General features: G+C 43.4%; 89 protein-coding genes, 1 tRNA gene, 1 pseudogene and 1 riboswitch (1 of these 92 cut by a window edge). Of the genes and pseudogenes, 51 read left to right on the top strand and 40 right to left on the bottom strand.

Annotation, left to right across the window (positions count from 1 at the left end; translation table 11 throughout):
- From AC3WJC_RS19745 to AC3WJC_RS19680, 14 genes are all read left to right on the top strand, one after another.
- On the top strand, positions 1-180 hold a 180-nt coding region (locus AC3WJC_RS19745; RefSeq protein WP_492400841.1), incomplete at its 5' end, for a hypothetical protein.
- 393 nt (positions 181-573) lie between these two features.
- The gene (locus AC3WJC_RS19740) at positions 574-1,500 is read left to right on the top strand and encodes an outer membrane protein assembly factor BamD (protein ID WP_492400840.1); all 927 of its coding nucleotides are present in this window, start codon (positions 574-576) and stop codon (positions 1,498-1,500) included.
- Positions 1,501-1,508: 8 nt separating this feature from the next.
- The gene (locus tag AC3WJC_RS19735) at positions 1,509-1,859 is read left to right on the top strand and encodes a DNA-directed RNA polymerase subunit omega (RefSeq protein ID WP_492400839.1); all 351 of its coding nucleotides are present in this window, start codon (positions 1,509-1,511) and stop codon (positions 1,857-1,859) included.
- 94 nt (positions 1,860-1,953) lie between these two features.
- Positions 1,954-3,153 (top strand): bifunctional phosphopantothenoylcysteine decarboxylase/phosphopantothenate--cysteine ligase CoaBC, encoded by a 1,200-nt coding sequence (gene coaBC / locus AC3WJC_RS19730; RefSeq protein WP_492400838.1) that lies wholly within the window; start codon positions 1,954-1,956, stop codon positions 3,151-3,153.
- Entirely contained in the window at positions 3,153-4,043 is an 891-nt protein-coding gene (gene porD, locus AC3WJC_RS19725; RefSeq protein ID WP_492400837.1) for a type IX secretion system protein PorD, read from the top strand. Before coaBC ends, porD begins: the two co-directional genes overlap by 1 nt.
- 101 nt (positions 4,044-4,144) lie before the next feature.
- Positions 4,145-4,516, top strand: coding sequence for a BlaI/MecI/CopY family transcriptional regulator (locus AC3WJC_RS19720; protein ID WP_492400836.1), 372 nt, complete (start codon positions 4,145-4,147; stop codon positions 4,514-4,516).
- 12 nt (positions 4,517-4,528) lie between these two features.
- The gene (locus AC3WJC_RS19715; protein ID WP_492400835.1) at positions 4,529-6,484 is read left to right on the top strand and encodes a M56 family metallopeptidase; all 1,956 of its coding nucleotides are present in this window, start codon (positions 4,529-4,531) and stop codon (positions 6,482-6,484) included.
- Between the two features lie 86 nt (positions 6,485-6,570).
- Positions 6,571-7,026: a PA2169 family four-helix-bundle protein gene (locus AC3WJC_RS19710; protein WP_492400834.1), complete on the top strand. Its 456-nt coding sequence runs from the start codon at positions 6,571-6,573 to the stop codon at positions 7,024-7,026.
- Between the two features lie 154 nt (positions 7,027-7,180).
- A complete protein-coding gene (locus AC3WJC_RS19705; RefSeq protein WP_492400833.1) occupies positions 7,181-7,918 on the top strand; it encodes an acyl-CoA desaturase in 738 nt (245 codons plus the stop codon).
- Between the two features lie 78 nt (positions 7,919-7,996).
- Positions 7,997-9,256 carry a pyridoxal phosphate-dependent aminotransferase gene (locus tag AC3WJC_RS19700; protein ID WP_492400832.1) on the top strand — a complete coding sequence of 420 codons (1,260 nt, stop codon included), beginning with the start codon at positions 7,997-7,999 and terminating at the stop codon, positions 9,254-9,256.
- A gap of 25 nt (positions 9,257-9,281) precedes the next feature.
- Positions 9,282-9,890, top strand: a complete 609-nt coding sequence (locus AC3WJC_RS19695) for a hypothetical protein (protein ID WP_492400831.1) — start codon at positions 9,282-9,284, stop codon at positions 9,888-9,890.
- A gap of 9 nt (positions 9,891-9,899) precedes the next feature.
- Positions 9,900-10,472, top strand: a complete 573-nt coding sequence (locus tag AC3WJC_RS19690; protein WP_492400830.1) for a hypothetical protein — start codon at positions 9,900-9,902, stop codon at positions 10,470-10,472.
- Between the two features lie 46 nt (positions 10,473-10,518).
- Positions 10,519-11,226, top strand: coding sequence for an SAM-dependent methyltransferase (locus AC3WJC_RS19685; protein ID WP_492400829.1), 708 nt, complete (start codon positions 10,519-10,521; stop codon positions 11,224-11,226).
- Positions 11,227-11,232: 6 nt separating this feature from the next.
- Entirely contained in the window at positions 11,233-12,840 is a 1,608-nt protein-coding gene (locus tag AC3WJC_RS19680; protein ID WP_492400828.1) for an FAD-dependent monooxygenase, read from the top strand.
- A gap of 14 nt (positions 12,841-12,854) precedes the next feature.
- Here AC3WJC_RS19680 and AC3WJC_RS19675 read toward each other — a convergent pair whose 3' ends face one another.
- From AC3WJC_RS19675 to AC3WJC_RS19620, 12 genes are all read right to left on the bottom strand, one after another.
- Positions 12,855-13,454 carry a MiaE family protein gene (locus AC3WJC_RS19675; RefSeq protein WP_492400827.1) on the bottom strand — a complete coding sequence of 200 codons (600 nt, stop codon included), beginning with the start codon at positions 13,452-13,454 and terminating at the stop codon, positions 12,855-12,857.
- Between the two features lie 108 nt (positions 13,455-13,562).
- Positions 13,563-13,949, bottom strand: a complete 387-nt coding sequence (locus tag AC3WJC_RS19670; RefSeq protein ID WP_492400826.1) for a DoxX family protein — start codon at positions 13,947-13,949, stop codon at positions 13,563-13,565.
- Positions 13,946-14,836, bottom strand: a complete 891-nt coding sequence (locus tag AC3WJC_RS19665) for an SRPBCC domain-containing protein (RefSeq protein ID WP_492400825.1) — start codon at positions 14,834-14,836, stop codon at positions 13,946-13,948. Before AC3WJC_RS19665 ends, AC3WJC_RS19670 begins: the two co-directional genes overlap by 4 nt.
- Positions 14,837-14,876: 40 nt before the next feature.
- Positions 14,877-15,209, bottom strand: a complete 333-nt coding sequence (locus AC3WJC_RS19660; RefSeq protein ID WP_492400824.1) for an ArsR/SmtB family transcription factor — start codon at positions 15,207-15,209, stop codon at positions 14,877-14,879.
- A 141-nt stretch (positions 15,210-15,350) separates the two neighbouring features.
- Positions 15,351-16,274, bottom strand: a complete 924-nt coding sequence (locus AC3WJC_RS19655; protein ID WP_492400823.1) for an RraA family protein — start codon at positions 16,272-16,274, stop codon at positions 15,351-15,353.
- Between the two features lie 23 nt (positions 16,275-16,297).
- The gene (locus AC3WJC_RS19650) at positions 16,298-17,536 is read right to left on the bottom strand and encodes an amidohydrolase/deacetylase family metallohydrolase (protein WP_492400822.1); all 1,239 of its coding nucleotides are present in this window, start codon (positions 17,534-17,536) and stop codon (positions 16,298-16,300) included.
- 45 nt (positions 17,537-17,581) lie between these two features.
- Positions 17,582-18,790, bottom strand: a complete 1,209-nt coding sequence (locus AC3WJC_RS19645; RefSeq protein ID WP_492400821.1) for an aminotransferase class V-fold PLP-dependent enzyme — start codon at positions 18,788-18,790, stop codon at positions 17,582-17,584.
- 29 nt (positions 18,791-18,819) lie between these two features.
- Positions 18,820-19,278: a RidA family protein gene (locus AC3WJC_RS19640; RefSeq protein ID WP_345334400.1), complete on the bottom strand. Its 459-nt coding sequence runs from the start codon at positions 19,276-19,278 to the stop codon at positions 18,820-18,822.
- A 123-nt stretch (positions 19,279-19,401) separates the two neighbouring features.
- Positions 19,402-20,931 (bottom strand): SusD/RagB family nutrient-binding outer membrane lipoprotein, encoded by a 1,530-nt coding sequence (locus AC3WJC_RS19635; protein ID WP_492400820.1) that lies wholly within the window; start codon positions 20,929-20,931, stop codon positions 19,402-19,404.
- Between the two features lie 41 nt (positions 20,932-20,972).
- Positions 20,973-24,344 (bottom strand): SusC/RagA family TonB-linked outer membrane protein, encoded by a 3,372-nt coding sequence (locus tag AC3WJC_RS19630; RefSeq protein WP_492400819.1) that lies wholly within the window; start codon positions 24,342-24,344, stop codon positions 20,973-20,975.
- A 217-nt stretch (positions 24,345-24,561) separates the two neighbouring features.
- Positions 24,562-25,539: a FecR family protein gene (locus AC3WJC_RS19625; protein ID WP_492400818.1), complete on the bottom strand. Its 978-nt coding sequence runs from the start codon at positions 25,537-25,539 to the stop codon at positions 24,562-24,564.
- A gap of 119 nt (positions 25,540-25,658) precedes the next feature.
- A complete protein-coding gene (locus tag AC3WJC_RS19620; RefSeq protein WP_492400817.1) occupies positions 25,659-26,231 on the bottom strand; it encodes an RNA polymerase sigma factor in 573 nt (190 codons plus the stop codon).
- Positions 26,232-26,447: 216 nt separating this feature from the next.
- On the opposite strand from AC3WJC_RS19620, the gene AC3WJC_RS19615 reads away from it, so the two are divergent.
- The 7 genes from AC3WJC_RS19615 (at position 26,448) to AC3WJC_RS19585 (ending at position 37,877) form a co-directional block, all read left to right on the top strand.
- Positions 26,448-28,025, top strand: a complete 1,578-nt coding sequence (locus tag AC3WJC_RS19615; RefSeq protein WP_492400816.1) for a Na+/H+ antiporter — start codon at positions 26,448-26,450, stop codon at positions 28,023-28,025.
- Positions 28,026-28,097: 72 nt separating this feature from the next.
- Positions 28,098-28,283: riboswitch (cobalamin riboswitch) on the top strand.
- Between the two features lie 182 nt (positions 28,284-28,465).
- Positions 28,466-30,778 carry a 5-methyltetrahydropteroyltriglutamate--homocysteine S-methyltransferase gene (gene metE, locus AC3WJC_RS19610; protein WP_492400815.1) on the top strand — a complete coding sequence of 771 codons (2,313 nt, stop codon included), beginning with the start codon at positions 28,466-28,468 and terminating at the stop codon, positions 30,776-30,778.
- A gap of 386 nt (positions 30,779-31,164) precedes the next feature.
- Positions 31,165-32,463 (top strand): acetylxylan esterase, encoded by a 1,299-nt coding sequence (locus AC3WJC_RS19605; RefSeq protein ID WP_492400814.1) that lies wholly within the window; start codon positions 31,165-31,167, stop codon positions 32,461-32,463.
- Between the two features lie 14 nt (positions 32,464-32,477).
- Positions 32,478-33,329 (top strand): hypothetical protein, encoded by an 852-nt coding sequence (locus tag AC3WJC_RS19600; protein ID WP_492400813.1) that lies wholly within the window; start codon positions 32,478-32,480, stop codon positions 33,327-33,329.
- A 12-nt stretch (positions 33,330-33,341) separates the two neighbouring features.
- On the top strand, positions 33,342-34,163 hold the full coding sequence (locus tag AC3WJC_RS19595; protein WP_492400812.1) for a hypothetical protein: 822 nt from the start codon (positions 33,342-33,344) through the stop codon (positions 34,161-34,163).
- Between the two features lie 2 nt (positions 34,164-34,165).
- Entirely contained in the window at positions 34,166-35,509 is a 1,344-nt protein-coding gene (locus AC3WJC_RS19590; RefSeq protein ID WP_492400811.1) for an acetylxylan esterase, read from the top strand.
- Positions 35,510-35,573: 64 nt separating this feature from the next.
- Positions 35,574-37,877 carry a tetratricopeptide repeat protein gene (locus tag AC3WJC_RS19585; RefSeq protein WP_492400810.1) on the top strand — a complete coding sequence of 768 codons (2,304 nt, stop codon included), beginning with the start codon at positions 35,574-35,576 and terminating at the stop codon, positions 37,875-37,877.
- A 34-nt stretch (positions 37,878-37,911) separates the two neighbouring features.
- Here AC3WJC_RS19585 and AC3WJC_RS19580 read toward each other — a convergent pair whose 3' ends face one another.
- Positions 37,912-38,130 carry a hypothetical protein gene (locus tag AC3WJC_RS19580; RefSeq protein WP_492400809.1) on the bottom strand — a complete coding sequence of 73 codons (219 nt, stop codon included), beginning with the start codon at positions 38,128-38,130 and terminating at the stop codon, positions 37,912-37,914.
- Positions 38,131-38,214: 84 nt separating this feature from the next.
- The gene (locus AC3WJC_RS19575) at positions 38,215-39,309 is read right to left on the bottom strand and encodes a carboxypeptidase-like regulatory domain-containing protein (RefSeq protein ID WP_492400808.1); all 1,095 of its coding nucleotides are present in this window, start codon (positions 39,307-39,309) and stop codon (positions 38,215-38,217) included.
- Between the two features lie 118 nt (positions 39,310-39,427).
- On the opposite strand from AC3WJC_RS19575, the gene AC3WJC_RS19570 reads away from it, so the two are divergent.
- On the top strand, positions 39,428-39,841 hold the full coding sequence (locus AC3WJC_RS19570; RefSeq protein WP_492400807.1) for a hypothetical protein: 414 nt from the start codon (positions 39,428-39,430) through the stop codon (positions 39,839-39,841).
- Positions 39,842-39,887: 46 nt separating this feature from the next.
- Here AC3WJC_RS19570 and AC3WJC_RS19565 read toward each other — a convergent pair whose 3' ends face one another.
- The gene (locus AC3WJC_RS19565; protein WP_492400806.1) at positions 39,888-40,940 is read right to left on the bottom strand and encodes a TerC/Alx family metal homeostasis membrane protein; all 1,053 of its coding nucleotides are present in this window, start codon (positions 40,938-40,940) and stop codon (positions 39,888-39,890) included.
- A complete protein-coding gene (locus tag AC3WJC_RS19560) occupies positions 40,940-41,911 on the bottom strand; it encodes a polyprenyl synthetase family protein (RefSeq protein WP_492400805.1) in 972 nt (323 codons plus the stop codon). The genes AC3WJC_RS19565 and AC3WJC_RS19560 overlap by 1 nt, the downstream gene beginning before the upstream one ends.
- A 287-nt stretch (positions 41,912-42,198) precedes the next feature.
- Here AC3WJC_RS19560 and AC3WJC_RS19555 point away from each other — a divergent pair.
- From AC3WJC_RS19555 to AC3WJC_RS19505, 11 genes are all read left to right on the top strand, one after another.
- Positions 42,199-42,286: transfer RNA gene (locus AC3WJC_RS19555), tRNA-Ser, on the top strand.
- A gap of 402 nt (positions 42,287-42,688) precedes the next feature.
- Positions 42,689-43,495 carry a type IV toxin-antitoxin system AbiEi family antitoxin domain-containing protein gene (locus AC3WJC_RS19550; protein WP_492400804.1) on the top strand — a complete coding sequence of 269 codons (807 nt, stop codon included), beginning with the start codon at positions 42,689-42,691 and terminating at the stop codon, positions 43,493-43,495.
- Complete coding sequence (locus tag AC3WJC_RS19545; protein ID WP_492400803.1) at positions 43,492-43,614, top strand: hypothetical protein; 123 nt, start codon at positions 43,492-43,494, stop codon at positions 43,612-43,614. Before AC3WJC_RS19550 ends, AC3WJC_RS19545 begins: the two co-directional genes overlap by 4 nt.
- Positions 43,608-44,273 carry a nucleotidyl transferase AbiEii/AbiGii toxin family protein gene (locus AC3WJC_RS19540; RefSeq protein WP_492400852.1) on the top strand — a complete coding sequence of 222 codons (666 nt, stop codon included), beginning with the start codon at positions 43,608-43,610 and terminating at the stop codon, positions 44,271-44,273. Before AC3WJC_RS19545 ends, AC3WJC_RS19540 begins: the two co-directional genes overlap by 7 nt.
- A gap of 2 nt (positions 44,274-44,275) precedes the next feature.
- The gene (locus AC3WJC_RS19535; RefSeq protein WP_492400802.1) at positions 44,276-44,764 is read left to right on the top strand and encodes a restriction endonuclease subunit S; all 489 of its coding nucleotides are present in this window, start codon (positions 44,276-44,278) and stop codon (positions 44,762-44,764) included.
- Between the two features lie 68 nt (positions 44,765-44,832).
- Complete coding sequence (locus AC3WJC_RS19530; protein WP_492400801.1) at positions 44,833-45,825, top strand: restriction endonuclease subunit S; 993 nt, start codon at positions 44,833-44,835, stop codon at positions 45,823-45,825.
- Positions 45,822-47,372 (top strand): restriction system-associated AAA family ATPase, encoded by a 1,551-nt coding sequence (locus AC3WJC_RS19525; RefSeq protein WP_492400800.1) that lies wholly within the window; start codon positions 45,822-45,824, stop codon positions 47,370-47,372. Before AC3WJC_RS19530 ends, AC3WJC_RS19525 begins: the two co-directional genes overlap by 4 nt.
- A 1-nt stretch (position 47,373) precedes the next feature.
- Positions 47,374-48,441 carry a hypothetical protein gene (locus AC3WJC_RS19520; protein ID WP_492400799.1) on the top strand — a complete coding sequence of 356 codons (1,068 nt, stop codon included), beginning with the start codon at positions 47,374-47,376 and terminating at the stop codon, positions 48,439-48,441.
- On the top strand, positions 48,438-49,649 hold the full coding sequence (locus AC3WJC_RS19515) for a type I restriction-modification system subunit M (protein ID WP_492400798.1): 1,212 nt from the start codon (positions 48,438-48,440) through the stop codon (positions 49,647-49,649). The genes AC3WJC_RS19520 and AC3WJC_RS19515 overlap by 4 nt, the downstream gene beginning before the upstream one ends.
- 261 nt (positions 49,650-49,910) lie before the next feature.
- Entirely contained in the window at positions 49,911-51,554 is a 1,644-nt protein-coding gene (locus tag AC3WJC_RS19510; protein WP_492400797.1) for a hypothetical protein, read from the top strand.
- A gap of 50 nt (positions 51,555-51,604) precedes the next feature.
- Entirely contained in the window at positions 51,605-58,564 is a 6,960-nt protein-coding gene (locus tag AC3WJC_RS19505; protein WP_492400796.1) for an AAA domain-containing protein, read from the top strand.
- Between the two features lie 357 nt (positions 58,565-58,921).
- Here the strand turns inward: AC3WJC_RS19505 and AC3WJC_RS19500 are convergent, their stop codons facing one another.
- Positions 58,922-59,266, bottom strand: coding sequence for a hypothetical protein (locus AC3WJC_RS19500; RefSeq protein ID WP_492400795.1), 345 nt, complete (start codon positions 59,264-59,266; stop codon positions 58,922-58,924).
- 280 nt (positions 59,267-59,546) lie between these two features.
- On the opposite strand from AC3WJC_RS19500, the gene AC3WJC_RS19495 reads away from it, so the two are divergent.
- From AC3WJC_RS19495 to AC3WJC_RS19485, 3 genes are read left to right on the top strand one after another with little or no spacing between them, the layout of a single operon-like run.
- Positions 59,547-60,536: a hypothetical protein gene (locus AC3WJC_RS19495; RefSeq protein WP_492400794.1), complete on the top strand. Its 990-nt coding sequence runs from the start codon at positions 59,547-59,549 to the stop codon at positions 60,534-60,536.
- Between the two features lie 22 nt (positions 60,537-60,558).
- Positions 60,559-61,227, top strand: coding sequence for a hypothetical protein (locus AC3WJC_RS19490; protein ID WP_492400793.1), 669 nt, complete (start codon positions 60,559-60,561; stop codon positions 61,225-61,227).
- A 47-nt stretch (positions 61,228-61,274) separates the two neighbouring features.
- Positions 61,275-61,880 (top strand): hypothetical protein, encoded by a 606-nt coding sequence (locus AC3WJC_RS19485; protein WP_492400792.1) that lies wholly within the window; start codon positions 61,275-61,277, stop codon positions 61,878-61,880.
- Positions 61,881-61,962: 82 nt separating this feature from the next.
- Here the strand turns inward: AC3WJC_RS19485 and yiaA are convergent, their stop codons facing one another.
- Entirely contained in the window at positions 61,963-62,430 is a 468-nt protein-coding gene (gene yiaA / locus AC3WJC_RS19480) for an inner membrane protein YiaA (RefSeq protein ID WP_492400791.1), read from the bottom strand.
- A gap of 134 nt (positions 62,431-62,564) precedes the next feature.
- Here yiaA and AC3WJC_RS19475 point away from each other — a divergent pair, with 134 nt between their 5' ends.
- Positions 62,565-64,085, top strand: coding sequence for a hypothetical protein (locus AC3WJC_RS19475; RefSeq protein ID WP_492400790.1), 1,521 nt, complete (start codon positions 62,565-62,567; stop codon positions 64,083-64,085).
- Positions 64,086-64,189: 104 nt separating this feature from the next.
- Here AC3WJC_RS19475 and AC3WJC_RS19470 read toward each other — a convergent pair whose 3' ends face one another.
- The 5 genes from AC3WJC_RS19470 to AC3WJC_RS19450 form a co-directional block, all read right to left on the bottom strand.
- Positions 64,190-65,659 carry an RICIN domain-containing protein gene (locus AC3WJC_RS19470; protein WP_492400789.1) on the bottom strand — a complete coding sequence of 490 codons (1,470 nt, stop codon included), beginning with the start codon at positions 65,657-65,659 and terminating at the stop codon, positions 64,190-64,192.
- Between the two features lie 284 nt (positions 65,660-65,943).
- Positions 65,944-68,073 (bottom strand): carboxy terminal-processing peptidase, encoded by a 2,130-nt coding sequence (locus tag AC3WJC_RS19465; RefSeq protein ID WP_492400788.1) that lies wholly within the window; start codon positions 68,071-68,073, stop codon positions 65,944-65,946.
- A gap of 189 nt (positions 68,074-68,262) precedes the next feature.
- Positions 68,263-68,886, bottom strand: a complete 624-nt coding sequence (locus AC3WJC_RS19460; RefSeq protein WP_492400787.1) for a hypothetical protein — start codon at positions 68,884-68,886, stop codon at positions 68,263-68,265.
- Positions 68,887-68,969: 83 nt separating this feature from the next.
- Positions 68,970-69,812 (bottom strand): isoaspartyl peptidase/L-asparaginase, encoded by an 843-nt coding sequence (locus tag AC3WJC_RS19455; protein WP_492400786.1) that lies wholly within the window; start codon positions 69,810-69,812, stop codon positions 68,970-68,972.
- 375 nt (positions 69,813-70,187) lie between these two features.
- The gene (locus tag AC3WJC_RS19450; RefSeq protein WP_492400785.1) at positions 70,188-71,108 is read right to left on the bottom strand and encodes a cyanophycinase; all 921 of its coding nucleotides are present in this window, start codon (positions 71,106-71,108) and stop codon (positions 70,188-70,190) included.
- A 151-nt stretch (positions 71,109-71,259) separates the two neighbouring features.
- On the opposite strand from AC3WJC_RS19450, the gene cphA reads away from it, so the two are divergent.
- Entirely contained in the window at positions 71,260-73,890 is a 2,631-nt protein-coding gene (cphA, locus tag AC3WJC_RS19445) for a cyanophycin synthetase (protein WP_492400784.1), read from the top strand.
- A gap of 411 nt (positions 73,891-74,301) precedes the next feature.
- Here cphA and AC3WJC_RS19440 read toward each other — a convergent pair whose 3' ends face one another.
- Positions 74,302-74,931 (bottom strand): DNA-3-methyladenine glycosylase family protein, encoded by a 630-nt coding sequence (locus AC3WJC_RS19440; protein WP_492400783.1) that lies wholly within the window; start codon positions 74,929-74,931, stop codon positions 74,302-74,304.
- 265 nt (positions 74,932-75,196) lie between these two features.
- Between AC3WJC_RS19440 and AC3WJC_RS19435 the strand changes: the two genes are divergently transcribed.
- The 4 genes from AC3WJC_RS19435 to AC3WJC_RS19420 all read left to right on the top strand — a co-directional run bounded on the left by AC3WJC_RS19435 (position 75,197) and on the right by AC3WJC_RS19420 (position 79,295).
- Positions 75,197-76,477, top strand: coding sequence for a replication-associated recombination protein A (locus AC3WJC_RS19435; RefSeq protein ID WP_492400782.1), 1,281 nt, complete (start codon positions 75,197-75,199; stop codon positions 76,475-76,477).
- 127 nt (positions 76,478-76,604) lie between these two features.
- A complete protein-coding gene (locus AC3WJC_RS19430) occupies positions 76,605-78,083 on the top strand; it encodes a DUF5687 family protein (RefSeq protein WP_492400781.1) in 1,479 nt (492 codons plus the stop codon).
- A 3-nt stretch (positions 78,084-78,086) separates the two neighbouring features.
- Positions 78,087-78,794, top strand: a complete 708-nt coding sequence (locus AC3WJC_RS19425) for an ABC transporter ATP-binding protein (RefSeq protein WP_492400780.1) — start codon at positions 78,087-78,089, stop codon at positions 78,792-78,794.
- Between the two features lie 6 nt (positions 78,795-78,800).
- Positions 78,801-79,295 (top strand): GNAT family N-acetyltransferase, encoded by a 495-nt coding sequence (locus AC3WJC_RS19420; RefSeq protein ID WP_492400779.1) that lies wholly within the window; start codon positions 78,801-78,803, stop codon positions 79,293-79,295.
- 687 nt (positions 79,296-79,982) lie between these two features.
- On the opposite strand, the gene AC3WJC_RS19415 is transcribed toward AC3WJC_RS19420, so the two are convergent.
- Positions 79,983-83,309, bottom strand: coding sequence for a vitamin B12-dependent ribonucleotide reductase (locus AC3WJC_RS19415; RefSeq protein ID WP_492400778.1), 3,327 nt, complete (start codon positions 83,307-83,309; stop codon positions 79,983-79,985).
- Positions 83,310-83,619: 310 nt separating this feature from the next.
- On the opposite strand from AC3WJC_RS19415, the gene AC3WJC_RS19410 reads away from it, so the two are divergent.
- Complete coding sequence (locus AC3WJC_RS19410) at positions 83,620-84,117, top strand: thioredoxin family protein (RefSeq protein ID WP_492400777.1); 498 nt, start codon at positions 83,620-83,622, stop codon at positions 84,115-84,117.
- An 82-nt stretch (positions 84,118-84,199) separates the two neighbouring features.
- Positions 84,200-85,765, top strand: coding sequence for a M28 family metallopeptidase (locus tag AC3WJC_RS19405; protein ID WP_492400776.1), 1,566 nt, complete (start codon positions 84,200-84,202; stop codon positions 85,763-85,765).
- A 64-nt stretch (positions 85,766-85,829) separates the two neighbouring features.
- On the opposite strand, the gene AC3WJC_RS19400 is transcribed toward AC3WJC_RS19405, so the two are convergent.
- The 6 genes from AC3WJC_RS19400 to pnuC all read right to left on the bottom strand — a co-directional run bounded on the left by AC3WJC_RS19400 (position 85,830) and on the right by pnuC (position 90,364).
- Positions 85,830-86,588 carry a TerC family protein gene (locus AC3WJC_RS19400; RefSeq protein ID WP_492400775.1) on the bottom strand — a complete coding sequence of 253 codons (759 nt, stop codon included), beginning with the start codon at positions 86,586-86,588 and terminating at the stop codon, positions 85,830-85,832.
- An 81-nt stretch (positions 86,589-86,669) separates the two neighbouring features.
- Positions 86,670-88,022 carry a hypothetical protein gene (locus tag AC3WJC_RS19395; RefSeq protein ID WP_492400774.1) on the bottom strand — a complete coding sequence of 451 codons (1,353 nt, stop codon included), beginning with the start codon at positions 88,020-88,022 and terminating at the stop codon, positions 86,670-86,672.
- Entirely contained in the window at positions 88,003-88,575 is a 573-nt protein-coding gene (locus AC3WJC_RS19390; protein ID WP_492400773.1) for a hypothetical protein, read from the bottom strand. Before AC3WJC_RS19390 ends, AC3WJC_RS19395 begins: the two co-directional genes overlap by 20 nt.
- Entirely contained in the window at positions 88,572-89,132 is a 561-nt protein-coding gene (locus tag AC3WJC_RS19385) for an RNA polymerase sigma factor (protein WP_492400772.1), read from the bottom strand. The genes AC3WJC_RS19390 and AC3WJC_RS19385 overlap by 4 nt, the downstream gene beginning before the upstream one ends.
- Before the next feature lie 85 nt (positions 89,133-89,217).
- Positions 89,218-89,757, bottom strand: a complete 540-nt coding sequence (locus AC3WJC_RS19380; RefSeq protein WP_492400771.1) for an AAA family ATPase — start codon at positions 89,755-89,757, stop codon at positions 89,218-89,220.
- Positions 89,750-90,364: a nicotinamide riboside transporter PnuC gene (gene pnuC, locus AC3WJC_RS19375; RefSeq protein ID WP_492400770.1), complete on the bottom strand. Its 615-nt coding sequence runs from the start codon at positions 90,362-90,364 to the stop codon at positions 89,750-89,752. The genes AC3WJC_RS19380 and pnuC overlap by 8 nt, the downstream gene beginning before the upstream one ends.
- 537 nt (positions 90,365-90,901) lie before the next feature.
- On the opposite strand from pnuC, the gene AC3WJC_RS19370 reads away from it, so the two are divergent.
- Positions 90,902-92,143, top strand: a complete 1,242-nt coding sequence (locus AC3WJC_RS19370; protein ID WP_492400769.1) for a TlpA disulfide reductase family protein — start codon at positions 90,902-90,904, stop codon at positions 92,141-92,143.
- A gap of 41 nt (positions 92,144-92,184) precedes the next feature.
- On the opposite strand, the gene AC3WJC_RS19365 is transcribed toward AC3WJC_RS19370, so the two are convergent.
- Both AC3WJC_RS19365 and mqnB read right to left on the bottom strand, forming a co-directional pair.
- The gene (locus tag AC3WJC_RS19365; protein ID WP_492400768.1) at positions 92,185-93,054 is read right to left on the bottom strand and encodes a menaquinone biosynthesis family protein; all 870 of its coding nucleotides are present in this window, start codon (positions 93,052-93,054) and stop codon (positions 92,185-92,187) included.
- Positions 93,055-93,066: 12 nt separating this feature from the next.
- Positions 93,067-93,717 carry a futalosine hydrolase gene (gene mqnB / locus AC3WJC_RS19360; RefSeq protein WP_492400767.1) on the bottom strand — a complete coding sequence of 217 codons (651 nt, stop codon included), beginning with the start codon at positions 93,715-93,717 and terminating at the stop codon, positions 93,067-93,069.
- 76 nt (positions 93,718-93,793) lie between these two features.
- Between mqnB and AC3WJC_RS19355 the strand changes: the two genes are divergently transcribed.
- The 4 genes from AC3WJC_RS19355 (at position 93,794) to AC3WJC_RS19340 (ending at position 99,644) form a co-directional block, all read left to right on the top strand.
- Complete coding sequence (locus AC3WJC_RS19355; RefSeq protein ID WP_228953683.1) at positions 93,794-94,210, top strand: 6-pyruvoyl trahydropterin synthase family protein; 417 nt, start codon at positions 93,794-93,796, stop codon at positions 94,208-94,210.
- Positions 94,211-94,219: 9 nt separating this feature from the next.
- A complete protein-coding gene (gene folE, locus AC3WJC_RS19350; RefSeq protein WP_492400766.1) occupies positions 94,220-94,858 on the top strand; it encodes a GTP cyclohydrolase I FolE in 639 nt (212 codons plus the stop codon).
- Positions 94,859-94,945: 87 nt separating this feature from the next.
- Positions 94,946-95,830 carry an ACP S-malonyltransferase gene (gene fabD, locus AC3WJC_RS19345; protein WP_492400765.1) on the top strand — a complete coding sequence of 295 codons (885 nt, stop codon included), beginning with the start codon at positions 94,946-94,948 and terminating at the stop codon, positions 95,828-95,830.
- Positions 95,831-95,900: 70 nt separating this feature from the next.
- Positions 95,901-99,644 carry a sensor histidine kinase gene (locus AC3WJC_RS19340; RefSeq protein ID WP_492400764.1) on the top strand — a complete coding sequence of 1,248 codons (3,744 nt, stop codon included), beginning with the start codon at positions 95,901-95,903 and terminating at the stop codon, positions 99,642-99,644.
- A gap of 170 nt (positions 99,645-99,814) precedes the next feature.
- Here the strand turns inward: AC3WJC_RS19340 and AC3WJC_RS19335 are convergent, their stop codons facing one another.
- Positions 99,815-100,726: a DUF8428 domain-containing protein gene (locus tag AC3WJC_RS19335; protein ID WP_492400763.1), complete on the bottom strand. Its 912-nt coding sequence runs from the start codon at positions 100,724-100,726 to the stop codon at positions 99,815-99,817.
- Positions 100,727-100,963: 237 nt separating this feature from the next.
- Between AC3WJC_RS19335 and AC3WJC_RS19330 the strand changes: the two genes are divergently transcribed.
- Positions 100,964-102,523 (top strand): glycoside hydrolase family 10-like protein, encoded by a 1,560-nt coding sequence (locus AC3WJC_RS19330; RefSeq protein WP_492400762.1) that lies wholly within the window; start codon positions 100,964-100,966, stop codon positions 102,521-102,523.
- Here the strand turns inward: AC3WJC_RS19330 and AC3WJC_RS19325 are convergent.
- From AC3WJC_RS19325 to AC3WJC_RS19305, 5 genes and pseudogenes are all read right to left on the bottom strand, one after another.
- Complete coding sequence (locus AC3WJC_RS19325; protein WP_492400761.1) at positions 102,520-103,311, bottom strand: DUF1835 domain-containing protein; 792 nt, start codon at positions 103,309-103,311, stop codon at positions 102,520-102,522. The two genes, AC3WJC_RS19330 and AC3WJC_RS19325, sit on opposite strands and share 4 nt — an antisense overlap.
- 131 nt (positions 103,312-103,442) lie before the next feature.
- Positions 103,443-104,707: pseudogene (locus tag AC3WJC_RS19320) on the bottom strand (serine hydrolase domain-containing protein).
- Between the two features lie 378 nt (positions 104,708-105,085).
- Positions 105,086-106,792 carry a TonB family protein gene (locus tag AC3WJC_RS19315; RefSeq protein ID WP_492400760.1) on the bottom strand — a complete coding sequence of 569 codons (1,707 nt, stop codon included), beginning with the start codon at positions 106,790-106,792 and terminating at the stop codon, positions 105,086-105,088.
- A gap of 5 nt (positions 106,793-106,797) precedes the next feature.
- Entirely contained in the window at positions 106,798-107,166 is a 369-nt protein-coding gene (locus AC3WJC_RS19310) for a BlaI/MecI/CopY family transcriptional regulator (protein WP_492400759.1), read from the bottom strand.
- Between the two features lie 9 nt (positions 107,167-107,175).
- Positions 107,176-107,646 carry a hypothetical protein gene (locus AC3WJC_RS19305; RefSeq protein ID WP_492400758.1) on the bottom strand — a complete coding sequence of 157 codons (471 nt, stop codon included), beginning with the start codon at positions 107,644-107,646 and terminating at the stop codon, positions 107,176-107,178.
- A 128-nt stretch (positions 107,647-107,774) separates the two neighbouring features.
- Between AC3WJC_RS19305 and AC3WJC_RS19300 the strand changes: the two genes are divergently transcribed.
- Positions 107,775-109,175 carry an MBL fold metallo-hydrolase RNA specificity domain-containing protein gene (locus AC3WJC_RS19300; RefSeq protein ID WP_492400757.1) on the top strand — a complete coding sequence of 467 codons (1,401 nt, stop codon included), beginning with the start codon at positions 107,775-107,777 and terminating at the stop codon, positions 109,173-109,175.
- Between the two features lie 44 nt (positions 109,176-109,219).
- On the opposite strand, the gene AC3WJC_RS19295 is transcribed toward AC3WJC_RS19300, so the two are convergent.
- A protein-coding gene (locus tag AC3WJC_RS19295; protein WP_492400756.1) for a class I SAM-dependent rRNA methyltransferase crosses the window boundary here: on the bottom strand, positions 109,220-109,559 show its final stretch. The gene runs 848 nt beyond the window's last position; only the last 340 of its 1,188 coding nucleotides appear in the window; its start codon lies off the right edge, out of view — the gene reads right to left on this strand; it ends in the stop codon at positions 109,220-109,222.

Here is a 109,559-nt window from a genome sequence, read left to right as displayed (position 1 = left end):
CCCTATCTCCAAACCTTTCAACTCAACTCCCCCGTCTTTTCAGACCGGAAAGCCCCGCCGTTGCGGGTCGCAAAGGTCAGTATTACTTTCCATTTTCGCAAGCACTATTTTAAAATAATTTCTCGCCTTGCTTCCGGGTCGCTTTTTGCCGCTAATGCTGCTTTTTGCCGCCCCCTGTAATACTGTTTATCCTTTCAAATAACGTTCGCCTTAGCCTTCTAAAGCGGCTGCAAAGGTAACCCCTTTTCCCACCTTTCCAAACACTCATCCGCCTTTTATTGGTTTAAACACCTAAACTGTCTGTGATTCAGGAAGAAAAAATTAATTGAGAGGGCAAACATTCTGGAGATTAGTGGGTATTCGCCTTTATTGCCTATATAATAGTATAAGATTCGTATCCACAATATATGTAGTAAGCGATGCGACACCTATACCATCATCTTTATAAACAATAAATAAGGTTAAAATATGTTAAACAAGCTGTGGCAATAACCTTACTTACAAAGCACGGTTATATATTTACGTGCTGAATAAAATAATTGACTGATTTATAATATTAACTATCTTTGCAGAATGTTTAAAAAACAACTATTGTTACTGTGTGGCCTTATGGCAGTTTTAGTGCTTGCTTTGGGCAGTTGCAAAAGCAAGTTCGAAAAATTGAAGGCCAGTAATGATAATGCTAAAAAATATAAAGAGGCCCTGCGTTATTATAATGAAAAGAACTACGGCCGCGCTCTTGAGCTTTTTGACGACCTGGTACAACGTTACCGTGGCCGCTCAGAAGCTGAGGATCTTTTTTACTATTACGCTTATACTAACTACAAACTGAGGGATTATACCTCGGCACGTTACCATTTTAAAACATTTGCTGACACATATCCGTCAAGCAGTCGGTCTGAAGAGTGCCGTTTTATGTCAGCATACTGTTTTTACCTTGATTCGCCGATATACTCGCTCGATCAGGATAATACCGGTAAAGCTATTGAGGCCCTGCAGTTATTCATCAACCTTTACCCTAAAAGCGACCGTGTTGCCGAGGCAGGGAAACTGATACAAAACTTGCGCGACAAGCTGGAGTTAAAAGCCTACGAAAACGCGAAGCTTTACCTTACTATTGGCGACTACCAGGCAGCCGTAATTGCCTTTAATAATACATTACGTGATTACCCGGATACCAAATATGGCGAGGAGCTTGAGTTTTTAACCATAAAGGCCCAGTATACTTATGCTGATAAGAGTACCGAGTTTAAGCAGGAAGACCGTTATGCTGAAACTATAAAGTACGCTGATGAGTTTATTGAAAAGCATCCGGACAGTAAGTACGCTAAAGATGCTAAAGAATATATAAAGGATAGTGAGCAGGGTATTATTCGCGCTAAGCGTATTTTGGCCCAGGTAGCTATTAACCCTAAACTGGCTAAAAAGGTTGCCGAAAAAGATACGGTTACCACCCAGCCGCCATCCATAAAAGATAAGAATCCGGAATTAACAAATTAATAAAGAATATGAGTACCGTTAACAATAATAATAACACTAAACCGACTGTGGCAAGCAGCACAGTTACCCGCGATTTGCGCGAGCTTGACAAGGGAACTGATAATATTTACGAGTCGCTGGTAATTATGGGCAAAAGGGCCAACCAGATCTCGAACAATATTAAAGAAGAGCTTCACCAGAAGCTATCAGAGTTCGCATCGGCAAATGATAACCTGGAAGAAGTTTTTGAAAACCGCGAGCAGATAGAAATATCAAAACACTACGAAAGATTGCCTAAACCTACCTTGGTAGCCGTGCAGGAATTTTTAGAGAATAAGGTATACTATCGCAACCCGGCTAAAGAGCCTAAAGAAATATAATAATGAGATCCTCCTGAAAAGGGGGATTTTTTTTTATATAATATATCTTTGCAGCATACGGTAGCCTGTAAAGCAGGCATAGCTGTTAAACTACATGCTAGATAAAAAAATAATTGTAGGGGTATGCGGCAGCATAGCGGCTTATAAATCGGCTTTGCTGGTGCGCCTGCTGGTTAAGGCCGGTGCCAATGTACAAGTGGTGATGACACCCGACGCGGCAAACTTCATAACGCCGCTTACACTTTCTACCCTGTCAAAAAATCCGGTACATATAAAATATTATGATGCTGATAGCGGCGAATGGGACAATCATGTAGCCCTTGGCCTTTGGGCTGATTATATGCTGATAGCGCCTGCTACAGCCAATACCATGGCTAAAATGGCCAATGGCCTATGCGATAACCTGCTGATGGCTGTCTACCTTTCTGCCAAGTGCCCGGTTTACTTTGCTCCCGCGATGGATCTGGATATGTGGAAGCACCCGGCCATGCAAAACAACGTTAGCAAGTTAAAAGAATACGGAAATACGCTGATCCCTGCCGGAACAGGCGAGCTGGCCAGTGGGCTGCATGGCGAAGGGCGTATGGCCGAGCCTGAAGAGATTGTAGCTATCTTACAAAACAAGATACAAAAAACCTTACCACTTAACGGCAAAAAAATACTCGTTACCGCAGGACCAACTTATGAAGCTATTGACCCGGTAAGGTTTATAGGCAACCATTCATCAGGCAAAATGGGCTTTGCTATTGCTGATGAGCTTGCGGAACGCGGCGCGCAGGTAACATTAGTTGCCGGGCCAACCGCGCAAACAGTTGGCAAGCGCAACATAAACAGGATAGATGTAAACTCGGCCGCCGAGATGCTGGATGCCTGCCTGTACGAGTTTCAACATGCTGATGCCTGTATTATGAGTGCCGCCGTGGCTGACTATACGCCAATTGAGGTATCATCCCAAAAAATCAAGAAACAGGAATCCTCACTAAACATCGGCTTGAAAAAAACTACCGATATTTTAAAAACCCTGGGTGAGATAAAACGTACAAACCAAATACTGATCGGCTTTGCCCTCGAAACAGAAAATGAAGAACAGTACGCTATCGACAAACTGAACAAGAAGAACCTCGACCTGATCATACTGAACTCCTTGAATGATAACGGCGCGGGTTTTAAGGGCGATACCAATAAAATAACCATGATTGACCGGCAACTTAACAAAATCTCGTTTGAATTGAAAAGCAAAGCCGAGGTTGCTGCCGACATCAGTAAAAAGCTGATTGACTTGCTAAATAAATAATGCGCAAATACCTGTACATAGTATTACTGATAGGGTTAAACACGGCAGCCCTTGCCCAGGACCTGAACGCGCGTGTACAGGTACTTACTCCTACCATACAGGTTACCAATAAGCGCATATTTGATGTGCTTGAAACCGCCATGCGCGATTTTTTGAATGGCCGCAAATGGAGTCCGGATGCTATTTTACCACAGGAGCGGATTGATTGCACCTTTACCCTTAATGTTACCGCCTGGGATGGTGCGAGCAATTTTAGCGGTGAACTGCAGGTACAGGCATCGCGCCCGGTATATAATTCGGCTTATACCACTACCCTGCTTAACATTAACGACCGTGATTTTGACTTTAGCTATACCGAAGGACAAACTGTTGACTATACCGATCAAAATTTTCAGGGTAATTTGAGTGCGGTGATGGCTTTTTATGCTTATGTTATAGTGGGTATGGATTACGATAGCTTTTCGAGGCTGGGTGGTTCAACCTATTTTGCTGCGGCACAAAACATCGTGGTAAACGCGCAAACGGCATCATTTAGAGGGTGGAAAGCATTTGATAGTAACCTGAACCGCTACTGGCTGGCCGAGAACCTGAACAGCAGGCTTTATGTTAACCTGCGTAACTTTATGTATGATTACCACCGCAACGGGCTCGACCTGATGGCTGATAACGTGGTAAAGGGCAGGCAGGCTATTAACACGCTGCTACCCACGCTTGCATCGGTTGACCGTAAACGCCTGGGCTCCATGCTGCCGGTAGTGTTTTATACCACCAAGAGTAATGAGCTGGTATCCATCTACAGCAAAGCTCCTCAGCAGGAACGTGTAGCTGCTTACAACCTGCTGATGCAAACCGACCCATCAAATGGCCTTAAATACGAGGCTTTAAAGTAAGATCAGCCGATCTTAAAATATTTTTCTAAAAATTTTCAAGCAATCATTTGCATTTACGAAATCTATCGTACATCTTTGTACGAAGATAATCGTAGATAAAAATGAGTGATATAAAACCAACGGAAAGCGAACTGGAAATTTTGCAGGTAATATGGGCCAAAGGCGAATGCACTGTACGTGATGTGCATGATGAACTTTTAAAAAGTAAAGATGCCGGCTACACCACTACCCTTAAACTGATGCAGATAATGCACGAGAAAGGGTTGGTATCGCGCGACACTTCATCAAAAACACATTTGTACAAGGCGGCCATCAGCCGGGAAGAAGCACAAAAAACCGCTTTAGATAAATTTATTGCAACGATGTTTAAAGGTTCCGCGTCTGATTTGGTGATGCAGGCCCTGGGGCAGCACAAAACATCAAAGGAAGAAATAGACGCGATTAAAAAGTACCTCGATCAATTTGAAAAATAATAAATGAACGTTATGGAAACGCTTGTTCAAAATATCAGTCAGATACTTGGCATAACCATTATACACTCGCTTTGGCAGGGTTTGCTGGTTTATTTGTCGTTACGGTTATTGTTAGCATTGTTGCCTGCTTTAACTTCCGCTAAAAAACATAACCTCAACCTGGCAGCGCTGGGTACGCTCACGGTGTGGTTCATCATCACCTTGGTAAATGAGGCCAGCCAGATGAGCTGGCAAACTGCCGGCCCGGCCAGCGGATTTGTTCCCTATTTCCCAAAATACCTTGATGTAACGGAACATTCATATCGCCAATATCAATACACGCTTGAAAAATACCTGCCCTACATAGCGGTAATTTATTTAGGCGGATTGCTGTTTAATACCTTGAAGCTGTGTTTTGCCTGGCGCAATATTATACAGATTAAACGTTCGCTGGTAGCAGCCTGCGGTTTTACCAACGCGGTTGAAAAATTAAGCGGATCATTAAAACTTAACAAAAATGTTGGTATATATTTTAGTGAGCTGATTGATGTACCGGGAATGATAGGCCATTTAAAACCGATCATCCTGCTGCCGGTAAGTATATCCACCCATTTATCCGCTACTGAAATTGAGGCCATATTGTTACACGAACTGGCCCACATTAAACGGAACGATTACCTGCTGAATATGATACAGCAAATTGTTGGCGTAATGCTGTTTTATAACCCCTTCGCCATCCTTATAAACAAACACATTAATACCGAACGTGAAAATTGCTGCGACGATGAAGTGATAGCCATAACCGGCCAACCGCTGATCTACGCCCGCGCGCTGCTGAAACTCGAACAACAAAAACAAAACAACCTGCAATTGTCACTTGCCGCCACCGGAACAAAAAACTTATTACTAAACCGAATAGAACGTATCATGACAACAAAGAAACTTACTATAAACGTAAGGCACACACTGGCAGCGCTGCTGCTGTTCGCCTTCAGCCTGGGCAGTATTGCCTGGTTTAATCCACAAATTAAAAACAATACACTAACCGTTAATACTGATAAACCCGAATTTGTACAGCAACTTTTAGGCGATACTGTACCCGCCAAAAAGCGCGTGGCAAAAACCAAAGCCCCCGTTGCAGCTAAAAAAAGTACAGTACGCGTTAATGGTAAAAATGTGATTGTTAGTGACGACCCTGAATTAGAGCGGTTAGGTGCCGAGATAGACAGGCATAGTGATTTTATAAACAAATTTTATGAAAGCGCTGAGTTTAAAAACATCACTACCGAACTGGAAAAGAACGGCGAAGCACTGGACGCTTACTATAATAGTCCGGAATTGAAAGCGCTGACCGACAGGCAGGAGAAAGTTGTCGGGGAGCTGGAAAAATTGAGCAACAACCCGGAAGTGACGAAACTTAATAAAGAAATTGAAAGCCTGAGTAATTCTATAGACAGCTACTATAATAGCACGGAGTTTAAAACCCTGGAGAAAAGCTTAGAAGTTGAGGGAGCAAAACTTGGCAAGCTTAAACCCGCCAGCAATGCGTTTGAGCAGCAAGCTAAAAAGGTTGATGAACTCAGTAATAAAATTACGGCTTTAAGCAACTCACCGAAAATTAAGCAGCAAACAGAACAATTGCACGAGTTAGGCTTGAAACTGCACAAGAATTACGAAAGTGAAACCTATAAACAGGCGCAAGATGCCATGCGGCTATTAAGCGATAGCCTGCATAAAGCGTATAGTTTAAAGAGCCTGGGTTTAAAGCAAGACAACATGCGCTTACTGAGCCAAAAGTTACAAGCCTATCAAAATAACGCTGAACTAAAATTGCACCAGCAGGCAATGCAAAAGGCTACCTTAAAATTGCAGAATTACCTTAAAAGCGATGCCTATCAGCAAAAATTAAAAAAATTGCTTGCCGAACAAGCGAAAGAAGGCTTGGATACAACAGCCGATATTGAGGACATCGTATCGCCTGAATTTTAATAGTTGATTAACCCAATGTATAAAACAAAATATATCACTACGGGTTATTTATTTAACTTATAGTGATATATTTTAAATAAAACATCATGGCAACTACTAATAAATCCGTTGAGATACTTAACGACCTGATACAAATAAACAATGACCGTGTTGACGGCTTTGAACGTGCAAGTAAAGAACTAAGCGCCGACGACCTGGATCTGAGAAACCTGTTTACACTGTTCGCTAAAGACAGCCGTACCCACGCGCAAGAGCTTACTGCCGCCGTTGCCCTGCTTGGCGAAAAACCTGACACCGGTAATAGCGTAACCGGCACCCTGCACCGTACCTGGCTTGATGTAAAAGCCACCTTTACCGGGCACGACCGCAAGAGCATTTTACAGGAATGTGAGCGCGGTGAGGATGCTATTAAAAAGGCTTACCAGGATGCATTAACTGACAATAGCTTCCCGGAAGATGTGAAATCGGTGCTACTGCAACAGCAGCAAAAAATAAACGAAGGCCATGATAAAATTAAAGCCATGCGCGATAGTGCTGTCTAAATATAAAACCCGAATTATAATGAAAGGCTGCTTTACTCACAATAAAGCAGCCTTTTATCTGTTAATATTACAAGCGATTATTTAAAATATAACGCTTATAAACCGTAACTTTGCAGCGTTTTTAAACGCTAATTTTAATCCATAATAACAATACGTGTATATTTTAATTTTCTTTTTAGCGCACTGGTTCCTGTCATTATTTTTTCAGACCTTTTATTTACACCGCTATGCATCGCACCGCATGTTTAGCACACATAAAATAAATGAGCGCATCTTCCATTTTTTAACATTTTTCTTTCAAGGGGCATCATTTTTAAATCCACGCGCTTATGCGTTGATGCACCGTGAGCACCACGCTTACAGCGATACTGAGAAAGATCCGCATTCACCACACTTTTTCAGGGACGTATTTCAAATGATGTACTACACCTCAAAAACTTATGGTGAGCATGTAAGGAAGCTTAAACAACCCGAGCATCGCTTTAATGGCTATTGCCCGGAGTGGACGCTGGTTGACCGTTGGGGATCAACCATCGTGTCGCGCTTGTTTTTTATCGCGTTCTACACCTGGTTCTACATCACCTTTGCTACCGCCTGGTGGATGTTTTTGCTGTTACCTATCCACTTTTTAATGGGGCCTATACATGGTGCTATTGTTAACTGGTGTGGCCATAAATACGGTTACTCAAACTTTGATAACGGCGACAAATCAAAAAACTCAACTCCGTTTGACTTTTTGATGCTTGGTGAGCTGTTTCAAAACAACCATCACCGCCATCCAAACAAAGCCAACTTTGGCGCGAAATGGTTTGAGGTTGACCCCGTTTACCCGGTAATGAAGCTGATGCACTGGGTGCGGATAATACGATTACGAAAGCCCGTTGTGGCTTAACCATAAAAAAAGCGGCTGCCTCATACTCAGCCGCTTTTTTATTTACTTTATATTTACCACGTTTATAAATATTATACCATGAGTGCATCGTTATTAGCGCAAAACCTGCGCGGATCTGAGATCATTAAAATTGCTGCTGAAATAAATGAGCTTAAACGCCAGGGCGAAAATATTGCCAACCTTACCATTGGCGATTTTGACTCGAACATTTACCCCATACCTGCCGAACTAAAGCAGGGTATTGTTGAGGCCTATCATCAAAATCAAACCAACTATCCACCGGCTGACGGGGTGCTTGATCTTCGCCAGAGCGTGTCCAAATTCCTGAGTGAGCGTTACGGTTTGGAGTATGCTGCCGCTAACGAGATCATTATCTCGGGTGGTTCACGCCCGCTGATCTACTCTATTTACCTGGCGGTGGTCAATCCCGGCGAAAAGGTAGTATTCCCTACTCCGTCATGGAACAATAATCACTATTGTGATCTGCTTACGGCTAACGGCGTAATGGTAGCTACCCTGCCGGAGAATAATTTTATGCCTACGGCCGATGAGCTTCGTCCGCATATCAAAGGCGCGGCACTGCTTGCCCTGTGTTCGCCGCTTAACCCTACCGGCACCATGTTCAGCAAGGAAGCGCTGGAAGAGATCTGCGATTTGGTAATCGAAGAAAATAAGACCCGGGGTGAAGGCAAAAAGCCGCTGTATTTGTTATACGATCAGATCTACTCACAATTAACCTTTGGCGAGCACCAGCATTATAACCCGGTAACCCTGCGCCCTGAACTGCGCGACTATACCATATTTGTTGACGGCGGCTCAAAATGCTTCGCGGCTACCGGTGTACGTGTAGGCTGGGGGTTTGGTCCGGTGGCTATAGTAAATAACATGAAAGCCATTGTTGGCCACATGGGTGCCTGGGCTCCAAAAGCTGAACAGGTGGCTATGGCACATTTTTTAGCTGATGATAACGCGGTTGATACTTACCTTAACGATATAAAATTCAATGTTCAGGCCAGCCTGACCAGCCTTTACCAGGGCTTTCAGCAATTAAAAGGCGAAGGCTTTAGTGTGGATGCTATTGAGCCGATGGGTGCTATCTATCTAACTATAAAGGTTAATTACCTGGGCAAAACCACCCCTGATGGCAAGGTGCTTGAAACCGCTACAGACATTAACTTTTACCTGATCAAAAACGCGGGTATTGCTTTGGTGCCGTTCTCGGCATTTGGCACCGGTGAGGATGAAGCCTGGTTCCGCGCATCGGTAGGTACTATTACCAATGAGGATATCAAACTGACCATACCGCGCATAAAGGCAGCTTTAGAAAAATTAAGCTAACATAACCTCTCAATTGTTCAACTGAATGGAACTGACAACCGACATCACCGGATCACCTGACAATAGTTTTAGCGATACCTATTATTTACTAAAACAGGAGTTTGCTATTGAACCGACCGGTTACATTGATTTTCAGTTGAACAATTTTGAAGTATTTAAACAGTATTCATCGTTTGAGCTGCAAAGCTCCTATGTAATTAATACCGAGCACGACCGTTGCTACATCCTCTTTGTTGAGGCCGGTGTTAAAAGCCAAAGCGCTACAGGAGAAATTACCGAACACCGCGAAAACCAAACTTGGGGGCTGGCTTATCTTAAACATAATTTAGGCCGGGTAAAAATAAGGCGCGAAACGTTTACTGATAAACTTTTTGAGCTGGTGTTTCCGCTTGAATTGGACTTTCCGGAGGACAAAGCCTTTAGTAATACTTTTTATGTACTGGCGAACGACAAGGCCAAAGCCATTGTCGGTATAACCCGCGATTTCCGGAACGCGGTGATGGATATCCGCGAGGATGATTTTATTATCGAGGTGGCCGATCATACGCTTATCATAGGCAATCGCAAACCTATAACCGGGCAAAAGGCCATCCACCTGGCCGAGTTTGCCGCACGTTTGGTTGATACTTATTGACAAGCATATATGAAAAAGCTCACCCTTATCATCATCATTATCCTAACCAATCTAAGTTACATCTACGCTCAAAAGTCTAATACTACCCAAGTCAATCGACAACAGATATTATCAACCATACGAGGCTTTTTAAAATGGTATAAGCAAAAAGGCCACGATACTACCATTCATTACAGATTTGTAAAAGGCGGGGCTCCTGATAGCACTACACGGCCATCTATAGATTGGGATGGCGTTGAAATATATCTTTCGCACTTATATAGCAGCGGTTATGTATCGCAGGCTTATCTCAATACACATCGTGAACATTTTAAACAGGTTGATAAAGAACTTGCAGGCTTTAAACTAACCAGCGAACTTACAAAGATAAACGGCCTTGATTTTGATCTGGTGCTGAAGAACATGGAACCGGAAGATGTGTTGAATAACCTGGATAAAATGAAACAGCATCAGTTATATGTTATCGATAATAAAGCCATGGTTGCCTGTACTTTTACAAAATATGTGTGCATGATATTTACGCTAACCAAAGAAAACGATAAATTGCTTATAGATTATATCGGGTGGGATCGTTCTCACTAAATGACTTTTTACACGACATCTGAATAAAAAAAGCCATTTTTGCAGTATGCCTGCAGGAACTCTATATTTAATACCCGTACCCCTTGCCGATGATGCCGTTGCAAAATCGTTAACACCGTTCTTGGTTGATACCATTAATAGCATCAAGGAATATATTGTAGAAAACAGTAAAACCGCCCGGCGCTGTTTAAAAGAAGCGGGGTTAAAAACTCCGCAAAGCGAACTCATTATTCATGATTATGGCAAGCACAACAGGGATAATCAGGATAACGATTTTTTCAAGGGCTTATTAGCCGGTAATGATGTTGGACTGATGAGCGAGGCCGGTTGCCCCGGCATTGCCGACCCCGGTGCCGATATTGTTGCCGAAGCCCATCGTAAAGGCATTAAGGTGGTACCATTGGTTGGCCCAAGCTCCATATTGTTGGCGCTGATGGCTTCCGGTTTTAACGGGCAAAGCTTTACTTTTCATGGCTATTTGCCTATTGATAAGTTAGAGCGCAGCAAAAGCATTAAGGAGATAGAGGCTTTAGCCGAACGCAATAAGCAAACGCAAATATTTATTGAAACGCCCTTTCGCAACAACCCTATGCTGGAGGAAATATTGAAAAGCGGCAACCCGAAAACGCTGCTTTGCATTGCCTGCAACATTACCGGTGCCGATGAAATGATAGCCACCAAAACTCTGGCAGACTGGAAAAAACAGCCGCCGGACCTGCACAAAAAACCAACCATTTTCCTGCTCTTTCGTTAAGCATTTATGATAGGCGGGCATCAGCATACTTCAGTTTTAATTGTTGGCGCAGGCCCTTCGGGATTATTGATGGCGGCACAATTATTACGCTATGGTATTCAACCGCTGATAATTGACAGCAATGTTGGCCCTACCCGTTACACCAAGGCCCTGGCCGTTCAGGCACGTTCGCTTGAAATATACCGGCAGATGGGGGTTACTGACCGTGTACTTGCTGAAGGGAAACCGGCGACCGGTGTTACCTTTAACGTACACGGAAAAGAACCCGTATTACTTTCACTTACGGGCGTGGGCGAAAAGCAAACCCGTTTTCCATTCGTTCTGTTTTATCCACAAAGTAAAAATGAACGGCTGCTGCTTGATGAACTGACTACTGCCTGTTGCCCGGTATACTGGAATACCACCTTGCTTAAAGCAGATCAAACCGGCGAAAAGATCACTGTCCATTTAAATGAAAAAGGCAATAACCATACGCTAACCTGCGATTGGCTTATCGGGGCTGATGGCGCGCACAGTACGGTGCGCAAGCAAATGGGTATACCTTTTAATGGTGATACTTATCCCAATAAATTTTACCTGGCCGATGTAACGCTGGGTGATATGCCTGATGATAACATACAGCTTTACCTGGCAAAAAAAGGCTTGGCCGCGTTTTTCCCGATGCCCGAAGCCGGGGCTTTCAGGATCATTGGCGATATACCTCAAGAGTTGCAGGCTAAAGAGGCCTTACAGCTTGATGATGTATTGCCTTCGTTAGCTAAGCTAACCGGGCAACCCGTCAACCTTACGCATTGTAACTGGTTTACTACCTATAAACTGCATCACCGTATGGCCGGCCAATTCAGGCTGCAAAATTGTTTTTTAATTGGCGATGCCGCGCATGTACATTCGCCTGTTGGCGGGCAGGGTATGAATACCGGCTTGCAGGATGCCTATAACCTTGCCTGGAAACTGGCCGCCGTAATAAATAAAAACATTGCACCGGCCATACTGGACAGTTACGAAGCCGAACGTTTGCCCGTTGCCAAACAATTACTCAGCACTACCGACCGCGCGTTCAACATCATTACCTCTACCAATTGGGCGGTATCCATATTCAAAACAACCTTTTTGCCTCGTATTATTAAATACTTATGGGCTAAGCCAACATGGCGCGAAGTATTTTTCAAAACCATCTCACAAACAGGCATCAGCTATCGCGATAGCCGAATTAACCTGCATTTAAGCCAGCTTTCAACCATCAAAGCCGGTGATCGCCTGCCTTATGTTGAAATATTTGACGAGCGCACACAACAATCAACTGATCTGCACGCCTGGTGCAGCAAGCCCGGCTTTACATTACTGGTGCTGGGCAAGTTTAAGGAGATAGATATATTTACCCTTGCCAAATGGATAACGCAGAAATACAACGGCAGTATCAACCTGTTCTATCTCCCGCCATCAAAAAATAACAACGCGGTATTTGAGCTATTCGGGATACGGGAAGAGCAAAAAAAAGCCATCATAGTACGGCCGGATATGTACATCGGTTACATGAACGATGTGGTTGATATTGATATGATGGATAATTACCTGGTGAATGTGGTTGGGTTTGTCACTGCTAACCTCTCCTGAAGAAAAACCAATAGTTAGCCGTGTATGGTTTCGCGCTTGCCGTAATTCTGAATCACCCGGGCTTCGTAATCTAAAAATTCCTTCCAGCGTTTATCTACGTCAATGCCCTCGGTATATTTCCGGGCCAAGCGGATAAAGGTGGCGTAATGCGTAGCCTCGCTGATCATCAGCTCATGATAGAAATCGGCAAGCTGCTTATCATTTATATTTTCGGACATTACTTTGAAACGCTCACAACTACGGGCCTCTATCATGGCGGAAAACAGCAACCGGTCAATTAGCTGTTCGTTACGGTTACCGCCCCCTGTCATAAACTTTACCAGTTCGTTCACATAATTGTCCTTCCGTTCACGGCCAAGCACATAGCCGCGTTCCAGAATAATATCGTGTACCCGCTTAAAGTGATCCATTTCTTCTTGCACCAGGGCAGCCATTTCCTGCACCAGGTCAGACAGGTTGGGGTTTTGTACAATGAGGGTAATGGCATTGCTTGCCGCCTTTTGCTCACAAAAAGCATGATCGGTCAGTATCTCTTCAATATTACTTTCTACTACATTCTTCACCCAATTAGGGTCAGTAGGCAATTGCAGTTTTAAAATGGTTTTCTCGCTCACAATGGCAAAGTTACCATTTAATCAGCAGCCTTAAAAGCAACGTTATTGCAAAGCATAAATAACAAAGCCCACCATTTTACGGCAGGTTTTGCTTGTGCGAATAACTTATTATCTGAGTGATTGTGCTGCTTTCAGCTTTAACTTTTTATGCCAGTAGATGTATGATAGGGCGATAAATACAAAGCCTAATAAGATAGGTGCCCACATCATCACCGGATCGCCCGCGACGATGAAAGAATATACCGCGCCGATCAGATCAAAGGTAAAACCGGCGTAGGCCCATTCTTTAAGTTGTACAAAGCCCGGTACCAATAATGCTATACATCCTAAAACTTTAAGTACACTCAGCAGCGGCAACACGTGCGGGCCAAAGCCAATGTGCTTCAACATGGCATTACCCTCGGGTGTTGGCATAAAGCCGCCAATGGCCGAAAACAACATGGATGCCACCAGCAGTATGGTGAATATCCAGTAGATCAGGTTCACTTTTTTCATGATACGAGTTGATTTATGTAATTGGTTAACTTGTTCAGCGTTTGGTTACCACCGTCAGCAGCGCCAAATTCACGTATCACATATTCAAGCTCCTCGGCACTGTTAAATATTAAACGCATGGTAAGCCGGGTTTGGTTATTGCCCGCTTCCTCTAAGGTGATCAATCCTTCAAATTGTTCCTGCTCACCCTCATGCTCACCATGAAGATAGCGGATTTTTTCGGGCTTTACTATCTCGGTATATTTTATAAAATTAGGGTAATCACGCCCGTCAGGCCCGTGCATCATATATTTCCAGCTACCGCCTTCACTGGCATCCATGTATTCAATGGTATTGGTAAAGCCACTAGGTCCCCACCAGTTTATAATGTGTTCGGGCTTTGTCCATACGTCAAAAACCATTTCACGCGGGGCGTTAAGCAGTCTGCTAAAAATCAGCTCCCTGTTGGCAGGCATGGTACTTAATACCTTTTCCAGCCGGTCAAAATTCTGCTCGTTGGCCGGTATAACAAAATCCTTTACCTTATTGTATTCCTCATCGCTTTCAAAAGCCATTTTAAATTCAAGCCTAGTTTTGCCTGATGAATAGCCGAACACCAGCGACCCGGTAAATACGTGTACAGGGTCAAGATGTTTATATACAATAAGCTCAGGCGCTATTACCTGCTCAAACTTGCTCACGTTATAAAAATCCTGCCCATCCGGGCTGTGCATGGTCAGCGTCCAGTCGCCGCCCGGTTTAAGATTAAATTTATGGATGGTATTGGTAAAGCCGTTAGGGCCCCACCATTGCGCCAGGTATTCCGGATTCGCAAAGGCATTATATACCTGCTCGCGCTGGTAATTGAACTCGCGTATGCTGGTGATGGTGTTCTTTTCGTTTTGCATGATTTATTGAGTTTTTAATTGGTTTTGATGGTGTGAGTGGTCAGGATTTATCGGTTTTAGTTTGTATTTGGTTAAGATATTGTTCGAGCGAATCAAGCCTGCTATTCCAGAATTTGCGGTATTGTTCTATCCATTCGGCCACTTCGCTCAACTTATCAAACCTGCCCTCACAGTAACGTTCGCGCCCCTGCTGCCTGATGGTGAGCAAGCCGCACTCATGCAGTATTTTAACATGTAATGATACCGCCTGCCTGCTAACGTCAAATTTTTCGGCAAGGGCGTTTACATTTTGGGGTTGATTAGCTATCATGCCTAAAATGGCACGTCGGGTAGGGTCGGCAATGGCCTGGAAAACATCACGTCTGGCGTCCATAAATAATATGCAAGTATTTACTTGCTAATATATGTGCAATTAAATGCTTGCGCAAATTATTTTCACTTTTTTTAGCAGATGCTTATACACAACAAAGCCCCGTTGCGCTTAACAACGGGGCTTTGATAATTTCTTTTCAAATTACCAGGTACGCTTTTCCATAAACAGGTCTAACTGCGCGCGGGTCATTTTCATTTCTTCGGGATGCTTTTCGAGCCATTTAATAAAGGCATCCTTTATTTGTGGTGTCCACTGACTATCAATTTCGCCGGTGGTGTAGGTGCCTGCTTTCAGCATCTCCTGCCCAAACTTATCGCGCAAACCAATAAATTCAGCAGTAATGATCACCTTTTCGGCCAGATGAGCAGGGATGAACAGCACGCCCTCGCGTTCAGAGATCACCAGGTCGCCGGGCAATACAATGGCTTGCCCTATGCGGATAGGCGTATTCAACCCCATCAATACCGACTCAGCCAGGTAAGACGGATCAAAATCGCGCACAAAAGCATTGAAACCATCTATCTTAGCCAGGCCCTGCAGGTCGCGGGCACCGCCATCAAAAATAACCCCGTTGCCCGATTTTTTAAAGATGGAGTTGCCCAGGTTATCGCCAATCAGCGTTCCGTCTTTCACTTTGCCAAAGCCATCGGCCACGTAAACATCGCCGGTGGTAAGTACGTCAATTGGCCAGGCGTTGGTGTTGCCTTTGCGGCCTTGTTTGTTGCCGCGTTCTTTAATGTTCTTTTCAATATCAGGTCGGGTGGGCATAAACATGGCGGTTACCGCACGACCAACCACTGGTTTGTCGTTCACTGTTTTCCAGCCACGCTCAAACTGGTTGTTATAACCCTCGTTACGTAAAACCGTCCAGGCTTCTTCAATACCAATGTTTTTGGCACGTTCTATCAGCGCATCAGGTATTTTGGGGCGGCCATCCTTAAACCGTTCGCCCTTCCACTCCGAGGTGTAAAATATAAGTTCGTCGCGGGTAATGGTTTGGGCATTGGCATTAGCGAACCAACCTAACAATACGCTTAAACCAATGGCAATCTTTTTAAATCTCATACAAATAAACTTCAGCTAACAAATTAACGGATAGTGATGGGATTGGCAATGCCATTCAGATCGTAGACTATTTTACCTGCGCGTACGGTCAGTTCACACTCCAGTTTTTTATCCGCTTCAACCTTGCGGCCGGTGTAATCAAATAAACCGAATTTACCTTTGCGGATGTTTAGCACCGCTACATCAGCCTCGGCACCAACGCTCAGGTTACCCAATTCTTCATGCTTTATTTCCATTGCGGGGTTTGAGGTTGAAGCCTTGATCACGCTTTTCAGATCCATGCCTATAGCCAGGAATTTCGACATGGTAGTGAGCATGTCCTTCATGGCATTGTTCATGCTGCCGGTATGGATATCGGTACTGATAGAACTTGGAAAAAAGCTTTCCTTTGCCGCCGGTATAGCCTGCGAAAATGCAAAGCTGATGCCGCCATAGCCAACGTCAAAATAAATACCGCGCTTGCGGGCTTCCCACACAAAGGGCTTTACTTTTTGGGTTTGCTGGTCAACAATATATTCCCGGCCATTTATCTGCGCAAAGCAATGGGTAAAAATATCGCCGGGGCGCAGGTGCTTCATAAACAATTCCTCAATAGGTAATGGCGGCTGGCTTCCACCAAAGTCTATCATTACCGGTATATCACCGGCTTCTTTGCCCGCGGCCACGGCACGGTCAACCGGCGACCAGTCATGCCCCTCATAGTGCGCTACCTTAAAGCCTACTATGTATTTTTTAAACCGGTTAGCCATTAATGCCGACATACGGGTGTCCATATCGTTCAGGTTTTGCTCGTAACCACCACGCATCCCCTCGCCCACTATGTTTAAAAATGCCAATACTCGGGTTTGCGATTGATCAATGGTTTGCTCCTTAAACGTAGTGAACGTACGCCAGCCCGAACTGCCTGCATCAACCACGGTAGTTACCCCGTTTCTAAACGTAAAGCCGTCCGGTGGCAGGGCCAGGTTACCGTTCTCATACTGATGATCGGGCGCGGTACCAAAAAAGTTATGCGAATGAATATCGATCAGTCCTGGTGTAACATACAGGCCCTTGGCATCAACCGTTTGTTTGGCCGTACCGCTGATATTTTTAGCTACCTTAACAATTTTGCCATCGGCAATAGCTACATCCATCACCTCGTCAATATTATTCTTCGTGTCGATAACATGGCCGCCCTTTATCAGTATACTATAGGTTTGTGCCGATGCCGCATTACCTAAACATAACGCCGTCAATATTAAAACAAGTATCTTTTTCATCAATGTGTATTCAAGTCAAATAAGCAATCCCGTAAAATACTTTGGTTAGGCTGATGCTTGCTGCAAAATAGCTTTTACCCGGTTGGCCACTATATCTATCTGGTCGGTACGCAACAGGACAACGCCAACGATCAGCGAATCGCCTTTTTCATTAGCAACGATGCTTGGGGTGCCGCTTTTTAATGCCGCGACTACCTGTTTAGGGGTAGTTTTTATTTTGCTTTGATCCCAAGTGGCAAACAGGCTCGGGAAGGCATTCGCTGGGCCAGGATCAACTACGGTTTTTGTCTTTACGGTGGGTATTGTTTCCAGTTTCGTGCCGATGGTTTTTACACGCTGTTCCCAATCTGCCCATTCCTTTTTATGGTCACGCTCCAAATAAGCTTTAAGCGCGGCATACATGCCGAACATTTCTTCCTTGTTCACCTTCATCGGCCTGCCTATCGGTGCCTCATGCGGACTATGGTTCAACCGAGCCGCGGCTATCAGATCCTTACGGCCAAATAATAAACCGGCACTTTGAGGGCCACGGATCATTTTACCACCCGAGAAGGTTACCAGGTCAAACCCCATCTTTTGAAACTTGAACAGGTTTTCAACCGGCGGCACATCGGCGGCGGCATCCAGGAAAGTTGGAATGTTTTTCGCCTTAGCTACTTTTAGAAATTCCTCGTGGGTAATGCTGCTGCTACCGGCCGCGTTGAAAAACAAGGCCATTACCGTATTGCTGTTAATAGCGGCGGCCATCGCGGCAGCACCTTCAACTTCAATAATTTTGGCACCCGTGGTAAGCACCGCCTGGTCAAACAAATACCTGTGCGATTTTTGCATGATCACCTCGGGGCGCGGGCCGGGCAGGTTGGGCAGCATTTTTATCTTCTGCTCATCGGTACCCGTAATACAGGCAGCCGTACCCAACACCATGGCGCATGCCGCGCCTGATGTTACCATGGCAGCTTCGCAGTGCAGCATTTCGGCAATTTTAGCGCCTACCTTATCCTGCAACTCGTACAGGTTAGCGAAATCGTGCGAGGTGGAATTGATGGCCTCCAATACTTCGGGCAGCATCAGCGAGCCGGAAAGAAAGGTCATGGTAACCGATGCGTTGATCACCGGGGTAACGCCAAGTTCCTTAAAAAAATCGCGTTTAGGTGCCGGCGCTGCTTCGGGGGTAACAGCGCTTGCTGCTTTAGCTGTCAGCGCCCCCGCAAAGGGGAGCATTGACAGGCTTTTTATAACGTTTCTACGTTTCATTATCAAAGTTTAATGGTGGTTTTAACCGATCATACATAGGCAATGCAGTCCATCTCAACCAGCGAATCGCCGGGTACGCCGCCTTTGGCAACAGCTACCGTGGTGCGCACCGGAGGTTTTTTACCGAAACGGCCTTTGTATACCTCGTTCATACCTTTGTAATCGGCAATATCGTTCAGGTAAACATTCACCTTCAGTACCTTCTCCATTGATGAGCCCGCTTTTTTAAGCTCCTGCTCCAACTCTTTCAGCACGATCTCGGTATGGGCTTTAATTTCAAATGGTGCGGTGTGCGCGCCTTTGCCGGCTATAAAGATCATGTTGCCCAGTTTGGTTGAACCGGAAAACAGCGGAACATCATCCTGCATGGTAACGTTGTTCACTTCCTTCTCTTCGGCTGCCTGTACAGGCGCTGCCTTAGCCAGGCCAAAAACAGATAATCCGGCTACTGATGCCAACATTTTTTTTACGATCGATCTTCTTTCCATTGTAGTAATTGTTTGTTTTTCCTTTATGTTGAATATGACTAAGTTAAAGAATGAATAGCCCGCCGGCAAATCATTAAACCGGCGGAGACTATTCGCCACTTAACTAACCAAATTCTTTTTTTATCATGGGCGATCCCACCACATGCGGGTCAGAAATTCATCCGGACCCTGGCGGGCTATAGCCGCGCGGTAGTTATCGCCATTTAAATTCTGCTCCGTTGCAGGGTATAAAAACCGCCTGAATATTTTACCGCCGGTAGCGTTACCCACATAGTTATTGGGTGTGAGTTTAGGATAGCCGGTACGCCTGTAAGTATTCCACGTTTCGGTAGCGTTAGGGTATACGCCCACCCAAAACTGGGTGTAGATCTGCTCTAACTGCGCATCAACAGTACCCGCGGTATTCAGCTTATGGTAACGGATGTAAGTCTGGATCTGGTTGTCGGATATATTACCCGCGCCGGTACCAAACTGCGCCCACTGCCTCATGGCGGCACTTATACCATTCTCGTAAGCCACACTTGCCGATGCGCCTGTATACCAGCCACGCAAAGCAGCCTCGGCTAACAAAAAGTTAGTTTCGGCATTGGTAAGTAATAAGTATGGGCTGTTTAGCTGCAATATGGTTGCCGGGTTAGGCTCTGAATAGGTTACAAAATCAATAGGCTTTGTACCCAATTTGGCCGACATGCCTTTTTGTGTGGCAGCAGTTGTATCAGGTGCCTTATTAACCCAAACTATTGAAAGCACACCCAAACGCGGGTCATCGTTTTCCTTTAAAAAATCTATAAAAACATCCTGAAATTTACCGCCCTCGGGATTGCCTTCGCCATTGGCGGCGATGTAATCAGAGTTATATAAATTTAACGCGAGCGGATTTTTGTTGATGTCCTGACCAGTTAATACATAGCCGGTAACCTTGGCTACGTCGGCATCATCCAGTATCACACCACCGGCGATGGCTTTTTTAGCCCAGGTTTCGGCAGCGGCAATGTCAACCTTGGTCATGCGCATGGCCAGGCGCAGCATTAACGAGTAGGAGAACTTTTTCCATTGTGCCATATTCCCTTTATAGATCAGGTCGGCAGCGCCAAAACCTGCGCCAGTGGTATTTATAGCTGTAGCGGCCTCATCAAGCTCCTTCAACATATCGGCATAAATGTTTTTTTGCTCATCATACACCGGCATATACAGGTCATCGGTATAGCCCTTGCCGGCCTGGCTGTAGGGCACATCGCCATATAAGTCTGTAATACGGCTAAAGCAATAAGCCCGCCATATACGTGCACACTGCAATTGGTTTGACAGGGCGGCATCGCTGCCTAAAGCGGTAATTACCTGGGTTATCTCGTTTATCTCCTTCGGATAAGCGTTATTGAACATCGGCCACGATTGCTGGCTTTGGCTCAGTACATACTTTGCCCCAAAGCCTGCCACATCGTTATAGCTGGTGGTGTATTGCATGGTGCCTTGTAATAGGTTAAGCACATCGCCCGCGCCGTCAAGTACTGATTTGGTAAACACAAATGCCGGGGTTGGGTTAGGCGAGGTGTTGGGGTTGGTGTTCATCTCCTCAAAACCCTTGTCACAAGCCTGCAAACCTATTATGCCGGTTATCAGGAGTGCTATATATCTTTTTAAGTTTCTTTTCATCTCAAATTGTCCTTTTATATAATTAATGGATCAATGCCTAATTAAAACTTAACCATCAGGTTTAAACCGAAACTGCGGGTGCGCGGCAAACCGAACGACTCAAAACCCTGCCCCCTGTCATTGGTAAAGCTCGATTCGGGGTCGAAATTGTCGGTCTGACTGTAAAGCGTTAGCAGGTTACGCGCAACAAAGGCGATACTTGCCCCTTGCAGTTTGGCGAACTTCAGCTTATCAACAGGTATGTTGTAGCTCAGGATAACCTGGCGAAGCTTAACAAAGCTGGCATCGTGCAAAAAGAGTTCTGAGTACGATTTATTGTTATCATAGTAAGTACGCAGATCAGCCACCGGTACCGTACGCGAGTACGGGTTGCCGCTTTGGTCAACACCGCTTAACTGTAAGCCACCATCGCGGCCGGGCAAGGTGCTCTTCATCAAACCTAAGCGGGTGCCGTAAATTTCCATCAGCGATAGTATCTTATTACCGAACTTACCGTCAACCAATATATTCAGGCTAAGCCTTTTATATTTAAAATCATTGGTTAAGCCCATGGTTAGCGGCGCAACGCCATTGCCTAATGTTTGCAGCGGGGTAGCAACCGGTAATCCTGTAGTCGCGTTGTAAACGATATTGCCTGCGGCATCGCGCTGCATACGGGTACCTACTATGCTGCCATAAGGTTGGCCAACAATATTGTTGATATAACCCCAGCCATTCACCGATGATGCCATCTGGATCTGGTTTAAACCGGCGGCAAGTTTCACCACTTCGTTTTTGTTGTAAGCAACGTTGTAGCTGGCGCTCCAGGTAAAGTTGTTGGTTTTTACCGGCGTGCCGTTTATCAAACCCTCAATACCCTTATTGCTTAACTCACCTACGTTAAGTATAACAGCATTATAACCTGATGTGCCTGATATGGCAACCTCTACAATATCATTAGTTGTTTTACGATCGTACACTGTCAGATCAAAACCTAAACGATTATTTAAAAACCTTGCTTCAACACCCGCCTCTGTAGTAGTTGAGGTATATGGCCGTAAATTTCGGTTCGTCATGGTTGTACTGGCCACATTCTGCAAAGGTTGTCCCGAGCTTGGCACCATTAAAAACCCTTGATTTATAGCATACGGCCCGGGTGCGCCGCCACCTACCTGTGCCCACGATGCTCGCACCTTGGCATAAGTGATTGACTGCGGCATTTTAAATGCTTCGGACAGAACAAAACTGCCGCCTACTGATGGATAGAAGATGCTGTTGTTTTGCGGACTAAGTGTTGAAAACCAATCCTGCCTGCCGGTAAAGGTCAGGTAAGCAAAGTTTTTGTAACTCAAATCGGCCGAACCCATTAAGGAGTTGATGGCGGTTTTATCATTTCTTGGTGTAGTAGATATTGTCGATAAATTGGTAGAGCTGTAGAAGTATGGAATAATATAGTTTGCGCCTACGATGTTTGACTGATTATAAACCGAGCGCTGCTGATTGGCACCCACAAAAGCGGATATGCCAAAGTCCTTCACCTGGGTGTTATAGTTAAGCGTTACCAGGGCATTAGTTTCGGATGCATCGGCCTTTAACTCATTATACTGCCCGTTGAGTACATATAATGTACCTGTCGGGATAATGTAATTGTAGTTGTAATTATAAAAATCGCGGCTTACCACGCCTTTTACAGACAGGCTTTTAAGGAATTGATAAGTAACCCCGGCCTGGCCGATAAAGCGGTTCTTGGTATCTTTCTGCTGATACTTGTTTACCACAAAGTAACTATTTGAGGCGATGGGGGCATCATTCCATGGGATTTCATTACCGCTGGCATCATAGCCGGGCTCCAGCCACCTGATGTCGGCGGTGTTGGCTATCATGTAGGGTGTCCAGTTGGGGTTGCCTAATGCATCACCCGCGCTCGCACGGTTTTTGGCGTTCTCAATATTATATTGTGCCGAAGCTTCAAAACTTAATTTTTCGCCCAGTTTACCGCTTACGTTGAGATTGCCTGTTTTACGGTTAAAATCACTATTCGGCAAAATGCTTTTACTATCTAGATCAGACATAGAGAAACGATAGGTTACCGCCTCGGTGCCACCGGTAAAAGCAACAGTATTAGTTAAGTTAGTTCCTGTACGATAGAAATTTTTGATATTATCTTTTTGAGCGACATAAGGGTGCTCTAAACCATCAAGACCAACGTAGTTTGAGCCATCGATACGGGCACCGAATGAACGGCGGCCTGTGGTTTGAGATTCACCCAATGTCATTGGCTTTACGCCTCTATCACCCTGGCCATACTCATACTGCCAGTCCGGAAAAACAGAAGGTGTTTCCGCAGTAAAGGTGGAATTGTACTCCACACCGATACCTTTGCCGGCACGGCCTTTTTTGGTGGTGATCAATATAACCCCATTAGCCGCCCTTGCACCGTAAAGCGCGGCGGCGGTACCACCTTTCAATACGCTCATGGATTCAATATCATCCGGGTTAATACCGGCTATTCCATCGCCACGGTCAACGTTGCCGCCGCCCGCATTGGTAGAGGCGCTGCCGCCCGGTACCGAATTATCAATGGGCATACCGTTTACCACATACAAGGGCTGATTACTCCCCGATAAGGAGCCGTTACCACGTATCAGCACCCGGCTTGACCCGCCCGGCCCAGTTGAAAGCCCTGTGGCATTAACACCCGCAACTTTACCGGTTAAGGCGTTGGCTACGTTATTTTCGCGCGCCTGGGTAAACTCTTCGCCCTTAACCTCAGTTACGGCGTAGGCCAGTGCCTTTTTTTGTTTGGATATGCCGAGGGCGGTTACCACAACCTCATTAAGTTCGGTTTTATTTTCGGCCAACTGCACATCAATCGTGCTACGGCCGTTAACGGCTACCTCCTGCGAGATAAAGCCCATGTACGAAAATACCAGGATGCTGTTATCATCCGGCGCGGTAATGGTATAGCGTCCATCAGCATTGGTTACCGTGCCGTTATTGCTGCCTTTTATCATTACGCTAACGCCTATCAGCACCTGGTTGGTTTTATCAACCACCTTACCGCTAACCTTTAGCGGCGCTACAGATGGTTGAACGGACGGCGTGGCTTCTTCAATAACCGGCGCTTTTTTATCAATCAAGACCACATTGCCCGATATGGAATAATCCATACCTATCGGGTTGAGCATGCGCTTTAAAACAGCACCCAACTGCTCGTTATTTACATCAACACTTACCTGTTGTGTGGTGACAATGGCGTTGCTGAAAACAAAGCTGACTTTGGTTTCCTTATTAATTTGGCGCAATACATCTTTAACCGGTTTATTGGTTACGTGCAGCGAGATACGGGTATTAAGATCTTGCGCGGAAAGTTTTTTGGCTGACGCGTATGTAAAGCAAACAGAAATGATGGTACAAATTAAGCTTAGCCGCATAAATGCTTTACATATCAAATGAGAGGACAATGATTTATTTGTCATATATTTGATCAAATTTTATAGTGACGAAATGCCCTTACGGGTTAACTATGAATTTGAGGGCTCTGAGCCCATAGAGGTTGGATGTGCTGGTACCACATTCAACCTTGTTTTTTTATGTTATTTTTCTACGCTATAGTAATTCCCTTTCTTTTTTAGTTAAAGTATGTTGTGGTTAATTGGTGCTTATGGTATACGTACTATCGGTAATGGTATAGCTGGTATGAGTTATTTTGGTAACAGCTTTTAAAATGCCCTGCAAGGTTTGCCCTTGAAATATGGCGGTTATGCGCTGTGCCGCCAGCTTATCATCATTAATTTTGATAATTACACCATATTTATTGCCGAGTACGGTGGCTACCTGTTTCAGATCGGTGTTTTCAAAAATCAGTTTATCATCAATCCAGGCAATAGCGTCTTCCGGGTTGTTAAGCCTGGTGAGTTGAAACTTGCTTTTGCCTGGGGCTATGGTGGCTGATTCCCCGCGGGTAAGTACCGCCAGCGCGTTGGCTTGCCGATGCTTTACCGCCACCTTACCGGTAAGTACCGTAACGTTAAGCGGCGATGCCGATTGCGGGTAAGCACTCACTGTAAACGTAGTACCTAAAACATGCGTAAGCATTTTGCCGGAATGAATTACAAACGGCTTATCGGCATCATGAAAAACCTCGAAGTAAGCCTCCCCTGTTAAATATACCTCACGCTTACCGCCGTTAAAACTTTCGGGATAGCGCAGTTTACTGTTGGCGTTCAGCGTTACGCGGGTGCCGTCAGCTAATAAAACCACTTTAGTTTTGGCTGCCGCTGTTTGCTGGGTTAAGTATACAGCAGGCGCGGTTTTGATATAACGCGGGTACAGGAACAAGGCAGCGGCACATATCAATAATAATAAAGCGGTATACTTAAAACGCTGCCTGGCTTTTTTTACCGCCCAAAGCCTTAAAGCTATATTATTGTGCATCCCTTCCCAATCAGGCGTATGCGCTATCTGCCCGTTACCGGCTTGCTCCCATTGCTTTTTAAAGGCACCGTCAAAATCATCGAAATTATCAGAATTTTTTACGGTCGATAAAAATTCATCAAACTCCTCCCGGGTACATGAGTTGTTCATGTACTTTTCGAAGAGTTCTGATTTTCGCTGCCTTTCGTCCATTAATAACTGATTGATACCCTAAAGACACGGCAAATCAGCAATCAGACTAATGTTTTGCAAAATAAAATTCCAATTCAATGAAAAAAGAAGATTGATAGATAGAAATATTGCTTAAAAACCTACTGCCAGGCGAATAAACAACTAATGATAACAATGAAAGTAGGATTAACGCCGTTTTTAGTAAGATAGGTGTTAATGAAGCTTAAGGCAGCCATTAAATGGTTTTTAACGGTGTATTTTGACAAGTTGAGCTGCGCGGCTATTTCATCATAACTCATACCATCCTCCTTACATAGTTTGTACACTAACTGGCGCTGTGGTGACAGTTTGCTTACCGCTTTTGAGATCAGCCCCCGGCACTCGGATACAGCCAGGCGCGCCTCGGTATTGTTATCATTAACTACTGCCACACGCATTAATTCATTCACCAGCTTAACATCGCTGGCTGTTTTGCGTAGATAATTTAAGGAGTAGTTGCGGGTGATGGTATAAATATATCCGCCCAGATTTTTAACATCCTGCAGCGCCTCTGCATTGGTCCAAAGTTTTATAAATATCTCCTGGGTAATTTCTTCGGCCGCGTATTCAGACTTTGCTATAGCGTAAACCTGGCTATAAACCTGCTGTTTATAGCGCTCAAAAACTTCTTCAAAGGTTAAATTCTGGTGGCGGTTTAATTTGAACCCTCTCATTTGGTAGTAGTTTACTATTACATGATTTTGGACTTCCTAATATAATTAAAAAGCAAGCACAACAAAATTAAAATTGCTTAAATGTTATTTTATCGTTAAATAAATTTGCAAAAAGTGGTTTATACCATAGTAAGTGCCTTTTTTGAGGTACTTGATTAATTATGAATATCTATCAGGAAAGATTTTATTTTTACTATTACATTTTAGCCTTTACTCATGCTCAGCAATTTTCCCTTTTACATTTGCCTGGTTGTTGTTATTCTGTTATTGATTATGCTTGCCAACCGCATCAGGATAGCCTACCCGGTTTTGCTGGTACTGGCAGGCTTGCTTATCAGCTTCGCGCCGGGCATACCTGAAATTCACATCGAATCAGAACTCATATTTATTATATTTTTACCCCCTTTGCTATATGATGCCGCCTGGCAAATTTCGTGGAAGGAGCTTTGGCACTGGCGGCGGGTTATCAGCAGCTTTGCCTTTATTATTGTGTTTTTTACGGCATTGGCTGTTGCACTCACCGCTAACTATTTTATACCAGGCTTTTCGCTTGCCCTCGGGTTTTTGTTAGGCGGAATTGTTTCGCCTCCGGACGCGGTTAGCGCGGGCGCGATACTTAAATTTGTACAGGTGCCCAAGCGTATCTCATCCATATTGGAAGGTGAAAGTTTGCTTAACGATGCATCATCACTTATTATATTCCGTTTCGCGCTTATCGCGGTGGGCACGGGTCAGTTTATCTGGCACGAGGCAGCCCTTTCATTTGTATGGATGATGTTGGGCGGTGTAGGCAGCGGCCTTATTATCGGTTACATCATCATGAAGATGCATAAGTTTTTGCCTACCGATGCCAATATGGATATCATCCTGACCATTGTTACCCCTTATGCCATGTACATAACTGCCGAAGAAATTGGCGGCTCGGGTGTACTGGCCGTAGTGGCGGGGGGCTTATTGCTATCCAATAAACGATTGCTATTTCTCAGCAGCCGATCAAGGTTGCGCAATGTAAACGTATGGGAGAGCCTGAGCTTTATTTTAAACGGCCTGGTATTTATGCTTATCGGGCTTGACCTGCCGCAGATCACGGCCGAACTGGGCAAAACCAGTATATCCAGCGCGGTAGGGTACGGATTGAACATTACACTGGTGCTGGTGATTACGCGCATCATGTCCAGCTTTGGGGCGGTATTATTTACCCTGATAGCCCGAAACTACATTACCGTAGCTGATGCCCGCAACCCCGGCACCAAAGGGCCATTGGTTATTGGCTGGGCAGGCATGCGAGGTGTGGTATCATTAGCGGCGGCGCTATCTATCCCCACCCATTTAAGTAGTAATGGGGCAGCGTTTCCGCAACGTAACCTGATATTGTTCATCACCTTTGTAGTTATACTTACTACCCTGCTGGTACAGGGCCTAACCTTACCGGTGCTCATTAACAAATTAAAACTCACCGACCCTGACTATGAGCTTAGCGATGAAGAGATGTACATCAACCTGCGCAAGCAGCTTAACCATGTAGCGGTGCAATATGTTGAAAGTAACTACCCGGCCGAGGTTAACCGGCATCCGGCATTACAGCAAATGGCGCAAAAATGGCGGGCAAACTCTAACGACCAGGATACGGGCACCATTGACCAACAATTTAAAACGGTATACCGTGAGGTACTTGAGCACCAGCGCCGGTGGCTTACACAAACGAACCACGACAGTGATACCATAAGTGAGGATGTGGTTAGAAAGCAACTGCTGTTTTTAGACCTTGAAGAGGAGAAGATAAACTACCTGTAGCGGTTATTTTACCACACCGCCATCAACCATGCTTATTTTGCTTATTTTAGCCCCTGCAAGTTCTTTACTTATCTTCATCAAACCGGTACGGGTTTTACAAACGCTAAATTAATAGGGAACCGTGTGAAAATCACGGGCTGTCGCGCAACTGTAAGTAACGCTAAAGGTTTTTGCCAACTATGCTCACTGTTTATAATGAATGGGAAGAGCGGCAAAAATGTTACAAGCCAGGAGACCTGCCTGTTACCGAATTGACAATGCTTTCGCGATTTTGAAGCAAATTGGTCAGGTATGGTGTACATGTTATGCAGCCCCAACGATAAAGGTATGGGCATGCCGTGTATTGCCCTGCCCTATCATTTCCCTTCATCTTCACGAATGCTTTGCGAAGCTGGCTAAAGCACTTTTAACAGATTTTATTAATTAATTTTTTAAAAGACATGCTAACGCAAAACTTAGGTTACCCGCGTATTGGTAACCGCCGTCAACTTAAAAAAGCCTGCGAAAATTATTGGGCAGCAAAAATTGGCATTAACGAATTAAACCAGGCCGCAACAACCATCAGGGAAGAAAACTGGCAAACACAACTGGATGCCGGCATGGATCTGATCCCCTGTAATGATTTTAGCCTTTATGACCAGGTATTGGATATGAGCCTGCTGTTAGGCGTAATACCCGAGCGCTTTACACCCGTACTTACCGAGGTGAAAACCAATACCGAAACCGACCTGTATTTCGCTATGGCGCGCGGCTACCAGCAAAACGGACTGGACATTACCGCGCTGGAAATGACCAAGTGGTTTGATACCAATTACCATTACCTGGTGCCCGAGTTTACACAGGCGCAGGAATTCCGGGTTTTCTCTGAAAAAATATTTGCCGAGTATCAGCAGGCCAGGCAATTTTGCGGCAGTAAGGCTAAACCTGTATTGATAGGCCCGGTAACTTACCTGCTGTTGGGTAAAGAAAAAGGCAGCCGCTTTGAGCGTATCGACCTGATAAAAAAACTGGTGCCGGTTTATGTTGACATTATTAACCGCCTTGAACAGCAGGGTGCGGAGTGGATACAGATTGATGAGCCTGTACTGGCGCTTGGTCTTACCCAAAAAGAAAAAGAAGCTGTTGAGTATGCCTATAAATGGATAAGCAATCGCGTTAGCGGGGTAAATATTTTAGTAGCCACCTATTTTGATGCCTTGCTTGACAATACCTCGCTTGCTGTAAACCTGCCGGTTGCCGCCCTGCATATCGACCTGGTACGTGCGCCGCAACAACTGGATGCCGTATTAGCACAACTGCCTGAAGGCCTCAAGCTATCAATAGGCGTGGTTGATGGCCGCAACATCTGGAAGAATGATTATAAAGCATCGCTCGAACTGATAGAGAAAGCTGCAGCGGCTATTGGTGCGGGCCGCGTTATGATAGCGCCATCATGCTCGCTGTTGCATAGCCCGGTTGACCTCGACCTGGAAACTGAACTCGATTACGGTCTTAAAAACTGGATGAGTTTTGCCAGGCAGAAGCTGAATGAGGTTAAGGAGCTTAAAGCCATAGCTACAGGTAATGATGATCAGCGATATTTGCAAGCCAACCAGCAATCTATCGAGGCGCGCCGCTCATCAACAAGGGTACATAAACCGGCTGTTAAACAACGCGTTGCCGAACTTACCGAAGCCGACGACAAGCGCTTAAGCGCCTTTGCCAACAGGCAGCAAATACAGCAGCAGCGTTTTAAATTACCGGCCTTCCCTACAACTACCATTGGCTCCTTTCCGCAAACGGAGGACATACGCCAGTTGCGTGCTAAATTTAAAAAGCGCGAGCTAAGTGCCGCCGATTATGAGCAAGCCCTTGAAAAAGCCACTATTGATGCCATACGCTGGCAGGAAGAAATAGGTATTGACGTACTGGTGCACGGCGAGTTTGAGCGTAACGATATGGTAGAATATTTTGGCGAACAGTTAGATGGTTTTGCCTTTACCAAAAACGGCTGGGTACAAAGCTATGGCAGCCGCTGTGTTAAGCCACCGGTAATTTATGGCGATGTTAGCCGCCCGGCGGATATGACCGTTAGGTGGAGCCGCTTTGCCGCCGCGCAAACCAACAAGCTGATGAAGGGCATGCTTACCGGGCCGGTAACCATACTCCAATGGTCATTTGTGCGGGATGACCAGCCGCGCGAGGTGACCACCAACCAGATAGCCCTGGCCATACGGGATGAAGTAGTCGCGCTTGAACAAAACGGCATCGGTATAATTCAAATTGATGAACCTGCCATCCGCGAGGGCTTGCCATTGCGCAAGGCTAACCGTGCCGCTTACCTTGATTGGGCGGTGAAAGCCTTCCGTATATCAGCCAGCGGCGTTAACGATGAAACGCAGATACACACGCACATGTGCTACAGCGAGTTTAATGATATTATTGAACACATAGCCGCTATGGATGCCGATGTGATCACCATTGAAACATCGCGCTCGCAAATGGAACTGCTGGAGGCTTTCGCCAACTTTAAATACCCTAATGAAATTGGCCCGGGTGTTTATGATATTCACTCGCCGCGTGTACCTGCTACTGCCGAAATGGTAGCCCTGCTTGAAAAAGCGGCCGAACTACTGCCTGCACGCAACCTATGGGTAAACCCGGATTGCGGCCTCAAAACCCGTAAATGGCCCGAAACTAAAACGGCTTTACAAAACATGGTAGCTGCCGCGCATGAAGCCAGGCAAAAAGTTGCCGCCGAAACAACCGCTTAATAATTAACGGGCAGGATCATTCTCCTGCCCGTTTTTGTTTTTAAGTATTCACTAATAACCATCATATAGCGCTGTGCCTGAGCAACACACTGGGTATGGTATTGATTTTGCTTTTTATCAATCATCGCAAGTAACGGTTAATTAATACTCAATATTTAATGCCTGCATAAAGCCTGTTTATAAGCTGTTTATTCAGAAGAGCTTAGCAACAGGTTTTTGATTTGGACTTTATAACATGGGGTGTTGGGTAATATTTTCCCTGTTTTGGGCAAAATATTCTTGTACGTTATTTCGATCCCTGATTAAAAAGAAAATTGATTACCCATTAGTAAGCTCAAATGAATAAAATTTTAGCTTTTATTTTTGCTTTGTGCGTTAGCATAAGTATGCCCGCGCTTGCTTATTGCCAAACCGATACGCATACCGAGGCCGCCGAAGAAGAGGGTGAGGTATTCCTCGATATTCAACCTAAAATTAAGAATGCCATATTTAATGATCCGGCTGATATAGCTTACAACATTAAGGTTAAGAGCACTTACAAGGAAGTTCAGGAAGGTAAAGTAAGCTACGAACTTAAAACCGATTACGGCAAGCATGTTTTTACTGATTCAGTTAAAGTTAAGATAGGCCCCGGCGGCAGCAAAAAGCTCAGCTTTAAAATCCCGGCTAAAACGCCCGGCTTTTATGAGCTGAGTTTTCGTTTCAATCTTTCGTTATATGATGATACTGTACGCCGTGTTTTTGGTGTAAAGCCAGATCAGATCGTGGCGGAGAATAACCGCCCGGCGGATTTTGTATCGTTCTGGCAAAAAACCCTCGATTCGCTGAGTAAGGTTGCACCTAAATACCGCGTGTTGGAGCGCAAGGATTTATCGACCCCCAAGATCACCGTTTATTTAGTGGAGATGCGTTCATGGAATAATGCCCTTATCCGTGGCTGGCTCACCATTCCTAAAAATCGCCCTAAAAAATTGCCTGTGCGCTACCGTGTACCCGGCTACCTGGTTGCCATGGAGCCCAGCATGATGGAGGACGACTTTGCGGTATTCTCTATAAACGTGCGCGGCAATGGTAACAGTAAGGAAGCTATCAATACCAAGGGTATACAGTATAACCTTTACAATATTGGCGACCGTAATAATTATGTATACCGTGCCGTATATATGGATTGCCTGCGTGGGGTTGATTTTATTGCCTCGCACCCGGATATGGGGCTGGATACCTCACGTATATCTATTGACGGCGGCAGCCAGGGTGGTGCTTTGGCCGTAATTACCGCCGCGCTGGATAAGCGTATAAAACTGGTTACTACCGAGGTGCCGTTGTACAGCGATATCCATAACGCCGTACGCATATCAAAAGCCATGCACCCTAATGTGCAAACCCCGGTTTGGTACATGAACAATTATGTAAGTCAAAAAACCGGCTTTACCGAACAGCGCCTGTTTAAAACCTGGGATTATTTTGATCCGCTGAACTTTGCAGGCATGGTGCGCTGCCCGGTGCTGATGGGTATTGGCTTGCTGGATGAGCTATGCCCGCCAAGCTGCAGCATTGCCATGTATAACCGGCTGGCTACACAAAAAAAGGAATTATGGATAACGCCGGATAAAGGCCACGAGGTTGATGGTAATTACTATCGCTTTCAATACCAGTGGCTGCGCGAATATTTTTTACTGCCTTAATAACCTGAACCGGAATGAAAATTAAGATACAGCTACTTTTAAGTGCATTGCTTATAACCTTGATGCAGGCTATCCCGGCTAAGGCCGGCTGGCCAGTGGGCAAAAGGCATTATGTAATATCAACCACCATATCGTTCTACAAGGCCGATAAGGGCTGGAACAACGCGGGCAAGCTCGAAAATATTGATGGCAGTTTCCAGGCGCAATCGCTGGGCGTGTATGCGGCTTACGGTTTAAGCCGTGAGTTAGACCTGATTGCTACGCTGCCTGCATCATACCAAACCACTACCAACCAATTCGGTGCCTTTCACCAAAGCGGGGCGGGCGACCTGCAACTGGGTTTGAGTGGTGTACTTAAACACTTTAATTACTCGAATTACATTACACTTTATGTAGGCGGCGTTGCCCCATTATATAAAAACACCGATACCAAAATGTTTGGCCTGGGTAATACAGGCATGGTAGCGCGGCTGTCAAACTCGGGTTCGTTAAGCAAAAGCACTTATTATAATGTGGATTTAGGTGGCGGCCAATACTTTGGCAACAACGCGCCCCGCCAGCTTACCTGGGATGGCTTGTTAGGCTTTAAGGTTGATGATGCTAACCAGTTAAACCTTGGCTACGGCGGCATTTATTCGACAAGTAGCGATAAAGGGCTAACCCTTAATACTTTTGCCGCACGCAATTATGCTTACCAGCGGGTAACCGCCGGGTTTGGACATTCGTTCTCCAAGCGCTTTACCATGAATTTAAGTGGTTTTTACATTGTAACTGGTCGTAATACCGGGCAGGGTTATGGTGCTTCGCTATCCGCATCCATGAAACTGCCCTACTATGCCAAACATCACGCTAATTATTTAAGATAACAGTTTATCAATATGAAGATATTTTACAAAACAGCTATTGCCTTTATCATCGCGGCGCTACCGACAACGGTACTGGCGGGCGGCTGGCCGGTTAAAAAAGGCAATTACCTGGTATCAGTAACGGCAAGCTACTTCAGGGCATCGCAACTGTGGGATAAGGGCGGCAAGCTGGGCAGTTATGATCAGGGCGGATACTTCGAATCGCGCTCATTATCGCTTTATGGCGAGTATGGCATCAGCCGCAGGCTTACGGGTGTAGTATCATTACCCTACATCATCAACGAATTTAAACAGCGGGACCTGCCGGCGGCAACGTCGCAGGGTTTAGGCGATATGGAGTTTGGCGTTAGGTATTACCTCACCAACATCAACTTTAAATATTATTTTGCCATACAAGGCATGGCCATCGCGCCGCTTTACAGCAACACCGGCCTGGGCTTTTCATCCGGCGGAGCCGAGGTGAGGGCCATTGGTTCAGGCAGCGGAAAGATCGGCTCCAAAAACTATTACATGAACCTTGAAGTGGGCGGCCGCCAGTATTTTCAAAACGCGGGGCCATTCCAGGTGCGTTATACCGGCGCGTTCGGCCTGAACTTTGATAAACATAACCAGGTAGCGGTAGGCTTATCAGGCAACTACTCAACCAGTATCAACAAAACGCTTGATCAAAACCTCGTGCTGAATAAGGATTTTTCATATACCCAGGGCTCGTTCAGCTATGCGTATATCGTTAATCCTAAGCTGTCGTTTTTCGCGGGAGTTAACCAGTTTCTGGTAGGGCGATCAACCGGTAAAGGCACCACGTTTTCGTTATCAGTTATTACTAAGTTTTAATAATGTACAAAGTCAGGATACTATTTACGGCTGTATTGATGCTTGTGGTAACGCCGGCTTTTTGCGCCGTGAGCAGTCTTTTGCAGCAGCAGGATGAGGAGCATGGCAGTGGTGCTGAGCAGGAAGGCGAATTTACTTTTGAAGCATCGCCAAAAAAGAAGGAAGGTATTTTTCAGTCCGGCGAAAAGGTAGAGTATGAGTTGAAGATCCACAACTCGTACAACGTAGCACAAGAGGGCACGCTAAGCTACCTGGTAACTGATTTAAAGGATAAGGAACTTGGCTCCAAATCAATGCCGGTAAAGCTGGGCAAACATGCCAATGGTAAATATTCCTTTACCCTCCCGCAGCAAAAGGATCCGGGTTTTTACAAAGTAGCATTCATGATCAACGTCACCGAGTATGATGATACGCTGCGCCGCGTTTATGGCTTTAACACCAAGGAGATAAAATCGACAACCCCTCGTCCGGCTGATTTTGATGACTTTTGGTCGGATGCCCGCGCAGAACTTAATGCCGTTAAACCCAACTTTAAAATTACTGAGCAGCCAGACATGGCGCAGGGCGGCACCAGTGTTTATTTGGTTGAGGCGCAATCATTAGGTAACCTTAAAGTGCGTGGCTGGCTTACCATGCCTAAAAACCTGAAGCCCGGAAAAAAGCTGCCGGTGTGGCTGGTGTTACCGGGTTATGGCGGCATCGGCGTTAAGCCGATATTCGGTAACTCGGAACTGGCTATCCTCTCCTTCAACGTTCGCGGGCAGGGTAATAGTCGTGATATTGTTCACCCAACCAAGGATGGCTACCTCACTACTGATATTGAGAATAAAAAGAAATACATTTACCGGGGCGCGATAATGGATTGCATTCGCGCGGTTGACTTTATTTGCTCAAAGCCGGAGCTCGATTCAACCAACATCATTTGCTCGGGCGGTAGTATGGGCGGGTATTTAAGCATAGTTACGTGTAGTTTGGATAAACGTATTAAATTATGCTCGGCCAATAACCCGGTGTTCTGCGATTTCAGGGCGCTGCAGGGCAATCCCGACTGGCCAATGAGCGCCATAGTGAAATACAGTAAAGACAAATACATCCCGCTTAATAAGCTGCTGGGTAACCTGGATTATTACGATCTGAAGAACTTTTCGGGCAATTTAAATTGCAAGGCCTTAATCGGGGTGAGTTTGCTGGATAACCTGGCGCCGCCGTATAATGAATTTACCATGCTCAACAATATTAAATCGAACCCAAAAGTGTTTGTTTACCCGGAGCTGGCGCATGAGGTACCCCCATCGCTATTTAGTTATTTAAGTAACTGGATGATGGATGAATTCGGAATTTTTTAAGACTATTGTATCGCCTAAGCAGGTTGCCTTATATATGAGATATTGTTTGTTATTGTTGCTATTTATGTACGCCCCGTTCACCTATGCGCAAACCAGCGATGCTTATGTGCAGCGCGGTAATGCCAAGGCTAATGCAGGTAACCAGCAGGGCGCGATTGAAGAGTTTACTAAGGCTATTGAGGTAAATCCCAAGAACATCAATGCCTACTTTTACCGGGCCAACGCCAATGGTAACATGCAAAACTTTAAGGCTGCGGTAGATGATTTTACCTCGGTGATAGAACTGAAGGATAATTACCCCAATGCGTATTTTTATCGTGCCAACGCTAAAAGCAACCTGAAGCAGTTTAAAGAAGCGATTGTTGATTTTGACAAGGCCGTGCTGCAAAACAGCCGAAATGCCGATATTTTTCATTACCGCGCTAATGCCAAGCTGAATATAGGGGACAACGCGGGCGCTATTACCGATTTTACCCGCGCTATCGGCCTTAACCCTAAAAAGTACGAGCTGTTTGAGTATCGAGGCGTGGCCCGTGCCAACATCCGTGATTACAATGGTGCCGTGGCCGACTATACGCAATCCATCAAGCTTAACCCGCGAAATGCCGACGTATATTATTATCGCGCCAACGCAAAAAGCAACCTGGCAGATTTTAGGGGGGCGATATCCGATTTTGACAAGGCCCTGCAACTTAACCCTCGCAATGCCGATGCGTATTATTATCGCGGCAACGCAAAAAGCAATATAAACGACAATAAAGGTGCCATTGATGATTATAATATGGCCATTAAGCTCAACCCTAAGCTTACCGACCTGTACCATTACCTGGGTAATGCCCGCAGCAATAGTGCCGACAATAAAGGTGCCGTTGCTGACTATACTAAAGCCATTGAGCTTAACCCGGTTAATGCCGAGCTCTACCTGTACCGGGGCATAGCGTACAAAAACTTAAGCCAGGCTGATTCTGCAATGGAAGATATTAACCGCGCCATCCGTCTTAATCCTAAATACGCCGAGGCTTATCTGAACCGGGCTTATCTGCATGTGGATAGTCAGCGTTACGAGGCCGCGGTGATGGATGCTGATAGTGGTTTATTGTACAGCCCCAAGAATGATAACCTGTTCGCGCTGCGGGGTAAGGCTAAATATTATATGAAGGATACCACCGCCGCGCTGGAAGATATTAACAAGGCACTGGAGCTTAATCCGCAAAGCGAAACCGCCTACAATACCCGCGCAGATCTGAAAGTGGACATGGGCCTGTATGCCGAAGCGATAAAAGATTACGAGAAGATATTGGCCATTAACCCCGGCCGTACTGATATTTACACCAAGCGCGGCGATGCCAAAGCCGGGGCCGGTAATAATAAGGCCGCCATGCTCGATTATGAAAAAGCGCTGGAGCTTAACCCAAAAAACGAACAGGCCATGCTGAACCTTGGCATGGCTAAGGATGAACTGAGCGATTATAACGGCGCACTGAAACTCTACGCCGCGGGTATAGCGCTCAACCCCAAAAACAAATTCTTTTACCTGCAAAGGGGCATCACTCGCAGCCATCTGGATGGATCGCGGGTGGCGTTGCTTGATTTTGATAAGGCGATAGCGATCGACAGCAACTTTGCCGAGGCCTACGGCAACCGTGGTTTAGAAAAACTGCGCGACCATGATACCGAGGATGGCTGGATCGACCTGAACCATGCCATACAACTTAACCCCGCGCCCGAAAATTACCTGCTGCTTGGCGGTGCCAAAATGGAGCAGAAAGATTACCAGGGCGCGCTGGATTATTACAGTTTAGCCATTGAAAAAGCCCCCCGCAACATTAAGGCTTATATGATGCGCGGCATTACAAAAAGTCTGCTTGCTGATACTGCCGGTTGCTTTGATGATTTTAACACCGCCTTTAAAATTGAGCCGCAAAACGAGAACATCTACATAGAAAGATCAAAGGCGCGCCTAAACCTGCGCGACTCGATAGCCGCCGTGAAAGATTGTAACACGGCTATTGATCTGAACGCACAAAACGCGTCGGCGCATTTGCAAAGGGGTATCGCTAAGTTTGCTTTGAAAGATTCGCGCGGGGCCATACAGGATTATACCGAGGCGCTGCGTTTGCAGGATAATTTGAAACAGGCCTACATTCGCCGTGGTGAGGCTAAGGCGCGTTTACGCAATTATGCTGATGCCATAACCGACTACAATACCGCGTTAACTTTTAACGACAGGGATAAACAGGCTTACTACCTGCGGGGCTTATCGCGCATAGCACTAAAAGAAAAAGATAATGGCTGCCTTGACCTGAGTAAATCGGGCGAGCTGGGGCTGAAAGAGGCTTATGACGCGATACGCAAGTATTGCAATTAATACCTATCAACCTAAAGAAAAATCAAAAGCTTAATTAAAAATCCTGACGGCTGCGCTGTATCTGGCGCTTGCGGTCGGTTACGTTTTTGTAGGGGAAAAGGTTATCAGCAATGATAGAATACAATAAAACATTTACCGCCGGTATATAAAATACCGCCTGCACATCCGGATGATCGCGATAGAAAACCACGCATAACAGGATGCTTAAAAAGGCTACCGCCAGATAAAAGAAATATTTACCAAACTGTTTCATTACTTAGAGGACTTAAAGATAAGTAAAAGCCCTGATTATGAGAAAAATAATCAAACAATTTAATTAAAATAAACAGGAACAAAATCAATCAACCGGCGGCTCATAATTTACCGGCAACAACTCAGCTATGCGCTGTGCCGCCCATGCCCCCTCGTTAATAAGGCTATGCGGATCAACAATTACCCCATTAAGGTCAAAAACGGCATAATCGCCCATAATGATGATGATAGAGGCCTCGTGTTTTGATGCTTCCTGCAGGTTCATGGCAAACTTATCTACCTCTGCTATGCGTCGTTTTTTGTACATTACATACAGGCAGTCCTTAAATTGCAGGGCGAATAACGTACGCTGATTGGTGTGCTTTATAAAATCAGTTACCTTTAACGGCTGCTTTACCAGGTATTGCGTAATACTGAATTTGTTATTGCCCTTACTGGTATCACGTATCAGCCGCAGCACCTCAAAATGTTCTTCGGCCAGGCGGTTGCCAACTGCCGAGCGCAAAAAATGCACCTGCGAGCCCTGGTATACCTTTTGCCTGTTTTTAAGCCATTTCTTTTTTTGGGATGAAGTGCCCTTCATCTCCTCAAACAAGGTTGAACCCGCGTAAAAGAGCATATTTTTACGCGTATCGTGTGTAAACTCCTTTAACAGATATTTAAGGCGATAGCCCAACTGTGTGTTTTCAATGATCAAAAAATCATCTGTGGAGCCTCTAAGCACCCGCTTGCTATCCGTGTAATCGAGGTCAAGTATCTCCGGGTTGAGTATTTTGCACTTGGATGCTATTTTTGACGAGCCTAAAAACTCACGCTTAAAAATATCAAATTTGGCAAACCATTCGGCATCCGGCCGTACGTTAACCTCGTTTAGTATAATTGATTTGGAGATCAGTTTAATGTCTTTCAAATCAACATCCGCACCTTCAATAAACACGTTTCCTATGTAAGCCTCATACCCTACTGCCGATACCACAATCTCGTACTTACCACCCCTTACATTAGCCAGCGTAAAGCTGCCGGCAGCGGTACTGGAGGTGCCAATGGTAGTATTATTTAGCAATACGCTTGCCTTATCAATGGGTTTATTATCAATGGCATTGAGTACCCTACCCGTTATGTTGTACTGGGCCATACTCCCCAAAGGCAACAACATTAATAAATATAACAGCACACGCATAAAACTAATTTATTAGTTTTAAAGATAGCTAACGATAGCGCATCTGCAAATATATTTACGTAAAAGGGTTAAACCTTTTGCGGCAAAATTGTTCTTACCCATATAAACACTTTACAATATGAAAAGAATTTTGACCCTCGCCCTGCTATTTAGTATAGTACTGCTGGCATCATCATGCCAGAAAGAAGTTACCCAGGTTATACAACCTAACCAAACCGTATTCAGAGATGTTAGAGCTAATGACTGGACATTGAAAACAAATAATGCTGGCGCTAAGACTTGGTCGGTAACATTAGATGTGCCGCAGCTTGATGATTATATTCACGACAATGGTGGAGTTTTGGTATATGCCAGCTTTGACAATGGTGTTTACGAACAAATACCACAAGTTTATAATGGTATAGCTTACAGTATGTCTTATGTACCTGGTGCTATTCAATTAGATGCTCAATTGTCAGACTATACAAATGATGACTTCTCGCAACCAGGTGATGTATCTATTAAAGTTGTTTTGATTGATTCAATGCCATAACCTAAAATGTATTTTAACTACGTGCCTCACAATAGCGGGGCATTTTTTATTTATGGGCGATCTGCTTTTTCGGGAACAGCAACGATGCCACAATACTCACTGCCAGTATACCTACTATCACAAACAGCGAGTGCACGGTATCAAAACCCCACTCCTCAAAATAATGCCCGGCAAGCATTTTTATGCCAATGAATACCAGCAGCGCGGCCAGGCCAACCTTGAGGTAATGGAACTTCTCGATAATGTTCACCAGCAAAAAGAACATGGAGCGCAGGCCCAGTATGGCAAATATGTTGGAGAAGAAAACGATGTAAGGATCTTTAGTAACCGAAAATATGGCCGGGATAGAGTCGACCGCGAAAATCACATCGGTAAACTCGATGATCAGCAACACTAAAAAAAGCGGGGTAAGCAGCTGTTTGCCATCCCGTTTTACAAAAAATCGACCGCCCTCAAACTGAGGGTGGATGCCAAAATAACGGGAGGCGAACTTGACTACCTTGTGGTTCTTGGGGTCAATCTTTTCGTCCTGGTTACGGTTGATGAACATGGTGATCCCGGTATAAATCAGGAACACGCCGAAAATATACAGTATCCAATGAAAGTTCTCAATCAGCGCAGCACCTAAAAATATAAATACAAAGCGCATAACTATAGCGCCCAATATGCCCCAAACCAGCACCTTATGGTAATACTTCTCCTCAACCCCAAAGGCCGAAAATATAAGCACCATCACAAAAATATTATCTACGGAAAGGGCGTACTCTACCACGTAGCCGGTAATAAATTCAAGCCCGAGTGTTTTACGGTACAGCGCCAGGCTGCTCTCAAAATCGGCAGGATTTAGTTTGAGCTTATGTATATTATCCGCATTCTTTTTTTGGAGGTCGGCAAAGTTTTCAATGCCATGCAGCAGGTGTCCGTATTGGGTAATAAGCCAGTAAAAAGCCAGGGCTAAAATAATCCACATGCCACTCATAATGGCGGCCTGCCTAACGCTTACGGGCTTGTTGCGTTTTGCGAACATGCCGAGGTCAATAGCAAGCATCAACCCTATAAAAACTATGAAGCCAACTATAAAAATAAGCTCATTCGCCATTATTTATTCCTTTCGGTAGTGTAGCGCACTAATTGTTCCAAACCGGTGCGCGCATCACCTTCGGGGAAGGTGCGGAGTATATCAAACGCCTTTTCCTGGTACATTTTCATCTGCGTTTCGGCATATTCCAATCCGCCGGCCTGTTTTACAAAGCTGATGATCTGCATGATTTTTTCAGGCTCGTCGTTATGGTTTTTAACGAGGCTCATCATCCGCTTCTTTAATCCGGGCTCTGAATTTTTGAGGGCGTAGATAAGCGGCAGGGTAACCTTTTTCTCCTTAATATCAATGCCGAGTGGCTTGCCTACATCATCGGTACCAAAATCAAACATATCATCCTTTATCTGGAAAGCGATGCCGATGTTCTCGCCAAAGTCGTGCATTTTTTTCACCACCTCGTCGCTCGCCCCGGCAGATGCCGCGCCACAGGCACAGCAGGCCGCGATAAGCGATGCCGTTTTCTGGCGGATCACCTCGTAATAAACCGGCTCATCCACATCCATACGGCGTACCTTTTCAACCTGCAGCAGTTCGCCCTCGCTCATTTGCTTAACCGCTTCAGATACGATTTTAAGCAACTTAAAATCGCCGTTATCAATTGATAGCAGCAGGCCTTTTGAAAGCAAGTAATCACCCACCAAAACGGCTATTTTATTTTTCCAGAGGGCATTGATGGAGAAAAAGCCCCGGCGCTGGTAGGAGTTATCAACCACATCATCATGCACCAGCGTGGCGGTATGCAGCAGCTCAACCAGCGCGGCACCACGGTGGGTGCTTTCATTGATGCCACCCGCCAAACTCGCCGAAAAGAAAACGAACATCGGCCGTATTTGCTTACCCTTACGTTTTACTATATAATGGGTTATACGGTCAAGCAGTGGCACCGAACTTTGCATAGATGCTTTAAACTTGGCCTCGAACGCGTCAATATCGGCAGCAATGGGCTTTTTAATTTCGTTAATGCCGGGCATTTAAACTTGGGTACAGTTTGATGAATACTTTATAACAACAGGCTATTAGCAGGCAAACATAAGGTAAAAATAGCGATATGCACAAGGCCGCAAAAAAAATTCAGATACCGATTAAACTTTTACGCCCGGCATGCATCTAACAAGCAGAACGTGGATCAGGAGGAGTTTAGATTAGTTTTACTTTTATGTTTATTAGAGCGTAGCGAAATCGGTAAATGGTGCCGGTTTCGCTTTTTTATTTAAACATGATTTTAATGTATTACCTTTGCTGCCCCACAAGCATAAACGGAGAGGTGTCTGAGTGGTCGAAAGAGCACGCCTGGAAAGTGTGTATACGCCAAAAGTGTATCGAGGGTTCGAATCCCTCCCTCTCCGCGAAAAAAAAACCGAACCCAAAAGTTCTGTTTTTTTATGCTTTTCTACATTATTTAACTAATTGATAATCAATGTTAAATAAATTCGACTTGGGGTTCGAGGGTTCGAATCCATCAAATTTAAAGATTAAACTTTTTTATCTCTAATACGCCTTTAAACGCCTATTTATGACCTATTTAAAGGCATTTTCGTTTATAGCCAATCACAAACTTTTCAAAAGCGCTCAAATTTTTGTGGCAGAATAATGGCACTTTTTGGGTTTGGAAAATGTGCCACAAATACCTTCGTCAACTGATTTGCCTAACTTTTTTAGCAAAAGACTTGTTTTCAATTAAAACATTAGATAAGTTTACATCTGCAATAAGGGATAAAAAATATCCCTTATATCAAACAAAAACTTAGATGGCTGGACAATATGGTTATTTAGAGGACTTTATTAATGAACTACGTTCTAATGGAAGGTATGCTTTCTCATTGCCGGAAGTACGAAATAAATTTGAACAGTCCGATGAGGCGATTAAGAAGGCCCTACAGCGACTTAAAAAGAAAAAAGAGATTGCTTTAATAAGAAATGAATTTTATGTAGTCATTACGCCAGAATATCGTAGCAAAGGCATTCTTCCCCCATCTTTATTTATTGCAGAACTGATGAAATTTTTAGGGAAAGATTATTACATAGGTCTATTAAATGCAGCATCTTTTTATGGAGCCGCCCACCAGCAACCCCAATCTTTTTCTGTAATCACAATGAAACCAAGTTTAAGGAATATCAATAATGATAACCTAAAGATAAATTTCTATATAAAGAAGGAATGGTTCAAAGGCGACATAGTTCAAAAAAAGGTTGATACAGGGTATATAAATGTATCATCTCCGGAGTTAACCGCATTGGATCTGGTGAATTATTTTGAACAGGCAGGCGGTCTTAATAGAGTTGCAACAGTTTTGGAAGAACTCTGTGAAAGCATTGATGCCGAGAAAATGCTTGATCTCGTTAAACGGTATTCTCCTATTACTGCGGTTCAACGGTTAGGCTTTCTGTTTGAAGAGATTTTGAATATGCCAGATTTAAGCGAGCCAATAAAAGATTATTTAAAAACCGTGAATTATTTCCCTGTACTATTAAGACCACAAAAAGAAAAGCCTGAGATGATAACTGGTAATGATTGGAAAGTTGTTCAAAATATAGAAATAGAAACTGATTTATGATTCCTCAGGCATATATAACCGCATGGCGTAAAAAAGCTCCTTGGCAGGAGGATTTTCAGGTGGAACAAGACCTGGTAATTGAGCGGGTATTGATTGCTATATACAGCGATGAATACTAAGAGAAAGATTAGCATTCCGAGGAGGAACAGCTTTACATAAGCTATACCTATCGCCGGCTGCTAGATATTCAGAAGATATTGATTTAGTACAAATTACAGCGGAGCCATTTGGGCCGATTATGGATAAGCTTCGTGAGGTACTATTTTTTTTGGGTGATAAACCTATACGTAAACAAAAACAACATAATAACACATTAGTATATCGGTTTGACTCAGAAGGAGGAATTCCGTTAAGATTAAAGGTTGAAGTTAATTGCCGTGAGCACCATACCATTTTTGGTATACGGGAAGTAAAATATGCAATGCAATCTGATTGGTACACAGGAGAAGTTTTGATACCATCATATCAGTTAGCAGAGTTATTAGGGACCAAAATGCGTGCTCTCTATCAAAGACGAAAAGGCCGAGATTTGTTTGATATGTGGTTCGCGATAACTCAAGGTAATGTTGACCCACTTGCAATTATTGAAGCATGGAACTTTTATATGAAGGAAGAGGATAACAGTGTAACACAGAAAGAATTTCTGGAAAACATGGAAAAGAAAATATTAGATCAAGACTTCTTGGCAGATATGGAAGGACTATTAAGGCCCGGGGTCACATATGATATTGCGGAAGCATATAAATTTGTAAAAAGCCACTTGCTGGAAAAAATATGACAATGAGTAAAGGTACGAAAGGTTATGATTTACCGACTGGTTGGGCTTTGGCTGCACTCAGTGATGTTACGTTCAAAGTAACGGATGGTTCACACAACCCTCCTAGTCGGCAGACAAACGGGATTCCAATGTTAAGTGCAAAAAATATAACAGATAACGCCATCGATTTTAATAACGATATCCGGTATATTTCTGAAGAATCTTACCAACACGAAAACGAAAGAACGAATATTGAACCAGGAGATGTATTATTGACGATTGTGGGAAGTATCGGCCGTGCTGCAATCGTACCTGAATATATAAACTGTAGATTCACAATACAGAGAAGTGTTGCCCTGGTGAAACCATGTATAATTCTTGGCAAATACATGATGTATGCTTTTCAAGCTCCATTTTTTCAAAAAAAACTGGAAAACGAAGCAAAAGGAACTGCTCAGAAAGGGGTTTATTTAGGGCCGCTCAAGTCGCTTCAATTCCGATCCCTCCTTTAAATGAACAACACTTAATACTCGAAAAATTAGAAGAAGTATTTAGTGAACTGGAGCAATCCAAAATTGGCTTGCTTGAAGCTTCACAACAACTAAAAACTTACAGGCAAGCGTTTTTAAAAAACGTCTTAGAGAATAATGGGATTATAAATAGAAAACACGACGCTATTCTGAAAAAATTTAAGGGATTAAAAAAGGTTTTCTTAGGAGATATTGTAAATAAAGTTTCAAAGAAAGTAAATCCGTTAGAGTATCCTGATTTAAAGTTCATCGGACTTGATAGTATTGAGCCTAACAGCTTAAAAACGAGTTTGATATATATGTTTAAGGACTATTCAAGTTCTGCCAATTATTTCAAAAAAGATAATATTCTTTACGCTAGAATGCGACCTTATTTAAATAAGGTTTTTAGGGCTGAATTTGATGGAGCTGCTTCAGGAGAGTTTATAGTATTAGAATGTAAAGAAGATATTCTGAATGACTATCTCAAATATATATTGCACTCCGCTGCCTTTGTGAACTATGCGAACGAACGATCAACTGGTGATAGGCCAAGAGTTTCATTTGAAGATATCTCACTATTTGAGTTTTATTTAACTGATCTGGAGGAGCAACAACAAATTGTGAATGAGATTGACAATCGTTTTACCATAATCGAAAATCTTGATGATACAATACAAAGTAATCTTCAAAGCATTGAGTTATATCGTCAAAGTATATTGGAGAAAGCGTTCAAAGGTGAGTTAACTATTCAAGATAATGACAATGAACCTGCATCTGAACTACTCGAAAAAATTCAGAAAGAAATTTTTAATTATCGAAACGAACAAAAAGTAAATGTTCAAAATAATCCTCGCATGAAACAGCCAAAAAAGTCGGTCATTTCCGTGATAAAAGAAAATTTTCCTGATTCAGAATTCAGTTTTACTGACTTAAAAGAACATCTTCATATGTCATATCAAGAAGTTAAGGAACAACTTTTTATTTTAATTGATGAAGAAAAAGAAATCACATCAAGATTCAATAAACAACAAGAACAGATAACCTTTAAACTGAAGTCATGAAATTAAAAAGTATAAAAGTTTTTGACATCGCTAGTAAACCATTACTGGAAGGTTTAGATTTAACTTTTCCTGATAGGGCTACTGATTACTTGAATGCTAATTGTTTGATCGGGGTAAATGGTTCGGGTAAATCGCAGTTTTTAGAAACTATTGCTGAAATATTTATCTATCTCGATGCTTTATATCGGAAAGCGAATGTGATAAAAAGTATAACATCCCCCTTTTCTTTTGAAATATCCTATTCTCTAACTAAAAGAAATAAAATATACGATGTAAATATTACCCAGAAAAATAAAAGTGTTAAACCACATATTATCACCATAACAGATAATACCGGAAATACAATATCATTTACAGATGAAGAAATAGACGCTTATCTTCCTGAAAAAGTTATTGGCTACACCTCCGGCGAAAACGAAACAATTAGTATTCCGTTCCACGCTTATTATGATATTTACGCAACCTATACGGCCAGCAGAGCAATCGAAGGTTTGTCTAAGAAAGATTATGAGCCTAGATTTTATTTTATGGATTACAATACAAATCTTGGGATCGTAATCAGCAATTTAGTTTTTGAAGAAGTTGAAGGCATTGATTATATTAAGAATGAACTCCAAATCGGTAAACTTAAGAGCTTTCAACTTATAATCCAAACCAATCAGACGGCGGCTCCTAAAATAAAAACTTCTACAGGAGAGAGCGGCGTAATTCTTACACAGGAATTAAAAAAGTGGAGAGAGGAGTTAATTGCATCTGATACTTGTTACGACTACGATGAGAAGCATAACAAATATACACTAGACTTTTATTTTAATGAAGCCACAAAAGATGCATTGACTCATTTCTTTAAATCAGCCTATAATCTTTATACCGCGCTATACAAGTTTGAGCTATTAAATAATTTGATGATCGATGCTACAACTAGGAAAAATATTGAGAGAGAACGTAAACGCAGAAAGTTAATTACTAAAATGCCAACGGTAGCTAATAAAGATAAGGTTCTGAATTATTCAGAACTAAAGCTACAACTCTCGAATGATCAAGTAATAGATTACCTCAGTTTAAGTGACGGTGAGCATCAATTCTTTAATATTTTTGGGACGATTATCATGGTTAACCATGATAATTCTCTTTTTCTACTGGATGAACCTGAAACACATTTTAACCCTAAATGGAGAAGGCTATTTATAAGCCATTTGAAAAATCTGACCAAGGACAGAAAACAAGACCTTTTTCTCACATCACACTCTCCTTTTATAGTATCGGACACGCCAAAAGAATCTGTCTACATATTTGAACGTGAATCAAAAGACCATATTTCTATAAGGCCACCTGATCAGGAAACTTTTGGTGCCTCGCTGGATCATATATTGCGTATGGCGTTCGATATGGAAGAAGTAATGTCTGAAGAAGCTTTACAGGCTATCAAAGCATTAAAGGAAGAAACAGATCCAGTCAAAATAGAAGAGGGAATCGAAAAATTAGGCGAATCTTCTCAGCTAATGCCCCTATATCGCCGAATTGAAATGTTAACTAAAAATAAGTAGCATGCTGTACAAGTATGAATTTATAAATGGCCATTCTTTGAGCCAATTAAATAAGCACTTAAATTACTTCTTTAGAAAAATTAGAGCGGTACCTGCTAATGCGGCGTTCGTCACTGCCCGATATTTTCATTCTTCGATTACTGATGACATAGATAATTCGCCTACTCTTAAGAAAAAATTCGAGGTGTTTTTTGAATCGTATAAAGTTTTAAGTCAAGATAAAAAGGACGAATTTTATCAAATAGTTCTAAAGTGTCGTTCTATTGATTTATTCTTTGAAGATATAAATATTGATTGCAATGAGATAAATAATACTGCTATACAAGCAATCATAGGAGACGATAGTTTATATGAATTGACAAAGTATCTGTTTTCAACGACCTTGAAGGCTAATCGCTGGGGTATAAAAGATCATTACCTGCAACTCTATAATCTAATGCCAGCTCATAAAGCTTGTCCTTTCTGCGGAGTAGGTGAAATGCATCAAACTTTCAGAGAGGATTATGATCATTTATGCCCGAAGAAACATTATCCGCTTGTGGCTATAAATTTGAAAAATCTAGCTCCTATGTGCAGTGTATGTAATACTAAATTCAAGGGTGAAGTGGATGTATTTTATAATAATAATATTAGAAGGCAATTTGCATATCCCTATTCAACACAATTGACAATTAATATCGACTATAACGGAAGCGTGATCCCGGAAACAGATATCAACAACTCAACCGGTTTTTGGAAAATAAATTTCTTACCCAACGACCCAATGAATGATACGTGGTTCAAAGTTTTTCAAATCGAAAAACGCTACAGGAATGATTATTTAGTGCCAAAATTTAAATCTTGGGTAAACGACTTTTTGGATGACCTGGTGAGTTACGGAATAAATATCGCTAATTATGATGATCTAAAAAGAGAACTCAAAAATACAGCCGAGAGAATTGGACGAAAAAGATTTATACACTCAAATATTATCAAAGCGCCTCTATTCAACTACCTGGCAAGCTGTGAAAATGATATTTTTTACAGTTCAGTACTAAAAATGTATACTCAAAAAATAAACGTTGCATGAAGACAAATACATTAGTTGCAAAAATTTGGTCGTTTTGCGACACTCTTAGAGACGATGGGGTTAGTTATGGTGATTACTTGGAACAAATTACTTATTTGCTTTTCCTTAAAATGGCTGATGAGTATACTGATCCGCAGTATAAGAAGAAATTTAATATACCAGTTGATTGTAATTGGCAGATTTTATTGGATTCAAATGATGATTTATTAATCAGCACTTATAGTGACAATCTAAAAAAACTAAGTTCATCAGGAGGAATGATATCAAAGATATTTGACGGAGCCCAAAATAAAATTAATGATCGGCATAAGTTAAGAAGGCTTATCGACCTTATTAATGAGGAAACCTGGATTAATGAATCTGTCGATATTAAAGGCGAAATTTACGAATCATTACTGCAAAAAAACGCAGAAAGTAGCGGAGCCGGACAGTATTTTACTCCACGCCCAGTAATTCAAGCCATGGTTGAATGTATACAGCCACAGCCCGAAGAGAGTATTGCAGATCCATCCTGTGGCACCGGAGGATTTTTCTTGGGAGCTTTGAATTATTTGCACAGCAATAATAAAAAGCTTAATGAAAAGCAGAAAGATTATTTAAAATTCAAAACTTTTCATGGCTGGGAAATTGTTCCCTCCACTGCACGTCTTTGCTTGATGAACCTTTTTCTTCATGGCATTGGCGACCTTCAGAAAACTCCCGAAATAGATGTTGCGGATAGTTTGAAAGAAGTTTTAAAGGAAAAAGTCAAAATTGTACTTGCAAACCCTCCATTCGGTAAAACAAGCAGCGATATAGCTACAAACGACGAGAAGAAGGCAAAGCAGGAAGGTTATTACCTGAGAAAAGATTTTTGGGTCACTACAAGTAATAAGCAGTTAGCGTTTTTACAACATATTATTACCATGTTACGTCCAGAGGATGGCCGGGCTGCTGTTGTTTTGCCTGATAACGTATTGTTTGAGGGTGGTGTAGGAGAAACCATACGCAAAAAAATATTAGATGAAGTAGAGCTTCATACAATCCTTAGACTACCAACAGGCATTTTTTATGCGCAGGGTGTTAATGCTAATGTGCTTTTCTTTGACATGAAAAAAAAGGGCTCAAAGCAAACCACTAAGGATATTGGTTTTATGATTATAGAACGAATGTTCACCATACGCCAAAAAAAAATCCACTTACTTATGAAGGCTTACAGGATTTTGTAAAATGCTATAATCCTCAAGACCGAACTAAACGAAAGCCGACTTGGACGGAACAAAATAAAGAAGGACGTTGGAGAAAATATACATATACCGATATAATCAGTCGAGACAAATGTAATTTGAATATTTTCTGGCTAAAAGATGACAACAGAATCGACTTAGAAAATTTGCCGGAACCGGAAGATCTTATGAATGATATTATTGGAAATATTGAAAGTGCTTTGGCTAATTTTAAAACAATAAGGGACTCAGTTTCCTAATATAGTGGATGACAAGCAAAAAATCAGGAAATTTGAATCGGAGATATTAGATAAAGCTCACACTAAGTTGATCTTTTATCAATATCCCGAAGATATCGTCATTCCTTACTTGTTACAGGTTTATGGAGATTCTGAACGACATCGAGATAACCTAATAGCAAATGGATATAGTGACCATAATGTGTCTGTCTACTTAAATAACATGATGCATGGAATTGGCCATTGCGTCAGATGGATGCTGAAACAAAAGCAACCGGTCTTTCAGCGCATTACTAATGAATCTCCCCGGCAGTTACAGGAAATGGCTGCCGATTTTTTAGGATGGGGTACGGGCTACCATATGATTGCGCAAGAATTTGTTACCTGGTCGAGAGGAATTAAAACCGCCAATATAGATGAAGATAATAAGACCATCACATTTCTCAATCCAATAGACTATGATTATTCTAGCATCTACGATAAACAGCTATTGTATGCTGAACGGATGCAAGTAGTTTATTTAAGTTATCCCCATGAGCAAATGGATAACGAATTTGAAGAATGGATAAAAAATATAGATTTTTCGCAACCTCCTATTGCCAATCACATTGACTGGAGTAAAGGAAGACATTCAAAATCTTATCCTTTGCTATATGCAAAAATGAGCGAAACATTACTCCCTGAGCTGCAGGGAACGACCGAACTTGGTGGGTATAGCCTAAAAGAACTTCGTCAATTTTATGCGTTATTTTTTCTAAACTTTCATTTTATCCGCTGGATAGAGGCAGTCCTTGACTCTAAAATAGGGCAAAACCTTTCCTTTGGCTCAAATCCCTTATATCTAAATTCCTCGAAATTTGAAAAGTTGGCATCAACTATTACCGGGCTATCAACAGATGCGACTAGGGCTATAATATTGGACTTGACTTTTAATCCCAGTAATTTCCATACCAGCATCACCATTCAACCGTTTGTCCTTTCTTCATCCGGCACATACTATATCTTGCCGAACCTATTCTCCCAGCTAGAACCATCAAGAATGATTTTAGGGGCCCTAAATAAAGGATCAAAAAAGAAAATTTATGATAAGTTAATCAATCTCATTGAAAAGTTTAACCTCAATAAATTATCTTCTTCAGTAACAGATTTCAGTAACTGGACTTCCTATTTGGAGAAGGTGATTAAGTATGAAGGCAAGCAGGTACATCCTGACCTTATTATTATTGACACTATCCATAAATGTGCTTGCGTAATAGACTATAAACATTTTATAGGGCCAATCACTGCGTCAGAGGTTGATTATAAGATGAACGAGCTAAAAAAAGGTGCTAAGCAAGTTCAGAGCTATATTGAAATACTTAAACAACTCAACAAAATTGGGGTAACCGATATTAACGGCTTTTCAATAAAAGGACTGCTAATTACGCATAAGCCTATGCCGGTACTGCTGCCCAATGAAATTAAAGTTTCAATAATAGACATGGATACATTTATAAATAGTGTAGCAGGCTTTAATGCTCAAAGTCATGGACTTATTGACTTGATGCAACTTTTTGCGGTCCATCATATACCTAAGAATGTATTTACGGCCTTTGATGCAGAAATTGGAGTTGATGAATGGAAAGTTGTTCGAACTCAACATAAAATCACTAATCACAATGGTAGATAATACAATAGCAAACTGTATAACACCATTCGCCAACAGTTAAAGCTTAGCTTATGAAAATAAAGAATATCCAAGAATATCGTAGTTTTTATAAAAATGAGATACGTCGCTTAAGATTAGCAGATCGTAATGAAAACTTTATCGGTAACTTTCTAAGTATGACAGATTCTAATGAAGTAGAATTTGGCTGGTTTGAAATATATCATGGTGACAAGGAAGGGTACGGAAAAGCTGAAGCTGGAATTGAAAATTTCCTGCAAAGTTTCCTGGATATGGCAAAAGACGGGCAGGCTGTTTATGAGTTTTTGCAAAACGCTGTTGATGCGGGAAGTACACATTATGCAATGATTTGGGGACAAGACGAGCTAGATGGAAACCATTATGTGCTTGTTGCTAATAATGGTAAAATGTTTAATCTGGACAGCGTTCGCTCTATTCTCAACGTAGGTTCATCTACCAAAAGTAATGATAGTCAGACAATAGGTAAATTTGGTATTGGTTTTAAACTCGCACACCGTTTAGTAGGCAAAGACAATGGGTTGCATGAATTAATTAACGAGCAATCTGGGCCCATTCTTTTTAGCTGGAAGAATTATGAAATTGAACAACTGGCCAATGGAGAGGCAGTTGAACCAGAACCATTCAGTTACAATGCTAAAGCTAACCGTAATTTTGAAATAGTAGACCACTATCCCTGGTTGTTTAAAATCCTTATTACCTGTTTCCCTTGCCTTCCTGAAAACGACCTTGTTGAAGAACTACCAAAGATGGCAGATGGTCAACCAGCTAAAGGCAATCCATTCAGTAGTGAGGAATACCATGCGCTTTCTCGTTGGGTTAAAAAGTATCAGCATATTTTAAATAAGGACAACTATAATGAGGGAGCTTTATTCTTTATCAAGTTAGGTAAAGGCAAAGAAGATGAGCTGGCGGAAGTGAATCTGAAAGAAGGTGTAAAATTTTCCATAGCTATTTTGAAGGAAACTGCGACCGATGAAGAGCAAAAAGAAAAGTTGTTACATACAGTCCAGTTAAATGACAGTGAACCTATAACTTATCCTGAACTCCAATACATCAAACTGAATATTTCAAAAGAAAAAGATAATGATACCTATGCTTATATCAGGTTTGGAATAGAGAGTTATGAGGATTTGAGCAATGAGCAACAACGAAAAATGGCTGACGAGGCTGACATTGAGGCACTGTTCGGATTTAGAAAACATTATGAAATTGGTGAGTATTTTAAAGGGGCTCCAAATCTATATTTATATTTTCCCTTATCGGAAGAAGTTCATAATTTCAATTATATACTTCACTCCAATGCTTTTTATAAAGGCAGTTCAAGAACTTTTTTACATAAAGGCAACACTAAGGAAGACGGTATTAATGAACGCCTGCTAAAGGTTCTCGTTAACAAAATAGATGAGCAACTAAAAGAGCTTTCTCAATCCGAAAATCCAGATGACAAATCGTTGTTTCTGCATTTTTATGCATCGTTATTAACATCAGGGAAAAGCAACAGTCAACCTAGGTTATGGATTGAAACACCATACATAGCCCCGGTAAACGACCGATTAAAACAGTATATCCCTATATGCAACAATATTACTGATAATAACTATAAAACTGTTTCTGACAATCATACTGTGTTTATTAAGAAAACAGAAATTGATATTGATCCAGATGCATGGGGATTACAAGACGTAAACTGGTTTTATTGGAATGAGGAAAGTGTAAACATCATCTTAAAAGGAATTGAGAAACTGGGAATTAAAAACTACACCATTTTTGATTTACTCGAAACTGTAGGGGTTGAAGACCAAATAAACAATTGGCTGAGTGGAAATGAGGATAGAATAAAACTCGTATTAAGCGAGTTGTCGTCAATTACACCGGATAAAGCTTTAATTGACCGCGTAAAACCACAGTTATTACAATTAAAACTACTTAGATTTTCGAATGGTGAATTACTTTCTATTTCTGAATTTTTAGAAAAAGAAGGCAATGGTTATTTTCTTTTACATAATACTTTAGGTGGCATAAAGGATATTTTACACAAAGCAGGTTTGGTTACAACGGAACTGGATTTGAAAGAATTTGAATTTGTTGAAAAATACCGAACCTTCTTATTGCAATCTTCCAAGCATAGTGGATATACTGAACTTACTAAACTATTCAGCCATTCGGTTGAAGACCAAAAATTAGCCAAAATCAGCAAAGACGAAAAATTGAAGATATTCAATGCCTTTAGAACCTTAAATACTGATAATGTAAATGAACGGATCAGGGAACTTAAATTGTTCGAGAATAATCTAGGGAAACCCGTTGTCTTTAAATCATTATTATTACCCCAGCCTGATAACTGGCTCAACATCTTCAGCATTTCTACTAAGGAATATGATGAACAAGTAAAAGCATATTTATTAGATGACAGGAAGGCAATATATGAACAGATTGTATACCCCTATTGGGAAGATATACTAAACCGGGTAGGGAATAATCGCAAAGAGATTACCAGTATATTTGAAGATATTACTTCGTTATTTAACGAAAGTAGTTGGTCGGAAAAACAACAGCATTCACTATCGAATCAGGATTTGATCCTGTTTAAAGGGGATGTACTCAAATCTGATAATATTTTCTACAAAAGCACCCTTGCAACGTTATCTGAGGAATCCTTTTCAAAGGTGCAAGATATTGCCTTCAAAATTTACGGACTTCATGTGCCGGACAGTATTCTTATAAAGCATTTGAATGAGACACCACTTTCTTATTCTAGTATTATAGCAGACTTATCCATTGAAGTTAAAGATATATCAATTAACGACATTAATGATTTATTGCTTTTCTGTGTTGTTTGTGATATAGACTTTTTCGAGCACAATACGATATCCTATAATGGAAACAGTTATCTGATTAATTATGGATCAAAATTAAAACAATATTATGCTTCGGATAAGCGTATCATAGATTATATAGGAAGGTATCATTTGGAACAGTTTATATTAATTCCTACCACCATCCAAGTTAAAGCTGGTGCAATCAAAATGTCAGGCACTGCATTGATAGAGCGACTGATTGACCTGTTTTCGGAAGAAACAATGGATCAAGAACTGGATTTAATTGAACTGGTACTGAATGAGCGAAAAGAAGACAAAAAGCAACTATTAAATTCTTTGACTTATCTGAGATTGGATGCGCTTTGGCAGGAAGAACATCAGAACGAATTGTATTTAAAACTCATAGATGCTGTTATTGAAGAAACCTCAGAAACCGACGTTTTTCAAACCATACAAGAAAAATTAATAATATACAATGGTGACCAGGAAGTTAATGTTGGAGAAATAGAAAGTGCGCAAGATGCCATAGAAGTCAAAAGAGGCGATAAGGTCATTTATCTTTCTCAATCTCAAATCTTAGATCTGGAAAATTCACAGATTATAAATCTTGTTCAACATTTTCACGATGAAGCATTAAATAAAAGTTTAATTAGCTCAACTAAAGCACATAAATTATTTAAGATTTCAAGCGTTGGCATTACTGACGATTTGATTAATCGATTTGAAAACGTTCTCAAATCATTAAACTTGCTGAAGGACGCATTACCAATTACCAATTCTCATCAGCTAGCGTTTGTATTACTATCTAGTAAATATGCCTCTTCCGAATTGAAAAAGTTCGCCGTAAAATGCCGTGATAACAAATGGTATTTTCTGAAGGGACAAAGAGTTATATTTTCTACGGAAAATGAAGCGCATATAGATGAAAGCCATCTATTAAACGCACAATACGGCGATTTACAATCTGTATTTTCCTTAGGAGATTTTGAAGTATTCAATTATAGTGAGAATGAAGATGATATTATAGCTCTCAAATTTTTGTTTGTTAAAGGAATGGATCCTGACATCTTAAGTTTTAATAGCGAGCTTTTAGATAAGTTGGACTATTTGTATGATGGTTGGAAAGGAATATCCCCTGCAACAAGAGATTATAAAAAGGATGCTGATTGGAAAGATATACTGGGTATAAATCCATCGCACTATGTATTGAATGGAAAACACATTGAAAGTGAAATACTACCTTATGGTTTTTTAGAATGGTGCAAGGATGAAAAATCGAAGCAAGAGTTTCTAAGAAGCATTGGCGTTTTTGTAAAAGACAGATTTCTTGAACCGTTACGAAACTTTCTTTTGAAAGAAATAGAAACGTTACCGGACGAAATTGACCCATTAAAATTTAATGATACTATATTACTCAATACACTTAAAGGATTATGTGGCGATTTTAGCACTTTTAATAATCAACCAATAATATATAATGACGGTAAAGATAATTTTAGAATTTTGCTGCTTGAGCGTATTATAACGCACTTAATAGAAAGTGATGTCGAATGTCCTTTACTCGTGTATAATGACAGTATTTCATTTAAAGTTATAAACTTTTCCGCTACCAAAATCTTGCAAATAGAAGATGAGCTACATTCAAAGCTGAAACAAAACGATCAGAATAATTTGAATCACATTTATTCTCGCTACTGCATTATTAAATCAGAATTACTGTCCATTCAGAAGCTTAATGACCAAACCGATCAATTTAAATTTAGACGAGAGTTTATTCCAACAAATATAGAGGAACATAATGAACCCTTTTACCATAATTGGAAAAAACATCATAACATTATACTCATAAAGCAGGAGCAATTAAAATTTAAACTTTTTGATTCGGATGAAGAAAAAGGAAAACACATTGGAACAATTGCTGATGGTAATTTTCATATTGTAGACGAGGGTGAACTGACAACAATTTTTTATCCTAAGAGTATTCATCTGGAAGGGTTAAAGTCAGCATTAGAAGAATCGCGAAGTTCAATAACTGCCTTGATTGAGGATTTGATTTTCAGAAGAGATGCAATGCTGGCGAGTATTTACAATGCCTATAATGCTGCAAATATAGACGATGTGAATAGCGAACACCTACAAGCATTACAAGAAGCTTTTAGAGCACAGAACTTAAAGCAAGAGCGTGACGATTTAATAGACAACATAAGGCAAAATGCAAAATATTCCTACGATTGGTTTATCTCTTATTTAGATTACCTACTTACTTTTAGTAACAATACGTCAGATAACAATAAGCAGAAAACTATCCGTTTCCAATCCATAAAACGTCAGATTGTAAATCATCTGATCTCCGGTAAATATTTTCTGTTGAGTGGTGCGAGTTCTTATGTTAGCGACTCCATAGAGGAAGCCAGTGACTTTTCATTGTCAATCACAATGAATAACAACAAAAGAGTAGAAGTAATAGTAGAAGGAGCTCAAAAGCAAGGTCAGGATCTGTTGATCTTCTGTCCAAAAGGCATTCCTAATGATATAACAGAAAATATGGATGCTGTTTTTCAGGCTGAAATAACATTTGTTCCTCAAATTGATTTATTAAAAGAATTAAGAAGTGCATTCGCAAATGAGAATAATTTAGAAAGGTGGGACGAAATAAACGAAAGCTTGCCTTCGCTACATTTTATCTATGGCCCTCCTGGAACAGGAAAAACTACCACCCTTTGTGAAAAAATAATAGATATAAAAGAAGAAAGTCCAAAAACAAAAATACTCTTTTTGACTCCCACAAACAAAGCAGCAGATGTTTTGTCCAAGAAACTGTTGATGCCGTCCGTGGATCCAAGGGATAGAATAGGTGGAAGGTTGAAAATACTGAATGAGTGCAACGAATATTTAACCATTACCCGTATCGGAAGGCCTACTGATCCTGAATTAGAAGCTTTGGATTTAGAAGTTTATCAATCCTCTGTGAATGATTCGGTACTTAGGTCAGTAGATGTTCTCGCAATGACAATTCATCGTTTGCCTTATACAACCGTATTTACGGAGGAACTAAATAATGAGATTAAATTATTCAAACTTGAGGAGCACTGGGATTATGTAATATTTGATGAGGCGTCAATGATGAACCTGCCATATTTGGTATTTGCGATAAAGGCAATATCCAGGTTCAGCCCTAAGGCAAAATTCATTATTGCCGGAGATCCCAAACAAATTCCCCCTGTAGTCGATGTAAATGATAAAGAACTTGAAGAGTTGGATATTCAGGATGAAAATGTGTACTCAATGATGAACATCAGAAGTTTTAGCAAAGATGAGCAATTATTGAGAGGCTGTGATTCTATTCAAAATTTGAACATTCAATATAGAAGTATAGGTAAAATTGGTCAACTATTTAGTGAATTATCGTATGGAGGGTTATTACAACATCATAGAGAAAAAGTGCAAAGTAAGCCTAAGGAGTTACCTTCCGGACTGCAAAAATTGATAAGCAATAATGTGCTGTTTATTGATATTCCATTAAATAACGAAGATTCCGTTTTTAAGATTAGGCAATTATTCTACAGCTCATATCATATATACAGTGCCATCTTGGTAAGTGAAATCATTAAATTCTTTGATGCTGCACTTACTGACGATGAATCATGGTCAATTGGGCTTATCGCTCCCTACAAGGCTCAGGCCGTTATGATGAATAAACTTATCGCCTCTTTCGGTATCTCAGAAAAGGTAAAAATTTATGCGGATACAGTCCATGGTTTTCAGGGAGATGAGTGTGATCTAATATTCTTTATCTCTAATCCTAATAATTACTATTATTCCGGTCATCCAAAAAGTTTACTATCAAAGGAGTACATATACAACGTAGCTATTAGCCGTGCTAGAGACTACTTAGTTGTATTACACCCTTTTTCCGCAATAACTAATAATACATTTATTAATAGAATAAAGAATAGTTATCAGAATAGCTTCGAAACTCCGTTTGTAAAAAAGGCCTCCGAAATTGAAGTCATTCTTTTCAAAGAGGATAATTTCATTTATAATAATAGCTATATAACAGGTCATGATACCATCAATGTTTTTGGGCAATTAGAAAAGAAGTATTTTATAAAAGCTAATCCAGGTGCAGTTGATGTTCAATTAAGAAAATTGTCGGATGAAGATCAGTATTAAACAATCTTACACCAAAGTTGGGCAAGGAAGTTTTTCTGGTCTTTTTATAACCAATTTATCGCACCCAACCGCATTAAATATTTTGTACCTTTGCTCCAGTTTATAATGAACTATATCGTTCTTTAAATCAAGTCGGCTTCCGTGCAGGAAGCTTTTGAAGATATTTTAGGGAAATTCATTAGGCTGATATTTGTGGCAATTTTGTGGCACTGCAAATAAAAACCAGCCAAAATAGGGCTTAAAAGCCTAAAATAAGCTATAGTCCGTTTCCCTCCCTCTCCGCTGATTTAAGCGAATTCATTCTCATCCCCTTGGGAATGCTCATACCGACAGGCATTGCCTGTCAACCTCATCCTTTTAAAATTGATAAGGATTCTTTTCCGCATTATTTTGCACCCTTTGTTTCACTACCCTGTCAATCAGCATAAATAAACCTATGGTGAAAACAACTGTTCCTGCTAAGCTTAAAAATCCTCCTATTGCATAATAGGTTGACATATTTGTCATACTTACAGCCCGGGTTTGGGCATAGTAGGGCATATAAGTAAACAAGGCCGACATTAACACTCCCATTCCAGATCCTAATGACAGAAATATGGAATCTAAATTTCTAACGCGCACCAAATAATAAAGAGCAGCCGTAAAAACCAATAACGGCGCAATTAACGGGATTAGACCTTGAAATATTTCTATTAGTTTCATATAACTGCCAAGTATTTTAGTGATAAACTAATTATTACAACAGGATTTTTTATATCCGGTTTGATAAGATCAAAATATTGGTATGATGATCGGGTAAGCACTATTTAAGCCGCTTTGATAAACCGGCGCGACTATTAGTCGAGCTAAAGGCCTTCCCAATGGCATCAGTTAAGCTACAAATTACGATTATTTATAACGTGTTTAATGCCCGAAAAACATTGATCTATCAAACAATCAATGCTTCTGCGAGTTAATTTTAAAAAACCAGATATACCAATATATGCGAAGCCTTCAGATAATGTACAGCTTAGTCAATATATTCTATATTGGTAAATTTCCCGGGTTCAGGTTTTCATTGAAATGCTCCGTATCATTAATAATACTGGCCGGAACGACCTCTCCGGGTTTCGCGCAAGGCAAGGAAAATGTATACGCCCATTTGCTGACCAGGATAAGCGTTAATGGTTCATCTACCGATACAGCGCGGTTATTTTATTGCCGAAATACCGATGATAATAAGCTAACTGTATATACCATTGCCGAAGGGGTGGTATCAAGCGCGTCGGCCTATTCAATATCCGGTTCGGATAATAATTTATATTTATACAACCGCTCGATCGATCAGCACACTACTGATAGCTTAAAAATAGCATTTAACGATGCTAAACGCCAGGTAATTATTAACCGGCACGACAGCTATACACTATTCCCGGCTGCCTATTCACAACTAAAAACAGATGTTCAGCAGCATCACAAAATAACAGCGATCATGAATTTGCTGGGTGATGCTATCGGAGATTACCCGGTGGCAGACGCGTTGCCATTGTTTACTTTTCATCCATGTGTAAGTAAACAAATCCGTTCGGCAAGTATCGTTACACAACGCAGCCAGGCTGATCTGACTGACAAATGGACCGTTACTTATAAGTACAATCTTGTGGGACAATTACAACAAGTTGTGGCCAATGCAGGTAAAGATATCCGTTTTACAAAAGCGGTGCGATACAGCGCGCAAAAAGTAAAAGGAATAACAACCTATCTGAATATCGAAAGCCGGCAGATCGTAAGTCAAAAAGTCAGTTATCCGCAAAACCAGCCATTTATTACCTGGACGGATAATACCTACGAACCGGGTAAAGACCGTGAAACAAAAACTTGGGTTAAACTGATCAACAGCGGGCGTAAAAACCTGCAAAGTATAGAGCCCTCTTTTAAAGAAGTATTAAGTTTAGTTAAGCCTACACGTAACGGCGTTGGGATAAAAAAGTAACATTAATTGAATCAACCATAATATGAAACCACTATTGACGGCAATTATAGTCTGCCTAAGCATAGCTTCCTGCACATCAGGAACTAAAAAAGATACGGATTCCGAATCTGTAAAAAAACCAGCGGGAGTAACGAATACCGGCCCTTTTGACTTGGCTGATCTTACCCTGACGGAGCAGGACGCACCCGGCCTGATAGCCTCGCATAAAGTTAAACCGGAGCCTATTCTGGATGCAGATATAACTCCTTTTGGCTACGAAGTTTTTAAAAGCAGCAACGCTGCCGTACTTAGGTATCGTGGTGAGGATCTGTCCGGCACAAATGGCACTACAAAGAACCATGTATTATTTCATTATAACGAAAAAACCAAAATACTTGCATTTTATGAGATTGAATTATACACCCAAAAGCAGGCGGACGCGTTACTGAGAGAGCTACAAAAAATGGGTAAACCCGCTTATGAAAAGCTTGGCCTCGAGAAAGGCGCGTTTGCACTGGATGAGAATGGAAATATGATAGAAAAGGGTAAAGAGGAAAAACATACCTTCCGTATCTGGGAAAACAAAAAGAACGGACTTACCTACTTTTATAGCGAAACAGGCACCGGCGCGGGCTTTAGTGCTGAATTAACGGTATTAAACAGGTCTGCTGAGTATGCTAAAGAATGGATCAAGTTCAGAAGCTTTGAATAATTGTGCGTAATTCTAAATATCGCATATTATTAGCCCTCTGCTTGTTGATGGTTGCTTGTAAAGAAAAGAGAAAGGTTGACCTGGCTGCACTCACACTCACAGAAAAAGCTGCTGATATTATAAATTATGATGATAACTATAAAGGCGGTGTAAATACGGTTAGTGCCCCGTTTGCTTTTGGATTACAATGCTCACATTACGGTTCTTTTAACTATGATGGTATCCGGATAGACAGCGCCGGTTTAACCTTTCAGGTACGGTCTGATAAGATAAAAAACGATAGCAGCTTGTACCAGGGTGGTGCTACGGTAGATCAGGTTCCGGTACGTAACGCACTTGAATTAAAGCAGGCGTTGCAGAAATTTGAGGCGGACAGCCTGATCTATGGCTATCGCCTCAGGCTTAAAACACCCGCTTTGCAATCTCAGGTACTTAAAAAACTGATCAACAGGTATGGCCCGGGTGTAAAAAATCCTAATTCCGATCATGGGTTATACTGGAATTTAAAAACGCAGCACCGCTACGTGTTTTTTAATCCGGATTATGAGGACTTAACGGTATTAAACAGCACCCATCTCTCCAAAACTTGTTATGGCGATATACTGACCGGAACAATCGACCTTGGAGGCTGCACTTTAATGCAGCATAAATAGAATAAGTTTTACTTGATCAGAAACATTAAAAACCCCGCAGGCTTGCCGGGAGGCAAGACGCTACGGGGTGGCAACCGCTACGTTACAGTTCCTTATCGTCGAACATTTTGGTGTCGCGGGTATTTTTTTGTACAGCAATGGCCGAGAACATGCTCAGGCAAAACGCCATGGCGTAAAAGCCCTTTTCACTTCGGGCAATATCAGCATTCCATAAGCCGATAGTTAACAGTACCATGGCCGCGATGGTGGCAAACCAGCTTAATCCGTAATACAGGTCAGTTACTGCATGGCCTTCGGCCCTATCGCGCACACTTTTTTGTACGGAGATCACGGCGAATAAGCCAAATAACAGGATGGTAAAATAATAGCCTTTTTCGTTCAAAGCCATGGTTGCATTCCATAAGCCAATGCAATAGGCCACCACCCCGGCTAATAAGGCAAACCATGAGGCACCTATAAACGCACCGGTTGGTTTAAATGGATTTCTTGTTTTTTCACCGTGCTTTAAAATGGATGAATTTTCTTCTGTTCTGTGTTGTAGCGGTTCCATAATTATTTTGTTTTTGTGGTTAATTATGAAAGCAAATGTCAACCAGAATATCGGCCTGCAAAAACCAGATTCATAAAAATACTGACGATATAAATAAGTAATAATACTATCTTTATAGACATTAACCTCGCTATATGGACCCGCTTTCGGAATTGATAAACCTGCTTGACAGCAATGACAAAAAGCACTTCAGGCACTATTTGAAGCAAAAAAATAAACGGTTAGATGTTAAGAACCTGCAATTACTTAATTTAATAGAAACTGACGATATAATCGGTTTAAAAAAAATTTACAATTACGAAAAAAATAAGGATGCCTACCATGCCCTGCGTAAAAGGCTACAGGATAATTTACTGCTTTTCCTTTCTCAAAAAACCTTTGAAAGCAATCATTCCGAAAGTTACGACGCATTGCGCCTGCTGGTAGTTGGCCGTTTTTTATTAGAAAACGGTGTAATTAAAACAGCGTTCAAATGCCTCAACAAAGCCGAACGGCTGGCCGAAAATTTAGAACTGTTTAATTTATTGAATGAGTTACTGCTGCTTAAGTTACAGTACGCCCATCTGCCCGAAGCTGAAAATTTTGAAGCGCTGAGCGTCCGCTTTATGCAGAACCAGTTGGATATACAACACGAGGCCAGACTCAATATGGTTTATGCTTTTTTAAGACAGGAGTTGCAGCAAATACATCTGAAAGGTAAGATCGTTAATTTAACGGCCCTAATACTGACCACGATCCGGAAATACAAAATTTCTATGCAGGATCTGATGACCTATAAGTCCGTTTACCAGATCCTTTTTATAGCGAATGAATACGCGGCCATTCAGCAAAATTATGGCTTGATTGAGCGTTACATTAACCGCACCGATCAGTTTATTCAAAGCCAAGCGCACAAAACGCGGTCGTATTTTTTTTACCATATCTCCATCCTGTATTTTTTGACCAACTTTCATCTGCGGCAAAAGGATTTTGCAAAAAGCACATCCTACCTCGTTGAGATGATGGCTTTGATGGTTACGGACAACCGTTATTACAAGGTGTTTTATTTACGGCATCAGTTACTGGCTGGGCTAAACCTGTTTTTTTCAGGCAATGCGGATAACGCGATCCTGCTATTACAGGAATCAATTGCTAATACCAAACATCATGCTAAAGCTGAAGACATGGAGGATGTACGGATATGCCTCGCCATGTTTTTAGCCTTGTGTAATAACCGTGCAAGCCTGAAACAACTGACCTTGTTAACCCGTACCGATACCTGGTACGAGAAAAAGCTGGGTATGTTATGGACTATCCGTAAAAACCTGATGGAAATTCTGGTTCAGGCACAATTCTCCAATATTGAACTTGCCCTGTCTAGGTTAACCAGTTTCCGCAGGCGTTACAAAAAATACCTGTTAAAAACGTCGGAAGAACGCGTGCTCATTTTTTTAAAACTGGTTGAAAAGTACCTGCAAAAACCCGATGTGATTTTTGAGAAAGCCTATAAAACAGCCGTTTTAAACCTGTTAGGTACAGCCACAAACAACGACCTATTTACCATGAGCTTTGTAGCGTGGCTGATTGCGCACTGGGAGAAAAAAACAGCTTACCAGGTAGTTTTAGATCTGATACAAAATGAAAGCATTAATAAGAATGCATCGCAAACAAATTAAAATATAGAATAAGTGCCTCATAAGGCACTTATTCTATAAATGGCATTATTGTAACGGCTGCTTGTAATTATCTAACACCTTCTACATACAACGATCAACTTGACCTATTGTAAAATTTGCCATTGCTGGTTGTTGCCGCTATTCCATGGCCATTGTATTATGGTAGCGCCATCGGTAGTTGAGCCGCCGTTAACATCAAGCGCTTTGCCGCTGTTACGGTTGGTAATTTTATAGTAACCGCCGCCATTGTAAGTAATTTGCCATTGCTGGTTATTACCCCCATTCCATGACCATTGTATAATACCTGCACCATCGGCCGCTGAGCCGCCGTTAACATCAAGCGCCTGGCCACTGTTGCGGTTTATAATACGGAAATAGCCGTTGCCATTATCAACCAGTTGCCATTGCTGGTTGTTGCCGCCGCTCCAGCCCCATTGTATCGCCCCGGTACCTGCAGTGGTCGAGCTATTGTTAATATCCAATACCTTCCCGCTTTTACGGTTTACCAGCCTGTAGTAAGTACCGGCGCTAAAGGCCGTTCCCTCTCCCCAGCCATAACGTATACGCGCAAGGCCCGATGCATTGGTAGTAGTTAAGGTAATATTAGTTCCGCTGCCGCCGCGGGTTTGTATGCTGTAAGAATCATTGTCGCGCAAACCTGGCCAGTATACACTTGAAATGCCTTCGGCCCTGAAAACATTGGTAGAACCCACTATGTAGGCGATCTCGTTATCAGTGCCTACCGCGCCGGTGTAATTTTTTCCTGTGGTCATGGGCGCGCCAAATTCGGTAACTACCGTGCGGCTGCCGTAACTCCCGTACTGGCCGCGCCAGCTTGCTTCCCAGCCGGCTTGGGTATTGGTGGCCCAAAAAGCATAATTATGTAATGATAGCAGGCAATTTGTAAACCGCGAATCAGCGCCAACGCCCTTTACATCGTCGCAATAGCCTGTGCCGCCAAGCAATATCCGGCCACGGGGCACATCAGGGTAACGGGTAAGCCATTCGGCATAAATAGTAGTTAGCTGGCTAAGCGTATAGCCATGAGGCTCATTAAACACCTCGAAGTACACATTTGCATTACCCTGGTATTTATTTACCACTACCTGCCACATGTCCCAAAACTGTGTGGTGTTATCAATCAGCCCATCGCGGGATGATGCCCCCTCCCAGTAACCTAATATCACCTTCATGTTTTTACTCAGCGCCTTATCAATAGCACCGTTGTAAGCATTCCACCATGATTCCAGCACACTCGGCGGGTTTATAGGCAGCCTTACGGTATTTACGCCCGGCATATTGGTTTGAAAACCGGTCAGTATAGCATCGGCCTTTAGCTGTACAGTGGCATAGTTATCAGAGGCTTCAAGCCCTGATGGTATTACCCAGCCGTCTACAAAGTTATCACGGCCATCGGCCCAGTTTACACCTGCGATGTTAGCTGCACCAACAGCAGCAACACCTGTAGCGGTATCCTCTTTTACAACAGGCACCGCGTCGGGCTGTTTATCTTTTTTACAACTGCTTAAAAAAACCGCCGTAAGGCAAATGCATAGCAATAGAAATCTCCTCATCTTCATAACTTTAAAGGTTAGATAAATAATTAATGGTTAGTAAATTGGTTATCGAGTAACAGCCTAATTATTAGGGATAAATGGCTTGTTACAATTGGTTGTGAACAAAAGTCGTGGTTTAACCTTTAAGGCGTGAGGGGCAAACCCATAAATTGTACGGGGGTAAATACACATCCGGAAAGTTGCTACAGTAGTTATACTGGGAATAAAACGGCAATAAGCTAAATGCAAACGGCCCGTACCTTTGCAGGTACGGGCCGTTATACTGGTATAGTGCTTACTACTTATTGCACATTGGTAGTAAGCTTATTATCTGTATTAATATAATCGATCAAAATTTGACCGGCTTCAATTTTAAAAAAGTCCAAATCCTCGTTACGTGGTTTGGCCTGGCCCTTTTTTAATGCCGGTAAGCCCAGGGCTACACGGCGCTGATTGTTGCGTTCAAAGTTCCTTTGCTCATCAGCATCTCGCTCTTTTTTTAATTTCTCTTCGTTAAGCGTTACAGTGGTTTCTGCTTCGGTCTTTTTAAATTCAGCAATATCCTCAAGCAGGTATTTATAGCTTGCGCTTTGTGCCATACGCTGCTCATGTTGTTTTTTTAACTGAGGTAATACCGTTGCAAAATCGCCAACCTTAGCGTAAGTGCTTTTGGCAATTACATCATACGGCAGGGCCGATGGCTCGGTATCTTCACCATATTTATCCAGCGGGATAATGGATGGGAAGCTAATATCGGGCATAACGCCTTTATGCTGGGTTGAGCTGCCGTTAATACGGTAAAACTTAGCTACCGTAAGGTTTAACTGGCCGTATTTATTCTGGCTGCCTGTACCCTGTGTTTTAGTTTTACCGGCAAGGGATGTAATCTTTTCGCTCAACGTGGTTGTAATTACCTTATCCAGGTTAATGGCGCTTTGTACGGTACCCTTACCATAGGTTTGCGTACCGGCTATGATGCCTCTTCCATAATCCTGAATGGCACCCGCGAATATTTCTGATGCCGAAGCGCTGAAACGGTCAACCGCGATCAGTAGCGGGCCGCTGTAGGCAATATCCGGGTCTTCATCCTTATCAACCTCTATCTGGTTACGCGCATCCTTAACCTGCACTACAGGGCCATCCTTAATAAACAAGCCTGTTAACTCAATAGCCTCTGTTAATGAGCCACCACCATTCTGACGAAGGTCAATAACCACGCCATCAACCTTAGCTTGCTTCAGGCTATCCAGTATCAGCTTAACATCACGTGTGGTGCTTTTATAGTTGGGATTACCTGAACGGTAATCATCAAAATCAAGGTAAAAGGCAGGTATAGATATGATGCCTATTTTAAAGCTTTTACCATTTTGATTATAGGTCTTGATCTCTTTTTTGGCAGATTGATCTTTCAGGATGATCTTTTCGCGCACCATTTCTATCACCTTAGGCTTGCTGCCCGCGGTAGCACCGGCAGGTAATACCTCTAAACGTACCACTGTGCCTTTTGTACCACGTATAATAGCTATGGCATTTTCAATACGCCAGCCGATGATGTTTTGAAACTCACCGGTTTTACCTTGTGCTACACCAACAATACGATCATCAACACTGATCTGCTTGCTTTTATCGGCCGGACCGCCCGGAACAATGGTTTTGATGGTTACATACTCATTTTCTGACTGTAGTGAAGCACCAATACCTTGCACCGAGCGCGACATCTCGATATTAAAATTAGCCGCGTTTGATGGGGTAAAGTAATTAGTATGCGGATCAACAGCCTCGGTGAACGAGTCCATAAATATCTGGAACACATCCGAGTTTGAGAGCTTGTTTGATTGCGACAGCAGGTTTTGGTAACGCTTGCGCAGTGTTTCCTTATTTTTGGCCATATCCTTATTGGCTAATTTAAGGTTAAGCAAATCGTACTTTACACGTCCGCTCCACATCTTGTTCAGCTCGTCTTCTGATGCTATCCAGGGCAGGCTGTCGCGGTCATAGGTAAAAGTTTCGTTTTTAGTATAGTCAAAATTATTGCCCACCTGTTTAAGTGAGTAATTGATACGCTCGTTATATCTTTTTTGGTATACATTAAAGATGTAGAATACGTTAGCCAGGTTACCTGCCTTCATATCATCATCCAGCATCAGCCTGTATTTTTCAAAGTCTTTTACATCAGTTGCCAGCAGGTAATTATGATTACCATCAAGCGCTTTTATGTAACGGTCAAATATCACCCCCGAGATGGAGTCGTTCAGGTCGATTTTTTTGTAATTGTATTTAGTAACCATTTCGGCCACATTTTGCAGTACGATGGATTGCTGTTCATCGGGCTGAAGATCATTAGAGCCGGCTACTTTTATGGGTTTAGATGGAGAAGCCTGGCAAGAGAGCGCAGCGCCGATCACCAACACAGCATATAATTTCTTAAACATATCTTTTACCGTTTTTAGGTCGGAGTTTATTACCAACATCAATACTTGTGCCTTTTGTAAATTACTAATGTAAAAAAAGACAGCCCTTTAGGCTGTCCTGATTATAATCTGAATAACAATAATACGATATTGTTTGATTTCTATTGTAATTGATAACTGAAATTACCCTTTTGTTACAAATACGGTGTATTATTTTGATTTGGTTTCAGTTTCAGGCATTTCGGCATATTTAAGCTCATACTTAGGTGCCGAGTTGCTCACATCTTTTATGGAGAGTATTTTTTTGTCTACTTCAACAGACTCGCTGCGCCAGCCGCGTGAAGTGGCAATGCCGCGGGCCTCAATTAAATCCTCACGTGCCAGGCTTACATCGCCCATATCAATTTTTACGGCTGCCAGCGATAGCAGGTTTAAAAAGGTATGCCTGTCATCATTTTGCCTGCGCGCAATCAGGTTGCTTTGCAGTAAAAACCATTTGGCTTCGGATAGGCGGTTGAGCTCCATATACACCTTTGCCAGATCACTGAAATTGTAGCTAGCAATATTATACTCGCGAAAGCGCATATTATGCTGAGCCGTTTTCATAAAGCGTGTTTCGGCCTGTTTTAAGTCGTAGTAGCTACGCAGCTCATGCGTTTTGATAGGTTTAGCGGCTACCAGTGCTGACCCTATTACGTAATTTTTGTTAAACGAGTAGTTTTTTACATGCGCTATCTGCGGATAACGCTTATGCTTTAACGGCCCTATACGCCACCACTGCGCCGAGGCAGACAGGCCGGTGAAACATAAAAATACAATTAAAAAATATTTCATGCAATGCTTTGTTGCAGGGTTACAATGGTTTAAACAAATCAAATTTAAAACTAATTAGCACATAAACAATAGCTATGGCCTGTTTATTCAAATACTTCAACTTCACCATCATGCAGGGCCCAAACCATGTACGGGTGGGTATCGTCATGATAAATATCGCCATTGGCGGCAATGGCTATTATACCTGCGAACCCATTATACGGCCCCAGTTCATCTAAAGTTTTGTCGGACGCGGCGTGGAGCGTAAAGCCATCAGTAACGCGGGTAACAATTTTCGCGGCGACTGCGCCGCTTACAATATCCTCACCTACACCGGTGCATGATACGCCTGCAAAAGCATTGGCATAATTGCCTGCCGCCGTTGCAGAATCGCTTACCCGCCCCGGTATTTCAAAACCTTTGCCCCCGGTTGAGGTAGCCGCGGCGATATCTCCATAAACATCAAGCGCTACACAGCCTACAGTACCCAGGCGAATGGAATCACTCAGTTTTTTTTCGTACTCCTTGCGGCGTTGCGGTATCTCCGGGTTATAATAAGTAAAGCCGTTCTCACGGGCAAAATCATGCGCGCCCTTGCCGCTCAGCACACGGTCATCATAAGTCATTAATTTTTCGGCTATGCAAATGGGGTTCTTTACATCCTCAATATTAATAACGCCCGAAAAGCGCTGCGTTTTACCATCCATTAATGAAGCGCTGAGGCGTATTTTACCATCACTTTGTATCTGCGAACCGGTACCGGCATTAAACAGGTCGCAATCTTCCAGCAAACTAACAGTATATACCACGGTTTCAGCGGCTGTATGTGTTTCCAGGTATTTGTAACCCGCCTGAACGATCTCGCGCAAGGCATCTTGCTTGGCCTGTTTAACCTCCTGGTTAGTTTGCGATTCGCTGAAGAACCCGCCGTGAATGATCAATTTCATGGTTAGAAGTTTTATAGAATGTTTACTAAGTGCGTGGATGAGCGACCTTGCAATCATTCAGGCATTTAACGTAAATATGTATGGTTTATGATTGATAACATACTTGATGTCCCTTGGACATGCTCAGGATCACAGGCCTGGCTACTTTATTCTCCCTGCCATGGTGAGCCTGTCGAACCATTAACAAAGAGAAAGGCCTCGCGTTTAATCCTTCGACAAGCTCAGGATGACAAAACCGACGACTTAAACCCCTACCTGTCATGGTGAGCCTGTCGAACCATTAGCCGCTTTGCTAACCATCCCGCTTGCACTCTTCGACATGCTTAGGGTGACAGTTCACCTCATTAGCTTACTCACCCCTCACTATTCACCACCCTATTGCAGGTCATCATTATCGGGTATCGTTAAAAATATCCCTTCTTCTATCTTTACCGTTTTTTTAATGAGCATGCGGTGCTGGTGCAACTCATACTTATCAAATATGGACATAACGTGCACCTTCAAATTTTCAATAGATACCGGGCTGCCTATCTCAACATCGTAAATATTGGTTTCCACGATGTTTTTTCCATCAACCAAAATAATCAACCCTGAGCCGATGGCTTCCATTACGTTGCCCTCGGTAACCAGTAAACCAGCATCCTCACCTAAACCTATCCCTAATATCCCCGGGTTACTGGCCACGGCGTAAAACAAACGGCCTATGCGGCCACGCTGTACAAAGTGGGTATCAACAATAACCCCGTCAATAAATCCTAAGCCGGCGGTTATCTGCACTTCTCCTTTAATCAGCGCCTCGTTACTTTGGCCGCGGTAGATCATGTGTGTTGATGCCGCCGCCGCGCCTGCCGAGGTACCGGCAATTACAAAATGCTCTTTATGATAGCGCTGCTTTAAGATCTGCAAAAACTGTGTTCCGCCAAAAATCGCGGTGAGCCTGAGCTGGTCGCCGCCGCTGAACATTACCACATCGGCTTTGCGTATACGGTCAAGATAATCGGGGTTGGCGGCATCTTCACGGCTTTTAATGTGCAATACGCCCACCTGTTCAACACTTAGCTGGTTGAATGATTTGATGTACTCCTCTCCTACCAGTTCGGGTATTTGCGATGCCGTGGTAATTACCTCTACAACGGATGCCTCATGTTTGGCCGATTCGGTAATAATGCGCCTGAGAATGCCCTTTTCAAAAAATTTAATGTAATCAGGCTGCAAAATATGTTCCTGGGCGCTAACGTTACTACCCATATCAACTGCTCCGCCTATTATTACTAATTTTCCTTTCGGGACATCCATGCTTATTACCTCCGTTTTATACAAATTACGATAAAATAGCGCTAAATCAAGCTGTTTAATTAAAAATAGTGCACACATAAACATTAAAAACTTTAGCACGTTGATACCTTTCAGTAGATTTAGGCAAAAAAATATCACCCGGCATCACTATATGAAAATTGAGAATATACATGTATTACGCGGACCAAACATCTGGAGCATTAGCCGTAAAAAATTAATACAAATGCGGCTCAACCTGGAAGAAATGGAGCACCGCCCCACTAATCAGATAGATGGTTTTTATGAGCGTATAAAGGCGCTTATACCTACCATGTACAGCCACCGCTGCTCGCCTGGCGTACCGGGCGGCTTTTTTGAGCGGGTTATTGCCGGCACCTGGATGGGTCACGTTATTGAGCACATCGCGCTGGAAATACAAACCCTTGCCGGTATGGATACCGGTTTTGGCCGCACCCGACAAACCAAAACACCGGGCGTTTACAACGTAGTGTTTAACTATATTGAAGAAAAGGTAGGTGTTTACGCCGCCGAAGCTGCCGTACGCATTGCCGAAGCCCTGATAGCCGGAGATGATTATAACCTGGAGGCCGACGTACAAAAGTTGCGCGAAATACGTGAGCAAACCCGTTTGGGGCCAAGCACCGGGTCGATAGTTGAGGAGGCGATCAGCCGCAATATTCCATGGATCAGGCTGAACAATCAATCGCTGGTACAACTGGGTTACGGTAAAAACCAGGTACGCATACGTGCCACCATGACCGAGCAAACCAGCAGTATAGCCGTAGATATTGCCAGTAACAAGGAAGAAACCAAGCGCCTTTTACAAGAGCAGGCCATCCCGGTTGCCAAAGGCATGACCATTACTTCTACGGATCAAATTGACGAGGTAATTAACCGCGTGGGCTTCCCGCTGGTATTTAAACCGCTGGACGGTAACCACGGCCGCGGCATCAGCATCAATATAAAAACCAGGGAAGATGCCGTTGCCGCTTATGAGCATGCTGCACGTATATCACGCAAAGTAATTGTGGAGCGCTATATTACCGGTTATGATTTTCGTGTTCTGGTGATTGATAACAAAATGGTGGCCGCCGCCATGCGCGTGCCGGCACATGTTAAAGGCGATGGCACATCAACCATACAACAACTTATAGACAAAGAGAACAGCGACCCGCGCCGGGGTTATGGCCACGAAAACGTGCTCACCGAAATAACCATCGACCGCGACACGCTTGACCTGCTCGATAAAAAGAACTACACCTTAGACAGCGTACCTGCGGAAGGCGAACAGGTTTTCCTGAAATCAACCGCCAACCTGAGTACCGGCGGTACATCTATTGATGTTACCGACCATGTACACCCGCAAAATATTTTTTACGCCGAGCGCATCAGCAAGATAATCGGCCTGGATATTTGCGGCATTGATATTATGGCTGAAAACCTGACCGTACCCCTGCCCCAAACCGGCGGCGTGGTATTAGAGGTAAACGCCGCGCCCGGCTTTAGGATGCACGTAGCCCCAAGCGAGGGTTTACCGCGCAACGTAGCCGGCCATGTGCTGGACATGCTTTACCCTCCGGGAAAATCAGCACGGATACCAATTATAGCGGTAACAGGCACTAACGGCAAAACCACCACTACCCGCCTTATAGCGCACATTGTAAAAAACAACCGCCGGCGTGTGGGCTATACCACCAGCGATGGCATCTACGTACAAAACACATTGCTGGTAAAAGGCGATACTACCGGCCCGGTTAGCTCGGAATTTATATTAAAGGATCCAACGGTTGACTTTGCCGTGTTAGAAACCGCCCGTGGTGGCATCCTCCGCTCGGGCTTGGGCTTTAGCCGCTGCGATATTGGTGTGATCACCAACATCCAGGAGGATCACCTTGGTTTGGCCGACATTCACGACCTGGACGACCTTACCCGTGTAAAAAGCGTCATCATTGATTCTGTAAAAAAAGACGGCTGGGGTGTATTAAATGCGGACAACCCCTACTGCGTACGTATAGGCAAAAGGGCCAACTGCAACGTTGCCTACTTTAGCCGCAGCGAACATAACCCGGTAATTAAGGAGCATTGCAAACGCGGCGGCATTGCCTGCGTACACGAGAACGGCTTTATTACCATTATAAAAGGCGATTGGAAAATACGCGTTGAACGCACCATTGCCATACCGCTTACCTTTGGCGGCACCGTGCCGTTTATGATTGACAACGTAATGGCCGCCACACTGGCTACCTTTTTATGGGGCTTTAAAACGGAGGATATCCGTATATCATTAAGCACCTTTATCCCGTCGGCAGTGCAAACACCGGGGCGCATGAATATTTTTGATTTTAAGGACTTCCGCTTCATGGTTGATTTTGCCCATAATCCGGATGGGTATAACGGTGTACGGGAGTTTTTGAGCCATGTGGATTCGCCGTACAAGATCGGCCTGATATCAGGCACCGGCGACCGCCGCGATGACGACCTGCGCGAACTTGGCCGCATTGCCGCTACCATGTTTGACCATATTGTATTAAGGCAGGAAAACCATACACGTGGCCGTACCAAAGAAAACATTATCGGGCTGATGACCGAGGGAATGCAGGAAATAAAACCTGATATATCTTACGAGATAATAGCGCACAGCAATGTAAAATCAATTGAGTACGTAATTAGCCTTGCCACGCCGGGAGCATTTATTACTACCCTGAGTGATGCCGTTGATGGCGCTATAGAGATTGTACAAACTTTCCAGGAAAAGGAAAGAGATCAATCAGTAAAAAGTTAACAATATATTGTAATTAAACTCCGCGTCATGGCGAGATATGAAGCAATCTCTTCAAGACAGTCCGATTTGGTTGTCTTTAAAGGGATTGCTTTGTTCTTGTTATTTGTCATTTCGAAGCGTTAGCGAGAAATCTGCACGCGTTTGTAGCCCTGCGGCAGATCCCTCCTCGTACCTCGTTCGGAATGACAACTATTGTGCTTTGACTAAGAGGTTCTGCTCAGAATTATCGTCAGCCTGCTCTTGGGCGCAGGGCCCAGTTACTTTACCTTAAATGCAAAGTAACCAAACATCAAGCCGGAAAAAACCTTCAGCTGCACAGGCCATACTCCCTGGCCCGGTTTTCCGGCAGGCCTACGCCCTTTTAAGTTCCTATAGTTATTAGCTTTCCCATCGAGGTGGTTAGTGAGTTACTTATTTTAACTTTTTAGGGCACGACAGATACCAGTGCCAAAGCATCATGGTGGCAATGGTGCGGTAGGGTTTCCACTGTTCGGCAATAATAATCAATGCTTCTTTAGTAGTTTCGGGTGGCAATTGCTTTACACGTTTTAAAGCGTTTACCGCGGCCAAGTCTCCGGACGGAAATACATCGGTACGATGCAAAACAAACATCAGGTAAACATCAACTGTCCAGTTGCCGATGCCTTTAAGCGTGGTAAGGCAGTTGCGCACCGCATCATCAGGCATAGCCGCAATATGTTTCAGGTTGATCTCGCCTGTAAGCATCGCCTCGGCAAGGTATCGTACATAAATAGTTTTTTGGCGGCTAAAGTAACAGGCCTTTAGCTCCTCATCAGTTAACAATAAAATCCTTGCCGGCGTAATCTCCTGCACACGCTCACGTAATTTATTTAAGGCCGACAGTGCCGATGCCAGCGATACTTGCTGCTCCAAAATAATATGCACCAGTGTTTCAAAAGTATTGGGTCTGCTCCACATGGGCGGGTAGCCATAGGTATCGATCACCATCTTCAGATCAGCATCCTTACCGGCAAGTTCGTCGCAAATAGTATAAAAGTTGGATTGATCGAAGGTGTTCATTGGGCTGCAATGTACCTAATTATTTCGATTGGCCTTTTGCTTAGTTATGGTTCGACAGGCACACCATGACAAGAAAGCCCGCTCTCCCTGTAATTCTGAGTCTGTCGAAGGATTTAACGTGGGCTTATCGCTTTGCTAATTGTTCGCCAAGCTCACCATAACAAAAAGCCCACTCGCCCTGAGCTTGTCGAAGGACTGAAACACAGCCACAGTAATATTACTAACATTTTTAGGATATGCTCTATAGTTTTCTGATTTTTACGGGATGAACAATCTGCCGCCGCTGGCCGAGCGTATGCGCCCGGCAACTCTGGATGATTATGTGGGCCAAAAACACCTGGTTGGCCCGGGTGCTGTGCTGCGCAAGGCTATTGAAAGCGGCTCGCTCCCCTCCATGATATTCTGGGGGCCGCCGGGGGTAGGCAAAACCACGCTGGCTTACATCATTTCGCAATCGTTGTACCGTCCGTTCTTTTCATTGAGCGCCATTAATTCAGGCGTTAAAGATGTGCGTGAGGTGATCGAAAAGGCATCGCTGCTCAAGGAGCAGGGTGAAACGCTGCCGGTATTATTTATTGATGAGATCCACCGCTTTTCCAAATCGCAACAGGACTCGCTGCTGGGTGCCGTGGAGCGGGGCATTGTTACACTGATAGGGGCCACTACCGAAAACCCATCCTTCGAGGTGATCTCGGCTTTGCTTTCGCGATGCCAGGTTTATATCCTGCAACATTTGGCCGAGGCCGACCTGTTGAACCTCCTTGAAAAAGCCATGAGCGAGGATGTGGTCTTAAAAGACAAACACATTACTATAAAAGAGCATGAAGCTTTGCTGCGCCTCAGTGGTGGCGATGCCCGTAAGCTGCTTAATATTTTTGAGCTGCTGGTAAACGCCTTTGATGGTGACAGCATCGAACTGGATAACGATGTGGTGCTTGAACATGTGCAGCAAAACATGGCGCTGTATGACAAAACGGGCGAGCAGCATTATGATATTATATCGGCATTCATTAAATCCATGCGCGGCAGCGACCCGAATGGTGCCGTATACTGGCTGGCCCGCATGATTGTGGGTGGCGAAGATCCGCTGTTCATCGCCCGGCGTATGCTCATTTTGGCATCAGAGGATATTGGCAATGCCAACCCCAATGCCCTGCTGCTGGCACAAAGCTGCTTTGAGGCGGTGAACAAGATCGGCATGCCCGAGTCGCAATTGATTCTGTCGCAAACAGCCATTTACCTGGCTACATCACCCAAGAGCAATTCGGCAACTACCGCCATTGGCGAGGCTATCGCGCTGGTTAAGCAAACCGGCGACCTGCCCGTGCCGCTGCATCTGCGCAACGCGCCAACCAAGCTGATGAAGAACATTGGTTATGGTAAAAATTACAAGTACGCACATAATTACGAAGGGAACTTTGCCGACCTGGATTTTTTACCCGATGCCATAAAAGGCCGTAAAATTTACCAGCCCGGCGCTAACGCCAAGGAGCAGGAAATCAAAGAAAAACTCAAAAAACTTTGGGGCGACCGGTATAAGTATTAACCATTAGGTAATTTTTATTAATTTACAGCCAATTCCCCTATTGCTGCATGGCCATGCCTTGCAAAAACCGTGGCTGTTGTAACAATGGGGTGGTTTTATAATCTTATTAAAAACCTCTATTAACGCAATGACCTCAACTTTTATTAGCCACGAGTTAAAATCATTCTGGCGGGCAAAAAATACCGGTAAAAATATAGTCGTACGGATTGTAATGGGCTTATTGATCCTTTATCTGCTGGGCAGTCTGCTTTTTATAGGCTTCGCGCTCGATAAGATACTCGAGGAAATATATAAAAATCAGGATATTGTTGCTCCGTTTTGTGGCATATTGCTCCTTTACTTTCTGTTTGACTTGCTACTACGCCTGCAACTACAGGAGCTACCGACACTAAAAGTTCAGCCTTATTTGCATTTACGTGTTAAGCGCAATACACTCGTAAAATATCTCTCGGCGGTATCCATGCTGTCGTTCTTTAACCTGTGGCCGTATGTGCTGTTCTCGTTCTTTATATTTAAGATCATACTGCCCGATAGCGGGGTGGCTGCATTAGCTTTTTTTGTGGCGATAACCGGGTTTATGGTGTTTAATAACTACCTGGCGCTGTACATCAAGCGCCGGTCAAACCTTAATGGGTGGATATTTTTAGCGGTTTCGGCAGTGTTGATCCTCATCAACGCAGGCGATTTCATGTGGCACTTCTACTCCATTAAAGATATTTCGTATAGCTTTTTTGGTAAGATGATGACCACGCCTGCCCTGGCATTGGTACCAGTTGCTTTGGCAGCGGTGATGTTTTATATCAACTTCCTCTTCTTAAAGGCTAACCTTTACCTGGAAGATCTGAATGCCAACAAGGCATCATCATACAAAAACAGTACGGATTACCCAATACTTAACCGCTTTGGCAGCGTGGGCGATTTGGTGGCGAACGAGATCAAGCTGATCTTCCGCAACAAGCGGCCGCGTTCGGCGCTTATTATGGGTCTGTTCTTTATGCTGTATGGCTTATTTTTTTATCCCAACCCGGGCTTTAAAAACAACGAGGGGTTCAAGGTATTCGTCGGCATGTTTATGACGGGTATTTTCATCATCAACTACGGGCAATTCATGTTTAGCTGGCAGGCCTCACATTTTGATGGCATACTGGTGAGCAAAGTGAAATTTGCTGATTTTTTGAAGGCTAAATATTTGTTGTTTACCGGTGTATCTACCGTGGCATTCATCCTCACTATACCTTATGTTTATTTTGGCTGGCGTGTAGTGATGATCCATTTTGTAATGTATTTATGGAACCTCGGCGTAAACACCACCATTATACTCTTTTTTGCCAACCGCAACCACAGGCGTATTGACCTGAGCAAGGGCGCATCCTTTAACTGGGAAGGTGTTGGCGCTACACAACTGCTGGTATCCATCCCGCTGCTGGTAACACCATTTGTGCTTTACGCGCCGCTAAAATACTTTGTGAGCAGTAATGTGGCACTGGCAGTACTTGCCATAGTAGGTGTGATATGTATTGCGCTACGCCCTTTCTGGATCAAAAAACTGGAACAGGATTTTATAACTAAGAAATTTAAACTGGCCGAAGGCTTCAGAGCTAAATAAACCATGATTGAAATAAAAGATATTGTTAAGGTATATGCCGGCAAGGCCGTTGTAAATGTACCTCATCTTGAAATTAAAGCAGGCGAAAGCATTGGCCTGGTAGGCAATAACGGCGCGGGCAAAACCACCTTGTTCCGTATGGTGCTTGATCTGATCCGTGCCGATAAGGGCGAGATCCTGTCAAAAGGCCAGGTTGTTGCCGGTAACGAGCATTGGAAAAATTATACCGCCGCTTACCTTGATGAGGGCTTTTTGATAGACTACCTAACCCCAGAAGAATACCTGTATTTCATCGGCGGACTGAACGGCGAAAGCAAAGCGCATGTGGATGATTTTTTAACCACGCTTACCGATTTTTTTAACGAGGAGATACTTAAACGCGGCAAATACATCCGCGACCTGTCAAAAGGTAACCAGGCTAAAGTGGGTATTGCTGCCTGCTTGCTGCAAAAGCCGGAACTGCTGATGCTGGATGAACCTTTCGCTAATATCGACCCGTCGACACAGATCCGTCTGAAAAATATTTTGAAGGAAATGAGCAGCCAGCGTGGGGTTACCACCATTGTATCAAGCCATGACCTTAACCACATTACCGATGTAAGCGACCGGATCATTCTGATGGAAAAAGGCGTTATTATAAAAGACATCGCAACCGGCTCATCAACCCTGGCAGAGCTGGAAGACTATTTCGCTGTCGGACAAAGTTTTTAATGATATATGTATACCATACGTAAAGCTAACGTAAATGATGCGGCTACCATAGTTCAACTGGCTGAGGCTATATGGTGGCCAAGCTATTCGCCGATACTGGAAAAAGAGCAGATCGACTACATGCTCGGTACTATTTACGCGCCCGAGGTAATTGAACGCCAAATTGAAACGGGCGAACAAACCTTTTTGCTTTTGTTAGAGGATGAACAGCCGGTGGGTTTTGCCGCTTACTCGCAGCGGGAGGATAACCCGGAAGTATACAAACTGCACAAACTATACTGCCTGCCAGCCATGCAGGGCAAGGGCTATGGAAAAGCGCTGATAAACGAAGTAGTTACGCAGGTTAAAGCCACCGGGGCCGACAAGCTCGACCTGAATGTTAACCGCTACAACAAAGCCAGGGGCATGTACGAAAAGATGGGCTTCGAGGTAATTTACGAAGAAGATATACCCATTGGGCCTTACTTTATGAATGACTATGTAATGCGGAAGGAGTTATAGATAAAATCTATATATTAAGGTAAACTGAAAGCACAACCTATCATAACCTAAATTCCGGCATTTTAATTTTCGGGTAGCACTGATGATGCACTGCCTTTCATAGAAAATTAAACAGCCGGCGATTTTTGTTTCTTTTGTTCGCACAAAAGAAATTTAGGACAAATAATAAAGCTGCTTTTTAGTGCTTTTATTAAGTGGTTCTGCCTCTAATTATCGTTAGCCTGCTCTTGGCCAGAGGCCAGTTACCTTGTCTTAGACACAAAGTAACCATACTAAGCGTAGCGATCTCATGAACGCCTTAAAAATAAATAATAATGTGAATAACGTCAAGCCGGAAAAAACCTTCAGCCGCACAGGCCATACTCCCGGCCCGGTTTTCCGGCAGGCCTCCGCTTTTTTTTAAACCCCTTCTAAATCCATCTCGAGAAGGAGGACTTAAAATAAAAAATTTTGTCATTTTGATCGAGGTACGAGGAGAAATCTGTCTTCGTTCATTGCAAAGCGACAGATATCTCGCTATCGTTCGATATGACATGTAAATAAAAAAGGCCTCCTTTTCGGGGAGGATTTAGGAGGGGTTAAAAAAAGCCCTGCAAGCTTAACGCCGGCAGGGCTTTGATGTAAATTAACTATTATAGAGGGCTGAAAGCTTTAGCCGGAGCATCTGCTTTCAGCAAGGTCTATTGCTTATGAGCAACCCATTGAGTTACCACAGTTTAAACATTTGTAGCAGGTGCCCGAACGTACGGTTGTATGGCCGCAAACGTTGCAGCTTGGCGCATCGCTTTGTACGCCCATGCTCAAGTCAACTGATAGCTGGTGCTTGGCGCCGCCTTTGCTTTCCGTAGCGGCTACCGGTTTGGCTGGTTGGGGGATGTAAACGTTGGTTTCGTCGGTATTGTAATCGCTGTCATCAAAACCATGGCCAATAACCGCTTTGTCTTCAGTAATCACGTGTACCAGGTCGGTACGGTTAAGGTACTCGTACCCCAGCATCCTGAAGATGTAGTCGATAATAGAAGTTGCGCTTTTGATGTTGGCGTGGCCCATCACCATACCGGCCGGTTCAAAACGGGTAAAGGTAAATTTCTCAACGTACTCCTCAAGCGGCACACCGTATTGTAAACCTACCGACACGGCAATGGCAAAACAGTTCATCAGCGAGCGGAAGGTTGCGCCCTCTTTGTGCATATCCACAAATATTTCCCCTAAGGTACCATCCTCATACTCGCCCGTGCGAACGAATACCGTTTGCCCGTCAACACTGGCTTTTTGGGTATAGCCACGGCGTTTGAACGGCAGGTTCTTTTTTTGTACCACGCGCGATAGCTGGCGCATAAAGCGGGTGTCCTTTGATTTTTCGATGATGGCCATCGCTGCTTCCAAAACCTGGTCGGCAGTAAGGTCGCTTAGCTTAACGTTGGCAGCCTCGCCCAATACTTCCTCAACAGATTCAAGCGATTCTTCAGCCTCTTCCTTAACGTCAGATTTGGTTGAAAGCGGCTGCGATAGTTTACAACCATCACGGTAAAGGGCGTTAGCCTTTAGGCCCAGTTTCCATGATAGCTCGTAGCAATCTTTTATCTCGTCAACCTTGGCCTCGTTGGGCAGGTTGATGGTTTTTGATATAGCGCCTGAAAGGAACGGCTGTGCCGCCGCCATCATTTTGATGTGGCCATGCGCATGGATGTAACGCTCGCCTTTTGCGCCGCATTTGTTGGCGCAATCAAATATCGGGTAGTGCTCCTGTTTAAGGTAAGGTGCGCCCTCAATGGTCATGGTACCGCAAACGTACTCGTTAGCCTCGGCAATTTGTTTTTTGCTGAAACCTAAGCTACGCAGCAGGTTAAAATCGGGCGCGTTGTATTGCTCGGCAGTAAAACCAAGGCGTTTAACCGCTTCTTCACCCAACGTCCAGATGTTGAACGCGAAAGAAATTTCAAAGGCAGAAACAACCGCTTTATCCAATTTCTCCAGTTCTGTATCGGTAAGGCCTTTGGCTTTCAGGCTTTCCAGGTTAACGTGCGGCGCGCCTTTTAAAGTAGCGGCACCTTTAGCATAATTAACAATGGTGGTTATCTCATGCTCTTGGTAGCCCAGGTTCTGCAAAGCCTCGGGCACAGCCTGGTTAATTATTTTAAAGTAACCACCGCCTGATAGTTTTTTGAATTTAACCAGCGCGAAGTCGGGCTCAATGCCGGTGGTATCGCAATCCATCACCAAACCGATGGTGCCTGTTGGGGCAATAACGGTGGTTTGTGCATTGCGGTAACCGTGTTTCTCGCCCATTTCAACAGCCTTATCCCAGGCGTTGCAAGCGGCAGAAAGCAGGTAATCCGGGCAAACCTTCTGGTCAATTCCCGGAGGCAGTATTTCCAGGCCTTCGTAGTTTTCGGTTGAGTTATAGGCCGCGTAGCGGTGGTTGCGCATTACGCGCAACATGTGTTGTTTATTATCTTCGTAACGGCGGAAGGTACCCAGCTCACGCGCCAGTTCGGCCGATGTAGCGTATGCGGTACCGGTCATGATAGCGGTGATAGCGCCGCCAATAGAACGGGCTTTATCACTATCGTATGGGATGCCGTTCACCATTAAGGCCGAGCCCAGGTTGGCATAACCTAATCCAAGCGTACGGTAATCGTATGATAGTTCGGCAACTTCTTTTGACGGGAATTGCGCCATCAGTACGGAGATCTCTAATACGACCGTCCAGATACGGCAGGCGTGCTCAAAGCCTTTAACATCAAACACACGGGTTTCTTTGTTAAAAAAGTGCGCCAGGTTGATGGAGGCCAGGTTACATGCGGTGTTATCCAAAAACATGTACTCCGAACAAGGGTTCGATGCGTTGATACGGCCACCTTCAGGACAGGTATGCCATTCGTTGATGGTGGAATCGTACTGTACCCCCGGGTCGGCGCAAGCCCAGGCCGCGAAAGCGATATCATCCCACAGTTTTTGTGAGGATATGGATTTTACGGTTTTGCCATTCATGCGGCCAACCAGATCCCAGTTTTTACCCTCGTTTAGCGCGTGGAAGAAACTGTTTGGTATACGTACCGAGTTATTAGAGTTTTGACCTGATACGGTGCGGTAAGCCTCACCTTCGTAATCAGACGAATAACCAGCGGCAATTAGCGCGGCTACTTTTTTCTCTTCCTCAACTTTCCATTTTACAAAACCTTCAATTTCAGGGTGATCCAGATCAAGGCAAACCATTTTGGCCGCGCGGCGTGTTGTACCGCCGGATTTGATGGCACCTGCCGCCCTGTCGCCTATTTTAAGAAACGACATCAAGCCTGATGAATAGCCCCCGCCGGATAGCTTTTCGCTTTCGCCGCGTATTTTTGAAAAGTTAGTACCTACGCCTGATCCGTACTTAAAGATACGGGCTTCACGTACCCATAGATCCATAATACCGCCCTCGTTCACCAGGTCATCATCTACCGAAAGTATAAAACAGGCATGCGGCTGCGGGCGCTCATAAGCCGAGGTTGATTTGGTAAGCGTTTCGGTAACCGGGTCGATGTAATAATGCCCCTGCGGCTTGCCGGTAATGCCATAAGAGCTATGCAAACCGGTATTGAACCATTGCGGAGAGTTTGGCGCTGCCAGTTGGCCGGTAATGGTGTATACTATTTCATCATAAAACACATTTGCATCCTGCGGAGTGGCAAAGTAACCATAGCGGCTGCCCCACTCTTTCCAGCAGTTGGCCATGCGGTGCGCCACCTGCTTAATGCTTTTTTCAGAACCGGTTGTACCGTCGGCCTGCGGAACACCTGCCTTACGGAAATACTTTTGAGCCAAAATATCAGTTGCCACCTGCGACCATGATGCCGGTACTTCTACGTCGTTCATCTCAAAAACCGCATCGCCCGATGGGTTGCGGATAACGGATGAGCGCTTTTCGTATTTAAAAAGGTCAAACACGGGGGTACCTTCAGTGGTAAAGTAGCGGCTAAATTTTAGTCCTTTACCCATGGCTGATTTTTTTGGAATGTTTTTGCCCATAGCTAATTAATATTTTGATTTAATGTAGAATTTCCTTTATTACGATTTAATGCTATCCGTCAGAAAATCTATAAGTGTTTTTAATCAAATTTACCGTCGGTGGTAACACCATACAATTTGAGTTTTCAACATACCAACACCATTGCACCCGTATCAGGCGTGGGTGTGCCAACAGAATTTATCGTATCGCCATTAAGTGTTGTGGAAAACTATAAATTCATGATTTTGAAGCTTTACTTAACAATTTTTGCTATATAAAAACCAACAGGTATTGTTTTAAAAAAGTACATTTATTTTTTAAAACGCTGATATGAAAAAGACACTGTTGATTATGTTATTCATGGTACCTGTATTTATAGTAAACGCCCAGGATACCGCCAAATTGTATAACCCCAATGCCGATGCCAAACTACAAATAAGCCAGGCTGTAAAGCAGGCGGCCAAAGAACATAAAAATGTACTGCTGCAAATTGGCGGTAACTGGTGTATATGGTGCCTGCGTTTCAATAAACTGGTTACTACCGATGCTGACCTGAGCAAATACCTGAACGAAAACTATGTGCCTGTACACATTAATTACAGCAAGGAAAACATGAATGAAGCGGTTTTAGCTTCTTTAGGCTATCCGCAGCGTTTTGGTTTCCCGGTGTTTGTGGTATTAGATAGCAAGGGTAACCGTTTGCATACCCAAAATTCAGGTTATCTGGAGGAAGGTGAAGGCCATGGCAAGGCTAAGGTGATGGAGTTTTTACAGGGCTGGGCACCGGCGGCGCTTGACCCCAAAACGTACAGCAAACAAGCTAGATAAGTAAGCCTTTCTCCTGTAACGATATTGTTAAAACACTTCAACCTTAAATTGAATAGTTTTGGTGTCAAACTGACTAACAAATATGAAACGAAAACTACTCATCTCGGGCTTGTTTATAACAGGCCTTACCACCGGCGCGTTCGCGCAGGAGAAGGTTGACGCGGCCATGGTGCAAAAAATACGCGAAGAAGGCCTGCAACGCTCCAGGGTTATGGAAACCGCTTTTTATTTGACGGATGTTTCGGGCCCTCGTTTGGCCGCATCGCCGGGGCTAAAGCGCGCCCAAAACTGGGCGGTAAGCCAATTTACCAAATGGGGCCTGGCTAATGCCAAGCGCGAGCCATGGGGTAAATTTGGCAAAGGCTGGGAAGTTCAAAAAAACTATGCCGCCATTACGGTGCCTTATTATCATGCCATCATCGCCATACCTAAAGCCTGGACACCAGGCACTAACGGCCCTATAAAAAGCGAAGTGGTATTAATTAAGGCTGATACCCTTACCGACCTGGATAAATATAAAGGCAAGCTGCAAGGCAAGGTGATTATTTTTGATGTAGCCACTACCCTTATACCCGGCTTTACTGCCGATGCGGAACGCTATGCTGATAGCACACTTGCTAAAATGGCGCAGGCAAAACCGCAAGCTCCCCGCCAGTCACGCCCTACCGATTCAAAAATACCACCGCAATACATGGCAGCAATGCGGGCACGTATGTTACGTATCGCCACAAATAAATTTTTAAAGGACGAAAACGTTGGCCTGATATTAAGCATGGCCCGCGGTACTGATGGCACAGTATTTACTACCAACGGCGCATCATACGCTGACACGGCCAAAGCTGTTGCGCCCGAGCTGGAAACCAGCAGCGAGGATTACCTGCGCATTTTGCGCCTTATAAAAGGCGGACAAAAAGTTGAGCTTGAAGCTGACATCAAAACCCAGTTTTTTACCGAGGACATGCAGGAGTATAATGTAATTGCCGAAATTCCCGGAACGGATAAAAAACTGAAAGAACAGGTAGTAGTGCTCGGCGGCCACCTCGACTCATGGCATGCCGCTACGGGCGCTACCGATAATGCCGCGGGCAGTGCCGTAATGATGGAAGCCATGCGCATACTTAAAGCGGTTGGCTTTAAACCAAAACGCACCATCCGCATTGCCTTATGGAGTGCTGAGGAACAGGGCTTGCATGGTTCACGCAATTATGTGCTTAACCATTTGGGCGATCCTAAAACGATGGAGCTAAAACCCGATCAGAAAAAAATATCAGCTTATTATAACCTGGATAACGGTACCGGTAAAATACGTGGTATTTATTTGCAAGGCGATAGCGCCGCGGGGCCGATATTCCAGGCATGGCTTGATCCGTTTAAAGACCTGGGTGCAGGCACCGTTACCGCCGGCAATACCGGCGGCACCGATCACCTCGCGTTTGACGCTGTTGGCATACCGGGTTTCCAGTTCATCCAGGACCCCTTGGATTATGGCACCCGCACGCACCATACCAACCAGGATACTTATGACCGCCTGGTGGAGGACGACCTGAAACAAGCCGCTACCATTGTAGCCTCGTTTGTTTACCACACCGCCCAGCGTGCCGATATGATACCACGCAAGGAGCAGCCCAAACCGCAGCCAACAAATTAATTGAGATATTAAATACATAAGGCCCGATATCCGGGCCTTATGTATTTAATATCTTTTAGGAGAGTTATTTTTGCGCAACCTTTTTGCTTTTACTTTTTACCTTTAAATTCAGCATTTCAACCATAACTGAAAATGCCATGGCGAAGTAAATATAGCCCTTCGGGATATGTTGCTCCAAAGCTTCGGCAAGCAGCGATACGCCGATGAGCAGCAAGAAGGACAGGGCCAGCATTTTTACCGTTGGATGCTGGTTAACAAAACGGGCCACACCGCCTGATGCCCACATCATAATAATTACAGCTATAACTACCGCGGCTATCATGATCTCTACATGATCGGCCATACCAACGGCAGTGATCACGGAATCTAATGAGAAAACGATATCCAGTATCATGATCTGAAAGATAGTACCCCAAAAGGAGTGCGCCTTAACATTGCCCGTATCTTCGTCGTCACCCTCAATTTTACCGTGTATCTCGTGCGTACTTTTGTAGATCAGGAACAAACCACCAACAAGCAATATCAGATCACGGCCGGATATTGCCAGTTTTTCTACCCAATCAGCGTCTGTTATTCCCAATACCCCGGATAAATTGAACAGTGGGGCGGTAAGCCGCATTACCCAGCTAATGGAAAGCAATAACAGTATACGGGTTATCAGCGCCATACCTAAACCCACGCGGCGGCCTTTGGCCTGCTGATCTGCCGGCAGCTTATCAGCTAGTATGGAGATGAATATAATGTTATCAATACCCAGTACAATTTCCAATACAGTAAGGGTAATCAGGGAGATCCAGGTTTCCGGGTTCGAAAAAATTTCCATTGTTGTTTGTAAGTTCCGCTAAAATACAAAACCCCCGCCATAGGCAAGGGTTTTAATAATTAGTATTTATTTTGCTATGAATTACTCAAATTTTACGCTGCCGTAGTTTGATTTGATAACAATGGTGCCGTTACTGCCCTTACCAAGCCTGCCTTTAAAATTCTTTGTCGGGTTAAAGCCCCGCTCCTCGTCTGATGGATTTTTGTTCACCACATTCACCACATCATTATCATAATTAAAGCTGCCGTAATGTACCGTTACGTCAAAGTCAACATTCAACGGTTCGCTAACGCCTAATTTTACACCTGAGTAGGATGAGTTGACTACCAGGTTCTTTAAATTCCTGTCAACCGTTCCGATATTTAATCCGCCGCTGTATTTTACGTTGATGGTACCCGATGTTTTGATACTGCCAATCTTTGCCGATCCGTAGCTGATATTAGCGTTCAGCTTTTCGCACCCGTTAAGGTTAAGGTTGCCGTAAGCCACATTAAGCTCGCTGCCTGTAAGGCCTTCAATGGTTGCGCTACCGTATTTCACATTAATATCGTTACCCGTATTGGTTAGGTTTTTGGCGGCGAAATTACCGTACGAGTGGTTAATAGTTACCTTGCCGGCCAGGTCGGGCAATATGGTGCTGCCATACCTGTTAGTTACTGCCAGGCCATTTTTTGCTGGCATATAAACGGTGTAATTTATTTCAACGCGGCGTATATTGCTGCTGCTACCACCAATTATTGACCATGACCCCCTGTTATTACTGCTACCCATGTTTGTTTTAAACCAAACATTTTGCCCGTCGCGGCCATCGGCAATCGTAACATCATCAAGCATGCGCTGGGCCTGGCTCTCCTTATTGGTAGCAACCTTTATCTGTACATCTACCTTAAACTCATTTTTGTTCCAAGTGGTAACGGTTACCTTACCGTAACGGTTGTCAATACTCAAGGCATCATTACTGCCTGCCGAATAAGTTTTGCTGTAATTCTTAATCTTTTCAACCAGATCGTCATCATCAGCGTTGGTGGTTGTCACTTTATTGATCTTGATCTTATCCTCGTCAATATCCGCATCTACATCAACGTCCAAATCCAGGTCAATATCTCCTGCCGAGGCCAGTTGATCACCCAAATTAGCAAGGCTGATATTGAGATTCTTGTTCAAGCTTTTAAGGCTTACGGAAAGCTCTTTGTTCAACTTTTTAAAGTCATTGCTATTCAGCTTTACCTTTATATCTTTAAGATCAACATTCAGGTTTTTAAGGTTAACCTTAACGTCATCATTCAAAAGCGTAGTGCCATTAATGGTGATCGTAGTTACTGGTTTAGCCGGTTTTGCAGCGGGGGCCGGCTTTTTTTGTGCCGATGCTGTACCGATGGCAAACAGGGCGACTGCCAGCAGTGAAAACATTACCTTATATATTTTTGATCTCATTTTTTTGTCCTTTCTTATACTCGTTAAATTGTTCAATTACGTTCAGTTGCTGGTTAAGCACCTCGGCTTGTATCTGCAGGTTGCGTATCATGGCGCGCAGTGTACGCTCCTGGTTAGGGCTGGTAACCAGGTCATTTTTTAACCGGCTGTATGCCGAATCCATTTTAGCTATCTCCTTGCTAAACTCCCGGTATAACTGAGGGTCAGACTTGGCCAGCGATTTCAGCTCCGTACGTTTAGTTTGCACCAGCGATGCATAATGCATTTGCTGTTTAGCGTAAGCCGGGTTAATGTCGGACAGTTCTACGCCCTGGTTTTGGCCGTTGCGCAGGTACAGCACGAAGCATACGCCCATCACCACAATTACGCTTGCGGCAACCCTTAGCACAAAGCCAAGCGAAAATGTTTTGGCCTCGCGCTTTTTTGGCAACCCGGCCGGCTGCCCGCTTAAATTTAAATTTTGTTCAATGCTGTCCCACAATTCCATACGCGGTTCAAGGTCGTTAAACTCGTCCCTGTTGGCTTTCATGAAATCTTCTAATCGCTTGCTCATGATGTTATTCCTTTTCTGATTAAAATTTCGCCCAGTTTCCGTTTAGCGCGTAAAAACTGTGTGCGCGATGTGTTTTCTGTAATATTTAAAATCTGGCCTATTTCCTCGTGGTCATACCCTTCGAGCAGGTAGAGCGATAGTACTACGCGGTAACCTTCGGGGAGTTCCTTCATGGCCTCTTTTACCTGTGCCACCTTGTAGTTTTTTTCATCATCATCCTCTGTCTCCTCATCCGGAATGTTCATCAGCTTCTCGTCTTCCAGTTCCGTCCACTCCAGTTTGCGCTTACGGAGCAAATTGATGGATCGCGATACAACAATTTGTTTGAGCCATAGGCCAAAGGTGGTTTCCTGCCTAAAATCATGCACCTTGTTAAAGGCATGCAGAAAGGCTTCCTGCAGCACGTCCTCGGCCTCGCCAACGTTGCCCACTATGCGGTAGGCAACATTCAGCATTGCTTTAGCGTACAGGCGATAGAGCTCATAGCAGGCTTTTTTACTACCCTGCTTGCATTCAACCACCAGGTTGTAATGTTTGTCGATGTATATGGCTTCCAATTGTGATATTCAGCTTTCAATCTATTAGACAGCAGATATATCCCGGTGTTGCACCATCCGCGTAAAATATTATCAGAATGTTAAATTATCTTTTGGCGGAGTTTTGCAGCCAGGCATCAATCGCGGTTACGGCATTGGCATAACGTTCGGCACCAAGGCCGGATATAACTTTATAATCCGCATTAAGTGCTTGTAATTCAGCATGCCATACTTGCATAAAGTGCCCGCGCAGGTGTGGAAAATCGCGCAGGGGGTCATCCTGCCAGGGCATATCAATATCCAGCAGCAAATAAAAATCATAAGGGTGGTTAGCCAGTTTATCCAGCACCTCCTGTGGCGACCGGCCGAACAAATGGTCGCTCCATATTTTTATGGTGATGAAAGTAGTATCGCAAATAAGCAATTTATTGGCTTGCGGAATAAGCTTCTCTTCCAGTTCTAACTGACCGTAAAACATATTCAGCTCATCCTGCCAGGTATATTCACGATCCAGGTTTTCGCAATACCCGCGGGCAAACTCCGGCACCCAGATGGTATGATAATGTTCAGCCAGGTAGGCAGACATGGTTGATTTACCGGTAGACTCCGGGCCTACCACCGCTATTTTAATAATGTTGTTATCCATTGAGATTGGTTTGCTGCTTTTTGTATTCCCGCCGCCACGCTATATAGCCCATACCTGCCATAAATATGTAGATGGCATACATAACGGCGGTGGGGTGTAAATTTTTAAAATAGTAGATGCCTACATAAATTATGTCGACAAATACCCAAAGCAACCAGTTTTGCAAAACGCGGCGGGCCATCAGCACCTGCGCTACAACGCTGCATGCGGCACAAAAACTATCCAGGTAAGGGTATGACGCGGTGGTGTATTTAAGTACGCTGCCTAATATAACTGTACAAGCGGCAATACCCATGGCCGATATGACCAGTTGTTTTTTTGTGATAAGCACAACAGGTGTTAAGCCGGTACCATTAGGTTTTTGCAGCCAGTAATACCAGCCGTAAATATTCATGGCTAAAAAATATACCTGCAACCCCATGTCGGCAAAAAGGTGGGCTTTGAAAAATATATACAGGTAAATGCAAACGCTGACGATAGCAAAGGGCCAGTTATGTATACTATTGCGTGCCGCCAGGTAAACACATGCCAGGCCGGTGGCTACGGCTGTAAGCTCGTACCAGGTTTGGTGCTGCCACCATTGCAGCCATTCAGCGGTCCAGTTCATCAATCCAAATATAGAATATTATGAAGTGTTTAATTTGCCTACAATTTGCACCAATTGTATTTAATTAGATACAGGTGTTTGTGTGTAAATGCCTACACTTTGTTTATTTATTACCCATTTTATTATAGCATGTTGTAACGTTTAATTTATTGAGTAAATAAATTAACTCCCGTTTGTATTTAAAAAGGATCAATTAACTAATTGTAACGGTTTAGTTACGCAGCACTTTGGCATCATGGCGTTGTGTTTGTTAAAAGGTATATGACCTTGCGTTTACATCTGTGAAAAGAGAATAAAAACAACGTCTACCTTTGAAAAACATTTTTTTTAATCGAATTCTCAGACGCCCAGGCTGAGATGTTATGTTCTTTGTTTTGGGTTTAATCAATAGTTTAAATTAATTAGGGGAAAGGGAGCACTTAAAAATGCTCTCTTTTTTTGTTTATACATTTTTGGTTTGCCCGTTAACACCATTCGCCAATAAGGCAAAATTATTTACCTTTGAAAAGTATATTAGTTTAGTAGACTTTTTTAAAGATGATTCAGCATATCCGCAAAGGACTATTCATATTTTCGGCCACAATACTGGCCGCCTGTAGCAACCAACCATCTGCATTAAAAACCGGTACCTGGCGCGGTGTTTTAAAAACATCGGCAGGCGAAGGCATTCCTTTTAATTTTGAGCTGGCAGATAGCGCCGGAAAATATAAATTGAGCGTCATCAATGGCACCGAGCATTTTGCCGTGCCCGATGTAACCGTTAAAGGCGATTCGGTATTCATCAGGATGCCTTTGTTTGATTCGGAATTCGCTTTGGCTAAAACCACCGATGGCAGCTTACAAGGCAAATGGATAAAACATTTAGCTACCGATAACGTGGCGATGGATTTTACCGCCACACCCGATACCAAATGGCGCTTTTTTAAGGACGAGAAACCGGCTGCCGCAAATGTTGGCGGGCGCTGGTCGGCCACTTTTGGCGAGGGTGAAAAGGCTGATACCACCGTTGGCGAATTTAAACACGAAGGCGTCAAACTAACCGGCACCTTTTTAACCACTACCGGCGATTACCGTTTTTTGGAAGGTACCGTAGCGGGCGATAGCTTGTACCTTTCCTGCTTTGATGGCGGACATGCTTACCTGTTTAAGGCTAAAGTTGCAGGGGCTGATAAAATTGAGGGCGGCAAGTTTTACGCGGGCCTGTCGGGTACGGACGTTTGGCAGGCCACGAGGAACGAGCAAGTTAAGTTGCCAGATGCCTACTCGCTTACGGCATTAAAATCCGGTTACAAAAAGCTGGATTTTGCTTTTCCTGATCTGAATGGTAAAAAGGTGTCCATTAATGATGATCGATTTAAAGGCAAGGTAGTGATGGTGCAGATATTAGGCTCGTGGTGCCCTAATTGTATGGACGAAACCGCTTACCTGGTTAATTACTATAAAAAGTATCAGCCCAAAGGTGTGGAGATCATTGGCCTGGCTTATGAGCGCACCAAGGATTTTGACCAATCAGTTAAGGCATTAACGCGGTTAAAAGAACGCTTTAATGTACCTTACCCCATATTGGTTACCGGTTACACGCCCGACAAAGGTGAAGCCGCCAAAAGCCTGCCCGGCCTGAGCAAGGTAGTGGGCTTCCCGACAACCATCATTATTGATAAAAAGGGCAATGTGCGTAAAATACACACCGGCTTTAGCGGCCCCGCCACCGGCGAACATTATACCGAATTCATTAATGAATTTGAAAAGCTGACGGATGATCTGTTAGCGGAGAAATAAAACAAGAATGGCGGGTTAGTTAATCTGCCATTCTTGTTTAACTATGGATTGAGGAATAACCCGCCCTCAATAGCGGGGATGATCTTTTTCTCGTTCGCGGTATCAAATAGCAACTTGATGGCTTTTTTGCCTTGCACGCCTAAGTCTACCGAGTATTTGTTCACGTAAAGCTCAATGTGCTTGTACATCACTTCCTCACTCATTTCCTGCGCGTGTTGGCGGATAAATTCCAGTCCGGATTTTGGATTGGCAAAGGCATATTCTACCGATTTACGCAACACCCGGTTCACCTTGTGCTGCACATCGGCAGGCAGGTTACGGTTAGCCACAATGCCTCCAAGCGGAATAGGGCAACCGGTCTTTTTCTCCCAATAATCACCCAGGTCGATGATCTTTTTCAGACCCTTATCCTGGTAAGTAAAGCGGTTTTCGTGGATGATAAGGCCTATGTCTATCTTTTCCGTCAGCAAGGCATCCTCAATTTCATTAAATACCAGTTCCTGTTTATTGGTAGCCTCCGGGAAAGCCAGTCCCAACAAAAAATTAGCGGTGGTGTATTTGCCGGGAATACCTATTTTAAGATTTGAGATTTGAGATGTTAGATTTGAGATGATCTCGTCGATATCGTTGCCTGCCGCGTAGTACTCTTTTGAGATTAGCATAGGGCCAACGCCGAAGCCGAGGGCGCTGCCGCTATCAAGCAAAACATATTTATTGGCAACGTAAGCAAAGGCGTGGTAGCTTAGCTTGGTTATATCCAGTTCGCCACGAAAGGCTTTTTGGTTGAGGGTTTCCACATCATCATAAAACACCTCGAACTCCAGTCCTTCGGTATCAATTTTATGGTGAATTAGGGCATCAAAAATAAAGGTATCATTAGGGCAAGGCGAAAAGCCGAGGGTTAGTTTCATAGTTAGTACATTTTAATCTTTCAATAGGTCTGCCAGCAACTCGGCAGCAAATGTATTCAGATTTTTAATGGCCAGCCCTATCTGCCATGCTGCCCGGTTACGTTTCTCCACGTAATTTGACACTGACCTGATTTGCACACAAGGCACGCCCGCCTGTTTACAAGCGTAAAAAAAGGCGGCACCCTCCATGCTTTCAAGGTCGGCGTTTACGCGGCTGTTTAATTTTTGTATAGATGCCTCATTACCATGCACGGTATTTACGGTAGCGGCAGTTACCTTTTTTATATGGTCCCTTGATGGGAGCGCATAGCTGGCCTTAAATCTGCTTTCGCCAAAACCGAGATCATCAATGGAGATAAATGCTTCATCATCCTCGGCACCCAGTTCCACCAAAGTATCTTCAGTAACCTCGCACACCGTGCCAAGGGCAATATCGCGGTTAAAACTACCGGCAATGCCCAGGTTAATTACCAGATCATATTGATGTGTTGCCAGATGCCTGCCCAGCGCGAAAGCCGTAGCCACCATACCTGCACCGGTGATGAGCAGTTGGCAGTTGGCGGTTAGCAGTTGGTTATCATCTGATTCCGAGATCGAAAATCCGAACTCCGAGATCAATCCCTCTACTTCGGGCTGTGTGGCTGCTACAATAAGTACCTGCATAATGGCATAATATCATGGCTAATATAAAACAACTCGCCTGTTTTTGTTTTGTATATTTGCACCCACAATTATTATGATGATTTATATAACGCGCAGAGAACATTTTAACGCCGCCCATCGCATGTACAGGGATGAGTGGAGCGAAGAAAAAAATGCCGAGGTATTTGGCAAATGCGCTAACCCTAACTGGCATGGCCATAATTATAACCTTTTTGTAACCATAAAAGGCGAAATAAGCTACGCTACCGGTTATTTAATGGATCTGAAGGATCTGAAAGCCATTATTCAGGAATATATTGTTGAAAAGCTCGACCATAAGAACCTGAATAAGGATGTTGACTTTATGCAGGGCAAAATGGCATCAACCGAGTTGCTGTGTATCGAAATATTTAACCAGCTTAAAGCACCTATTGAGGCTTTCGAGGGCGTTTTTCTGCACTCGGTACGCCTGCACGAAACCGAAAACAACTCCGCCGAGTACTTTGGCGAATAATATATACTGATGGATAACACCCGCCACATACCCGACCGCGATGATGACGTTGACGGTTACGAAAAAATAGACCGCTACAACCCCGAACTGATAGACAGCCTTAAAGGCCATTATCACGAAGTACTTAAACTGATCGGCGAGCATCCGGGTCGCGAAGGTTTGCTTAAAACACCTGAGCGCATGGCTAAGGCCATGCTTTACCTAACGCATGGTTATGATTTGAATGCAGAGGAGATACTCAAATCGGCCATGTTTAAAGAGGATTACAGCCAGATGGTTGTAGTTAAGGATATTGAGGTATACTCCATGTGCGAACACCACATGTTGCCGTTTTTAGGCAAGGCGCACATAGCCTACATTCCTAACGGTTATGTAGTTGGCCTGAGCAAAATACCACGTATAGTTGATGTGTTCGCCCGCCGCCTGCAGGTGCAGGAGCGCCTGACCAATGAGATACGCGATTGCATACAGCAAACGCTTAACCCTATAGGTGTAGGTGTAGTAATTGAGTGCCGCCACATGTGCATGAGCATGCGCGGCGTACAAAAGCAAAACTCGGTAACCACCACATCGGCATTTACAGGGGCTTTTTTGCAGGATAAAACACGTACCGAATTTTTAAATCTTATTTCATCGAGATTGAGTTAATTTGGGGAGTGGTTAGTAGTGAATTGTGAGTAAAAATAATTTATATATTCACTACTAACCACTAACCACTCACTAATATAATACACCATGAACGCATACATTTTTCCAGGACAAGGCGCACAGTTTGTAGGTATGGGTAAAGACCTGTACGAATCATCAGACGAAGCACGCGCGCTTTTTGAAAAAGCTAACGATATTTTAGGCTTCAGCATTACCGACATTATGTTCAGCGGTACCGATGAGGACCTGAAACAAACCCGCGTAACGCAGCCGGCCATATTTTTACACTCGGTTATTTTAGCCAAGGGTTTGGGCGATAGCTTTAAGCCTGATATGGTTGCTGGCCACTCATTAGGCGAGTTTTCGGCACTGGTATCGGCCGGAGCTTTAAGTTTTGAGGATGGTTTAAGATTAGTTGCCGCCCGCGCCAATGCCATGCAAAAAGCCTGTGAACTGCAACCATCAACCATGGCCGCTATTTTAGGGCTGGATGATTTTACGGTTGAGGATATTTGCCAGCAGGTGAGCGATGTGGTGGTTCCGGCTAATTACAACTGCCCGGGCCAACTGGTTATATCAGGCACCATAGCCGGTGTTGATGCAGCCTGCGAAAAACTGACCGCCGCGGGTGCCAAGCGCGCGCTAAAACTTAACGTAGGCGGAGCCTTCCACTCGCCTTTGATGGAATCGGCACGTGTGGAGTTAGAAGCTGCCATTATAGCAACCAATATTCAGGCACCGGTTTGCCCTATCTACCAAAATATAGACGCCAAACCTTACACCGAGCCTGAAAAGATTAAAGAAAACCTGATAGCACAGCTTACCGGTGCCGTACGCTGGACACAAACCGTTAAGCACATGCTGGAGGATGGTGCTACCTCGTTTACCGAAGTAGGGCCGGGCAATGTATTGCAAGGCCTCGTTAAAAAGGTTGACCGCGGCGTAGCCACAGCGAGCGCTGCCATTAATTAATACATAGAGCAAAGCCACTCATTAAGTGGCTTTGCTGTTACTAAATTTATCTGCCAAAAAATATATTAATTTGAGTTACAGGGTAAAAATACGCTTGCTGCTGGCCTTACTTACAGTAAGCTTATTTGTTACGGCCATTATATTACCACACTCCTACACACCCGGCCGCACGCTTGAGCAAACCGCCAAAATACTCGAAGATAATATCCACGATAAAGAAAGTTTTATAAAGGATATTATTGAAGATACGGCAAAGTTTAACCAGCTTAAAGGTTTACCGGGTAATAATCAGTTAGCCTTAAAGCTGATTACTGATTATACTGTAAAACAACATATATGGTTTATTACGCTTGATACCGGCCGCTTATCTTTTTGGAGCGGCGTTAAGGTGCTGCCGCAAAATCCGGCCCGTATAAAACCGGGGCGATCCTTTATCAAACAGGCTAACGGCTATTACGAGGCTATTCGCAAAGATCAGGGCAGTTTTTCGGCAGTTTTCTTTTTCCCGGTAAAAATAAATTACACCTTTCAAAATAAGTATCTGCGTAACGGGTTTGATAAGCAATTGCTGAGCGATGATGATAACATTATTGACCTGGCCGATTTTACCGATAAGCAATTTTACCCCATACACAGCATCAGCGGGCAGTATCTTTTTGGCGTAAAGCTAAAGGCCAACGCGGTTAACAGCCGCTTTTTTTACTCGGAACTTACGGTATGGTTTTTCGCTTTTTTAGTGCTGTGCCTGCTGGTTAATGATTTTTGCCTGCAAATGGCGCGAAGGGGCAAGGCGCTGCTATCTATATTACTGCTATCATCATTTATTGTGCTGTTAAGGTTTATTAACCTGCATTTTTGCTGGCCTGACTTTACCTTTAAGCTCGACCTGTTTAACCCATCACACTACGCGTCTGACGCGGTATTTCCATCCCTCGGCGATTTTTGTATCAACATACTGTTCACCACCTGGTTTTCGGCGTTTATTTATGTAAACCGCAATTACCTGCTCAACAATATAAAAAGCCGTGCCGGCAGTTACGTGGTGTTGTTATGCTGTACGACATTTATCATCAGCATGTCGGCCTGGTTGCTGGTTTTGTTTGAGGGGCTCATTATTAACTCCAACATTAATTTTGATGTTACCAACGTGCTTAACCTCGGCAGCCTTAGCATACTTGGCCTGGCTGTACTTTGTTTCGCGTTCCTGATATTTTATCTCATTAATGATGCATTTATAAAAATCTGCATCAGGCTGCCTATATCAAACGCGCACAAAACCTTTATCTTTTTATTGGGCATAGCGATTGCTACCGTTTTGTATACCTGGCTGAGAACATATAACAGCTTTTTTCTGCTGATGGCGGTAATGGTGCTGATCAGGGCGTATGGCTACCGCTATGCCGACGGGCGCTTATCAGCCGTAACATTATTAATGATGGTTCTTGTTGGAGCCATTATATCATCTTTGGAGCTGAATACGTTTCAGTCGGCTAAAGAAATAGAGCAACGCAAACTGCTCATCAAAAAACTTTTGGTACCTGATGATACCAACGTTAACTTATCTCTCAGCAAGCTTGAAAACCGCATATTAAATGATGCTGCCATTCAACAAGGCTTTGGCAAAAACGGACAGGCCGGTATGCTTAAAACCCGTTTGCAAAAACTCTACTTTGATGGCTACCTGTCTCGCTATGAGCTTAGCGTACATCAATTTGATAACGCCGATAAGCCCCTGCTGGCCGATAGCAGCTACTCGCTGAGTGTGTTTAAGGACCTGGTGATGTACAGCTCCTTTAAAGTATCGCGTTATTTTTACCGCGAAAATGAATCATTCGGCTCACAAAATTACTTCGCTATAGTACCTGTAAAATTAGGCGTTAACAAAGGGTCAATGGTGATTGAACTGCGGTCAAAAGCGCTTAACACACCCCATTCTTTCCCAGAGTTGCTGGTTGAAGGAATTAATAACGAATCAAACGATTTTAAGGATTACTCCTACGCTTTTTATACTGACGGGCGGCTGGTATCGCAAAGCGGCAGCTATGTTTATGATATTGTAAACAAAACTTTTGATGCGCCGCTTAACAACTATCACTTTATAACTACCAACAGCATTTACCCTGAGTGGTACCGTGTGTTCTCGCGCCATAACCACCTGGTGTATAAAGCATCAAAACGTAATGTAATTATAGTTAGCAAAAGCGAAAACCTGCTGTTTTTTGGCGTAACCTCGCTTACCTTCTTTTTTGTATTGCTGCTGCTGTTTAGTTTACTGATTGTGCTGGTGCGTTGGCTATGGCTGCGCATCCGTATATTATATGTTAGTGATAACCGGATCAAGTGGGGTTTCCGCATCAATTTTGATAAGATACTTTACAAAACCCGCATCCAGTTCTCCATGATACTGGCGGTTGTGTTTACCCTGATTATTGTGGGCTTTATAACTTTCCTCTTCATCAGCACGCAATATAACTCGCAGCAGGAAGAAATGATACGCGGAAAGATTGCCCGTATTACAGCCGCGTTTGAAGACGGGCAGTTTAATAAGTACATTAATAACATCAATAACGAAAAGCTGAGCGATTTTGACGAGCTGGCCAAAACTTATTCTGCCGACCTTACCCTTTTTAACCTGCAGGGTGTACCGCTTATCAGCACCCAGCCCAAAATATACGAGTTTGGCCTGCACGTTAGGCGCATGAATGCCAAGGCCTTTATTTACATGAGCAAGCTGCAAAAATCTGAATATGTAAATGATGAGCAGATAGGTGAGCTGCGTTATAAATCAGTTTACGCGCCATTAAAAAACAACAAGCAGGTAACGGTGGCTTATTTGCAATTGCCTTATTTTTCAAACGAGGTTGATTATAAGGCGCAGGTTGGCGCGTTGCTTAACGCCATGATAAACGTTTACGCGCTGGTATTCATCGCTATTGGTTTGCTGGCTGTGATTATTGCCCGGCAGATAACCGCCCCGCTTAACTTTATACAGAGCAACCTGGGCCGTATAATTTACGGTAAAAAGAATGAGCCTATTAAATGGGACCGTGATGACGAGATAGGCGCACTGGTAAAAGAGTATAACAAAATGATAGCCGCGCTGGAGAACAGCGCACAAAAATTGGCTCAATCTGAAAGGGAGAGTGCCTGGCGCGAAATGGCCAAGCAGGTGGCGCACGAGATCAAAAATCCGCTTACACCGCTAAAGCTGGGCTTGCAGTTGCTGGATAAATCATGGAAGGATAAGGATCCTAAGTTTGACCAGAAATTCGAGCGTTTCAGTAAATCATTTGTTGAGCAGATAGAAAGCCTGTCGTCCATCGCATCAGAGTTTTCGGCTTTTGCTAAAATGCCCGATACCAAAATGGTGCAACTTAATATTTTTGAGGTGCTTAACCAGGCCGTGATCATTTTTAAGCAGATGGATAACCTGACCATAAATTACCAGCCGCCGGAGCAGCCTTTCACCATCAACGCCGACCGCGACCAATTGCTGCGCTGCTTTAACAACCTGCTTAAAAACGCCATAGAAGCTACTCCTTTAGACAGGCATGGCGTGATTGACTTGAGTTACCTGATCACCAGCAAAAACATTTTGCTCAGCATAAAGGATAATGGCAACGGCATCCCTGAAAATATGCGCGAAAAGATATTCGAGCCCAATTTCACCACCAAAAGCTCGGGTACGGGCCTCGGGCTTGCCTTCATTAAAAACTCTATTGAGAATGCCGGCGGCAAGGTATGGTTTGAAACCGAGCTTAATGTAGGCACTACCTTTTACTTTAGCCTGCCTGCAGCCGATAGTGTTCAGTAACATACTAAACAGGTATACGAATCAACATAAAACGACAAAGTCCTCAGCATAAGCTAAGGCCTTTGTCGTTTTTATATATTCGTCATTTTGTAGCGAGAGCGAGAAATCTGTCGCCCGGTTATGAACGCGGACGGGTTTCTCCTCATACCTTTTCGATATGACAATCTACCTTATTTTAAAGTAATGCTTGATTTTCCCATACTGAAACCATCTGAATAAAGCATAATGGTGTAGGTGCCTTTTTGAAAGGCTACAGGGTTAAACCAATCAATAGTATAAGCACTGCCATCATCCCTAAAATCAATAGCGGTTTTGTAGCTGTATTGCATCTCCTGATCGTCGGCACTAAAGTTACCGGTATCTGCGGAGGTGATCAGGTTTCCGGTCGGGTCAATTACACGTACATATACATCATGCAGTGCTTTAGCGGCTACGCCGTTAGGTACCAGTGTAAAATTGATCTTGAATTTTTTCGCTGTTTTAGCCTTGGTTACGTCCGACTCCTTACCATTGTCTTTTACCTTATAAGCCACTACCTCTACGGCAGATAATTTAAGGGCGGCCGCTTGCTGTACCTTGGTGCTCAGCTCTTGGTTTTGCTTTTCGAGCGTTGTGGCTTTTTCTGATACGGCTGCCAGGTTTGATTTCAGCGTATCGCGCTCAACCAATAGCGTAGAGTTTTGCTTTTTAAGCTCCTCAATATCGGCGGTGTACTTGGTCACAAAGTAACGGAGTTGCTTAACATCCTCACGTGCCTTAGCCAGCTCGCCTGCGGAAAGTTTGCCTTTAGCCAGTTCAGACCTTAAAACCTTTATCTTGGTTTGCAATGAGTCATTCTTGGCCTGTAACTCGGCAGATAGTTTTGTTTTTGAACTGTTAACCAGTTCTATTTGTGCTTCCAAGCTGTCCAACTCGGTTTGCAGGCGGGTTTTTTCATCGTTAACATACACCACGCGCGTATCCGATTTGTTTTTTTGCAGGTACAGGTATACATCAGTACCCAGCAGGGCGATCACCACAATGATCAAAAAATAAATAACGTTTGAATTCTTTTTTACTGGTTGTTCAGACTGGTTCTCCATAAATAAGTTAGTTTAAACGCGCGGCCTTTAAAAGGCTATCGGCTGTGGCATGTAACTATTACTTAATGCTTTTTGTAATTATTACTGTTAATAATACCGCTATGTGAGGCATTGTTTCCCCGCTAAAATAAGTACAATAAGCATAAAACACAAAAACAGCCGATTTATTATCTGTAATAATAAAACTACGTACGCGCAGTTTATATCTTTGCAGATTAATTGATAAACCGTTTTTTGATGCGTATCTACTCCGTTGCTGTATTGTATATATTATCGTTGCTGTCGTGTTTAAGTGCATTGGCACAGCCGGCCCACGAATTGAGTATACCCGATACCTATAAACCCGACCCTAAACGAGAGTTCAGGGGGGTATGGATAGCTACCGTGGTGAACATTGACTGGCCCAGCAGCTCGCGCTCTTTACCCGAAAAGCAAAAAACAGAGCTATTGAACCTGCTTGATGAGCATCAGGAAACCGGTATAAACGCGGTAATGTTACAGGTAAGGCCTGCTGCCGATGCCTTTTATGCCAAGAGCTTTGAGCCCTGGTCAAAATACCTCACTGGGCAGCAGGGCCGGGCACCTTCCCCATCTTACGATCCGCTGGAGTTTGCCATAACCGAGGCCCACAAGCGTGGTATGGAACTGCATGCCTGGTTTAACCCTTACCGCGCCACCTTTGATAAAAATTTTAATGCTGTAGCCAGCGATCATATTACCCGCCTAAAACCCGAGTGGTTTTTTACCTACGGCGGCATCAAGCTGTTTAACCCCGGCATACCCGAGGTGCGTGAATATATAGTTCGCGTGATATTAAATGTGGTTGATAATTATGATGTGGATGGCATTCACCTCGATGATTATTTTTACCCCTACCCTATTGCCGGGCAGCGCATAAACGATCAGGAAGCGTTTGAGAAATACGGTACCGGTTTTACCGATGTTAAAGAATGGCGGCGCAATAATGTGGATGTATTGATTAAAATGCTGAATGACAGTATACATGCCCACAAACCAACTATGAAGTTTGGCATCAGTCCGTTTGGTATATGGGCCAACAAGTATCAAAACCCTGAAGGTTCTGAAACCAGTGGCGGCTCATCCTATTACGAGCAATATGCCGATAGCCGCAAATGGATACGTGAGGGCTGGCTGGATTATATTAACCCGCAACTGTACTGGCCTATTGGCAACCGCGCGGCGGCGTTTGATAAGCTTGCCGACTGGTGGAGCAACAATACCAATAACCGCCACCTGTATATAGGGCAGGCACCATACCGCTTGCTCGAGCGTAAAACAGCGGCTTTCCGCAACCCGGCCGAACTGCCTAAGCAGATCAATTATTTGCGTAATAACCCGCGTGTGCAGGGCAGTGTATATTTCAGTTCAAATTCATTAATCAGCAACCCGCTGGGCATTGCTGACTCGCTGCGAACCACGTATTACCGGCACCCGGCATTGCCACCGGTTATGCTTTGGCTTGATTCTGTAGCACCTAAAGTACCGCGTAACCTTACCGTTAAGCCATCGGCTAAGGGCATGTATCTGAACTGGCAGGAGCCTGTTACCGCCCGTGATAACGAGCCGGTATACGGCTATGTGATTTACCGTTTTGAGGATGGTGAACGTACCGATATTAACGACCCCAAAAACATCATCCGCATACAATACAGTACCGACCTGTTTTATGAGGATACCACGGTGATAAAGGGTAAGCACTATTTATATATAATTACCGCTATTGACCGTATCAAGAACGAAAGCGACCGTTCCCCGGCCATTGCAGCGGGTGACTAAATATTGATCAATCCTTTTTGCTGCAAACTGTCAAGGTATTGATCGATAGCGGTATCGCCCATACCATAAATGCTATTTTGTGCCCAAAAAGCGGCATAGATCTCCGGCTTGATAGTTTTACCGCTGTTGTAAATATCCAGTAGTTGCTGTTCAATATAATTCAATCCCTCGCTGTTAACATGCAGGCGTTTAAGGTGCGCCTCAAGCGCCGGTTTAAGTAAAGGCAGGTTAGCCCAAAAAACGGTATCATTTACAAACGCCTCAATTTTATCGGCCTCGCCGGTGCAATAAGCTGTCCAGGCTTCGGCGGCAAGGGTAAAATCATACGCTGTTAATTGCACACGGATGCTGTCATACAGGTAATCAAGTTCACTGCCGGTCAGTTCACCCAACCCCTTAAAATCAGGCTTGCCGGGATATTCCGCCGGGCAGACCAGGTATAGGGCAGGCTCACTTAAATTACTTTGCAGGCGCAGCAGGTTAAGCGCGCCCAACAGGTTAACCTGGCAATGCAGATCGGACTCAAACCATAAAGTTATTTCGCTGTAAGGATTATTGAGTTTGCCAATTTCATCAACCACCTTGGTTTTATAAGCCTCTGCCGGTTCATTAAATTGTTTGCCGATCCATTCTATCCGCAACTCCCAAAATTTAGCCGATGATATGTCTGCTATAACCGGCCCCTCAGAGAGTATTTCGCGCCATATCAGTACATCACCGTCAAGCCCGGTATTATTAAAGCCATGCAGCATAGCATCGCCGTTAAGTATATGCAGTTGTTTTTCCATAAATCATCAAAGCTATCAAATGCATTTTGATTTGTCACTAATTAAAAATACAATAGCGATCTGACAATCCAAAGGTCTATGATTTTATCCTAAAAACGCTTCGTTTCAGTGAGACCATCACCGTAGAACGATTATTTGTTAGTTAAACTATTAGTAGCGGCTTCTAATCCTTCTTTTCCATCAACACTGGTTGGATAAAGCCTCAAAAGCAAGCGAAATATGGGTAATGCTTCATCTGGCCGTTTATCCAACAACAATACGGAATAGGCCCAGTTAACAAGATCACGTTCTGGGATTTTATAACCAGTTTGTTTGGATCTCAAATGATCATAGGCTGCGTTTAGGTCCTTGTATCGTTTTGTTGATGACAGTCGATATAATGGTATCAGCGGGTCTGAAAGGTTTCCACCATTGGCCGCTTTAAGCTCGGGATAAAAAAGACCTGCTATCTCTGACGCCAAATTTTCCGGCCCAACGGACTTCATATTAGTGAGCACAATTACGCTCAAGTCATGATCCGGGTATATATAGAACCAAGACCTGGAGCCGCCTATTCCTGCTACAGCTCGCGGGGCTACATTTCTTTTCGCCACCCATCCCAATGTCCAGCCTCCATAGCTGCCATCATTAAGTTTTCCGACTGCCCACATCTGTTTTAAGCTGTTTGGTGATCTTAATAGTTTTTCGGATTGCAGAGCGATAATCCACTGCGCAAGCTCTGTTGCAGTACAATTGATTCCCGCGGTTGACCTTAGCTCTGGAAATTCCTCCCAGGTTCGCTCTAATGTTTTTCCCTTTAAAAAATTCCTTTCTGTGACCCTGGATACAGCGTATGTTGGTGCTTTGTTAGGAATGACGTCTCTGGAATCACCAAAGCCTGCGACCGTCATCCCCGCAGGTACGAACTGACGTTCTTTAACGAACTCTTCGAAATGCTTACCGCTTAATTTTTCAATTATCTGTCCTAAAAGAACATAATTGGTTTGATTGTAAGAGGTTTTTTTCCTTCTTCAAACTCCATGGGTAAATTGCGCGCTGCTTTAAAAGCTTGTGCATAAGGCAGACCCTGAATGTAGCCACCATTTTTGACATTCATAAAATCGGGTATTCCGGAGGTATGATTAAGTAAGCTTTTAACTTTGATATTTTTCCATAGTAAGGGAAGTCTATCCAGATATCGACTTATTGGCTGCATCAAATCTATTTTCCCTTCTTCGGCCAGTTGCATAACAGCAACACCGGTAAAAGCTTTAGTAGCGGAGTTGATAGAAAATAAAGTTTCATGGGTTACCGGTATTTGATGCTCAATGTTAGCTATTCCAAAGGCTTCGGAGAACCATAGCTTGTTACCTCTGACAATAGCGACCTGTAATCCAGGTATATTTCGAACAAGCATTTGCTCCTTGACCAATTTACGGACAGAATCGGGGTTTACCTGGGCGGAGGAAAGGTATGGGGTAAAAAACGTTAGTAGGTATAGGGCAACGTTCACTCTAATTATTTGCATGAATAGGTTTTGATAAACAGACGCTTCAAATTTAAGTATTGTGACAACTTAAAACGACATATTCAAAACATCAATGATTCAAGACGAGTTAATCTTAATTTGCTGAGTCCCTTAAGACATTTCCGTTTACCTGGTTCGAAAAATAGACCAGTATAAATTATTTTGTTTTTATTTTAGAATGCGGGGCAACTTAAAAGCCACCCATTGGTAAATAGGTGGCTTTTAATGTGAGGGTAGGTTTAGTACGAACTATTAATTTAACTGACATTATTTGCTGGTAACCAAGACTTTTGCATAATCTTTTTCGCCTGGCTTTTTGCTGGAATCTTTAATTACATCAATGCTTTTTATGGTATTCGGATTAAGGTCTTTTATCTCTTTTTCGGTCATCTCTTTACCGTCCAGATAATACTTTACGTTTTTCATATCGGTTTTACCTCCTCTGATGGTAAACCCTTTACCTATTTTAGAGGTATCCCTTGATGAAAAACCTACTACCACTATATCGTCAACCTTTCCTTTAATCTTTTCACCTTTAATAGCTATGGCGGCCTGGTTGTCGTCGTCGCCATTGCCGGGTATCAGGGTACCTTGTTTTTCGCTTTCTTTAACAGCATTATCTGCCGACGGAAGATTAAATGCTATTGGTACAGTATACTGTACCCGCACCGAGTGGCCATTTTGTTTTCCCGGGGTCCATTTAGGTGAGGCCTTTAACACCCTTACCGCTTCGGCGTTGATTGTTTCAGATATTCCCCGTAGTACATGTACGTTGTTCAATGCTCCATCTTCCTCTACAATAAACTGAACAAATACCTTACCCGAAGCTTTATTTTTTACGTCCTCTGCAGGATATTTTATACTAGTTTGAAGGTATTTTCCAAAAGCTTTCAAGCCACCCGGAAATTCGGGTTGTTGCTCAACCTGAGTAAATACTTCCTTGTCGGCTTTGGGAACTGTATCAAGTTTAATTTCCAATACTTTAGATTTACCGGTTAATGTTGGGGCATTCGCGATCTTCAGATCTTCACTAACCGGCGTAGCTTCCTTTGCCTTGGGCGCATCAATGGTAACGTATTCTGTCGGCACCACTTCAGCTACCGGTTTTTCCAGCATTTTCTCGGCCTTTTTGTTGATGGCCAATACGGTTTTATTATCATTTATAGTGGCCGATGACAGGATCAGCATCAGCACAAACAATGGGGCAGAAAGGCCGTATTTAAGCAGCTTAACGCGCTGCGACCTGTTTTTTTGTAACATCATGATACGTTGTTTTAAAAGACTGTGATTAAAAAAGGGGTTAACTAAATTGTGTACCGGGGCATTAAAGGTTTGATTGAGCAGCAGCATGGCGTAACCGGCCTTATCCGCACCTGCATCAATTACCTGCCTGTCGGCAATAAACTCGTGTGTATGTTTAACAGCCTTGCGGTACAGGTAAACAACCGGGTTAAACCAGTTGATGATACTGATGATCTCGATCAGCATAACGTCTGCCGAGTGCCATTGGCGGGCATGCACATGCTCATGTGCCGATACCACCTCATGTTCTGACAGTTCGCCGCTTACCTGTACTTTTTTGAAGAAGGAGTACGCACCCGTCGTATGTTTGCTGATAAGCCTTTGCAGGCTGGCCAGTTGCCAGGTAAACCTGATGGCGAATGCAAGCAACCCTGCGAGGTAAGCGTAGGCTATCAAATGCCCGATGCTCAAAAAATCGGTTTCGGTTTTACCCGAGTACTGGAGCGCAATAACCGGCGCTTCATAAATAACCTGCTTTACCTGCCGGGTAATAAACAAATTTTGCACCCAGTCGGCCTGTATCAGCGGCAGCAGGAATGATATGGCTGCCGATGTAACCAGGTACACACGGTTAAGCTGAAAAAATGTTTCTTTACGAAGCAACAGTGCATAAAACCCATAAAACAACCCTAAATACAGGTTTGCCAGTATTAAATATTGCCACCAGTTCATAACGTTTATTTTTTTAGTTTTTCAATCAGTTTCATTATCTCGTCTGCCTCTTTGAGGTTTATCTTTTCCTTTTTTACAAAAAATGAGAGCATGCTGTTAACCGAGTTGTTAAAGTAACCGCTCAGCAACTTGTCCGACGCGAAATCCTGGTACTGCTCCTTGCTGATCACCGGGTGGTACTCGTGGCTTTTGCCATAAGCGGTATGCCCCACAAAGCCCTTGGTTTCCAGTATCCTGATGATGGTTGACACTGTATTGTATGCCGGTTTTGGCTCAGGCAACAGTTCTATCACATCCTTTACATATCCCTTTTTCAACTGCCACAATACTTGCATTATCTGTTCTTCGGCTCGTGTTAACTCTTTAAATTCCATATCTTTTTCCTATTGCTTATCCTGATAAATGGCCGGTCCGCATTGCGCGAACTTGTTATCAGCGGTTATATTTATTTTGTGGTATTGTACAAACTTATTTAACAAGGCGATAAACTTTTCCTTTTTAACCGGGTCGTTATCAAGCGCCTTTACATTTACAAGGTAGTAATCTATTTTGCCATCCGGCTCAAAATAAATGCGGTGTATTACTTTTGTTGGTTGCCCCCAGGCAAAACCATTATCCTTTAAGTAAGCAGCCAGTTCAGTAAGCATGGCAACATAAGCGTTGTAAAAATCGCGCTGTCGTTGGCCATTGAAAGTGGCTTTGGTGGTATCGGTATGCACGGCGCTGGTATACTGCTTGTCCAGCTTTTCAACAGTTAGCCCCTGCGCGGCGGCATCCTCAAAAGTCATCGCTTTGGGTTGAGCATTTAAAAATACCGGGGCAAGCATTAAAACTATGTATATGAAAAATTTCATCCGCTGATTAATTTAAAACTAAGATATTAGTTGTTATTCATATTTGCAACTAATTTTTTAGTTATTTTTTATAATTAAACATTTTAACCCCGCCGCCGTTTTACTCACACACTATTTATACCTGCATAATGCATATTGTATTTCACGGAGCTGCACGTAATGTAACCGGCAGCAAACACATTATAGAATTAAATGATGGCACCAGCCTGCTGCTTGATTGCGGCATGTTTCAGGGTTTAGGCGAGCATACCGAAGACATGAACGAGCATTTTGGCTTTAACCCCCAAAAGGTTGATTACATGATACTATCGCACGCGCATATTGACCATTGCGGTTTAATACCCCGCCTGATAGCCGAAGGTTTTAGCGGCCCGATATTTTGCACCCCGCCAACCATGAACCTCGCGCGTATTCTATTGATGGATTCGGCACGTATACAAACACAGGATGCGGAATACAGCAACCGCCATCGCCAAAGCAAAGGGCAAAAGTTAATAGAGCCTTTATATAATGAGGAAGATGCCATGGCCGCCATGCGCCAGTTTAAGGTGGTTGAATACGATGAGGAGTATGAGATATCGCCACGCATAAAATTCACCCTTACCGATGCCGGGCACGTGGTGGGCAGCGCGGCCGTGCACCTGACCATATTGGAAGAAGCCAAAGAAACCCGAATAACCTTTAGTGGTGATGTAGGCCGTTACGGCGATCTGCTGCTTAAAAGCCCGCAGCCTTTTCCGCAGGCTGAGTATATTTTGCTGGAATCAACCTACGGCGATTCACTGCACAAGGATATTGGCCCTATCGAGGATGCCCTGCTGGAAGTAATACGTAATACCTGCGAGCGTAAAAACGGCAAGGTAATTATCCCGGCGTTTAGCGTTGGCCGCACGCAGGAACTGCTGTATGCCCTTAACGCGCTTGAACTGCGCGGCGTATTACCTGATGTGCCTTATTATGTGGATAGCCCACTGTCGCTGCAAGCTACGCAAGTACTAAAAGATCACCCGGAAGTATACAATAACGACGTTAAGGAAGTGATGAAGGTTGATGATGACCCCTTCGCGTTCAAAGGCCTGCGGTTTATCGAGTCGACAGAGGAATCTATCGCCCTGAACAATGATCCGCGGCCGTGTGTGATCATCTCCTCATCCGGCATGGCCGAAGCAGGCAGGGTAAAGCATCATATTAAAAACAACATCAACAATAAAAAGAACACTATTTTGATTGTAGGGTACTGTGAGCCTAACTCACTGGGCGGCCACCTGATGCACGGCGACCGTGAAGTGTACATTTTTGGTGAGCAATACCAGGTAAACGCGGATGTGGAGGTAATTAAATCAATGAGCGCCCATGGCGATTATGAGGACTTACTACACTTTGTATCCTGCCAGGACCCGGCACTTGTTAAAAAACTATTTTTGGTACACGGCGAATATGATGTACAGCAAACCTTTGCCGAAAAGCTGAGAGAAAAAGGCTTTAAGGATGTTGAAATCCCCGCGCAGCATAGCCGGGTTAACTTATAACAGATTAGATGGCATTCACCCCTCACAAACAGGAGGGGTGAATATTAAAACACCCTGCAGAGTAATCCCTTTAAATACTCGCCTTCGGGGAATGATGAGCGAACGGGATGGTCTTCGGGCTGGCAAAACTGGTGGATAAATTGCACCTGCTTGCCCGCATCGAGCGCGGCCCAGGCCAATACCTGCTTAAAAGTTTCCAGATCCATAGCGCCGGAGCAAGAAAAGGTAGCCAGCAGGCCGCCATTGTTAAGCAGCAACATAGCCATACGGTTCAGATCCTTGTAAGCGCGCGATGCCTTATTCAACGCGGAACGTGATGGCGCGTATTTAGGCGGATCGAGCACAATTACATCAAACTTTTCGCCTTCATCCTTAAAGCGACGC

The sequence above is a fragment of the Mucilaginibacter sp. FW306-07-L genome (genome assembly GCF_058782065.1).
This window is presented reverse-complemented; position numbering and strand designations above follow the sequence as displayed.

Excerpts from the sequence above, each read along its gene's own strand:
- AC3WJC_RS19740 (WP_492400840.1), top strand. The coding sequence starts at position 574 with ATGTTTAAAAAACAACTATTGTTACTGTGTGGCCTTATGGCAGTTTTA.
- AC3WJC_RS19735 (WP_492400839.1), top strand. The coding sequence starts at position 1,509 with ATGAGTACCGTTAACAATAATAATAACACTAAACCGACTGTGGCAAGC.
- coaBC (WP_492400838.1), top strand. The coding sequence starts at position 1,954 with ATGCTAGATAAAAAAATAATTGTAGGGGTATGCGGCAGCATAGCGGCT.
- porD (WP_492400837.1), top strand. The coding sequence starts at position 3,153 with ATGCGCAAATACCTGTACATAGTATTACTGATAGGGTTAAACACGGCA.
- AC3WJC_RS19720 (WP_492400836.1), top strand. The coding sequence starts at position 4,145 with ATGAGTGATATAAAACCAACGGAAAGCGAACTGGAAATTTTGCAGGTA.
- AC3WJC_RS19715 (WP_492400835.1), top strand. The coding sequence starts at position 4,529 with ATGGAAACGCTTGTTCAAAATATCAGTCAGATACTTGGCATAACCATT.
- AC3WJC_RS19710 (WP_492400834.1), top strand. The coding sequence starts at position 6,571 with ATGGCAACTACTAATAAATCCGTTGAGATACTTAACGACCTGATACAA.
- AC3WJC_RS19700 (WP_492400832.1), top strand. The coding sequence starts at position 7,997 with ATGAGTGCATCGTTATTAGCGCAAAACCTGCGCGGATCTGAGATCATT.
- AC3WJC_RS19695 (WP_492400831.1), top strand. The coding sequence starts at position 9,282 with ATGGAACTGACAACCGACATCACCGGATCACCTGACAATAGTTTTAGC.
- AC3WJC_RS19690 (WP_492400830.1), top strand. The coding sequence starts at position 9,900 with ATGAAAAAGCTCACCCTTATCATCATCATTATCCTAACCAATCTAAGT.
- AC3WJC_RS19685 (WP_492400829.1), top strand. The coding sequence starts at position 10,519 with ATGCCTGCAGGAACTCTATATTTAATACCCGTACCCCTTGCCGATGAT.
- AC3WJC_RS19680 (WP_492400828.1), top strand. The coding sequence starts at position 11,233 with ATGATAGGCGGGCATCAGCATACTTCAGTTTTAATTGTTGGCGCAGGC.
- AC3WJC_RS19670 (WP_492400826.1), bottom strand. The coding sequence starts at position 13,949 with ATGAAAAAAGTGAACCTGATCTACTGGATATTCACCATACTGCTGGTG.
- AC3WJC_RS19665 (WP_492400825.1), bottom strand. The coding sequence starts at position 14,836 with ATGCAAAACGAAAAGAACACCATCACCAGCATACGCGAGTTCAATTAC.
- AC3WJC_RS19660 (WP_492400824.1), bottom strand. The coding sequence starts at position 15,209 with ATGGACGCCAGACGTGATGTTTTCCAGGCCATTGCCGACCCTACCCGA.
- AC3WJC_RS19655 (WP_492400823.1), bottom strand. The coding sequence starts at position 16,274 with ATGAGATTTAAAAAGATTGCCATTGGTTTAAGCGTATTGTTAGGTTGG.
- AC3WJC_RS19650 (WP_492400822.1), bottom strand. The coding sequence starts at position 17,536 with ATGAAAAAGATACTTGTTTTAATATTGACGGCGTTATGTTTAGGTAAT.
- AC3WJC_RS19645 (WP_492400821.1), bottom strand. The coding sequence starts at position 18,790 with ATGAAACGTAGAAACGTTATAAAAAGCCTGTCAATGCTCCCCTTTGCG.
- AC3WJC_RS19640 (WP_345334400.1), bottom strand. The coding sequence starts at position 19,278 with ATGGAAAGAAGATCGATCGTAAAAAAAATGTTGGCATCAGTAGCCGGA.
- AC3WJC_RS19635 (WP_492400820.1), bottom strand. The coding sequence starts at position 20,931 with ATGAAAAGAAACTTAAAAAGATATATAGCACTCCTGATAACCGGCATA.
- AC3WJC_RS19630 (WP_492400819.1), bottom strand. The coding sequence starts at position 24,344 with ATGCGGCTAAGCTTAATTTGTACCATCATTTCTGTTTGCTTTACATAC.
- AC3WJC_RS19625 (WP_492400818.1), bottom strand. The coding sequence starts at position 25,539 with ATGGACGAAAGGCAGCGAAAATCAGAACTCTTCGAAAAGTACATGAAC.
- AC3WJC_RS19620 (WP_492400817.1), bottom strand. The coding sequence starts at position 26,231 with ATGAGAGGGTTCAAATTAAACCGCCACCAGAATTTAACCTTTGAAGAA.
- AC3WJC_RS19615 (WP_492400816.1), top strand. The coding sequence starts at position 26,448 with ATGCTCAGCAATTTTCCCTTTTACATTTGCCTGGTTGTTGTTATTCTG.
- metE (WP_492400815.1), top strand. The coding sequence starts at position 28,466 with ATGCTAACGCAAAACTTAGGTTACCCGCGTATTGGTAACCGCCGTCAA.
- AC3WJC_RS19605 (WP_492400814.1), top strand. The coding sequence starts at position 31,165 with ATGCCCGCGCTTGCTTATTGCCAAACCGATACGCATACCGAGGCCGCC.
- AC3WJC_RS19600 (WP_492400813.1), top strand. The coding sequence starts at position 32,478 with ATGAAAATTAAGATACAGCTACTTTTAAGTGCATTGCTTATAACCTTG.
- AC3WJC_RS19595 (WP_492400812.1), top strand. The coding sequence starts at position 33,342 with ATGAAGATATTTTACAAAACAGCTATTGCCTTTATCATCGCGGCGCTA.
- AC3WJC_RS19590 (WP_492400811.1), top strand. The coding sequence starts at position 34,166 with ATGTACAAAGTCAGGATACTATTTACGGCTGTATTGATGCTTGTGGTA.
- AC3WJC_RS19585 (WP_492400810.1), top strand. The coding sequence starts at position 35,574 with ATGTACGCCCCGTTCACCTATGCGCAAACCAGCGATGCTTATGTGCAG.
- AC3WJC_RS19580 (WP_492400809.1), bottom strand. The coding sequence starts at position 38,130 with ATGAAACAGTTTGGTAAATATTTCTTTTATCTGGCGGTAGCCTTTTTA.
- AC3WJC_RS19575 (WP_492400808.1), bottom strand. The coding sequence starts at position 39,309 with ATGCGTGTGCTGTTATATTTATTAATGTTGTTGCCTTTGGGGAGTATG.
- AC3WJC_RS19570 (WP_492400807.1), top strand. The coding sequence starts at position 39,428 with ATGAAAAGAATTTTGACCCTCGCCCTGCTATTTAGTATAGTACTGCTG.
- AC3WJC_RS19565 (WP_492400806.1), bottom strand. The coding sequence starts at position 40,940 with ATGGCGAATGAGCTTATTTTTATAGTTGGCTTCATAGTTTTTATAGGG.
- AC3WJC_RS19560 (WP_492400805.1), bottom strand. The coding sequence starts at position 41,911 with ATGCCCGGCATTAACGAAATTAAAAAGCCCATTGCTGCCGATATTGAC.
- AC3WJC_RS19550 (WP_492400804.1), top strand. The coding sequence starts at position 42,689 with ATGGCTGGACAATATGGTTATTTAGAGGACTTTATTAATGAACTACGT.
- AC3WJC_RS19545 (WP_492400803.1), top strand. The coding sequence starts at position 43,492 with ATGATTCCTCAGGCATATATAACCGCATGGCGTAAAAAAGCTCCTTGG.
- AC3WJC_RS19535 (WP_492400802.1), top strand. The coding sequence starts at position 44,276 with ATGAGTAAAGGTACGAAAGGTTATGATTTACCGACTGGTTGGGCTTTG.
- AC3WJC_RS19525 (WP_492400800.1), top strand. The coding sequence starts at position 45,822 with ATGAAATTAAAAAGTATAAAAGTTTTTGACATCGCTAGTAAACCATTA.
- AC3WJC_RS19520 (WP_492400799.1), top strand. The coding sequence starts at position 47,374 with ATGCTGTACAAGTATGAATTTATAAATGGCCATTCTTTGAGCCAATTA.
- AC3WJC_RS19515 (WP_492400798.1), top strand. The coding sequence starts at position 48,438 with ATGAAGACAAATACATTAGTTGCAAAAATTTGGTCGTTTTGCGACACT.
- AC3WJC_RS19505 (WP_492400796.1), top strand. The coding sequence starts at position 51,605 with ATGAAAATAAAGAATATCCAAGAATATCGTAGTTTTTATAAAAATGAG.
- AC3WJC_RS19500 (WP_492400795.1), bottom strand. The coding sequence starts at position 59,266 with ATGAAACTAATAGAAATATTTCAAGGTCTAATCCCGTTAATTGCGCCG.
- AC3WJC_RS19495 (WP_492400794.1), top strand. The coding sequence starts at position 59,547 with ATGCGAAGCCTTCAGATAATGTACAGCTTAGTCAATATATTCTATATT.
- AC3WJC_RS19490 (WP_492400793.1), top strand. The coding sequence starts at position 60,559 with ATGAAACCACTATTGACGGCAATTATAGTCTGCCTAAGCATAGCTTCC.
- AC3WJC_RS19485 (WP_492400792.1), top strand. The coding sequence starts at position 61,275 with ATGGTTGCTTGTAAAGAAAAGAGAAAGGTTGACCTGGCTGCACTCACA.
- yiaA (WP_492400791.1), bottom strand. The coding sequence starts at position 62,430 with ATGGAACCGCTACAACACAGAACAGAAGAAAATTCATCCATTTTAAAG.
- AC3WJC_RS19475 (WP_492400790.1), top strand. The coding sequence starts at position 62,565 with ATGGACCCGCTTTCGGAATTGATAAACCTGCTTGACAGCAATGACAAA.
- AC3WJC_RS19470 (WP_492400789.1), bottom strand. The coding sequence starts at position 65,659 with ATGAGGAGATTTCTATTGCTATGCATTTGCCTTACGGCGGTTTTTTTA.
- AC3WJC_RS19465 (WP_492400788.1), bottom strand. The coding sequence starts at position 68,073 with ATGTTTAAGAAATTATATGCTGTGTTGGTGATCGGCGCTGCGCTCTCT.
- AC3WJC_RS19460 (WP_492400787.1), bottom strand. The coding sequence starts at position 68,886 with ATGAAATATTTTTTAATTGTATTTTTATGTTTCACCGGCCTGTCTGCC.
- AC3WJC_RS19455 (WP_492400786.1), bottom strand. The coding sequence starts at position 69,812 with ATGAAATTGATCATTCACGGCGGGTTCTTCAGCGAATCGCAAACTAAC.
- AC3WJC_RS19450 (WP_492400785.1), bottom strand. The coding sequence starts at position 71,108 with ATGGATGTCCCGAAAGGAAAATTAGTAATAATAGGCGGAGCAGTTGAT.
- cphA (WP_492400784.1), top strand. The coding sequence starts at position 71,260 with ATGAAAATTGAGAATATACATGTATTACGCGGACCAAACATCTGGAGC.
- AC3WJC_RS19440 (WP_492400783.1), bottom strand. The coding sequence starts at position 74,931 with ATGAACACCTTCGATCAATCCAACTTTTATACTATTTGCGACGAACTT.
- AC3WJC_RS19435 (WP_492400782.1), top strand. The coding sequence starts at position 75,197 with ATGAACAATCTGCCGCCGCTGGCCGAGCGTATGCGCCCGGCAACTCTG.
- AC3WJC_RS19430 (WP_492400781.1), top strand. The coding sequence starts at position 76,605 with ATGACCTCAACTTTTATTAGCCACGAGTTAAAATCATTCTGGCGGGCA.
- AC3WJC_RS19425 (WP_492400780.1), top strand. The coding sequence starts at position 78,087 with ATGATTGAAATAAAAGATATTGTTAAGGTATATGCCGGCAAGGCCGTT.
- AC3WJC_RS19420 (WP_492400779.1), top strand. The coding sequence starts at position 78,801 with ATGTATACCATACGTAAAGCTAACGTAAATGATGCGGCTACCATAGTT.
- AC3WJC_RS19415 (WP_492400778.1), bottom strand. The coding sequence starts at position 83,309 with ATGGGCAAAAACATTCCAAAAAAATCAGCCATGGGTAAAGGACTAAAA.
- AC3WJC_RS19410 (WP_492400777.1), top strand. The coding sequence starts at position 83,620 with ATGAAAAAGACACTGTTGATTATGTTATTCATGGTACCTGTATTTATA.
- AC3WJC_RS19405 (WP_492400776.1), top strand. The coding sequence starts at position 84,200 with ATGAAACGAAAACTACTCATCTCGGGCTTGTTTATAACAGGCCTTACC.
- AC3WJC_RS19400 (WP_492400775.1), bottom strand. The coding sequence starts at position 86,588 with ATGGAAATTTTTTCGAACCCGGAAACCTGGATCTCCCTGATTACCCTT.
- AC3WJC_RS19395 (WP_492400774.1), bottom strand. The coding sequence starts at position 88,022 with ATGAGATCAAAAATATATAAGGTAATGTTTTCACTGCTGGCAGTCGCC.
- AC3WJC_RS19390 (WP_492400773.1), bottom strand. The coding sequence starts at position 88,575 with ATGAGCAAGCGATTAGAAGATTTCATGAAAGCCAACAGGGACGAGTTT.
- AC3WJC_RS19380 (WP_492400771.1), bottom strand. The coding sequence starts at position 89,757 with ATGGATAACAACATTATTAAAATAGCGGTGGTAGGCCCGGAGTCTACC.
- pnuC (WP_492400770.1), bottom strand. The coding sequence starts at position 90,364 with ATGAACTGGACCGCTGAATGGCTGCAATGGTGGCAGCACCAAACCTGG.
- AC3WJC_RS19370 (WP_492400769.1), top strand. The coding sequence starts at position 90,902 with ATGATTCAGCATATCCGCAAAGGACTATTCATATTTTCGGCCACAATA.
- AC3WJC_RS19365 (WP_492400768.1), bottom strand. The coding sequence starts at position 93,054 with ATGAAACTAACCCTCGGCTTTTCGCCTTGCCCTAATGATACCTTTATT.
- mqnB (WP_492400767.1), bottom strand. The coding sequence starts at position 93,717 with ATGCAGGTACTTATTGTAGCAGCCACACAGCCCGAAGTAGAGGGATTG.
- AC3WJC_RS19355 (WP_228953683.1), top strand. The coding sequence starts at position 93,794 with ATGATTTATATAACGCGCAGAGAACATTTTAACGCCGCCCATCGCATG.
- folE (WP_492400766.1), top strand. The coding sequence starts at position 94,220 with ATGGATAACACCCGCCACATACCCGACCGCGATGATGACGTTGACGGT.
- fabD (WP_492400765.1), top strand. The coding sequence starts at position 94,946 with ATGAACGCATACATTTTTCCAGGACAAGGCGCACAGTTTGTAGGTATG.
- AC3WJC_RS19335 (WP_492400763.1), bottom strand. The coding sequence starts at position 100,726 with ATGGAGAACCAGTCTGAACAACCAGTAAAAAAGAATTCAAACGTTATT.
- AC3WJC_RS19330 (WP_492400762.1), top strand. The coding sequence starts at position 100,964 with ATGCGTATCTACTCCGTTGCTGTATTGTATATATTATCGTTGCTGTCG.
- AC3WJC_RS19325 (WP_492400761.1), bottom strand. The coding sequence starts at position 103,311 with ATGGAAAAACAACTGCATATACTTAACGGCGATGCTATGCTGCATGGC.
- AC3WJC_RS19315 (WP_492400760.1), bottom strand. The coding sequence starts at position 106,792 with ATGAACTGGTGGCAATATTTAATACTGGCAAACCTGTATTTAGGGTTG.
- AC3WJC_RS19310 (WP_492400759.1), bottom strand. The coding sequence starts at position 107,166 with ATGGAATTTAAAGAGTTAACACGAGCCGAAGAACAGATAATGCAAGTA.
- AC3WJC_RS19305 (WP_492400758.1), bottom strand. The coding sequence starts at position 107,646 with ATGAAATTTTTCATATACATAGTTTTAATGCTTGCCCCGGTATTTTTA.
- AC3WJC_RS19300 (WP_492400757.1), top strand. The coding sequence starts at position 107,775 with ATGCATATTGTATTTCACGGAGCTGCACGTAATGTAACCGGCAGCAAA.